The 113,027-nt window shown below is 67.7% G+C and carries 101 protein-coding genes and 3 pseudogenes (2 of these 104 running past the window's edge); 45 read left to right on the top strand and 59 right to left on the bottom strand.

Annotated elements, in window-relative coordinates:
• A protein-coding gene (locus ACQCSZ_RS21895; RefSeq protein ID WP_427005718.1) for a TetR family transcriptional regulator crosses the window boundary here: on the top strand, nucleotides 1-553 show its 3' portion. Its footprint begins 14 nt before the window's first position; the window shows 553 of its 567 coding nt (coding positions 15-567); its start codon lies off the left edge, out of view; the stop codon is at nucleotides 551-553.
• Nucleotides 554-661: 108 nt separating this feature from the next.
• Here ACQCSZ_RS21895 and ACQCSZ_RS21890 read toward each other — a convergent pair whose 3' ends face one another.
• From ACQCSZ_RS21890 to ACQCSZ_RS21880, 3 genes and pseudogenes are all read right to left on the bottom strand, one after another.
• Complete coding sequence (locus ACQCSZ_RS21890; protein WP_427005717.1) at nucleotides 662-4,156, bottom strand: ATP-binding protein; 3,495 nt, start codon at nucleotides 4,154-4,156, stop codon at nucleotides 662-664.
• Between the two features lie 227 nt (nucleotides 4,157-4,383).
• A pseudogene (locus tag ACQCSZ_RS21885) lies at nucleotides 4,384-5,175 on the bottom strand (DUF4194 domain-containing protein); the annotation flags it as partial.
• Between the two features lie 2 nt (nucleotides 5,176-5,177).
• Nucleotides 5,178-6,650 carry a DUF3375 family protein gene (locus ACQCSZ_RS21880; protein ID WP_427005716.1) on the bottom strand — a complete coding sequence of 491 codons (1,473 nt, stop codon included), beginning with the start codon at nucleotides 6,648-6,650 and terminating at the stop codon, nucleotides 5,178-5,180.
• Nucleotides 6,651-6,802: 152 nt separating this feature from the next.
• On the opposite strand from ACQCSZ_RS21880, the gene ACQCSZ_RS21875 reads away from it, so the two are divergent.
• The 4 genes from ACQCSZ_RS21875 to ACQCSZ_RS21860 all read left to right on the top strand — a co-directional run bounded on the left by ACQCSZ_RS21875 (nucleotide 6,803) and on the right by ACQCSZ_RS21860 (nucleotide 10,682).
• The gene (locus tag ACQCSZ_RS21875) at nucleotides 6,803-7,192 is read left to right on the top strand and encodes a hypothetical protein (protein ID WP_427005715.1); all 390 of its coding nucleotides are present in this window, start codon (nucleotides 6,803-6,805) and stop codon (nucleotides 7,190-7,192) included.
• A gap of 180 nt (nucleotides 7,193-7,372) precedes the next feature.
• The gene (locus ACQCSZ_RS21870; protein ID WP_427005714.1) at nucleotides 7,373-7,699 is read left to right on the top strand and encodes a hypothetical protein; all 327 of its coding nucleotides are present in this window, start codon (nucleotides 7,373-7,375) and stop codon (nucleotides 7,697-7,699) included.
• Between the two features lie 63 nt (nucleotides 7,700-7,762).
• Nucleotides 7,763-9,769, top strand: coding sequence for an acyl-CoA dehydrogenase family protein (locus ACQCSZ_RS21865; protein ID WP_427005713.1), 2,007 nt, complete (start codon nucleotides 7,763-7,765; stop codon nucleotides 9,767-9,769).
• 187 nt (nucleotides 9,770-9,956) lie between these two features.
• Entirely contained in the window at nucleotides 9,957-10,682 is a 726-nt protein-coding gene (locus tag ACQCSZ_RS21860; protein ID WP_427005712.1) for a hypothetical protein, read from the top strand.
• A gap of 7 nt (nucleotides 10,683-10,689) precedes the next feature.
• Here ACQCSZ_RS21860 and ACQCSZ_RS21855 read toward each other — a convergent pair whose 3' ends face one another.
• Complete coding sequence (locus ACQCSZ_RS21855) at nucleotides 10,690-11,130, bottom strand: YchJ family protein (protein WP_427005711.1); 441 nt, start codon at nucleotides 11,128-11,130, stop codon at nucleotides 10,690-10,692.
• A gap of 228 nt (nucleotides 11,131-11,358) precedes the next feature.
• Here ACQCSZ_RS21855 and ACQCSZ_RS21850 point away from each other — a divergent pair, with 228 nt between their 5' ends.
• The 4 genes from ACQCSZ_RS21850 to ACQCSZ_RS21835 all read left to right on the top strand — a co-directional run bounded on the left by ACQCSZ_RS21850 (nucleotide 11,359) and on the right by ACQCSZ_RS21835 (nucleotide 14,852).
• The gene (locus ACQCSZ_RS21850) at nucleotides 11,359-11,697 is read left to right on the top strand and encodes a hypothetical protein (RefSeq protein ID WP_427005710.1); all 339 of its coding nucleotides are present in this window, start codon (nucleotides 11,359-11,361) and stop codon (nucleotides 11,695-11,697) included.
• Between the two features lie 39 nt (nucleotides 11,698-11,736).
• On the top strand, nucleotides 11,737-12,741 hold the full coding sequence (locus ACQCSZ_RS21845; protein WP_427005709.1) for an aldo/keto reductase family protein: 1,005 nt from the start codon (nucleotides 11,737-11,739) through the stop codon (nucleotides 12,739-12,741).
• A 4-nt stretch (nucleotides 12,742-12,745) separates the two neighbouring features.
• Nucleotides 12,746-13,600 (top strand): SDR family oxidoreductase, encoded by an 855-nt coding sequence (locus ACQCSZ_RS21840; RefSeq protein WP_427005708.1) that lies wholly within the window; start codon nucleotides 12,746-12,748, stop codon nucleotides 13,598-13,600.
• Nucleotides 13,601-13,724: 124 nt separating this feature from the next.
• Entirely contained in the window at nucleotides 13,725-14,852 is a 1,128-nt protein-coding gene (locus ACQCSZ_RS21835; RefSeq protein ID WP_427005707.1) for a sulfite oxidase, read from the top strand.
• Here ACQCSZ_RS21835 and ACQCSZ_RS21830 read toward each other — a convergent pair.
• The 9 genes from ACQCSZ_RS21830 to ACQCSZ_RS21790 all read right to left on the bottom strand — a co-directional run bounded on the left by ACQCSZ_RS21830 (nucleotide 14,839) and on the right by ACQCSZ_RS21790 (nucleotide 24,633).
• Nucleotides 14,839-15,546 carry an SGNH/GDSL hydrolase family protein gene (locus ACQCSZ_RS21830; RefSeq protein WP_427005706.1) on the bottom strand — a complete coding sequence of 236 codons (708 nt, stop codon included), beginning with the start codon at nucleotides 15,544-15,546 and terminating at the stop codon, nucleotides 14,839-14,841. The genes ACQCSZ_RS21835 and ACQCSZ_RS21830 overlap by 14 nt on opposite strands.
• Nucleotides 15,547-15,671: 125 nt before the next feature.
• Nucleotides 15,672-16,451: an SDR family NAD(P)-dependent oxidoreductase gene (locus tag ACQCSZ_RS21825; protein ID WP_427005705.1), complete on the bottom strand. Its 780-nt coding sequence runs from the start codon at nucleotides 16,449-16,451 to the stop codon at nucleotides 15,672-15,674.
• Nucleotides 16,452-16,553: 102 nt separating this feature from the next.
• Nucleotides 16,554-18,317 carry a DUF4389 domain-containing protein gene (locus tag ACQCSZ_RS21820; RefSeq protein WP_427005704.1) on the bottom strand — a complete coding sequence of 588 codons (1,764 nt, stop codon included), beginning with the start codon at nucleotides 18,315-18,317 and terminating at the stop codon, nucleotides 16,554-16,556.
• 107 nt (nucleotides 18,318-18,424) lie between these two features.
• Complete coding sequence (locus ACQCSZ_RS21815; protein WP_427005703.1) at nucleotides 18,425-19,480, bottom strand: zinc-dependent alcohol dehydrogenase family protein; 1,056 nt, start codon at nucleotides 19,478-19,480, stop codon at nucleotides 18,425-18,427.
• Nucleotides 19,477-19,806 carry a hypothetical protein gene (locus ACQCSZ_RS21810; RefSeq protein WP_427005702.1) on the bottom strand — a complete coding sequence of 110 codons (330 nt, stop codon included), beginning with the start codon at nucleotides 19,804-19,806 and terminating at the stop codon, nucleotides 19,477-19,479. Before ACQCSZ_RS21810 ends, ACQCSZ_RS21815 begins: the two co-directional genes overlap by 4 nt.
• Before the next feature lie 361 nt (nucleotides 19,807-20,167).
• Nucleotides 20,168-20,677, bottom strand: coding sequence for a hypothetical protein (locus tag ACQCSZ_RS21805; protein WP_427005701.1), 510 nt, complete (start codon nucleotides 20,675-20,677; stop codon nucleotides 20,168-20,170).
• Between the two features lie 93 nt (nucleotides 20,678-20,770).
• Nucleotides 20,771-22,465, bottom strand: a complete 1,695-nt coding sequence (gene mctP / locus ACQCSZ_RS21800) for a monocarboxylate uptake permease MctP (protein WP_427005700.1) — start codon at nucleotides 22,463-22,465, stop codon at nucleotides 20,771-20,773.
• Nucleotides 22,462-22,743, bottom strand: a complete 282-nt coding sequence (locus tag ACQCSZ_RS21795; protein WP_427005699.1) for a DUF3311 domain-containing protein — start codon at nucleotides 22,741-22,743, stop codon at nucleotides 22,462-22,464. The genes mctP and ACQCSZ_RS21795 overlap by 4 nt, the downstream gene beginning before the upstream one ends.
• A 210-nt stretch (nucleotides 22,744-22,953) precedes the next feature.
• Nucleotides 22,954-24,633 (bottom strand): serine hydrolase, encoded by a 1,680-nt coding sequence (locus ACQCSZ_RS21790; protein ID WP_427005698.1) that lies wholly within the window; start codon nucleotides 24,631-24,633, stop codon nucleotides 22,954-22,956.
• Nucleotides 24,634-25,333: 700 nt separating this feature from the next.
• Between ACQCSZ_RS21790 and ACQCSZ_RS21785 the strand changes: the two genes are divergently transcribed.
• Both ACQCSZ_RS21785 and ACQCSZ_RS21780 read left to right on the top strand, forming a co-directional pair.
• Nucleotides 25,334-27,361 carry an AAA family ATPase gene (locus ACQCSZ_RS21785; protein ID WP_427005697.1) on the top strand — a complete coding sequence of 676 codons (2,028 nt, stop codon included), beginning with the start codon at nucleotides 25,334-25,336 and terminating at the stop codon, nucleotides 27,359-27,361.
• Nucleotides 27,362-27,364: 3 nt separating this feature from the next.
• The gene (locus ACQCSZ_RS21780) at nucleotides 27,365-28,513 is read left to right on the top strand and encodes an McrC family protein (protein ID WP_427005696.1); all 1,149 of its coding nucleotides are present in this window, start codon (nucleotides 27,365-27,367) and stop codon (nucleotides 28,511-28,513) included.
• Nucleotides 28,514-28,650: 137 nt separating this feature from the next.
• Here ACQCSZ_RS21780 and ACQCSZ_RS21775 read toward each other — a convergent pair whose 3' ends face one another.
• On the bottom strand, nucleotides 28,651-29,850 hold the full coding sequence (locus tag ACQCSZ_RS21775; RefSeq protein ID WP_427005695.1) for an IS4 family transposase: 1,200 nt from the start codon (nucleotides 29,848-29,850) through the stop codon (nucleotides 28,651-28,653).
• Between the two features lie 244 nt (nucleotides 29,851-30,094).
• A pseudogene (locus tag ACQCSZ_RS21770) lies at nucleotides 30,095-31,481 on the bottom strand (IS1380 family transposase); the annotation flags it as partial.
• A gap of 179 nt (nucleotides 31,482-31,660) precedes the next feature.
• Here ACQCSZ_RS21770 and ACQCSZ_RS21765 point away from each other — a divergent pair.
• The 4 genes from ACQCSZ_RS21765 to ACQCSZ_RS21750 all read left to right on the top strand — a co-directional run bounded on the left by ACQCSZ_RS21765 (nucleotide 31,661) and on the right by ACQCSZ_RS21750 (nucleotide 33,986).
• Nucleotides 31,661-31,942: a hypothetical protein gene (locus ACQCSZ_RS21765; protein ID WP_427005694.1), complete on the top strand. Its 282-nt coding sequence runs from the start codon at nucleotides 31,661-31,663 to the stop codon at nucleotides 31,940-31,942.
• Nucleotides 31,943-31,984: 42 nt separating this feature from the next.
• Nucleotides 31,985-32,491, top strand: coding sequence for a helix-turn-helix domain-containing protein (locus tag ACQCSZ_RS21760; protein WP_427005693.1), 507 nt, complete (start codon nucleotides 31,985-31,987; stop codon nucleotides 32,489-32,491).
• A 3-nt stretch (nucleotides 32,492-32,494) separates the two neighbouring features.
• Nucleotides 32,495-33,133 carry a PIN domain-containing protein gene (locus ACQCSZ_RS21755; RefSeq protein WP_427005692.1) on the top strand — a complete coding sequence of 213 codons (639 nt, stop codon included), beginning with the start codon at nucleotides 32,495-32,497 and terminating at the stop codon, nucleotides 33,131-33,133.
• 235 nt (nucleotides 33,134-33,368) lie between these two features.
• The gene (locus ACQCSZ_RS21750) at nucleotides 33,369-33,986 is read left to right on the top strand and encodes a uracil-DNA glycosylase (RefSeq protein ID WP_427005691.1); all 618 of its coding nucleotides are present in this window, start codon (nucleotides 33,369-33,371) and stop codon (nucleotides 33,984-33,986) included.
• Nucleotides 33,987-34,038: 52 nt separating this feature from the next.
• On the opposite strand, the gene ACQCSZ_RS21745 is transcribed toward ACQCSZ_RS21750, so the two are convergent.
• From ACQCSZ_RS21745 to ACQCSZ_RS21735, 3 genes are all read right to left on the bottom strand, one after another.
• On the bottom strand, nucleotides 34,039-35,268 hold the full coding sequence (locus ACQCSZ_RS21745) for a type II toxin-antitoxin system HipA family toxin (RefSeq protein WP_427005690.1): 1,230 nt from the start codon (nucleotides 35,266-35,268) through the stop codon (nucleotides 34,039-34,041).
• A complete protein-coding gene (locus ACQCSZ_RS21740) occupies nucleotides 35,265-35,567 on the bottom strand; it encodes a type II toxin-antitoxin system Y4mF family antitoxin (RefSeq protein WP_427005689.1) in 303 nt (100 codons plus the stop codon). Before ACQCSZ_RS21740 ends, ACQCSZ_RS21745 begins: the two co-directional genes overlap by 4 nt.
• 103 nt (nucleotides 35,568-35,670) lie before the next feature.
• Complete coding sequence (locus tag ACQCSZ_RS21735) at nucleotides 35,671-36,174, bottom strand: MarR family winged helix-turn-helix transcriptional regulator (RefSeq protein WP_427005688.1); 504 nt, start codon at nucleotides 36,172-36,174, stop codon at nucleotides 35,671-35,673.
• Nucleotides 36,175-36,295: 121 nt separating this feature from the next.
• Between ACQCSZ_RS21735 and ACQCSZ_RS21730 the strand changes: the two genes are divergently transcribed.
• Nucleotides 36,296-36,670 carry a DoxX family protein gene (locus ACQCSZ_RS21730; protein WP_211882217.1) on the top strand — a complete coding sequence of 125 codons (375 nt, stop codon included), beginning with the start codon at nucleotides 36,296-36,298 and terminating at the stop codon, nucleotides 36,668-36,670.
• A 19-nt stretch (nucleotides 36,671-36,689) separates the two neighbouring features.
• Here the strand turns inward: ACQCSZ_RS21730 and ACQCSZ_RS21725 are convergent, their stop codons facing one another.
• A complete protein-coding gene (locus ACQCSZ_RS21725; RefSeq protein ID WP_427005687.1) occupies nucleotides 36,690-37,391 on the bottom strand; it encodes an SOS response-associated peptidase in 702 nt (233 codons plus the stop codon).
• A gap of 90 nt (nucleotides 37,392-37,481) precedes the next feature.
• On the opposite strand from ACQCSZ_RS21725, the gene ACQCSZ_RS21720 reads away from it, so the two are divergent.
• From ACQCSZ_RS21720 to ACQCSZ_RS21695, 6 genes are all read left to right on the top strand, one after another.
• Nucleotides 37,482-37,784 carry a DUF4193 domain-containing protein gene (locus ACQCSZ_RS21720; RefSeq protein ID WP_211882213.1) on the top strand — a complete coding sequence of 101 codons (303 nt, stop codon included), beginning with the start codon at nucleotides 37,482-37,484 and terminating at the stop codon, nucleotides 37,782-37,784.
• Nucleotides 37,785-37,859: 75 nt separating this feature from the next.
• Nucleotides 37,860-39,176 carry an ATP-binding protein gene (locus ACQCSZ_RS21715; protein ID WP_427005686.1) on the top strand — a complete coding sequence of 439 codons (1,317 nt, stop codon included), beginning with the start codon at nucleotides 37,860-37,862 and terminating at the stop codon, nucleotides 39,174-39,176.
• A 98-nt stretch (nucleotides 39,177-39,274) separates the two neighbouring features.
• Nucleotides 39,275-39,946: a hypothetical protein gene (locus ACQCSZ_RS21710; RefSeq protein WP_427005685.1), complete on the top strand. Its 672-nt coding sequence runs from the start codon at nucleotides 39,275-39,277 to the stop codon at nucleotides 39,944-39,946.
• Between the two features lie 323 nt (nucleotides 39,947-40,269).
• Nucleotides 40,270-40,656: a VOC family protein gene (locus ACQCSZ_RS21705; protein ID WP_427005684.1), complete on the top strand. Its 387-nt coding sequence runs from the start codon at nucleotides 40,270-40,272 to the stop codon at nucleotides 40,654-40,656.
• A gap of 130 nt (nucleotides 40,657-40,786) precedes the next feature.
• Nucleotides 40,787-41,218, top strand: a complete 432-nt coding sequence (locus ACQCSZ_RS21700; RefSeq protein ID WP_427005683.1) for a DUF309 domain-containing protein — start codon at nucleotides 40,787-40,789, stop codon at nucleotides 41,216-41,218.
• Nucleotides 41,219-41,467: 249 nt separating this feature from the next.
• Nucleotides 41,468-42,793 carry an acyltransferase family protein gene (locus tag ACQCSZ_RS21695; protein ID WP_427005682.1) on the top strand — a complete coding sequence of 442 codons (1,326 nt, stop codon included), beginning with the start codon at nucleotides 41,468-41,470 and terminating at the stop codon, nucleotides 42,791-42,793.
• Here the strand turns inward: ACQCSZ_RS21695 and ACQCSZ_RS21690 are convergent.
• Entirely contained in the window at nucleotides 42,700-43,371 is a 672-nt protein-coding gene (locus ACQCSZ_RS21690) for an HD domain-containing protein (RefSeq protein ID WP_427005681.1), read from the bottom strand. The genes ACQCSZ_RS21695 and ACQCSZ_RS21690 overlap by 94 nt on opposite strands.
• A 9-nt stretch (nucleotides 43,372-43,380) precedes the next feature.
• Nucleotides 43,381-44,277 (bottom strand): tRNA glutamyl-Q(34) synthetase GluQRS, encoded by an 897-nt coding sequence (gene gluQRS, locus ACQCSZ_RS21685; RefSeq protein WP_427005680.1) that lies wholly within the window; start codon nucleotides 44,275-44,277, stop codon nucleotides 43,381-43,383.
• Between the two features lie 350 nt (nucleotides 44,278-44,627).
• Between gluQRS and ACQCSZ_RS21680 the strand changes: the two genes are divergently transcribed.
• The 3 genes from ACQCSZ_RS21680 (at nucleotide 44,628) to ACQCSZ_RS21670 (ending at nucleotide 46,974) form a co-directional block, all read left to right on the top strand.
• Nucleotides 44,628-45,086: an Lrp/AsnC family transcriptional regulator gene (locus ACQCSZ_RS21680; protein ID WP_427008417.1), complete on the top strand. Its 459-nt coding sequence runs from the start codon at nucleotides 44,628-44,630 to the stop codon at nucleotides 45,084-45,086.
• Between the two features lie 154 nt (nucleotides 45,087-45,240).
• Complete coding sequence (locus ACQCSZ_RS21675; protein ID WP_427005679.1) at nucleotides 45,241-45,810, top strand: hypothetical protein; 570 nt, start codon at nucleotides 45,241-45,243, stop codon at nucleotides 45,808-45,810.
• Nucleotides 45,811-45,813: 3 nt separating this feature from the next.
• Nucleotides 45,814-46,974: a DUF222 domain-containing protein gene (locus tag ACQCSZ_RS21670; RefSeq protein WP_427008416.1), complete on the top strand. Its 1,161-nt coding sequence runs from the start codon at nucleotides 45,814-45,816 to the stop codon at nucleotides 46,972-46,974.
• A 155-nt stretch (nucleotides 46,975-47,129) separates the two neighbouring features.
• On the opposite strand, the gene ACQCSZ_RS21665 is transcribed toward ACQCSZ_RS21670, so the two are convergent.
• The gene (locus tag ACQCSZ_RS21665; RefSeq protein ID WP_427005678.1) at nucleotides 47,130-47,585 is read right to left on the bottom strand and encodes an Lrp/AsnC family transcriptional regulator; all 456 of its coding nucleotides are present in this window, start codon (nucleotides 47,583-47,585) and stop codon (nucleotides 47,130-47,132) included.
• A gap of 117 nt (nucleotides 47,586-47,702) precedes the next feature.
• Here ACQCSZ_RS21665 and ACQCSZ_RS21660 point away from each other — a divergent pair, with 117 nt between their 5' ends.
• Complete coding sequence (locus tag ACQCSZ_RS21660; RefSeq protein ID WP_427005677.1) at nucleotides 47,703-48,410, top strand: LysE family translocator; 708 nt, start codon at nucleotides 47,703-47,705, stop codon at nucleotides 48,408-48,410.
• An 87-nt stretch (nucleotides 48,411-48,497) separates the two neighbouring features.
• Here ACQCSZ_RS21660 and ACQCSZ_RS21655 read toward each other — a convergent pair whose 3' ends face one another.
• From ACQCSZ_RS21655 to ACQCSZ_RS21630, 6 genes are all read right to left on the bottom strand, one after another.
• Nucleotides 48,498-48,854 (bottom strand): nuclear transport factor 2 family protein, encoded by a 357-nt coding sequence (locus ACQCSZ_RS21655; RefSeq protein ID WP_246527275.1) that lies wholly within the window; start codon nucleotides 48,852-48,854, stop codon nucleotides 48,498-48,500.
• Between the two features lie 103 nt (nucleotides 48,855-48,957).
• Nucleotides 48,958-49,938, bottom strand: coding sequence for a hypothetical protein (locus ACQCSZ_RS21650; RefSeq protein WP_427005676.1), 981 nt, complete (start codon nucleotides 49,936-49,938; stop codon nucleotides 48,958-48,960).
• A gap of 42 nt (nucleotides 49,939-49,980) precedes the next feature.
• Complete coding sequence (locus ACQCSZ_RS21645; protein ID WP_427005675.1) at nucleotides 49,981-50,481, bottom strand: DUF456 domain-containing protein; 501 nt, start codon at nucleotides 50,479-50,481, stop codon at nucleotides 49,981-49,983.
• 198 nt (nucleotides 50,482-50,679) lie between these two features.
• A complete protein-coding gene (locus ACQCSZ_RS21640) occupies nucleotides 50,680-51,891 on the bottom strand; it encodes an NAD(P)-dependent malic enzyme (RefSeq protein WP_427005674.1) in 1,212 nt (403 codons plus the stop codon).
• A gap of 298 nt (nucleotides 51,892-52,189) precedes the next feature.
• The gene (locus tag ACQCSZ_RS21635) at nucleotides 52,190-52,882 is read right to left on the bottom strand and encodes a helix-turn-helix domain-containing protein (protein WP_427005673.1); all 693 of its coding nucleotides are present in this window, start codon (nucleotides 52,880-52,882) and stop codon (nucleotides 52,190-52,192) included.
• Nucleotides 52,883-53,079: 197 nt separating this feature from the next.
• A complete protein-coding gene (locus tag ACQCSZ_RS21630; RefSeq protein WP_427005672.1) occupies nucleotides 53,080-54,396 on the bottom strand; it encodes an MFS transporter in 1,317 nt (438 codons plus the stop codon).
• Between the two features lie 235 nt (nucleotides 54,397-54,631).
• Here ACQCSZ_RS21630 and ACQCSZ_RS21625 point away from each other — a divergent pair, with 235 nt between their 5' ends.
• From ACQCSZ_RS21625 to ACQCSZ_RS21610, 4 genes are all read left to right on the top strand, one after another.
• Nucleotides 54,632-55,648 (top strand): thermonuclease family protein, encoded by a 1,017-nt coding sequence (locus ACQCSZ_RS21625; RefSeq protein ID WP_427005671.1) that lies wholly within the window; start codon nucleotides 54,632-54,634, stop codon nucleotides 55,646-55,648.
• A gap of 75 nt (nucleotides 55,649-55,723) precedes the next feature.
• Nucleotides 55,724-56,200, top strand: a complete 477-nt coding sequence (rraA, locus tag ACQCSZ_RS21620) for a ribonuclease E activity regulator RraA (protein ID WP_427005670.1) — start codon at nucleotides 55,724-55,726, stop codon at nucleotides 56,198-56,200.
• 112 nt (nucleotides 56,201-56,312) lie between these two features.
• Entirely contained in the window at nucleotides 56,313-57,962 is a 1,650-nt protein-coding gene (locus ACQCSZ_RS21615) for an MDR family MFS transporter (protein WP_427005669.1), read from the top strand.
• Between the two features lie 224 nt (nucleotides 57,963-58,186).
• Nucleotides 58,187-59,407, top strand: coding sequence for a benzoate/H(+) symporter BenE family transporter (locus ACQCSZ_RS21610; protein WP_427005668.1), 1,221 nt, complete (start codon nucleotides 58,187-58,189; stop codon nucleotides 59,405-59,407).
• A 222-nt stretch (nucleotides 59,408-59,629) separates the two neighbouring features.
• Here the strand turns inward: ACQCSZ_RS21610 and ACQCSZ_RS21605 are convergent, their stop codons facing one another.
• The 3 genes from ACQCSZ_RS21605 to ACQCSZ_RS21595 are packed head-to-tail and all read right to left on the bottom strand — an operon-like array spanning nucleotide 59,630 to nucleotide 63,547.
• Nucleotides 59,630-60,778 carry a mannitol-1-phosphate 5-dehydrogenase gene (locus tag ACQCSZ_RS21605; RefSeq protein WP_427005667.1) on the bottom strand — a complete coding sequence of 383 codons (1,149 nt, stop codon included), beginning with the start codon at nucleotides 60,776-60,778 and terminating at the stop codon, nucleotides 59,630-59,632.
• On the bottom strand, nucleotides 60,778-62,760 hold the full coding sequence (locus ACQCSZ_RS21600) for a PTS mannitol transporter subunit IICBA (RefSeq protein ID WP_427005666.1): 1,983 nt from the start codon (nucleotides 62,758-62,760) through the stop codon (nucleotides 60,778-60,780). Before ACQCSZ_RS21600 ends, ACQCSZ_RS21605 begins: the two co-directional genes overlap by 1 nt.
• Before the next feature lie 58 nt (nucleotides 62,761-62,818).
• Nucleotides 62,819-63,547: a TetR/AcrR family transcriptional regulator gene (locus ACQCSZ_RS21595; protein WP_427005665.1), complete on the bottom strand. Its 729-nt coding sequence runs from the start codon at nucleotides 63,545-63,547 to the stop codon at nucleotides 62,819-62,821.
• 186 nt (nucleotides 63,548-63,733) lie between these two features.
• Here ACQCSZ_RS21595 and ptsP point away from each other — a divergent pair, with 186 nt between their 5' ends.
• The 3 genes from ptsP (at nucleotide 63,734) to ACQCSZ_RS21580 (ending at nucleotide 66,320) form a co-directional block, all read left to right on the top strand.
• Nucleotides 63,734-65,419 carry a phosphoenolpyruvate--protein phosphotransferase gene (ptsP, locus tag ACQCSZ_RS21590; protein WP_427005664.1) on the top strand — a complete coding sequence of 562 codons (1,686 nt, stop codon included), beginning with the start codon at nucleotides 63,734-63,736 and terminating at the stop codon, nucleotides 65,417-65,419.
• 35 nt (nucleotides 65,420-65,454) lie between these two features.
• Nucleotides 65,455-65,949: a helix-turn-helix domain-containing protein gene (locus tag ACQCSZ_RS21585; protein ID WP_427005663.1), complete on the top strand. Its 495-nt coding sequence runs from the start codon at nucleotides 65,455-65,457 to the stop codon at nucleotides 65,947-65,949.
• A gap of 101 nt (nucleotides 65,950-66,050) precedes the next feature.
• Entirely contained in the window at nucleotides 66,051-66,320 is a 270-nt protein-coding gene (locus ACQCSZ_RS21580; protein ID WP_427005662.1) for a hypothetical protein, read from the top strand.
• Here ACQCSZ_RS21580 and ACQCSZ_RS21575 read toward each other — a convergent pair.
• The gene (locus tag ACQCSZ_RS21575) at nucleotides 66,317-67,537 is read right to left on the bottom strand and encodes a PucR family transcriptional regulator (RefSeq protein ID WP_427005661.1); all 1,221 of its coding nucleotides are present in this window, start codon (nucleotides 67,535-67,537) and stop codon (nucleotides 66,317-66,319) included. The genes ACQCSZ_RS21580 and ACQCSZ_RS21575 overlap by 4 nt on opposite strands.
• Before the next feature lie 234 nt (nucleotides 67,538-67,771).
• Between ACQCSZ_RS21575 and ald the strand changes: the two genes are divergently transcribed.
• Complete coding sequence (ald, locus tag ACQCSZ_RS21570) at nucleotides 67,772-68,890, top strand: alanine dehydrogenase (RefSeq protein ID WP_427005660.1); 1,119 nt, start codon at nucleotides 67,772-67,774, stop codon at nucleotides 68,888-68,890.
• A 129-nt stretch (nucleotides 68,891-69,019) separates the two neighbouring features.
• On the opposite strand, the gene ACQCSZ_RS21565 is transcribed toward ald, so the two are convergent.
• The 6 genes from ACQCSZ_RS21565 to ACQCSZ_RS21540 form a co-directional block, all read right to left on the bottom strand.
• A complete protein-coding gene (locus ACQCSZ_RS21565) occupies nucleotides 69,020-70,075 on the bottom strand; it encodes a Gfo/Idh/MocA family protein (RefSeq protein ID WP_427005659.1) in 1,056 nt (351 codons plus the stop codon).
• A 69-nt stretch (nucleotides 70,076-70,144) separates the two neighbouring features.
• Nucleotides 70,145-71,842, bottom strand: a complete 1,698-nt coding sequence (locus tag ACQCSZ_RS21560; RefSeq protein WP_427005658.1) for an ABC transporter substrate-binding protein — start codon at nucleotides 71,840-71,842, stop codon at nucleotides 70,145-70,147.
• Nucleotides 71,839-74,115 carry a dipeptide ABC transporter ATP-binding protein gene (locus tag ACQCSZ_RS21555; RefSeq protein WP_427005657.1) on the bottom strand — a complete coding sequence of 759 codons (2,277 nt, stop codon included), beginning with the start codon at nucleotides 74,113-74,115 and terminating at the stop codon, nucleotides 71,839-71,841. Before ACQCSZ_RS21555 ends, ACQCSZ_RS21560 begins: the two co-directional genes overlap by 4 nt.
• Nucleotides 74,112-75,128: an ABC transporter permease gene (locus ACQCSZ_RS21550; protein WP_427005656.1), complete on the bottom strand. Its 1,017-nt coding sequence runs from the start codon at nucleotides 75,126-75,128 to the stop codon at nucleotides 74,112-74,114. Before ACQCSZ_RS21550 ends, ACQCSZ_RS21555 begins: the two co-directional genes overlap by 4 nt.
• A gap of 2 nt (nucleotides 75,129-75,130) precedes the next feature.
• A complete protein-coding gene (locus ACQCSZ_RS21545) occupies nucleotides 75,131-76,117 on the bottom strand; it encodes an ABC transporter permease (protein ID WP_427005655.1) in 987 nt (328 codons plus the stop codon).
• Between the two features lie 358 nt (nucleotides 76,118-76,475).
• Nucleotides 76,476-77,123 carry a TetR/AcrR family transcriptional regulator gene (locus ACQCSZ_RS21540; RefSeq protein WP_427005654.1) on the bottom strand — a complete coding sequence of 216 codons (648 nt, stop codon included), beginning with the start codon at nucleotides 77,121-77,123 and terminating at the stop codon, nucleotides 76,476-76,478.
• A 125-nt stretch (nucleotides 77,124-77,248) separates the two neighbouring features.
• On the opposite strand from ACQCSZ_RS21540, the gene ACQCSZ_RS21535 reads away from it, so the two are divergent.
• The 4 genes from ACQCSZ_RS21535 (at nucleotide 77,249) to ACQCSZ_RS21520 (ending at nucleotide 80,366) form a co-directional block, all read left to right on the top strand.
• Nucleotides 77,249-77,812 (top strand): NAD(P)H-dependent oxidoreductase, encoded by a 564-nt coding sequence (locus ACQCSZ_RS21535; RefSeq protein WP_427005653.1) that lies wholly within the window; start codon nucleotides 77,249-77,251, stop codon nucleotides 77,810-77,812.
• A 167-nt stretch (nucleotides 77,813-77,979) separates the two neighbouring features.
• Nucleotides 77,980-79,272 carry a PLP-dependent aminotransferase family protein gene (locus tag ACQCSZ_RS21530; protein ID WP_427005652.1) on the top strand — a complete coding sequence of 431 codons (1,293 nt, stop codon included), beginning with the start codon at nucleotides 77,980-77,982 and terminating at the stop codon, nucleotides 79,270-79,272.
• 71 nt (nucleotides 79,273-79,343) lie between these two features.
• A complete protein-coding gene (locus ACQCSZ_RS21525) occupies nucleotides 79,344-79,772 on the top strand; it encodes a universal stress protein (protein WP_427005651.1) in 429 nt (142 codons plus the stop codon).
• Between the two features lie 255 nt (nucleotides 79,773-80,027).
• Nucleotides 80,028-80,366, top strand: a complete 339-nt coding sequence (locus ACQCSZ_RS21520; protein ID WP_427005650.1) for a hypothetical protein — start codon at nucleotides 80,028-80,030, stop codon at nucleotides 80,364-80,366.
• Nucleotides 80,367-80,465: 99 nt separating this feature from the next.
• Here ACQCSZ_RS21520 and ACQCSZ_RS21515 read toward each other — a convergent pair whose 3' ends face one another.
• The 8 genes from ACQCSZ_RS21515 to ACQCSZ_RS21480 all read right to left on the bottom strand — a co-directional run bounded on the left by ACQCSZ_RS21515 (nucleotide 80,466) and on the right by ACQCSZ_RS21480 (nucleotide 89,494).
• Nucleotides 80,466-81,047: a flavin reductase family protein gene (locus ACQCSZ_RS21515; RefSeq protein ID WP_427005649.1), complete on the bottom strand. Its 582-nt coding sequence runs from the start codon at nucleotides 81,045-81,047 to the stop codon at nucleotides 80,466-80,468.
• Between the two features lie 160 nt (nucleotides 81,048-81,207).
• Nucleotides 81,208-82,056 (bottom strand): catechol 1,2-dioxygenase, encoded by an 849-nt coding sequence (gene catA / locus ACQCSZ_RS21510; RefSeq protein ID WP_427005648.1) that lies wholly within the window; start codon nucleotides 82,054-82,056, stop codon nucleotides 81,208-81,210.
• Between the two features lie 169 nt (nucleotides 82,057-82,225).
• Nucleotides 82,226-83,326, bottom strand: coding sequence for a mandelate racemase/muconate lactonizing enzyme family protein (locus tag ACQCSZ_RS21505; protein ID WP_427005647.1), 1,101 nt, complete (start codon nucleotides 83,324-83,326; stop codon nucleotides 82,226-82,228).
• On the bottom strand, nucleotides 83,323-84,243 hold the full coding sequence (locus tag ACQCSZ_RS21500) for a LysR substrate-binding domain-containing protein (RefSeq protein WP_427005646.1): 921 nt from the start codon (nucleotides 84,241-84,243) through the stop codon (nucleotides 83,323-83,325). The genes ACQCSZ_RS21505 and ACQCSZ_RS21500 overlap by 4 nt, the downstream gene beginning before the upstream one ends.
• A gap of 149 nt (nucleotides 84,244-84,392) precedes the next feature.
• Complete coding sequence (locus ACQCSZ_RS21495; protein ID WP_427005645.1) at nucleotides 84,393-85,892, bottom strand: dihydrolipoamide acetyltransferase family protein; 1,500 nt, start codon at nucleotides 85,890-85,892, stop codon at nucleotides 84,393-84,395.
• 57 nt (nucleotides 85,893-85,949) lie between these two features.
• Nucleotides 85,950-86,930, bottom strand: a complete 981-nt coding sequence (locus ACQCSZ_RS21490) for an alpha-ketoacid dehydrogenase subunit beta (RefSeq protein ID WP_427005644.1) — start codon at nucleotides 86,928-86,930, stop codon at nucleotides 85,950-85,952.
• On the bottom strand, nucleotides 86,930-88,228 hold the full coding sequence (gene pdhA, locus ACQCSZ_RS21485; protein WP_427005643.1) for a pyruvate dehydrogenase (acetyl-transferring) E1 component subunit alpha: 1,299 nt from the start codon (nucleotides 88,226-88,228) through the stop codon (nucleotides 86,930-86,932). The genes ACQCSZ_RS21490 and pdhA overlap by 1 nt, the downstream gene beginning before the upstream one ends.
• Before the next feature lie 147 nt (nucleotides 88,229-88,375).
• A complete protein-coding gene (locus tag ACQCSZ_RS21480) occupies nucleotides 88,376-89,494 on the bottom strand; it encodes a histidinol-phosphate transaminase (protein WP_427005642.1) in 1,119 nt (372 codons plus the stop codon).
• Between the two features lie 73 nt (nucleotides 89,495-89,567).
• On the opposite strand from ACQCSZ_RS21480, the gene ACQCSZ_RS21475 reads away from it, so the two are divergent.
• A complete protein-coding gene (locus ACQCSZ_RS21475) occupies nucleotides 89,568-89,993 on the top strand; it encodes a phage holin family protein (RefSeq protein ID WP_427005641.1) in 426 nt (141 codons plus the stop codon).
• Nucleotides 89,994-90,043: 50 nt separating this feature from the next.
• On the opposite strand, the gene ACQCSZ_RS21470 is transcribed toward ACQCSZ_RS21475, so the two are convergent.
• Entirely contained in the window at nucleotides 90,044-91,486 is a 1,443-nt protein-coding gene (locus ACQCSZ_RS21470; protein WP_427005640.1) for a hypothetical protein, read from the bottom strand.
• Nucleotides 91,486-91,899, bottom strand: a complete 414-nt coding sequence (locus ACQCSZ_RS21465; RefSeq protein ID WP_427005639.1) for a hypothetical protein — start codon at nucleotides 91,897-91,899, stop codon at nucleotides 91,486-91,488. Before ACQCSZ_RS21465 ends, ACQCSZ_RS21470 begins: the two co-directional genes overlap by 1 nt.
• A 177-nt stretch (nucleotides 91,900-92,076) precedes the next feature.
• Here ACQCSZ_RS21465 and purB point away from each other — a divergent pair, with 177 nt between their 5' ends.
• The 4 genes from purB to ACQCSZ_RS21445 all read left to right on the top strand — a co-directional run bounded on the left by purB (nucleotide 92,077) and on the right by ACQCSZ_RS21445 (nucleotide 99,758).
• On the top strand, nucleotides 92,077-93,519 hold the full coding sequence (gene purB, locus ACQCSZ_RS21460) for an adenylosuccinate lyase (protein WP_427005638.1): 1,443 nt from the start codon (nucleotides 92,077-92,079) through the stop codon (nucleotides 93,517-93,519).
• Nucleotides 93,516-94,184, top strand: coding sequence for a histidine phosphatase family protein (locus ACQCSZ_RS21455; RefSeq protein ID WP_427005637.1), 669 nt, complete (start codon nucleotides 93,516-93,518; stop codon nucleotides 94,182-94,184). Before purB ends, ACQCSZ_RS21455 begins: the two co-directional genes overlap by 4 nt.
• Before the next feature lie 132 nt (nucleotides 94,185-94,316).
• A complete protein-coding gene (locus tag ACQCSZ_RS21450; protein WP_427005636.1) occupies nucleotides 94,317-99,158 on the top strand; it encodes an NAD-glutamate dehydrogenase in 4,842 nt (1,613 codons plus the stop codon).
• Nucleotides 99,159-99,254: 96 nt separating this feature from the next.
• Nucleotides 99,255-99,758, top strand: a complete 504-nt coding sequence (locus tag ACQCSZ_RS21445; RefSeq protein WP_427005635.1) for a GNAT family N-acetyltransferase — start codon at nucleotides 99,255-99,257, stop codon at nucleotides 99,756-99,758.
• Between the two features lie 71 nt (nucleotides 99,759-99,829).
• On the opposite strand, the gene ACQCSZ_RS21440 is transcribed toward ACQCSZ_RS21445, so the two are convergent.
• The 4 genes from ACQCSZ_RS21440 to ACQCSZ_RS21425 form a co-directional block, all read right to left on the bottom strand.
• Nucleotides 99,830-100,222 (bottom strand): nuclear transport factor 2 family protein, encoded by a 393-nt coding sequence (locus ACQCSZ_RS21440; protein WP_427005634.1) that lies wholly within the window; start codon nucleotides 100,220-100,222, stop codon nucleotides 99,830-99,832.
• Between the two features lie 152 nt (nucleotides 100,223-100,374).
• A complete protein-coding gene (locus tag ACQCSZ_RS21435; protein ID WP_427005633.1) occupies nucleotides 100,375-101,565 on the bottom strand; it encodes a 4-hydroxybenzoate 3-monooxygenase in 1,191 nt (396 codons plus the stop codon).
• Between the two features lie 143 nt (nucleotides 101,566-101,708).
• Nucleotides 101,709-102,497 carry an IclR family transcriptional regulator gene (locus ACQCSZ_RS21430; RefSeq protein WP_427005632.1) on the bottom strand — a complete coding sequence of 263 codons (789 nt, stop codon included), beginning with the start codon at nucleotides 102,495-102,497 and terminating at the stop codon, nucleotides 101,709-101,711.
• 145 nt (nucleotides 102,498-102,642) lie between these two features.
• Nucleotides 102,643-103,707: an FUSC family protein gene (locus ACQCSZ_RS21425; protein ID WP_427005631.1), complete on the bottom strand. Its 1,065-nt coding sequence runs from the start codon at nucleotides 103,705-103,707 to the stop codon at nucleotides 102,643-102,645.
• Nucleotides 103,708-103,902: 195 nt separating this feature from the next.
• Here ACQCSZ_RS21425 and mscL point away from each other — a divergent pair, with 195 nt between their 5' ends.
• Together mscL and ACQCSZ_RS21415 are read left to right on the top strand one after the other, a co-directional pair.
• On the top strand, nucleotides 103,903-104,454 hold the full coding sequence (mscL, locus tag ACQCSZ_RS21420) for a large conductance mechanosensitive channel protein MscL (RefSeq protein ID WP_427005630.1): 552 nt from the start codon (nucleotides 103,903-103,905) through the stop codon (nucleotides 104,452-104,454).
• Between the two features lie 112 nt (nucleotides 104,455-104,566).
• On the top strand, nucleotides 104,567-105,421 hold the full coding sequence (locus ACQCSZ_RS21415) for an amino acid-binding protein (protein ID WP_427005629.1): 855 nt from the start codon (nucleotides 104,567-104,569) through the stop codon (nucleotides 105,419-105,421).
• An 18-nt stretch (nucleotides 105,422-105,439) separates the two neighbouring features.
• Here ACQCSZ_RS21415 and ACQCSZ_RS21410 read toward each other — a convergent pair whose 3' ends face one another.
• The 7 genes and pseudogenes from ACQCSZ_RS21410 to ACQCSZ_RS21380 all read right to left on the bottom strand — a co-directional run.
• Entirely contained in the window at nucleotides 105,440-108,118 is a 2,679-nt protein-coding gene (locus ACQCSZ_RS21410) for a WecB/TagA/CpsF family glycosyltransferase (RefSeq protein ID WP_427005628.1), read from the bottom strand.
• Nucleotides 108,119-108,127: 9 nt separating this feature from the next.
• Nucleotides 108,128-108,724, bottom strand: coding sequence for an acyltransferase (locus ACQCSZ_RS21405; protein ID WP_427008415.1), 597 nt, complete (start codon nucleotides 108,722-108,724; stop codon nucleotides 108,128-108,130).
• 81 nt (nucleotides 108,725-108,805) lie between these two features.
• A pseudogene (locus ACQCSZ_RS21400) lies at nucleotides 108,806-109,162 on the bottom strand (VanZ family protein); the annotation flags it as partial.
• A 127-nt stretch (nucleotides 109,163-109,289) separates the two neighbouring features.
• Nucleotides 109,290-109,946, bottom strand: coding sequence for an acetyltransferase (locus ACQCSZ_RS21395; RefSeq protein ID WP_427005627.1), 657 nt, complete (start codon nucleotides 109,944-109,946; stop codon nucleotides 109,290-109,292).
• Nucleotides 109,943-111,115, bottom strand: a complete 1,173-nt coding sequence (locus ACQCSZ_RS21390; RefSeq protein WP_427005626.1) for a DegT/DnrJ/EryC1/StrS family aminotransferase — start codon at nucleotides 111,113-111,115, stop codon at nucleotides 109,943-109,945. Before ACQCSZ_RS21390 ends, ACQCSZ_RS21395 begins: the two co-directional genes overlap by 4 nt.
• On the bottom strand, nucleotides 111,112-112,107 hold the full coding sequence (locus ACQCSZ_RS21385; protein ID WP_427005625.1) for an NAD-dependent epimerase/dehydratase family protein: 996 nt from the start codon (nucleotides 112,105-112,107) through the stop codon (nucleotides 111,112-111,114). The genes ACQCSZ_RS21390 and ACQCSZ_RS21385 overlap by 4 nt, the downstream gene beginning before the upstream one ends.
• Nucleotides 112,104-113,027, bottom strand: the 3' portion of a protein-coding gene (locus ACQCSZ_RS21380) for a Gfo/Idh/MocA family protein (RefSeq protein WP_427008414.1). Its footprint extends 147 nt past the window's final position; 924 of the gene's 1,071 nt are visible here — the last part of the coding sequence; its start codon lies off the right edge, out of view; its stop codon occupies nucleotides 112,104-112,106. The genes ACQCSZ_RS21385 and ACQCSZ_RS21380 overlap by 4 nt, the downstream gene beginning before the upstream one ends.

The following is a 113,027-nucleotide window of genomic DNA, read 5'->3' as shown; positions in this document are numbered from 1 at the left end:
CCACGCGATCCCGTCCAGCCGCGACGCCGTCCTGGACTCTGCCGGAAAGCTGTTCGGAGCGCGCGGTTACCGTGCCGTGACGGTGCGTGACATTGCGTCCGACGCCGGAGTCTCTGCCGCTCTGGTGATGAAGCTGTACGGCTCGAAAGAGAAGCTTTTCGCAGCCGTCCAGCCGGACGAATCGCTCCTGAATGAGCTGCAGGTACCGGCATCGGAGCTCGGCGCAACCCTGGTTTTCCGCGTACTCATGCGGCGCGAGCGCGGCCTCAAGGAGCCCTGGGCGATGCTGCCGTTCAGCATCCAGGATTCCCCCGCGCCGGAAGCCGCCCGCACGGAAACGCGTGACCGCTACCTCGCCAGCATCGCCGGCCTGATCGGGGACACGACGCCGGACCGGCGTTACGCCGCCATCGTGGTGGCGCTGATGATGGGCTTCGGCGAAGCGGTGCGGACCCTTGGCCTGTTCGGCGGCTGGGACTTCGACGAGCTCGTGGCCCGCTACGGGGCGATCGTCCAGGCCCAGATCGACGCCTGCGCTGCCGCCTGCCGGTAGGCAAGCAGGACTGGGCGGCTCCGCGACTGGCAACGCGGGGTCACATACGGCCCATCCCGGTGGGGAATATGGGCCTTAAGTGACCCCGCGTTGGAGTAGACCGGACGGTCAGCGGAGGACGATGTCCACCGGGTTGGCCTCCGAACGCCAGGTTCCCCCGGACCCCGGACGCGGCCCGATCACGGGGGCCGTCAGGACGCCGGAGCGGTTGGTGCGCTTGTCCCGCAGGATCTCCGTGACCGATCCGAGGTGCCGCGAGAGGTCGATCACGTTTTCCGGCGCGGCCAGGAGCAGCTGGAACCCGAACTCGTGCAGCGCCTTGATCCCGGCGCCCGCGAACTCCTCCGAGGCCAGCACGAAGGCCTCGTCCATCATCACCGTGCCGTAGGTGGTGAACCCCTGCTCCGCGATGCCCAGCTGGTAGCTCAGCGCCGCGGCCATGATGAACGCCGTGAACCGCTGCCGCTCGCCGCCGGACATCGAGCCGGTATCCGCGTGCATGAAGACGTCCGTCTTTTTTCCGCCGCGGGGCCCCGGCACTTCGCGGTGCTCCTTGCACTGGATGAACAGGTGCCCGCGGACGTCCAGCACGTCGGCACGCCAGCGCCGGTCCTCGGGGGTCTGCGAGCCGAGCCGTTTCACGAGCGTTTCGAGCGACTTGTAGCGGTTGGTGAGCTCGGCGTCGTCGTCGATGTCCGCCCCGGAAGCGGAAACGGACGCGGAAACGGCCGCCCTCCCCGGCCGGGTGTGGCGGACCCTGAGCGCGTTCGCGATGGCGTCCTTGAACTGCTTGGCGGTGGCCGGCAGGGTCTGCTTGATGTCCAGTTCCAGGAAGCTGCCCTCGTGGAAGTTGACCTCGGACAGGATGCCGTTCAGCGGCAGGATCCGGCTCGTGATGGAGCGGCGTTCCTCATCGAGCAGGTGCAGCAGGGTGCTGAAGGATTCGTGCGTGCGCTGGTTGAAGAACTGCCGGAACTCGGCCTCCTGCGCGGGCAGCCCGTCACTGACGATCGCGTGGTAGCGGGATTCGAACTCCCCCGCCGCGCCGATCGAGGTGCCGTGGTCCGCGGAGATCGCCGTGCCCCACTCGCGCACGAAGCCCTCGAAGATCCGCGTCAGGCGTTCGGCGGTGGCCTGTCCGCGGGATTCCGCCGCGTGCAGTTCGGCGAGGAGCCGGGTCCGCACCTGGTTCGCCAGATTGTCGAGTTCGTAAATCTCCAGGAGGTCGCCGGCGCCGGCGAAGTACGGTTCCAGCGCGGCGGCAGTGGAGTCCGACGGCGGCGACTGCTCCAGGCGGGCGCGCGCGGCGTCCAGACGAGAATCGGCAGCCGTCAGCTGCGCATCGAGGGCCTTGTACTCGCTCTGCAGCACGGCGGCGGCCTCGGTGCTGGACTGGTGCTGGTGCCGGGCGGCCTCGATGCTGGCGCGCAGGGGCTCGAGGTCGGCCTGCGCGGCGAGGGCATCCTTGAGCCGCTGTTCGATCTTCGCGAGCCCGTCCTCGGCCACGGCGGCCGAGACTTGTTCCCAGGGGCGGTGGTCATCCGCCACCCGCCGCAGGGCCTCGAGCTGCCGGGTCATGCCCTGGTGCGATTCCTCCCGGCTCTGCGCGAGTTCCGCGGCCTTGACGAGCTCCCGCTGCAACTCCCCGACCTGTGCCGCCACGAGTTCCAGCTTGGCGGCGTTGTCGAAGCCAAGGACGTAGTCCTGGCGGGACGTGAAGCGGTCGTCCTTCTCCACGGTGTGGCGGTTGCGCTTGATCACGCCGCCCAGGCTCAGGCCCTTGTCCAGCCCGGCCAGCTCGTCCGGATTCTCCACGCAGGGGAAGGCGAAGTCGAGGGCAATCCGTTCCCGGACCCACGTGCTGGCCGCCGCCAGCGCGGCGGCGTGGGGAGCGGAGTGGGGAGCCGCATCGGTGAGGAAACTCAGCTTGGTCAGCAGATCGCCGTCGGCCACGTCCTCCACGGCCAGCGCGCCGCCGGAAAGCGGCTTGGACACGTCCACCGCGCGGAGGGCGCCCCGGACGGAGTGGTCATTGAGGTAGCGGGTGACGGCGGCAAAATGCTCGCCGGGAACCAGCAGCGTCGTGGCGAGGCTCCGCAGGGCGCGCTCGGCGGCCGGCCGCCACCGTTCCTGGCCCTCGGCGAGGTCGATCAGCTCGCCGCCGAACGGCATCCGTTCCTCGGGGACGCCGGTCGCTGCGGCGATGGCGCTGCGGTTTTCAATGCTCGACGGCGGCAGCAGGGACTTGCGCGTCTTGAGCGAGACGAGCTCCTGCTGGGCCGCGGCGAGTTCGCGCTTCCTGGCCGCGTGACCGTCGAACGCCTCGAAGCGCAGCTCCTTGAGCGCCTCCGAGTCGTCCTGCAGCTCGGCCGAGCGCGCCGCGGCATGCTCATGGGCCTGCTCCCAGCCGGCCGCCGACCACTGAAGTTCCAGGCCGGCGTCGGAGAGGGCCTTGCGGGCCGATTCCTGGACCTGCTGCCGGAGCCTGAGCCCCACCCGGGCGTTCTCCAGCGACTGCTCGATCGCGGAGATCGCGTTGCCGCCCTGGTTGTTGTAGTCCGCCTCCAGCTGGCGCAGCTCCTTGGCCAGTCCGTCGCGGACGCCGCGCTCGGCGCCGAGGTCCTTGGCTTTCGCCTGCGCGAGCCCGCGGCAGCGTTCCAGGGTCTTCTCATGGACGGCGACGGCGAGCTGCTGCCGGTAGGCCTCGAATTCCTCCCCCGCGAGGTCCCGCAGCCGGTTCGCCTCCAGCAGCGAGCGGGCATAGTCACCGTTCAGTCCGGGGACCGGAGCCAGCTGGTCGCGCTGCTGCCGCACGTCCTCCAGGCGCTGCCGGATGGACATGAGGTTGCTGAATTCCTCCACGACGTCGTCCGCGGCGGCCAGCGTGGCCGGGGGGTCCAGGACCTGGTCACGGAAGAAGTTGTTGACGCTGCCGCCCAGGCCCTTGCCGGCCTGGATCACGCGCAGCAGCGGAAGGGCCTGGTCCGAGTTGATGCCGAGCAGGCGCCGGAAGCGTTCGGCGAAGGCCTTGTGGACGTCGAAGATCTGGGCGTCCGGGAAGATCGCGTCGAGCGCGGACCGGGTGAACCGCTTCTCCGCGATGCCCTCAAGCAGTTCGAGATCCAGCGGCTTGTTGTCGACCAGGTAAAACCGGCCGACGCTTGACTCCGTGCCGTTCTTGGGCAGGTCGAACAGCGCCGAGACCGTCACCCTGGTGCCCGCGGCGTTGTCGAAGGTCAGTGCGACGGCGGACCAGGTGGCGCCGGGACGCTGGAAGGCACTGGCCGAGCCCTCGCCGACCGCCTTGTCCCCCACCTTGCCGCGCATGTAAGTGAACGTGGTCCGCTTGTCCTCCACGGCGCCGCCGGCACGCTGGGCCGCGGCCTCGTTGGAGCGCGGCCGGGCGTCGAAGACCCGCAGCATCGCATCGAACAGCGTGGACTTGCCGACCCCGGAATTGCCGGTCAGCAGGGTGCCGCTGCGGTCCACGTGCATCGTGTGGGCGCCATGGAACGTGCCCCAGTTGACCACCTGGACGAGGGCCAGGCGCATCTGGCCGGGGTTCGTTAGCTCGCCGATCGGGAGCATGGTTGCGATGCTCACTTGGCGTCCTCCGGCTCCGTGGTTGCGTTGGACGACGACGGCGATGCCGCCCCCGCCCCTTCGCCGGACAGCACTCGTCCTTCGGACGATGCTGCCGGCTCCGTCAGGCCCGATGCCACTCCCGGGGCGGCATCGCCGTCGCCGTCTTCGCTCTTCAGGTCACCTTGGGCGTCCGTATCGGCTGCTGCGTCGTTGTCATCGTCACCGACGGCGACATCGCCGTCGTCGTCGTTGGTCGGCTCACCTTCTGCGTCGTCCTCGGATTCGCCAGTGGCCTCGGTGGCGGCGTCGAGCTCTATCAGTGGTTCCGTTCCCGCGGGGTCTGCCGAGGCTGCTACCAGGGCCTCGATCTGGGCGGGGATGTTGCCGATGTTGTCGAAGGGGAGGGCCAGGGGGAGGGCGTTGGAGATTGTGTAGACGTCGTCCAGGCCTGTGGTGAGGAGGAGCTGGCGGGCCAGGAGCTTGGTGATGGCGCGGTTGACGACGTCGGAATCCCGCAGGGCGTCCTGCGCTCCGGCCGGCTGGTAGTGGGCCACGAGGTCGGCGATTTCTTCGCGCGTGATCGTGGGGTCCGTCTGGGCCGTGAGGTGGCGGTCCAGCAGGAGCCGCAGCCGCAGCAGCACGATGGTCTCGACGCGGCTCAGGGCCCTTTGTTGGCGCAGGATGCTGGAGCGGGTACTGCCGCCGATCGCGTCGGGGTCCACCGGCCGCAGCACGGCCACTTTGCGTTCGTGGTCCAGCTGCAGGGTCAGGAAGACCTCGGAGAGCCGGCTGCGCAGGATCAGCTGGTTGTCCAGCAGCGTGGTCCAGAGTTTTTCGTCGCGGCCGCCGTCGATGTACGGACCTTTGAGGAGCTTCACGAGGGCCTGGCGGACCTTCATCGGCAGCACGCCGGTGTCGCCCGGGAACAGGGCGGCGCCGTCGACGAACGTGTCCCGCGGCGTGACTCCCCCGGTGATTGAGCTTGTCGAAATCGGGGTCTCGACAGGCTCGACCACCGGAATTTTTTCTTCAGTCATCTTCAGTCCTTCTTGAGCGTAACCACCGGCAGGTACGCGGTGCGGGTGGTGCCGTCTATCTGTTCGAAGTCGAGGGGCTCCCACGCGGGGCGGTCGAAGCCGGCGCCGTCGTGGAGGGCGTGGGAGAGCAGGGCCCGGATGGAGTTGAGGTGGCGTTCCTCGGCCGGGAGCTGGTCCCAGGCCTCGCCGAGGGAGGATGCGCCGGCAACCGCGGCGCGGATGAGCTCCGGCTTGGCCTTGCCGGTCCGCGGCGAGCGCGCCCGGTCCGAGTCGCTGAACGCGATCGGGTCGGCGAGCCTGGGCGCGGCCGCGAACTCGTCCGGGTCGAACAATTTGACCATGGCCAGGGATTCAAAACCGGCGTTGAAGAGCACGGGCCCGCGGACCAGGCCCGGCCGTTCGCGCTCATATGGCAACGAGCGGATGGCCTGCTCGGCCTCGCGCAGGACCTGGCGGAGCCGGACCGACTGGCGGAAGTCGTCGCTCTGGACATAGGTGTTCAGGCTCTCGCTGAGTTTGCCGTAGATCCGCTGGATCTGGCTGTGCTGCGTGCGCAGTTCCGCCACCAGGTTCTTCAGCGTCTCGCGTTCCTCGTGGCTGAGGTCGTCCGCAAACTGCCGGCTGAGCACCTCGCCGATCGCGGAACGGAACCTCAGCTGCTGCTGCGGGTCCTCCAGGAATGCCGTGAAGGAGCGGAAGGTCCTGCCCTCGGGGCTCTGCCGGAGCCGCTTGTCCGCCTCCAGCACCTGCGCCATGGTGGCGCCCTTGCTGAGGGATTCCTCGATGATCTGGTTGCGCAGCTCCCCCACGAGCTCCTCGATCCGGTCACGCATCTTCTTGTAATCGGCGGGCAGGCCGGCCGCGAGGTCCAGGATGTTACCGGCCGCTTCCACCGCCTCGTCGTCGTCGAGCAGGCCGTCAAAGTCGCCGGAACTGATGTCCTCGATCAGCTGGCGGCGCTCACCGATCTCCTCCTCGAGGGACTCCAGCCGTGCGCTCTGGTCCGGGTTGGTCTCGTTGGCGAGCTTTTCGACGTCGCCCAGCAGGGTGCCGAGCCGGGAGCCGTTGAGGGTGGAGCGCTCGTTGGAGAGGCTGTCGAGGAAGGCGAGGACGCGGGCCGCGGGCTCGGTGACCTCGTAGACGATCTGGCCCGACTGGTTGCGCCGGGTCAGGAAGTTTTTCCGGGTCCACTCGTCGGCATATTTTTTCCCGGAAAGCGGGCCGTTGGCGGCGCCGCCCAGTTGCTCTCCCGTGCCGGGGGCCTGCCGGCGGAGCTGTTCGAGGAAGGCATCGACGTCGGCATGGAACTGTTCCAGCGGAAGCTGCGGCCTGATGCGGCTGAAGGAGGCCTGCAGCACGGCGATCACCCACGGCGCCGAGCGGGTGAGCGCCCAGGCGGGTCCCTTGATGAGGAGTTCGAGGTCCCGGAGCCGGTCGCCGATGGCGTCGGCAGAGGACACGGCGGAGCGGGACATGCACTCTCCTTCAGCTGCCTTGGGATGTTTGGGGCAGCGGATTCGAAGAAAACTGCCAACTACAAGGTTAACGCAGGCCCCCGGTTGCATTGATCGTTGTCTGGAATCCGCATCCGGAGCACACTGGAGGAACCACCTGAGAGGAGACTGTCATGCGGAAGAAAATGATGCTGATCACCGGGGCGGCGTCGGCGGCAGTGGTGCTGGGAGGCGTGTCTATTGCGGTGGCGGCCAGCCAGCAGTCCAGGGACGTCCAGGCCTGGAACAGCATCCCCGTCCTGGTCAAGGTCGCCGACATCGAGCGCGATGACGACTCGGACAGCCCGGCACAGCCGCTGAGCACCGAGGACCGGGACAAGGCGGGCAACGCTGCCCTCGCCAAGGTCGGCCAGGGATCCGTGCGCGACGTCGAACGGGAGGACGACGGCGGTTCCGCCTATGAGGTGGAGATACGGCTGAACGACGGTGCCGAAGTGGAAGTGCAGCTCGGCGCGGACTTCCAGGTCCTGAACCAGGGCGCCCCCGAGCACGACGACGACTAATCGCGCCCATAGGCCGCCCGGTCGATGAGGTTTCCGCGACCGCTTCGTGACCTACCCTTCGGTAGCATTTCGATCTTGTATCAACGCCCCCGCCACGACCCAAAAACGCTGGCTGCGCCCGCACCGGTCCCCCTACGCTCGGGCTAGTGATCCAGCCGACGTGACGATGCAGGGGGAACAATGCAGTTCGACCTAAGCGCAGTGGAAACGGCAACCATGGTGTTCTTCGGAACCCTCGTGGTTGCTTTGGTGATTACCGTCTTCATGGCCACGGCGGCCTTCTCGGCGCTGGTCCTGGTCGGGGTCGGACGCCTGGCCTGGGTCATCGCGGCCAGCACCTTGCTGGGACTGGTCCACGGCATCAACCATCTGTGGGACCGCCTGGTGCACCACGCCGCCACGGTGGAGTTTCCAGGGGAGCTCAGGGGCGACTTCGGGACTGACTTCCACGGGCAGCCCGCCCCTAGCACGGGCACTTACCCGCGGGTAGCATTGAGGGACAGCTGAAGGGTCTTCCACCCACGGCGGACCAAGGCTCGAGCCGGCCACCCCGGTTAGAGGAGATGCCCGATGAGCTCCGCCATTGAAGATCCAGCCACCGACCTCCCGGATTCAGCCATAGCGGAACCGGTCAGCGCCGAACACATCGGCCCCCAGGCCACCGCGGCGGATGCCCGGGCCGTCACCGAGGCCGCCCGGGAAACCAGCTGGGACCGGCCCAGCTTCGCCAAGGGACTCTACCTCGGCAGCTTTGACCTCAGCCTGATCCATCCGTGGCCGGAGGCCCCGGCGGACGACGTCGGACGCGGTGAGGCCTTCATGGCCCGCCTTACCGAGTACTGCCGGACCATGTCCGGGCGCGCCATTGAGCGCGACGCCCTGATCCCGGACGAATACCTCAAGGGGCTGGCCGACCTGGGCGTGTTCGGCATGAAGATCCCCCGCGATTACGGCGGCCTGGGCCTCTCGCTCGTGTACTACGGCCGGGCGCTGGCGCTCCTGGGTTCGGTGCATCCCAGCCTCGGCGCCCTGATCTCCGCGCACCAGTCCATCGGCGTTCCGGAGCCGGTCAAGGTCTTCGGCACACCCGCGCAGAAGCAGGAGTACCTGCCACGCTGCGCCGCCGGCGCCATCACCGCGTTCCTGCTGACCGAGCCCGACGTCGGCAGCGACCCCGCCCGGATGGGCAGCACCGCCGTCGCGTCGGAGGACGGCGAATCCTATCTGCTGGACGGCGTGAAGCTGTGGACGACCAACGGCGTGATTGCCGAACTCGTCGTCGTCATGGCGCTGGTCCCGGCACGCACCGGCCCGGACGGGACAGTGCACAAGGGTGGCATCAGCGCGTTCGTGGTGGAGATGGACTCGCCCGGCATCACGGTTGAAAACCGCAACGCCTTCATGGGGCTGCGCGGCATCGAAAACGGGGTCACCCGCTTCCACCGGGTCCGGGTTCCGGCAGCCAACCGGCTGGGACGCGAAGGACAGGGACTGAAGATCGCCCTCACCACGCTCAACACGGGCCGTCTCGCACTTCCTGCGCTTTGCGTCGCCTCCGGCCGGTGGAGCCTGAAGATCGCCCGCGAATGGTCCAACGCCCGCACCCAGTGGGGCCGGCCGGTCGGCCAGCACGAGGCGGTCGGCAAGAAGATCGCCTTCATCGCGGCCAGCGCCTTCGCGCTCGACGCGGTGTTCGAACTGTGCGCGGAAATGGCGGACGCCGGGCAAAAGGATGTCCGGATCGAGGCGGCCCTCGCCAAGCTGTGGTGCACGGAGATCAGCTGCCTGATCGCCGACGAGCTGGTCCAGATCCGTGGCGGACGCGGCTTCGAGACGGCTGACTCGCTCCAGGCCCGCGGCGAGCGCGCCGTGCCAGCCGAGCAGCAGCTCAGGGACCTGCGGATCAACCGGATCTTCGAGGGCTCCTCGGAAATCATGAAGCTGCTGATCGCCCGCGAAGCCGTGGACGCGCATCTGGCGGCCGCCGGCAACCTCGCCTCGGCGGACGCGAGCCTGCAGGACAAGGCGAAGGCCGCCGTCGGGGCCTCCGGCTTCTACGCGAGGTGGCTGCCCAAACTGGTCGCGGGTGCGGGCATGGATCCGAGGTCCTACAGCGACTTCGGCCGGCTGGCGAAGCAGTTGCGCTTCATCGAACGGTCCTCGCGGCGGCTGGCCCGGCAGACCTTCTACGGGATGGGCCGCTGGCAGGCGAGGCTCGAGCACAAGCAGGCGTTCCTGGGCCGGATCGTGGACATCGGCGCGGAACTGTTCGCCATGGCGGCGTCCTGCTCCCGGGCCGAGATGCTGCTGCGCACGTCGCCGGAACGGGGCGCCTCCGCCTACGAGCTCGCCGAGGCCTACTGCGAACAGGCCCGCGTGCGCGTGGACGAATACTTCGACCGGCTGTGGAGGAACACGGACGACGCCGACCATGTGCTCGCCCGCAAGGTCCTCGCCGGCGAGTACGAGTGGCTCGAGGCCGGCGTGCTGGACCAGTCCGAAGGGACCGGCCCCTGGATTGCGGACGCCAGCCCGCGGGCTTCGGTGAAGGAAAACCTGCACCGGAAATACCGCTGACCCGGGCTGGGGCCGCCCCGCAACGGCTCCCGCCGATAGGGCCCGCTGCCCCTTCCGCCGGACAGTAAGCACCCTTGCTGCCGCGTTCCGGCCGTGGTTAGGTGGAGATGGGACCCCACGCCGGTCTCCGCCTTGCGGTGCCCGTTTCAACAACAAACCAGGGTCATTCAGTGAAGGGAGCAGTCCCATGAGCAGCACAGCAGGCCCCGAAGACCGAACGCCCCGCCGGACCCGTGACGGGGACGCTGTCCTGAACCGCGAGGCCCACATCCACGACGCACGCCAGGACCCTGACGGGCTGGTCCGTCCGGCCGTTGAGGAAGAGGTCCCGACCCGCCAGACCGTGGTGGCGCGCGAGAAGGAGCAGTTCGGCGGCATTAAGGTCGGCTCCGCCTTCTTCGGCTGGCTCGCGGCGACCGGCACGGCCGTGCTGCTGACCGCCCTGGTTGCCGCGGCCGGTACCGCCGTGGGACTCGCCACCAATACCGACCTCAACGAGGCGGCGAACCAGGCCGCCGGCAACCAGACGGTGGGCCTCGCCGGGATCATCGCGTTGCTCGTGATCCTGTTCGTGGCGTACTACTGCGGCGGCTACGTGGCGGGGCGGATGGCGCGCTTCAACGGCGCCAGGCAGGGCTTTATGGTCTGGATCTGGGCCCTCATCGCCGCCGTCGTCGTCGCCGGGCTCGGCCTGGTCGCCGGCCAGCGGTTCAACATCCTGGCGAACCTGAACAGCTTCCCGCGGATCCCGGTCAACGAGGGCCAGCTGAACACCATGAGCATCATCGCCGCCGTCGTGGTGGCCGTGGTTGCGCTTATCGGCGCCGTCCTGGGCGGGCTCGCCGGCATGCACTTCCACCGCAAGGTGGACCGTGCCGGGTTCACCCCGGTGGAAACGGCCGAGGAACCCTGAACGGACGCTAAACGGAAAGGACGGCGTCGACGTAGTACCAGCGGCGGTCCACCCGCACGAACCGGCTCGTTTCGTGCTGGGCTCCGCGTTCGCCGTCGTGCCGGAAATGGGCCGTGAACTCCACCGTCCCCTCGCTGTCCAGCGGACCGCCGCGGCGGGTGGAGACGATGTCCAGGCGCCGCCACTGCACGGTGGGGTCGAGTTCCAGCCCGGCCGGGCGGGTGTCCGGGTGCCAGGTCCGCAGCAGGTATCCGGCGTCCAGCACCACGAAGGCACTGTACCGGGAGCGCATGAGCTGCTCCGCCGTCGGCGCCTCCGCCTCGCCGCGGTGAAAGCGGCCGCAGCAGCCAGCGTACGGCTCGCCGGAAAGGCAGGGGCAGTGGGTCTGGAACGGGGTACGGGACGGGCCGCTGTCCGGCCCGCTGTTGCCTGCGGCGGCGTGCGTCACGGGGTGTCCTTTCCGGCAGGCCGGACGGCGCCGGCGGGGCTGCTTCCGACTATAGACGCCCCCGGCCGGTGCGCAGGCACACGCCCGGGGATATCAACTTGGACACATCTGAACCCGGGCCGCGGAAGCCCGGGTGCCCGCGCCGAAAAAGTCCGTATTGTTAACAGGGGCTGCTGCCCGGCAACATTGCGGCAGGACCTCACTTGCAGGCTGGAGAGGAAAGGTGACGTGGAAGATCCGACGACCATCGCCCTGAACCTGACCTTCTTCGGGACCCTCGGAGTGGCGTTCGCCATGTTCTTCGGGCTCTTCATCGCTTTTGTCCTGACGCTGGTGCTGGCCGGCCTCGGCCGGCTCGTGGCTGTTACGGCCATGGCCCTCGCCGGGCTCCTGGGCGCATCCCGGCCCGCGAAAATGGAACCGCATCTCTCAGCGGAATGGACCGCCGCGGTGGCACGCGCCGATGCCCGGGCCGCTGCCCGGGCTATCGCGCGGGCGAAGGCGCAGTTCACGCCGCATGGCCAGGCCGGGGACAAGCCGCAGGCGCAGGAGCGCAAAGCCGGCTGAGCCTTACCCCGGACAGTCAAGTCCGCTACGGTGAAACCCATGGAATTCAGATACCTCGGGAACAGCGGCTTCAAGATTTCAGAAATCACGTTCGGCAACTGGCTTACCCACGGTTCGCAGGTGGAGAACGACGTCGCCACCGAGTGCGTCCGGGCAGCGCTCGACGCCGGTATCAGCACCTTTGACACCGCGGACGTCTACGCCAACACGGCGGCGGAAAAAGTCCTCGGCAACGCCCTGAAGGACGAGCGCCGGGAGTCCCTGGAAATCTTCACCAAGGTCTTCGGCCCCACCGGACCCAAGGGCCACAACGATCTTGGCCTGTCCCGCAAACACATCATGGCAGCCATCAACGGCTCCCTGACCCGGCTGCAGACGGATCATGTGGATCTGTACCAGGCCCACCGCTACGACTTCGACACCCCGCTGGAAGAGACCATGCAGGCCTTCGCGGACATCGTGCGGCAGGGCAAGGCGCTCTACATCGGCGTCAGCGAATGGACGGCGGAGCAGATCCGCGACGGCCACGCCCTCGCCCGGGAACTGGGCTTCCAGCTGATCTCCAACCAGCCTCAGTACTCCATGCTGTGGCGGGTCATCGAGGCCGAGGTGATCCCGGTGTCCGAAGAGCTCGGACTGTCCCAGATCGTATGGTCCCCGATGGCGCAGGGCGTCCTGAGCGGCAAGTACCACCCCGGCAAGCCGGCCCCGGAGGGCAGCCGCGCAACCGACACCAAGGGGGGCTCGAAGATGATCGAGCGCTGGATGTCCGACGAGGTCCTCACCGGGGTGCAGCAGCTTAAGCCGATCGCCCAGGAGGCCGGGCTGAGCATGGCCCAGCTGAGCATCGCCTGGGTGCTGCAGAACAAGAACGTGGCCTCCGCGATCATGGGTGCGTCCCGGCCGGAGCAGATCGCGGGAAACGTGGCCGCCGCCGGCGTGAAACTGGACCCGGCGATCATGGACAGGATCGACGCCGCGATCGGGTCCCTGGCCGAGCGCGACCCGGCGCAGACCAAGTCGCCCGCCTCGCGTGAGGCCTAGGCCCGTGACGAACTTGCCTGAGCTTGCCGTGACGGGTTCCACCGGGCAGCTGGGCGGGGTGGTGGCCCGGCTGCTGGCCGACGCCGGAAGCCCGCAGCGGCTGCTGGTGCGCGACGCCGGCCGGGCGCCGGAGCTGGAGAACGCCGTCCCCGTGGTGTTCACCTACGGGGATCCCGGCCTCGCGCGTGCCGCCCTGGCGGGGGTGAAGTCGCTGTTCATGGTCTCCGCCGCCGAGGCCGAGGACCGGCTGCAGCAGCACTTCACCTTCATCGACGCTGCGGCCGCGGCCGGGGTCCAGCACATCGTGTACACGTCGTTCTTCGGGGCGGCGCCTGATGCCGTGTTCACCCTGGCGCGGGACCACTTTGCGACGGAGGAACGGATCAAGGCCTCCGGCATGGACTACACCTTCCTGCGGGACGACTTCTACCTTGATTTCCTGCCGCTGCTGGCCGGGGAAGACGGTGTCATCCGGGGCCCGGCCGGGGGCGGCGTCATGGCCGCCGTCGCCCGCGCGGATGTTGCCCGCTCCGCCCTGGCGGTGCTCCGGGACCCCGCCCTGCATGTGGGAAGGACCTACGATCTCACCGGGCCGGAGGACATCTCGCTGGCCCGGGCGGCGGACATCCTGAGCGCCGGGACCGGCCGGACCATCATCTTCCGGAACGAGACGCTGGAGGAGGCCTACGCGTCACGGGCCCCCTCCGGAGCCCCGCCGTGGCAGGTCGACGCCTGGGTGAGCACCTACACGGCCATCGCAGCCGGCCAACTGGCCGGCCCGACGTCGGCCGTGCACGAACTGACCGGACGGGAGCCGCTGAGCCTGGCGCAGTTCCTCTCGGAGTCGCACCACATTTAGGGTTCCGGCCTCCTGCCACCCGCCGGAACGGCCCGGTCTTGACGGTTTCAGGGCCGCGGCGTAGACCAGAAGGCAGGGAAAACCGGCCGAATCCCGGGCCGGTCCGGAGCAGATCGGCAGTGCCATGACCAAGCAGATGTCAAAGCGGACGCCGGCTGTCCAGCGCCGGCAGACCCAGCAGCTCGCGCCGCATTCCGGCGAGCCGACCAATGGCCCGCTCACGGCCGAGGAACTCCAACTCGCCGTGCGGAACCATTCCATGCCGCTGGAAGCCCTGCGGAAGGACATCACGCCGCCCGGCCTGCATTATCTGGTGGACCACTTCGACATCCCGTTCATCGATGCCGAGCACTGGCACCTGCGGATCGGCGGCGCCGTGCAACGGTCCCTGGAGCTGAGCCTTCGGGCCCTCCTCAGGGATCCCAGCATCAGCATCCCGGTCACGCTCGAATGCGCGGGCAACGGCAGGTCCCTGCTGCGCCCGCGCCCGTTGAGCCAGCCGTGGATCCTCGAGGGCGTCGGCACCTCAACGTGGACCGGTGTGCCGCTGGCCTATCTCCTGTCCCAGTCGGGGGTGGACGAGGACGCCGTCGAGGTGGTGTTCACCGGCGCGGACGCCGGGATCCAGGGCGGGGTCCGCCAGCAGTACGCCCGGAGCCTTCCCATCGCCGAGGCCCTCCGGCCCGACGTCGTGCTTGCCTACCGGATGAACGGCGCTGAGCTGCCCCCGCAGCACGGCTACCCGCTCCGGCTCGTGGTCCCCGGCTGGTACGGCATGGCGAGCGTCAAGTGGCTGTCCTCGATCAAGGTGGTGACCAAGCCCTTTGACGGGTTCCAGCAGGCGGTTGCGTACCGCTACCAGCAGGACGCCGACGACGCCGGGACGCCGGTCACGTGGATGAAGGTCCGTTCGCTGATGGTCCCGCCGGGAGTCCCGGACTTCTTCACCCGCCGCCGGTTCCTGCCCGCCGGGCCGGTGATGCTGACGGGCCGGGCCTGGTCCGGGGAGGGCGCGGTGCAGCGGGTCGACGTGGGCATCGACGGCAAATGGGCGCCCGCCCATCTGGAGCATCCGGCCGCGCCCTTCGCCTGGTGCGCCTGGAGCATGCCGTGGGTGGCCGATCCCGGCGACCACGAGCTGTCCTGCCGCGCCACGGATGCGAGCGGAGCCGCACAGCCGCTGGAGCAGGTGTGGAATTACCAGGGCATGGGCAACAACGCGGTGCAGCGGATCAAGGTCACGGTCGAATAGGCGGGCCGGCATCGGGCTCCGCCGACGACTGTTCGATAACCGCGGCGATGTGCTCAAGGAGGTAGTGCTGGCCGGCGACGGTGGGGTGGTCGCCGTCGGGCCCGATGAGCGCGTCGACGTCGTCGCTGATCCAGCCCTCCTCGATCGGGTCAACGAACTCGGCACCCGCCCCGGACGCGGCGGCCCTGAGTTGCTCGCGGACGTCCACGAGCGCGGGGTCGGGGGCCGGCAGGTAGGACGGCGGACCGACCACGATGATCTTTGCGGACGGTGCGAGGGACGCGGCACCTGTCATCGCCGCGGAGGCAGCCTCGGCCACGGCGCTCGGGGCGTAACCAATGTCGTTCTCGGACCCGAAGAAGACCACCACCCCGGTATCTGGCGTGACGAACTGGTCCACCTGGGTGCCGAAGGTGCCGTCGAGGTCGCCGCGGCTGACGTAGCCGCTGCCGTTCTCGGCGGCATTGTGGACCTGGAAGCCGGCCAGGACGGGGTCAGTCCGGATCAGGGCAGGCCAGGCGTCCGCGGGCGACGTCCCATGGCCGGTGCTCAGCGAGTCGCCCACGACCACCACGCGAACCGCCGGCGTGCCTGGCTGTTTCGCCGGGGCCGCGGTGGCGGGAAGCAGGCAGATCAGGACCGCCAGCGCGGCAAGCCGGTAGTGGAGTCCGCGGGGCAGTTGCTTGCCTGGCATGGCTGCTGCCTCCCGGTCCGGTTCCGCGGCGCCGGGTGCGGCACCACATCTGCCATTCTGCCCTGTTAATGCGTCAGGGGTGTTGCCGGCCGGCCTGCGGGAGGAAACCGTGACGTCAGCCGGGGCTAGTAGTCAACGATCGCGCCGCCGGAGATGTTGACCGTGGCGTCTGTGATGGCGCCGGCCCTGTCCGAAGCAACGAACACCGCCACGTTCCCGACGTCCTCCAGCGTGGCTGTCCGGTTCAGGTGGGCGGCGTGGCTGATTTCCTGCACAATCGCGTCGCGGCCTTCGGCCTGCCAGGGAATCGTTTCCACGATGCCGCCCGTTACTATCGTGACCACCCGGATGCCGTGTTTACCGAGCTCCAGCGCCCACTGCCGGCGCTGCCCCTCCATCGCATCCAGCGCGATCTTGAAGCCGCCGAGCCCCGGCAGGGTCTGCGGGCCCGAACCTCCGAACATGAGGACGACGCCGGAGCGCTGCTTGATCATGTACCGCGCCGCGGCGCGGGTGGTCAGGAAGTGGGTCCGCGTCGCGTTGTTGGTGGGCTGGCTGAAGTCCTCCGGGGAGATTTCCATCAGCGGCTGCTGGACGTCCCCGTACGAGATCAGGTTGAAGGAAATGTCGATCCGCCTCGTTTTCCTGGCGACCTGGTCCACGAACGTGCCCACCTGAGCCTCGTCCAGGGCATCGACGACGGCGATCTCGGCCCTGCCGCCTGCCTCCTGGATGTCCCGGGCTACTTTCTCCAGCCGCGACTCCGTGCGTCCGGCCAGGAAAACGGCAGCGCCTTCTTCCGCGAAGGCCCTCGCGACGGCGCCGCCAATTGCCCCGCCCCCGCCGTAGACCAGGGCGGTCCTGCCCTGCAGCAAACCGTTCCCCGGCGCTCCGTTGTCCAGCATCGTCGCCTGCCTCCCGCCTCGGAGTGGTAAATTCCCTCAACTATGTTCTTGCAGGCGGGCGGGTGGCAAGAGGCGCACCTTCCGGCGCCCTTGGGGAAAGCGCTAGGTTTCGCTGTCCAGGTCCGCGGGGCGGCCGGGGCCGGCGCGGCCGGGCTTGTCCGTTCCCGGAGGCGGGCCCTGCCCCGCGGGGCGGCCGGGGCCCTCGGACACGGGCGGTCCCCCGGCGCCGTAAAATTCGGGCGGGGTTCCGGGCCCGCCCGGCACCGCATGGGGTGTCCCGCCAGCGGGGGGCGCCGCGTACGGCTGCCCGGCGGATGCTAGTGCCGGCACGTCTCCCGGGTCGGCAGGCCCCAGGTCCAGTTGGAACGGCGGGTATTCGTCCCGCATCAGGGACACGTAGGCGATGACGCGGTAGATCCAGCGTTGCAGGCCCAGCAGCAGGTCGAACAGCCCCCGCCAGTACTGGCCCGTGAACAGCAGGATGAATCCGGCGATGAGGACCAGCAGCCCGATGAGGGAAATTCCGAAGCTTTCCCGGACCCATTCCCCGTCGCGGGCGGTCCACGTCCGGGCGGTGCCCGTCAGCACTCCGACGATCAGCAGGTGCGGGATTGCCAGCAGCCAGGACTTCACGAGCACCAGTCCGCGGGACAGCCTCTCGGGGTACTCGACGTCGAAGTCCGCGGGGTAGTCGGTGCGCGCCAGGGTGAAGGGCGGGTAGAGGTCCGTTCCGAGCACCCCGTAGGAGTAGAAAGCCACCCGCCAGTTCCAGCGGATCACCCCCACGTTGAAGTCGAACAGCGAGCGCGGATAGCGTCCGGTAAACAGGATCGCGAACCACGCCACGATCGTCGTGACGATGAAGGCGAACCACAGGAAGAACAGCACGACGACGTGCGGGATGGCGAGGAACCATTTCACCAGCCACATCCAGCGGGACAGGTTGGGGTCCAGGTAGCCGCTGAGCCGTGCAGGATACGGGCGGGCCGCCGTGCCAGGAGGCACGCTGCCCCGGGCCTGCTGGCCCGGGCCGGGGTAGGCGGCGGCGTAGGGCTGCACCGCGTACGGCTGGCCGGGCTGTGCGGCGTACGGCTGTCCGGGCTGTGCGGGATACGGCTGGCCGGGCTCGCCGGCGTAGGCCGGCGTCCCGTATCCCTGCGCGGGATGCCCCGGCCGGGAGGACGGTGGTCCCCCGCGGCCCAGTCCCGCCGCGCCGACCACGATCAGGGGCAGGCCGATGAGCAGGAACACGATGCCGCTGATCAGCAGGCCGAGGAAGATGGGCCAGAGCAGCTCGGAGCGTGCACCGGCCTGCAGGTCAACAGCCACCGGGCTGCTGGCATCGGCATTCATGATGACCACGGCCCAGGTCCCGGACCGCAGGTCCCACTTAAGCTGCTGGGTTCCCGGCCCCGTGGCGGAGGCGGTCCAGAACGCCTGGTCTGCCGGGCGCGCCGGGGCCTTGGTCCCGGAAACCTCGCGGTACTGCGTCCGGAACGGATCGAACCTGACGTCGACGATTTCGGAATGTTTGACGCCGGTCAGGTACGCCTCCACATCGGACCGCGGCGCGATGCCGATGAAGACTGCCTTCGCCGGATCGGCGGCCGAGCCACGCAGCATCACGCTGCCGGCCAGGTCCACGGGGCCCGCGTCGGGCATTCCTCCGCCGGTCATGACATCGAGTCGCGGGGAGTTCAGGGCATAGGAGTCGGCCGAAAAGCGTTCCAGCGGCGAGGTGAAGTAGCCGCCGTCGCGCTGCTGGTAATTGGCCCACCCCGCGGCGCCCGCACCGGCCAGCAGCCCCAGGCCTAGAAGTGCGCTGAGCGTGCCCAGCACCAGCATGACAATCCGGCCTGGTCGCATGGCCGCCGTCCTTTCAGATGATCCGTGTCAGAACTCGGGGTTCAACCATTCGTTCGGGAACGATGCCGGCACCGTCCGAACGCCGAATCGTAGACACCCGTGGGCGTTCACGCGGTGATCACCACCTTGAGCGCCTTCGTCTCCGCGGCCCGCGCGAAGGTGTCGTAGGCCTCGATGAACTGGTCGAAGCGGAAATGGTGGGTGGCGAACTTTTCCGCCGGCACTTTGTTCTGCGCCACGAGCTTGAGCAGCATCGGGGTGGTGTTGGCGTTGACCAGCCCCATGCTGATGTTGATGTTCCGGATCCAGAGGTCTTCTACATGGAGTTCCACGGACTTGCCGTGCACGCCGACGTTGGCCACGTTGCCGCCGGGCCGGACGATGTCCGTGCACATGCTGAAGGTCGCCGGGATGCCGACCGCCTCGATGGCCACGTCCACGCCCTGCCCGTCGGTCAGCGCCAGCACATGCTTCTTCCAGTCGGAATCGCCGGAGAGGACGACGTCGGTGGCACCGAACTCCCGCGCCTTCTCCAGGCGGTTGGCGTCCAGGTCGACGGCGATGATGGTGGCGGCGCCATAGAGGCCTGCGGTGCAGATCGCGGCGAGGCCCACGGGGCCGGCACCGATCACGGCGACGGTGTCACCGGGCTTGACCCGCCCGTACTGCACGCCGATCTCGAACCCCGTGGGCAGGATGTCGGAGAGCATGACGGCCTGGTCGTCGCTCACGCCGTCGGGAAGCAGATGGAGGGAGTTCTCGGCATAGGGGACCCGGACGTATTCGGCCTGGGTGCCGTCGATCAGGTGCCCGAAGACCCAGCCGATCCCTGGCTGGCCTTCCTCGCCCAGGCAATGGGAGTGGAGGCCGCTCTTGCAGTTGGCGCAGTGCCCGCAGGACTTGATGCAGGAGATGATGACCCGGTCCCCGACCTTGAGGCTGGCCACCGAGGAGCCGATCTCGGTGATGGTTCCCACGCCTTCATGGCCCAGGATCCTGCCCTTGGTCACGGCGGGGACATCACCCTTAAGAATGTGGAGGTCTGTACCGCAAATGGTGGTGGTCTCCACCTTGACAATCACGTCGCCGGGATTCTGGATTGTGGGATCCGGGACGTCCGTCCAGGCCTTTTTGCCGGGACCGCCGTAGACGAGGGCCTTCATACGTGCTCCTTGGTTTTGAGGAGGGCCGGCGGGTCCACAATCCGCAGCCGGCACGGCGTTTCCGAAGCGTCAATACCGGAGGACAACAACGAGAGCCGGGCACGTTCGCGCAGTTCTTCGATGGCGGCGGCCGATACCCGGGCGTGGGTCAGGTCAATCACGATTTCGTGGCTCGGCAGCTTCGTGGTGACGCGGCGGCAGACGACGTACAGCGCGCGGATATTGGCGGCCGTGACCACGCCGTGGACTTCGATCCGGGACGATTCCAGACGGTCATCGATCCGGACCGTCACCTTCAGCCGCGGATTCCTCACATGCTCGTCCATCGAACCTTCAGAGCTCCCTGGCGGGCACGATCTGCAGTCCTGGTGCCTAAAGGTTCGCTGCATGTATTCATTTGGCCGCGGTCTCCTGCCTTTTCCTGCTGACGCGGGAAAGTGCAAAACGCCATTTCCTTCCCCAAGGTGTAGCGAGACCGGTACTGCCTATGCGAAGCGGTTCATCCCCCGACTGCCGTGCAGGAACCGCCCCACAATCATCATGACGGGTCCGCCCCGCAGGGGGAAGGGGGCGAAAGGCCCTGGTCCGGATTTTGGCCGGAGCGGGCTTCGCCGGAGCGCGGGCTCTGCGCAGCAGGCTCTGCCGCGGCGTGCTCTTGCCACGGGCAGCGCACGCACCGCCGCGCGCCTAGTTTCCCTTGACCCGGGCCTGGACCAGGTTCGCGAACGGCAGCCGGCCGTGGAGTTGGCGGAATTCCGCGTGGCACCGGGCCTCCGCCTGGTTGAGCTCCGCGACGGGCAGCTCCTTCCAGGCGACGAGCAGGGACCCGGCGTCGGCGATCTGCCAGATCAGCCGCCCGTCCCAGTGCCCGGGCGGCTTGCCCTTGCCGAAGTCGACGAACTCCTGGATCTGCCGGCGGAGACCGCGATTGCCCTTGCTTCCGGGGCCGGCCTTCCCGACGTAGAGGACGTCGGCGACGTCGACCCATTCGGCGGCCAGGGCCGCTTCCGGGAGGGAGGGATCCTTTTTCTTGAAGATCCCCGCCGTGCTCCTGGCCAGGAATCTGGGCTCAAAGCCTTCGGGCTGCAGCACCGCAAAGATCCCGGGCTTCTGCGGGATCCGGTTGATGTCCAGGGCCGCGAGGGTCCTGAATCCGGTAAATCCTTCGTCCTTGAGCGTTTGTCTGGTGGCTGGCAATGGGTTCCTTGGATCGGGGCGCGTCGCGGTGGTTCCCTTGAAGTTTACGGAGCGTCGCGGGCGCCGCCGTGCCGGCCGGCGCCCCGGCCCGCTTCAGAACGTGGCGGTTCCGAACCCGCCGGGCGGGTACTCGCGGTCGATCTGGGCGACCTTCGGGTCGTTCTCGTCCGCGCCGTAGTCGGAGCTACGGGTCAGGTCCTTGCCGTCAGGGAGCTTCATCGCCCGGAAGGCAAGAGACAGGACGACGGCAACGATGAGGTTGATCGCGAATGCCACGAGGGCGATGTAGACCGGCACATCGGTACCGGGGATGACGGCGACGGAGCCGCCGAAGTGGGCCTTGGTGGCCGGGTTGACCACGTTGTAGGCCGCGGCGGTGCCGTAGAGGATGCCGGCGGCCCAGCCGGCGAAGAGCGCCCACCGGTGGAACCAGCGGGTGTAGAGTCCTGCCACGATCGCCGGGAAGGTCTGCAGGATCCAGATGCCGCCGAGGAGCTGCATGTTGATGGCGGCCGACTGGTCCATCGCGATGACGAAAATGAGCGCACCGAACTTCACCACGAGCGAGGCGATTTTGGAGACCTTGGCTTCCTGCCGGGGGTCGGCGTCGGGCCGGATCAGGTCCCGGTAGATGTTGCGGGTGAACAGGTTCGCGGCGGCGATCGACATGATCGCGGCGGGGACCAGGGCGCCGATGGCGATGGCGGCCAGGGCGATCCCGGCAAACCACGCCGGGAAGTGGTCCAGGAACAGCTGCGGCACCACCAGCTGGGGGTTGACCGCACCATTCAAGTCGATGGGGTTGGTACCGGCCGCGATGGCCACGTAGCCCAGCAGCGCCAGGAACCCCAGCATCAGCGAGTACAGCGGCAGCACCGCGGCGTTCTTGCGGATCGTGTTCCTGCTCTTGGTCGCCAGAACGCCCGTGATCGAGTGCGGGTACATGAACAGCGCCAGGGCCGAGCCGAGGGCCAGCGTCCAGTAGGCCGAGTAGCTGGACGCGCCCGGAATGAAGACCCCGGCGGGTTTGCCGGTGGCCGGGCTGACGGTGTCCAGTTTCGTCTGGGCGGCATCGAAGATGTGGTCCCAGCCGCCGAACTTGACCGGCAGGTAGATCACCGCGACGATCACCGCCAGATAGATCAGCAGATCTTTGACGACGGCGATCAGGGCCGGAGCCCGCAGACCCGAGGTGTAGGTGTAGGCGGCCAGGACCACGAACGCGATGATCAGCGGCAGGTCCGTCAGCAGCACATTCTCTGCGCTGCCCAGGCCCAGCACCGTGAGCACGGCCTTGATGCCGACCAGTTGCAGCGCAATGTAGGGCATGGTCGCGACGATGCCGGTGACGGCGACGGCGACGGTCAGCGCCCTGCTGCCGTACCGGCCGCCAACGAAGTCCGCCGGGGTGACGAAACCATGCCGGTGGGAGACCGACCACAGGCGGCTCATCAGCAGGAACACGATCGGGTACAGCACGATCGTGTACGGCACCGCGAAGAAACCGCTCACGGCTCCGGTGGCCCACATCGCCGCCGGCACGGCCACAAACGTGTAGGCCGTGTAGAGGTCGCCGCCGAGCAGGAACCAGGTCACCCACGTCCCAAAACTGCGGCCGCCGAGGCCCCACTCGTCCAGGCTGTGCAACCCTGTCGCCTCTTCCCGGCGCCACCGCGCAGCGAGGAAGCCCACGGCGGCCACCACGACGAAGAGGATGATCACAACCGTCAGCGCGATGCCGTTGACGGGCCGGTCCGGAACGGCCAGCGGCACGGTGGCCCCGCTCATCGCTCATCCTCGGCGCTGGTCATGCCCTGCGCAGCTTCGCGGCGGCGGCGGTCCTCCTTGGTAACCAGCCGGTACGAGATGCCCACCAGGCCCGCGGTGATCGGAACCCAGAGCATCTGGTACCAGTAGAAGAACGGGATGCCGGCCAAGCGCGGCGGGTCGGACGAATACGCAGGGACGAGGAGCGGAACCACAACCGCGATGGCCAGCAGGACTCCGGCAGTAATGTACGGACCGGACCTGGCCGCCCCGCGCGTTGGCACATCAGGACTGGACATGGACGCCTCCTCATCACAGCCCCCGGGCCGGAAGGGTTTCCCGGAACGTGCCGGTGGCCAGCGGACCACATATCGCACCGCTCTATAAACAGGATAGACAGTGGATCTTCCCTCCGACAGGGGCGGCGAAAGGCCCTTGTCTGGATTTTGGCCGCGGTCGCAGCGTAGTCCCGCGTGGCTGCGATCCCGCGACCGCCTGGCCGCCGTGGCTCAGGGCCGAGTGAAGGTGCCCAGCCCGGTCTGGTCGTAGAAATCGAGCCGGACACCCGACGCCGTGCCACCCGCCCCCGCCGTGAAGATGGCCCCCGCCAGGCCGTTGCCGTTCTCGCCGATCGATTCAAAGCTGAACGTGTCGCCGTCGAAGGGGGCGAGGCGGAATTTCGTGGTCCGGCCGGAAGGTCCCAGCTCGAACGCCAGCCCGCCGTCGTCCGCGGCGACAGTGAGCGGGCCGTAATAGGCGTTGGCATAGCTGCCCGTGTAGAAAGTGCCGGGCCGCGCAGGTGCTGGATGGTCCGGCGCGCGGGAGTAGTCCACTTTTGGCTTCTCGGACTCATCGATCTGCCGGAACACGCGGGCGGTGAACCCCAGCCAGTCGACCGTCGGCGAACCGTTCTGGGCGGTGTCCAGGAAGCCTGCGCCGATGGCCTCCGGAATGCCCTGCGGCCGGCCGTTGGTCAGGACCACGATGCCCAGTTGCTCACCCGGAAGCAGGGAGACGGCGGTCGCGGCACCAAGGTTGAAGGCTCCGGAGTGCCCGAGCAGGAGCCGGGCATGATCGTCGTAGGAGACGTTCCACCCGAGACCGTAGAACCGGGTGCGTGCGCCGGGGGTAGCCGGGAGGCCGGAGACGGCGTGCGGAACATGGGTGACCCCAAGGGCCTCCGCGTCCACGATCTGCTGGCCCTCATAGCTGCCGTTGGCCAGCTGCAGACGGATCCAGCGGGCCAGGTCCCGCACCGAGGAGCTGGCCCCGCCGGCCGGTGCTTCCGCATCGGCGTCCCGGCTGTATCTGGCGACCCACGTCCTGTTCCCGGCCGGCACGTGGATGAGCGCCCGGTTCGGCGCCTTTTCGTAGTCCGCGTGCCGATAGCTGGTGGAAGCCATGTTCAGGGGCTTGAACAGTATCTCCTCGGCGAGGTCTTCCCAGGACATCTTCATAGCGTCGGCGGCAGCCTTGGCGCCCGCGGTGTAGCCGAAGTTGCTGTAGTTGTAGCTGGACCGGAACGGCTCCAGCGGCTGCTGGTTGAGGTGGCTGAGAATATAGGACTGGTCGAATCCGAGGTCCTCCAGCAGGTCACCCGCGCCGGTGTGCAGGCCGCCCTGGTGTGAGAGCAGGTCCGCCACGGTGGCATTCCGGGTGACGAACGGCTCCTTCAGGGAAAAGTCCGGGGTGTGGCTGACCACCGGGTCGGTCCAGCTGAGGGCCTTGCGGCCCACGGCGCCGGCCGCCACCGTGGAGGCCAGCGGTTTGGACACCGAGGCCAGCTGGAAGACCGTATCGGCGTCGACCGTCCCGGGCTTGCCGGACTCCCGCACGCCGAAGCCTTTGGCGTAGACCGTCTGGTCCCGGTAGACCACGGCCACGGCGATCCCGGGGACGCCGGTGCTCTCCATGGCACCCTGGATCACCCCGTCGAGCTTGGCCAGGGCGTCGTTGACCTTCTGCTGGTCCAGCAGCGGCTTCACCTGCGGTTCCGGCGCAGGGAGCAACGACGCCGGTGCGCCAGGCGCGCCGGGGGCGCCGGGGGCGCCCGGATCTCCGCCGGAGGCGCCGTCGGCCGTACCGGTGCAGGCGGCCAGAAGCGGGGCCGCCGCGATTCCGGCTGCCCCGGCCCCCATCGCTTTCAGCAGCGCACGGCGGTCCGGGTTCGCGGAGCTGTTCCGGTTCACGACGATCTCCTCAGGTTCACGGCCGGCGCATCGGCCCGACGGCGGGGTGCGTGCTTGGCGCCCGTGGCCCTGCACGCGTAGTCGGCAACCTTGTGAGCAACCACGGAAAGCGCCACGGCATTGCTCCCTGCTTAAAAGGAGCCTCCCGCGCATCAGCGGGCGCTCCACGGTCGGGTGGAAAGCGACCGCACCTCGGCGACCTGCTACCACCGGAATGCACATCACACGTATCGTCCCGAAACGCGTGATGCGCCCAATGGTAGGCCGCCGCCTGCTGGTGTCAATGGCCCCGGGTGGCCCGAACCCAGTTACCCCAATCGACGCCTCGGTCGATGAAACGTCAGCAGCCCACCAGGGTGATCGCCGGATCGTCGGCGGAGTCCCCCGCGGGGTTCCCAGTCCGGGCAACTCCGGACGCGGCGTCTGTTCCAGATCGGTTGGGACGGTCAGCGGCAGCATCCCTGAGTGGTCGGGGATCGATGCGCGTGCGCAGGTCCTCGGATAGACACAGTCCGGCAGGACGTAATGAATCACTCCCATGCTTACACCCATGATGCAGACTCATGAAGGACATCGAATCTACAGACCAGGACCGAACATGGCATCTCCAAGTGGAAACATCCCTCGATCGCGACTGATCCTGCAGCTACTGACGGAGCGCCCAGAGGGCCTCTATAACAAGCCGGGTGACGACGGAATCATGGCACTCGCTGCGGATCGCGTGCCGTGGACCGATCACGAACTCGAGACGCTCCCGAGTGGAGGGATCCGAGGTCCGGCCAACCTCTCGTGGGCCTCAGAGGATCTGAAGAAGGCCGGATGGCTCTGGAAGAACCCGGAAAGCGACGGGCTGTGGAAGATCACTGAAGCCGGCAAATCCGCGTTGGGCGAATTCCCCGACGACGAGTCATTGGCCCTCGAGGCACGTTCCCGCTACAACGAGTGGAGCAAGCAGAACAGGCAGAAGAAAGCGGAGCTCCTGCGAACAACGATTGTTGCCCGGCATGGTAGCGAAGAGCGCGTTCGAACCGCGGCTCAGCTCTTCCGTGAGAGGGGTCTCTCTCAATCCAGTTCGGTGTTTTTCCCCGGGCGCTCTGTCTGGACCAAGCCGAATGTCGATGCCCTCCTCAATCATTTCGTTAGCGCAGTGGACGTGGAGGGAACCGACTTCTTGACGAAGTTGGAAGTCCAACTTGCTGGTCTTGATGACGATACGAAGTTGTTGCTGGCCGAACTCACTACGTGGCAATTGCTTCCGTTCCACAAGAGCGCGATGGGCGAACGCGCGAAGCTTGCCCGAATCGACAAGATTCTCTCGTCCATGACTCATCCAGTCGAGGTGCCACGGGAGATCCGCGACGCCCTGAAGGACGGGGTGTATCACCCCGGCATGTGGATGGTGGGCCAGGCTCATCCTGCCATCAGCATCCATGTCCGTCTGGTCGATGAATGGCTCCGGCTCGGTTCTGAGAATCAAGAGAAGATCCTCGACGATCCGCAGTCATGGAAGAAATTCATACTCTCGGTGCCCGGAAACACTTATCCAACACAGCGAAATTCGCTGCTCTACATCGGCAGGCCCGACTACTTCACTTCTATGGTGCCAAATACCGACAAGCAGGCGGTGCGCGACAGGTTCCTCGGAGAAATCGGGCAGTCGGCCGGCGACATCGACGAGGATCTCTTCCAGATCGTGCTGAACCTGCAGCAATCGGAAAACGGCCCTGTGGACTTCTACAGCGATGCTTTTCTTCCTAAGTGGCGCGGTCCCGCCACCATCCTGGAACCGAGCGAGCCGATTCTCCCCCCAGTCGCTGGGGTTTCGAACAGCCGAGTCTTTCCAAAAGCTAGGGCGGAACTTTCGCAACGCCTCCACATCGACGAAGCCTGGCTCCAGAAGCAGCTGAATTTGGTCGAACGCCGCCGCCAGGTCATCCTCTACGGACCTCCCGGAACCGGAAAGACTTACCTCGCCATGGCCTTGGCTGAGCACATAGCGGGCGACACCAAATACACGGAGCTTGTCCAGTTCCATCCGAGCTACTCATATGAGGATTTCTTCCAGGGCTACCGTCCAGTGACCACGGACTCGGGCAATCTGAGCTATGAACTCAAGGACGGGCCGTTGCGGCGGATAGTGGATCAAGCTACCGGAAACCCGGAATTCAACTATGTACTCGTAATCGATGAAATCAACCGAGGGAATCTGGCCAAAATTTTTGGTGAGCTGTATTTTCTGCTTGAATATCGCAACAGGCCCATAAAACTGCAGTACAGCCGTAATGATGACGACTTCTTCGAACTCCCGTCCAACCTGTTCATCATCGGCACAATGAATACCTCAGACCGATCTATCGCACTACTCGACGCTGCCATGCGTCGGCGATTTTCCTTCATTGAGCTGCACCCGGACCGATACCCGACACAACAGGTTCTTGAGAAATGGCTGCAGCACCACAATCTTGACGCTGAGCCTGCGCATCTTCTGAGGGCGCTCAACCGGCGCATCGGCGATTCTGAGTTCAAGGTGGGGCCGAGCTATCTGATGCCCGCACAACGCGCCTTCGAAACGGGCCAGCTCGAGGATATCTGGGAGTACGACATCTTGCCCTTACTGGCCGAGCACCATTTTGGCGAAGGCTTGGATGTCGAAAAGACCTACGGCCTCGAGGCCCTGCGCCGAGAGGTCGCGGTGGCTGCTCGGACAATCGAGGCGCCGGTCGAGTAGCCCATGGAACGCATAACTCTCAAGGAGGGCGGGTTTGAAGCGTCGGTATCGCTTCCTGACGTCGTCGCGGCTGCAATCCCGAGGCTGGGCGTGGCCAATGTCAATCCTCTTGGCGACGGGAGGTGGACAATCTCGGGCATCAGCAAAGTCGGCGTCATCAACGTTGATGGATGGCAGGTGGAAATCGCCCCCAAGATTCCCATCGCCCGGCTGTTCTTCATGATGGGCTATGCACGCGATCGGACCATCTGGCAAGACCACGACGTCGCCATCGGCAGCGACGATACGCTGCTCGATACCATCGCAGTATCCTTCATTCGACAGGCAGGCTTCGCTCTTTCCCGAGGAATGCTTCAATCCTACGAAACGTTTGATGACGCCGCGCCTCTGGTTCGAGGACGAATGGACATACCAGCCCAGATCGGCCGCCGTGGTGGATTGGCCTTGCCTGCACAGATCATTTTCGACGAGTTCACCGTCGATACGGCCGAAAACCAATTGCTGCTTTCGGCTTCACTGAGGCTTCTGGACTTGCCGACGTTGCGCACCTCAGATAGGACTGCCATCAAGAAACTGACGCAGCGGCTTGAAGGCGTGACAGCCATACCGGGCGGAGCTTTGCTGCCGCCGGTGCGCTTCCATCGGTTGAATGACAGGTATAAGTCTGCGGTGGGACTGTCGAGGCTCATCTTGGCTAATTCATCTTTGGAGCACCGCAAAGGAGCGAATGCAGCCTCTGGGTTCCTCTTCGACACCTGGCGGATTTTTGAGGATTTTGTCTCAGCGGCCCTCCGCGAGAGTCTCTCCCGGCACGGAGAGAGCGTTCACCTCCAGTCTTCTTCGTACCTCGACCAGAAGGAAGAGCTGGTGATCAAGCCCGACATCTTGCTGCGCTCGAACGGCTCGGTCCGTGCCGTCGTCGACGCCAAGTACAAGGCGGAGAAGCACGGTCGCTTCCCGAACGCCGATGTTTACCAGATGCTGGCTTACTGCGTGAAATATGAATTGAAAGACGGCCATCTCGTGTACGCAAAAGGCGAGGAAGACCCCAAGTCCTATGTCGTCAACCCCCCTGACGTGACCATCCACTGCCATGCCTTGAATTTGGATCAAGCTCCAGAAGCGTTACTAGCCTCAATACTGTTTACTTAGGCTTTTTTGGTATTCGCTTGAGTGGCCAGTTCGACATTTTCCTTTTGATGACGCGGGGGTTGGTTCTTGGCCGGCGCGGGGGCAGCAGTTCATGCAGGATTTCGCGGCAGAAGACCGTGAAGGCCTCCGCCAGACGCTCAGGGGGAAATAGCCGGGCGCGCGGCGAGGGAACGCCGTACTGCCCGGAGGGTGCGGGTGAAAGAGAACCTCAGGGGGTCTTCCTCGAAGTGGTGGGCGACGTCGCCGATGAGGGACCGGATGGCGTAGTGCACGCAGAGGTATCCGTAGATTTCCTGCAGGACCCCGTCGGGGGTTTTGGAGCGCAGCACGGTCCCGGGGCCGCGCTGGTGGGTTTTGAGTTCATCGAAGCAGGACTCGATTTCCCAGCGTTTGGCGTAGGCTTCGGCAAGGTCCTCCGCGGAGGCGGCGTGCGGGTCAAGGATCGTGGTGATCAGCCGGAATTCGCTGCTCGTGTCGCCGGTGCTGACGGTGTATTCGATCGCGCGCACCCGGATGGGGTCCGTGTTGTTCCGCCGTGCCTTCGGGTTCGCGTAGACGGCGGAGAGGTAGGAGCCGTCGGCCAGGTCCTCGAGCACGGGCAGCACGGCGTTGGCCTTGACCCGCCACAGCAGTTGCGCACCGGTTCCGGAGCTGTCCTTCCAGGCCGTGTAGGAGAAGAACCCGCGGTCGGCCATGGCCAGCATGTCCGCCTCCAGCCGGTGGAGCAGGCCCGGATAGAGGTCGTGCTCGGACGTGGAAAAGCCGGAGACCACGGCCCCGATCACCGCGTGCGTGGCGCATTCGACCAGGCCGAGCACCCGCGCCTGCGGGTAGGCGCTTTTCAGATCCGTGGCCGTGCCCGGCCTGCCATACGCGCGCTCGTTGGCCTCCGTGTCCGCCAGATCCAGGCAGGTCCCGTCCACGGACACCAGCCGCCAGGAGCCGTGGAATCCCGGACCGCCCGGGAGTGCCAGAGGCTTCGCGGTCTCGGCGAACAGTTCGGCCATCACGGCGGAACCGAGGCGGGTCCGGGCCTTGAAGATCGCGGCCTTCGTCGGCATCTGCCAGTCCCGGAACCGGCCCGTGATCCATTCCATGCCGGCCAGCAGGGACCGCATCACTTCCTCATACGAACCGGCCGAAAACAAGGCCAGCGCCATCACGTAATAGACCATCAACCGCGACGGCAGCAACCGGTTCCGCTGCTCACGGGCCCCGGTCCGCCCAATCACCGCATCAACGACATCCGGCGGGAAAACCCGCGTCAAAACACCGAGCGAGACGTGGTCACTCAACCGCTCAGGACCCTCGGGAGTCACCCATCCGCTACGCGCCATGCCGAAAGATTAACACAACTACTCTAAGTGAACGGCATTGTTACTAGCCTCGATCTTTCATGAGGCGTGGTTTCCAGTGGGTCTGGGCTTACCGGCTGCCTGACGGTTCCTATGGTGGCATTTGGGTGTGACATTTGGACCGCTGGCCTGATGGCGGTTGTCGGTGACAGGTTCCACACCGGTCAGTGATGCTGGTGCTTTCTGGATGAGCGGCGGACGGTTGGCGGTCCAGGTTATGGCGGCTCAGTACTGCGAGGCGTTTCATTCCTTTGAGCAGCAGCGTCACGTCCGGTGCTGTCGCGGCCAGGTGCAAGGTGGTTTGGCGGGCGTGGCTGGCGATTTTGCCGCCGATTTCGAACAGCCTGGCGCGGAGTTTCTTAGGCTCCCAGCGTCTGGCCTTTGTGCCGGTGAAGGCAATCATTTGGGTCCAGGCCATGATCTCAGCGGCGAGCATGACCACGTGGCACCAGAGTTCATTGCCGGTAAAGGCGTGGAAGGGCAGGTTGGCCAGGCCGGTGTCTTTGGCGTTGCGGATCCTGTCCTCGCAGCGTGCCCGGAGCCGGTGGCGGACCTCCAACGTGGCCAGCTGGCCCTTTTCCTGGTTCGTCGCGATGGCCGTGTACCGGTGCCCGTCGATGTCGGTGATCCGCAGCTGGGCGCCGACGTGCGGGATTTCCTTGCGGACGATGACCCGCATCCCGGCAGGCAGGCCATGAGGACAGGTCCAGCATGCCGGTGATGTCGGCGACCCAGGCGCCGTCACGCTCAACCCCGTCGCTGTCGTACGCCTTGGTCCACCCGTCTTTGGCGACCAGGGGCAGGACAGCGGCCACCGCACCGTGGATCGGGAACCCCACGGAGTAGGAGAAGTTGCGACCCTTGGCAGTCAGCCAGTCCAGGAACCCGTGCGTGCCGCCGGCGGAATCGGTGCGGATCATAATCTTCCTCCCCGACCGGTACCCTTTCGGGAGTTGTTTGACAGAGTCCTTCACGACCTGGATGTGATCACTGACCGTGTTGGAGCCGGCATTGCCGGGCCGCAGCAGGGTCACCAGCGGCTCACCGGTGCCCAGAATCCCGTGGTCAAGGAAGGAACACAGCGGGTGGAATCCGACGCCCTTCTTCCACGTTGGACGGGCGTCTTCCTTCTCTGAATGGGAATTCAGGAGGGACGCGTCGAGGTCGATGACCAGCGGATTCCCGGCGCTCACCGCGTGCAGGGGTGAATCCTTCCCGGCTTGCGCCCACACATGGGCCCGAGCCTTGGCGCGGGCGCCGTTGATGGCCGCCAGCGCCCTGGCAGGCTTTACTGTTGCCAGGATCTTGAACAGCCGGCTGATCGTCGGATCCGAGGCCACGAGCCCGTACACCTCGGGCTGGTTGCGAAGCCGGTCAATGTCAGACACACTGTCGCCGCCCGTGGCCAACGACAGGGCGAGGTCGGTGAGGATTTTGCCCGGGTCGTGCGTGGCAAAGGGCTTGCGCCACGGCTCCAAAGCCTCCGACAAACCAGCGCCAAGACCAGCCCCCTTCACCATCGACGTCAGGATCACCCCGCCAGCCTGCGACACCACCCCGTCCCCGGAAGAATCAACACGGACAGACGGGTAAAAGCCGGTAAAGTAACTCACCTGCAGGGTGCTCCTGATGTGTCATGAAAAATGTTGTGTGGTAACTACATTTTCCCACGTCAGGGCACCTTTCAGGCTTTAAACACGCGTTCCAGCCACTCCCTCATGAAAGACCGAGGCTAGCGGAAGTCGATGTGCTTGCCGCAAGGATCGCAGGGGCTCTGATCGGCTAGCACCTCGTGCCCTGGCCTGCGCACTTCGTGGAAGGCGTGCGGCGGGAGCTCGTGAAAAACGAGACCCTGCAGAAGCAGGCCCAGAACAATTCACGGAGCCACTTCGGCAGCAGCCCGCACCTGGAGAAGGCTGTCACCGACGCCGTATCGAACTCCATGGACAGCCACTACAACCTGAGCCTCCAGGCGCTGGGCGACAAGACCAAGATGCACGCGCTGCTGAAGATGCTGAGTGAACTTGTTTACGAGGAGCTGCAGGTCAGCACTTCCAGCGGCGGCCCCCGTTGACACTTTTCGAATATTTCGAATAAGCTGGTTCCGGAGGTAAATGTGAACGCGACCCCAGTATTTGAAGATCGACGCACCTACCTGGCCGGGGCTGAGCGGCTGGCGGAGTTCACCAACTTTGCCGCGGCGCTGGCCGCCCATCTTTCGTCCCGGAGCGCCCCGGAGGCTCCGGCACGGCTCCAAATAGTGGATGCCGAGGGGAACGCCACCGAAATCCCGCCGGAAGTCTACGAGGCGCTGGTGCAAGTCACCGAGGCACTCTCTTCCGGGCGGGGTGTCACCGTGGTGCCCACTGACAGCCAGTTGACAACCCAGCAGGCCGCGGAGCACTTAGGGATTTCCAGACCCACCCTCATCAAGCTTCTGGAGCAAGGCCGGATTCCCTTTTCCAAAGTTGGCCGCCACCGCAGGATCCTCCTGAAAGACCTCGTCGCGTATGAAGCATCAGCACGGGCCGAACGGCGGCGCGCCCTGGACGAGCTGTCGGCGGATTCGATGGAGGACGGGTCGTACTTTGCGACCCTGGAGATCGATCACAGGACGCGGTAGGACGTGGCCTTCGCTGCGCTCCTTGACACCTGCACCCTCCTGCCGATCTCACTGGCCGATCTGCTCCTGCGCCTGGCTGAGGCGAAAACATACAGGGCACTGTGGTCAGAAGAGATCCTGCTGGAGCTGGAGCGGAACCTCGTCAAAAAAGCCGGGGTGAAGGAAGTGCCGGCGCGCCGCCGCGTCGACGCCATGCGCGAACACTTTCCGGATGCGATGGTGGAAAACTTCGAGGACCTGGTTCCTTCGATGAGTTGCGATCCGAAGGACCGGCATGTGTTGGCGGCAGCGGTCCGGGCCAATGCCGCTGTGATTGTTACCTACAACCTCAAGGACTTTCCGGTCTCCTCGACGCGGCCCTACGACATTTCCGTGGTGTCTCCCGACGATTTCCTCCTGGACCAGTTCGACCTTTATCCCCAGGCGACGGCGCATTGCGTCGTGGAGCAGGCGGGGGCGTACCAGAACCCGCAACTCTTGGCACTCGATCTCGTGGGCCACTTCGAAAGGGTCGGCCTGCCGCTCTTTGCCGACAGGATCCGCCCGGCGGTCGCCGCCTTCGTCGAGTCTGCCATGGTACGGACGCAGGGTGATCCCCGCCGCCTGATGGAATCGATCCGCCAGCTGGAGGGCAGGGAGTGAGAGCCGGCAGGCCCGGGCACGCAAGACCTGCAGGTACCTTCGCGATCTCGCTATGAGACGGCTCGGACTTTTGATGGTCCATGACAGCCCGGCGTACATCTGACGGTGACCTGCAGGCATCTTTAAGATTACTCCGGGCCGTTCCGCAGCACCACCGAAAAGGCGCCCCTTCACCCGAACGCGTAGAGTGGGAGCAGACGCCTGATTCTGGACGCGAAGCGCTGAGGGAGAAATCGTGACGATTGACTGGGACGAAAAAAAGGCCCTGCTGCAGGAACCGAACATCGCTGCCGTGACGCAGCTTTGCGAGGAACTGATGGAGAAGAAGCCGGGGTCGGTCGTCCCCTACATCGACCCCATCCATGACGAGGACGAGTGCCGGATCGTCAGCCTGCACATCACCCCGGGCAAGGGCACCGAATCTGGGTTCGTCTCCCACTTCAACGACGACGAGGCGGCCCGCCGCGCGACCTCCATCTACGAGGCCGCCGAACTGGACCCCCGCTACGTGATGCCGTGGAACGCTTACCCGTGGGTCCGCGACCCCGAACTGCCCTCCGCCCTGAACGTCCAGGAAAAGACGGACGGACTGCGCCCCTTCCGCCAGTTCCTGAAGATCAACAAGCGCGTCTCGGCCGTCATCGCCCACGGCGCCGACGCCCATGCCTTCCTGACCCTCTTCGAGAAGACCTACCACTCCTCGCTGAAGAACCACGGCGTCAAGATCTACAAGGCCACCGCCCTCGGCGGCCGCGCCTTCGCCGTCTCGGCAGCCAAGCAGGAGGAACTCCTCGCCAAGAACGTCGAGGTCTACAAGGACGCCATGCAGCGCGCCGGCATCCAGCACCTCTGATCCGCCAGCTCTGAAGAACGCCCGACGCCGGTCCCTGCCGGTGCCGCCGGCCTCACCCTTCCAGCAGCCTGCGCCGGTGTTTGAGCTCCTTGACCCATGCCCTGGTGACCATCGCGGCGAACGGCGAGCCGCCGTCGTCGCGCGTTGACGCAAACGCCGTACCCGCCTCCAGATCCGCCAGCAGCGGGCCGGACGCCTTCAGCCCGAGTTCCAGCACCTGGACCGCCGCGCGTTCAGTCAGCCCGAGCCCGTTCGCCCAGGCCAGGAAATGCTTCCGCGAGATCCCCGTGCGCTTGCCGTCCAGCGTGAGGGCGAGCGTCTTGTCCCCGTAGACCACGGTGGAGGGGATGTCGTACACCGGGGCGATGGACCACTCCCCCGACGGCTGCTGCACCATGGACACGTTCTTCGCATGCAGGTCCCCGTTCCCGCTCAGCCACGCGAACGCCGCCTGGACCGCCAGGTTCCGCAACGCCGGCAGCGGCGCCGCACAATACGCCGCCAGCGCACGGCACACCTGCCCGTACCCCACGTTGTACTTGTCCGCCGGGTACAGCCCCAGCACCTGCGCCCCGTCCTCGACGGCGAGACGCTCCACCGCATCCGGCGCCCCGCCCGCCACAGGGATCCGGTCGAAGCGCTCCACCAGCAGCCCGGGCCGGCCGGCGACATCGCGGATCAGCTGCACCCGGCTCAGCGGGATCCGCAGCTTCGCCGCGTAGCGGAACATCACGAACTCGTTCTCCACCACATGCGGGAACTCCGGCGCGTTGAGCTTGAGGATGAACCGCCGGCCCGCCCTCGCCACCGGCATCGAAATCATCCCGGCGGACAGCTTGTCCTGCACCCCGGCGAGCGCCACCGGATCGATCAGCCCCGAATCCCCCAGCAGGGCATCGAAATCCACGGGCGTCTTCGGATCCAGCCGCACGGCGTGCTCGTCCGGGTCCAGCTTCTCGCCGTGGCCCACGATCTGCACATCACCCACCGGATTCGCCCCGGCCGCGATGAGCAGCGAGAGTTCATCATCCACGCTCGTCTTCACCGAGCGGCGCAGCGCGTTCAGCCGGCGCCCCTCCGGCAGCAGCCCGGTGAAATACGGCGGCGCGGCACCCGCCGCTGAGAACACCGGTTCCACGGTCAGCGGCAGGGAACTCGCGACGGCGGGCCGGGCCGCGGCCAGGTACGCCGGCAGGTAGCTGAACCTGGTGCCGCCGCCGTGCCGTTCCAGCCGCGCCGCCAGCACCCCGGCCTTGTAGACGTCCGCGACCCGGTGTTTCACGGCTGGGGGTCCCGGGGTGCCGGGTCGACGGCGGCCGGGTCGACTTCGAGCGCCGGCTCGCCGGCGAGCGCGAGGGCGGCGGAGCTGGTCCGGGTGCCCAGCCGCAGCTCGAGCCCGAGCGTGCCCAGGAGCGCCAGCAGCGAGTCCAGCTGGACGCTGCGTTTGCCCTGCTCGACGAACCGCACGAAACGCTCCGACACTCCGGCAAGCTCGGCGAGGTCCCGCTGGCTCAGCCGCAGCGCCCCGCGCCGCGCCCGGACCTCCGCGGCGAGCCGGTCAGGGAATGCTTCCGGCGTCATGCAGGCCCCTTCGGATCGGTATGAACGTGCCGTTTTGGGTGAAATACCAGTCTAAACCCGCCGTCCGGCGGGATTCAAGGGAAATCCGGTACGTTCGTGCCGTTTACTCCGCGGCTTCATGCGGCCGGGAAGGTGTGGCCTCCTGCCCGGGCCGGGCGCAGGAATCACCATGGACCGCCTGGCCAATGGCAGCCAGCTGGGCTACCTGATCCCGGCCCAGCCGGTCGAACACGAGGGAACGGACCGCCTCCACATGGCCGGGCGCTGCGGCGGCAATCTTTGCCATCCCGGCGTCGGTGAGGCGGGCCAGCACCGCGCGGCGGTCCTCCGCAGCCATGGTCCGCGCCACCAGCCCTTGCTGTTCAAGACGGGACACAATGCGGGAGAGGCGTGACTGGGAAGTGCTGGCCGCCGCGGCGAGCTCCGTCATCCGCATCTGCCTCTCCGCCGATTCAGACAACATGGCGAGCACCATATAGCCGGCCAGGGTCAGATCCTCATCCCGCTGCAGCTGGGACTCCAGGGCCGCGGGAAGCGTGAACATCATGGCTGCCAGCGCCAGCCATGCCTCGTGCTCCTGCCCATCGAGCCACCGGGGTTCCGTCATAAAGGAAGTCTACCCGTGGTTACTTGACGCCGCATTTCTTTCGGCTGCATTATTTGCAGTATCAAATAAATATTAATTCGTGCGACACCAAGCGCACACCCGAACCGAAGGAACCAACATCATGAACATCGCCCTGTGGATCGTCACCGGACTTCTCGCCCTGGCCTTTCTCGCCGCCGGCATCATGAAAATGGCCCAGCCGCAGCAAAAACTGGCGGCCTCCGGAATGGCCTGGGCCGGCGACTTCACCGCGAGCTCGGTCAAGGCCATCGGCGCCGTGGAAGTGCTCGGAGCCCTCGGGCTGATCCTCCCGGCCGTCACCGGCATCACCCCCGTCCTCGTACCGCTCGCGGCAACCGGCCTCGCCGTCGTCATGATCGGCGCTGCCGTCACCCACGCCAAACGCGGTGAAAAGCAGGCGATCGGCATCAACCTCATATTGGCGGCCCTGGCACTCTTCGTCGCCGTCGGACGCTTCGGCGCCTGGCAGTTCTAAAGCGGCACCGTGGTGACGTTCAGGCCGGCTCGATGAGTTCCGGGCCGTTGTTGCGGACCGAGTTGACCCGGTCGGTGACCACGCGCGGGGTCAGGACAGGTTCGGGGATGCTCTCCAGGAGATGCTGCACGGCCTCCTTGTCGGTGATGTCCGGGTTCAGCCAGTCGGCGTACATCTCCCGGGGGACGATCACCGGGGCCCGGTCGTGGACATGGCCCAGGGAATCGTGGGCCGTCGTGGTCAGGACGGTGCAGCTGAGCAGCCACCGGTGCGGATCATCCTCCGGCAGGGACGGGTCCGGCCAGAATTCGTACAGCCCGGCGAAGGCCAGCAGTTCGTCCTTCTCGGAGTAGAGGTAGTTAGGGATCTTCTTCCCGTCCGCCGTCTTCTCCCACTCGTAGTATCCCTCCGCAGGGACCAGCGCGCGGCGCTTGACGGCTGCCTTCCGGAACGCTGGCTTGTCCAGGATCGTTTCGCTGCGCGCGTTGATCAGTTTCGAGCCGATCTTGACGTCTTTCGCCCAGGACGGCACCAGGCCCCAGCGGGCGATCAGCAGCCGGCGCTCGGGCCCGTCACCGGAGGCCTTCTCGGCAATAATCGGGACGTCATCGGTCGGCGCGACGTTCCAGCTCGGTGGCGGGGCGGAACCCTCGGCCACCTGGGCATCGAAGTAGCTCAACAGGTCACCGGTCGCCCGGGCCATCACATATCTGCCGCACATGTGTTCATTGTGCACCAAGGTTAGGAAATAATGACGGGATGGTGTATGTTGCATAGCCGACCCCCCAAACGAGAAAAGAGAACCACCCCCGTGGCAACCGATTACGACGAACCCCGCTCCGACGTCAAGGAATCCCAGAACAATTCCCTGGAGGCACTGCAGTCCGCCAACGCCCCGGACGCCCGCAGCGTCGTCCGCGACCTGGACGAAGCCGATGCCCTCGACGGCGCGGAAACCCCGGGCGGAGAGTTCATCTCCGAAGAACTCACCGTCCAGGTCATCCCGCAGAAGGACGACGAGTTCACCTGTTACTCCTGCTTCCTGGTCCGGCACCGTTCCCAGCTCGCCCGCGAGAAAAACGGCCACGCCTACTGCACCGACTGCGAAGGCTGAGTCCCGGGCAGGTTCGCATATGCTCGTCAGAGATGCCCAGACGGGCTCAGCGACGAACCATCCGGGAGACACCACATGACCACCTGGCGGATCAGGGATTTTCATTCGGCCGACCTTGACGGGATCCTGCATCTCTGGGAGTCCCTCAAGGCCACCAACGTCGAGCCGGTCTACGCCCTTTCGGAGGTTCTGGCCTCCTGCGAGAAGGACCACGCCGTCGTCGCGGTGCAGGGCGAGACGGTGGTGGGGGCCGCCGTCGGACGCGCCGCGCACGACCAGGGCTGGATCGTGTTTTTGGCCACGCTTCCCGAGTTCCGCGGCCGCGGGATCGGCACCTCGCTGCTGGCCGCCGTCGAAAACCGGATGGCCCCGCACGGGCTGAACAAGCTCTCCGCGCTGATGCCGGAATCCGAAACCCGGGTGGAGGCATTCCTGGGCCGCGGCTTCGTGCTCAAGAAAAACCTGCGCTACTTTGAACGGACCATCCCCGTCCAGCGGCAGGAGCTCGGCGCGCTGGGCCAGCTGGGCGGCCGCATCCTGGCCCGCGACCTTTGGGAAAACGTGGCCGGCATGCGCAAGGAGAAGGAACTGCTGGAACGGCGCCTGGTCCTGCCGCTGGCCGAGGCCGATCTCGCCGATGAATACGGCGTGGTGCCGCCGCGCGCCGTCGTCCTCTTCGGCCCGCCCGGCACCGGAAAGACGACCTTCGCGAAGGCGATCGCCTCCCGGCTGGAGTGGCCGTTCGTGGAGGTTTTCCCGTCCCGGCTGGCCTCGGACCCCAAGGGGCTGGCCGGCGCGCTGCGCGAGACGTTCCTGGAGATCGCCGAACTGGAGCACGCGGTCGTGTTCATCGACGAGGTGGAGGAGATCGCCTCCCAGCGTTCGGGCGAACCGCCGTCGCCGCTGCAGGGCGTCACCAACGAACTGCTCAAGATCATCCCGGCCTTCCGCGAACAGCCCGGCCGGATCCTGGTCTGCGCCACCAACTTCATCCGCGCCCTGGACACCGCGTTCCTGCGCCACGGCCGGTTCGACTATGTCATCCCCATCGGCCTGCCCGACCGCCAGGCCCGCGAGGCCATGTGGCAGCGCTTCATCCCCGCCGCCGTGGTGGACGATGTGGACGTGGAACTGCTGGTGGACCGCACCGAGGGCTTCTCCCCCGCGGATATCGAGTACGCGGCCCGGAGCGCCTCCCAGCGGGCGCTGGAAAAGGCGGTGTACGACGACGGCGGGCTGGCTTCCGGCGGTGACGTCGCCGTCCGGGCTGCCGTCCGGAAGGGCCCGGCCACCCAGGACTACCTCGACGCGATCGCGGACACCCGCACCACCGTGAGCGACGAGGTCCACGAACAGTTTCTCGAGGACATCGACGCGCTGGGCCGGGTGTAACCAAAAGCAGCGCGGGGTCAGATACGGCCCATGTTGTGCCGTGGGATGGGCGCTAAGTGACCCCGCGTTGCATTCAATCCTGAGTCCGGGAGGAAACCGTGATCCTGTTCCTGACAATTGTGAGCGGCCTCGCCTGGACCGTGGTGTACGTCGAGGCCATCCGGATCGGGTTCAGGGACAAGAGCTACGCGATCCCGGCCGCCGCGCTCGGGCTGAATTTCGCGTGGGAGGCCATCCACGCCTCCCGCTCCGTCGTCACGGGATTATCTGTCCAGGGCGTCTTCAACATCGTCTGGGGCCTGGCCGACGTCCTGATTGTGTACACCTTCCTCAGGTTCGGCAGATCCGAACTGCCGCCCTGGGTGACGCGGAAGCTCTTCATCGGCTGGGCGCTCCTGCTGGGCGTCGCATCCTTCGCCGTGCAGCTGCTGTTCGTCGTGGAGTTCGGCTGGGAGCTCGCCGCCCGGTATGCCGCCTTCCTGCAGAACCTCCTGATGTCCGGACTGTTCATCGCCATGTACGCCGCCCGGGGCGGAACGCGGGGCCAATCCCTGGTTATCGCCGTCGCCAAGTGGCTAGGGACGCTTGCGCCCACCATCGTGTTCGGCTGGTACGGGAACTCCCCGTTCATCCTGGGCGTCGGCGCCCTCTGCAGCGTCTTTGACCTCGCCTATATCGGCCTGCTGTGGCGGACACTATCCCACCGCGTTTCCCCGGGGATTATGGAACCCGGTGGCAGGGAAGAAGTTCCTGACTTGCCCGCGTCGTGACGGCCAGCGGGTCCCGATTCTCAAGATCTCCTGAAGATGATCCGGCCCTGGTCGTTCGTGAGCACCAGCGATTGCTTCCCCAAGGAGTATGTCAACGGCGTCTTGAGGTCGGCAGTCGTCCAGGCCCGCTTCGGACCCTGCCGAACTTCAGGACTCGAGTGCGCAACCCGACGCTAGTCCTTGGCCATTTGCGGTGTGCCCGCGAGTTCGATGAGGTTCCGATCGGTGGCAGCTCGCCGCCCAACGGGATCCCTGAACGCAACACCAGGAATTCACAAGCACGCGGCGAGCGAAGTGCATGGCTCGAGGGCAGGATGGAGAACATGGAAGTCATTGGGAGCCGCATCCTGCTTCATCCGTCCGAACCTGAGCGGAGCCACCGGTTTTATCGGGACACGTTGGGCTTGGCGATCTACCGGGAGTTCGGGAGTCGTGATGCGCCGGGCCTGGTGTTCTTCCTGGGAAACGGTTTTCTCGAGGTCAGTGGACGGTCGACTGATCCGCCGGGGAGTGCCTTGGCGATCTGGATTCAGGTTCGCGACGTGCAGCTCGAGCACGAGCGGCTGCTGGCGGCCGGGGTCCCGGTGCTCCGCAAGCCGCAGCAGGAGCCGTGGGGGCTGGTGGAGATGTGGATCGCGGACCCCGACGGAGTGCGCATCGTGCTCGTTGAGGTTCCGAAGGATCACCCCCTGCGACGCGACCAGCGGTGATCATTTCTTCTCTCGCGGCCGCCGTCCCGACGGCAACCTTTGCGGCGGAACGGATGTTCCAGGGGCCGGGACTTACCATTGGGCGTATGAAGGTTGGTAAGGTCCGGGGACGCTCAGGGCGGAAACTGCAATGACTGGTGACAGGGATCGGGATGCTTCAAGGCGCCCGCGGCAGGCCCGGCCACGTGACGCTCTTGGGCGGCCGCTGCCGTACGGAAGCGCCGGCGTCGAGCCGGTCTCCGAGGAGCCGCTGCCGCCGGCGCAGACCTTGGCCTCGGCCCGGAGTCTGGTGGAAGCCGGCCGGCCCTTCGCCGCCCATGAGGTACTCGAGGCCCGCTGGAAAGCCGGGCCGGCCGAAGAACGCGACCTGTGGCAAGGTCTTGCCCAGATCTGCGTCGGGCTCACCCATGCCGCCCGGGGGAACAGCGTTGGCGCGCTCCGGCTCTTCGAGCGCGGTGCGGCCCGACTCGAGGAGTACGGTTCCGGCGAAGGGCCGACCTACGGGCTCGACTTGTCCGCCGTTGTGAGTTGCGCACGTGATCGGATGCGCACCGGCCGTTGAGAGGGCGTTCGACGGAGGGCCGAAAATGCTGAACTTGATACCCACCAGCAACGTGGCTCAGTGCTGAACGGATCCCTGGTGTCCGGACCGCGCGGAGCCAGGGACCACCGAGGCCGCATTTGGGTCCCATAGGCCTGTGGGGCTGGCGGCCGGATCATCGGGCTGGCCGGGGTCAGGTTTCGTCCAGCCAAATCGGGGATACTTGGACAAGGCGCAGGACTGGCGCCGCCATCGCATTGTCAGCAGGCAATGGCCGGTTTGCCTCGATTCGACGGAAGCCGGAACCGGTCAGATAGAGGCTCCGGAGGTTATGTGACGTCGCTAGTTGGTGGAACGGTCGCGACGGCCGCCCAGCAAACTACAGTGCGCCCAAGGCTGGACGGCCTGGACGTTCTTCGCGGTGCTGCCGTCGGTGCCGTTCTGTTGGGACATTCTTGGCCCGGGATATTTCAAGGTGCCGGCATCGTCGGTGTCATTGTCTTCTTTGTGTTGAGCGGTTACCTGATCACAGGCGTGCTGCTCAGGGATGTCGAACGGCATCGCAAAATTCGTTACGGCCGTTTTTATGCGCATCGGGCCTTCCGCCTGCTGCCGGCACTCATCTCCTTCCTCGGCGTGTACGCCATCGTTGAATTGACGGCCGATGTCCTCGGGGATCGATCCAAGGGAATCATCGGTTATACCGTCCTTGCCGGTTTCGGGTACCTCAAAGACCTACCGCTGCCTTTCGATGTCAGCTTGGCCATCGGACCGCTCTGGACCCTGGCGGTGGAAGAGCAGTTCTATCTGATCTGGCCGGCGCTGCTGGTGTTCGCCCTGCGGCGTAACCGTCAGGGTCGGCTGATTGGCTGGTCTGCCGCCGTCGTCCTTTCCCTCATGACGGCGAGTGTGCTGGCGATGCTGATCCTGGCTCCGCAACTTCACTCCCTGGTCTACGCGCTGCCGACGACGTGGGGTCTCGGGCTGATCGTCGGTTCGGCGCTGCGCCTATACAGGGTCCATGTGTTCAGCTGGTTCTCCGGCCAACGGCTCAGACTGGCGGCCCTGCTCGGCTCGATCCTTGTCCTGGCTGCGCTGATCTTCTTCCCCAAGGCCAACGAATCGCCGGCCTTCTTCTTCGGTGGAGGGCCGCTGGCCATGGCCGCCGCGGCCGTCCTGGTGGTACTGGCCGCCTCCCGTACCCGTGTGATGCCGAAGTGGACGCGCGCGTTGCAGCTGCTGGGCACAGTTTCCTACGCCGCGTACCTCTGGAACTATGTCGTCATTCTCTGGCTCAACGGCGGATCGACAGCCGATCTTCCGCCGCTGGTGGCTGTGTCGGCCATCCTGCTGACCCTGCTACTAGCGGTCATCAGCTGGCACACTGTCGAAAGGCTGGGACGCATCGCGCGCCGGCGCTTCGACAAGTACTACCCGGACCAGCGGCGGCCTGTCAGCGGCGGGGTTTCCCAGGATCTGGACCAGACTCCGATGGCGGCCCGTCAGTTCCGGTGGGACTGGGTCTCGGCAGGCTCGACCGCCCAAGCAGGCTCAGCCCCCGACTCGGTCTCGACAGTCTCGGCCGCTGGCTCGTAGGAGAGGTTCTCGTAGTCGGTGTCGTCCGCCTCGTCGAGCATGTCATCGAGTTCCTCGAGCAGCCACGGGTTCACCCGGGCCAGGATCTTCCGGGTTTCCTCCACAGGGACGGCGGCGTAGAGCACCGGGCGGGCCTCGTCGTAGCGGGTGACGGGCGGCTTGTCCGGCCATTTCTCGGCCAGCGCCCTGACCCGCTCGGGCAGCGAATTGTGCGCGTTGTCGGCAATCTTGACCAGGGTGGCGTCGTGGTCCTCGGTGATGGAGCGGATGACGGCCTGGTAGTCGTCCGGGTTCTCGTGGAAGCGCTTCGTGACGCGCTCGATGATCTCCACGGCCCGCCCGGGAACGCCCATGTCCAGCAGCGCCTGCCGCGTCATCGGGGTGTCCTCGGCGATGTCGTGCAGGTAACCGGCGATCCTGATGTCGTCGTCGAAATCAGCCAGCGCGTCCCCGACGGCCAGCACGTGCTCCTTGTAGGGCCGCTTGAGCTTGTCCTTCTGCCGGTTGTGGGCCACTTCGGCAAGGATCTTGGCTGTCTCGACGGTGAAGCGGGGCTGGGGAAGCGCTGGTTCTGACATGCTTCCAGCCTACGCGCCGCGCCCGCCCATGCCGGGCCAGACCCACGGCTCCCGCGGCAGCGCGGCGGGGTCAAAGACCGCCAGCGCACGCTCCAGCGGTCCGGCCGGCAGCCCCAGGGAGGCCAGCAGCGCGTCGCGAACCTCCTCAACCCGCACCCCGGCGACCGCCAGCTCAGCGAGCGTGACGGCGCCGTCGCGCTTGGCGAGCCGGGCGCCGTCGGCGTTCAGCACCAGGGGCACGTGCGCGTACTCCGGAACGGGCAGCTCCAGCAGGGAGGCGAGGTAGGCCTGCCGGGGCGTGGAGGGCAGCAGATCGTCGCCGCGGACCACCTGGTCAATGCCCTGCGCGGCGTCGTCCACCACCACGGCCAGGTTGTAGGCCGTCACGCCGTCGTTGCGCCGGAGCACGAAGTCATCCACGATCCCGGTATAGCTGCCGTGCAGCACGTCCTGCACCGTCGCTTCACGCACGCCGGAACGGAGCCGGATCGCCGCGGGCCGGATGGCCCTCCTGGCCTCGAGCTCGGCGGCCGGGAGGTTCCGGCAGGTGCCCGGATAGGCGCCCTGCGGTGCGTGCGGCGCGGACGGGGCCTCCTGGATTTCGCGGCGGGTACAGAAGCACTCATACGTCAGTCCGGCGGCCGTCAGCCGTCCGACCGCCTCCGCGTACAGGGGCCCGCGCTCCGTTTGGCGCACGACGCCGCCGTCCCAGCTCACGCCGATCGCCGCCAGATCGCGGAGCTGCTCCGCCTCGGCGCCTGCCCTGGCGCGGTCCAGGTCCTCCACGCGCATCAGGAAGCGCCGGCCGGTGGAGCGGGCAAAGAGCCAGGCGAGGATGGCCGTCCGGAGGTTGCCCAGATGAAGTTCGCCGGAGGGGCTGGGGGCAAAGCGGCCGGCGGAGGTCATGGGACCACCCTATTCCCGGCAGGACAGCAGCAGGACAAGAGCCCCTCAGCTACCGATGACTTCGGGGAAATCCGACGTCGGTGGCTCAGGGGCTCTTGCCGTGTTTAGTTAAGCTGGGCGGAGTGACGATGCGTGAACAAGAGTCAATCAGCGGCGGGTTCCTTGCGGGAATCCTCGTCCAGGGTCCGGGTGGTGTTCCGGGGCGCCTGTAGCCTTTCGGGGTCCGGCGGTAGCCTCGTCCCTTCGTTGCCATTATTTCAACAGACAGCCTACAGTTGGTGCAACGAACCTCCATTGCATTGGTCAATCTGATCAATTCGCCCCGGCGGGGCAGGCAGGAAGTGGTCATTTTGCAGGAACTCGACGGGACGGACCGGCGGATCCTCGTCGCCCTCGATGAGGATCCGCGGGTGCCGGTCATGGTGCTGGCGCAGAAGCTGGGGCTCGCGCGCGGCACGGTGCAGTCGCGCCTGGAACGGATGACGGCGTCGGGCGCCCTCCGGCCAAACAGCAGCCGCGTCCTCCCGTCCGCGCTGGGCCGCGGCGTGGCGGCGTCGGTGAGCGCGGAACTGGACCAGAGCCACCTGAACGAGGCCATCGCCGCCCTGCGGAACATCCCCGAAGTGCTCGAATGCCATGCCCCCGCCGGCGATACCGACCTCCTGATCCGGGTGGTGGCCCGCAGCCCCGACGACCTGTACCGGGTGTCCGAGGAGATCCGGCCGTGTCCTGGTATCGTGCGGACGTCCACCAGCATGTTCCTGCGCGAGGTCATCCCCTACCGGACCACGGGGCTGCTGGGCGGCTGAGGTCCCCGCCGGGGGCCGTGCGGCGCCGCACGCCCAGACCGGCGGGCCCCGTGCTGAGCTTCAACTTCTTCATCACATGCGTTGGGATGAGGCGCTCGACGTCGTTGCCTACCGCGCGCGTTAAAAAGTCAGAGCCCGCGAGTAGCTTTTACTCATGGACACCACGAGGGAGTTCGTCCGTTTTCAGGACACGGCCCAGGGCACACCCCGGGCCGGAGAGCCTGCACTGGGCCGCGCTGTCCTGGGCCGGGCCCTGGGCCTTCTCCGGACGCTGGCCACGACGGCGGTGGAGGACGCGGCGGGCTTCGGATTCGCCGAGGCGGCGGACTTCGCCGGCGAGGTGGAGGAACTCTCGCGGACCGTGGAATATCTGCAGCTCGTCGCGGCCGGGGCGGTGGACCGGGCCAGGAAACTGCCGGCGGCAACGGCCCCCGCGGGCACCACATCGTGGGCCACCGGGTGGCGGGAGAGCCCCGGCGAAAGCCCCGGCGGCAGCCCGGGCAGCGCCGCCGCGGCTGGCGCTGCCGTGGCGTCCAACCCGGGCGGCGCCGCCGCCGGGGCTGACGCTTCCGTGGCGGCCGCCGGGACCGGGGCCGTGGATGACGGCTGCCGGAACACCATGGAGTTCCTGCGGGCGCGGCTGCGGATCAGCGCCGCGGAGGCCCGCCGCCGGCTCTCCCTTGCCGACAGCGTCCTGCCGCGCCCGGTACTCGCCGGCCGGTAGCCGCTGCCTGCCCTCCGTGCGGAACTCGGAGAAGCCCTCGCCGCCGGGGAGGTCGCGTCCCGGTCCGCGAGCCTCATCGCCCTGGCCCTGGACGGCGTCCGGCACAGCTGCGACGCGACGGCCGCGGCGGCGATGGAGCACGCCCTGACGCGCACCGCCGCCGAAAACGACCCCGACTTCCTGGCACGGATCGCCCGGCGCTGGACCGACGCCCTGGACCAGGACGGCGCCGAACCCTCCGAAGAGCTCCTGCGCCAGCTCCAGGGCGCCTTCATCCGCCGCACCCGCCACGGCCTGCACCACCTGGAAATCTTCGCGACCGCCGACCAGTTCGAACAGCTTCTCACCGTCATGAACACCGCCACCAACCCCCGCACCAGCGGCACGGGGCCATCCAGCGCTTCCAGCGACGGCCAGGATCCCGGGCCCGGCCCCGCCGCCGCCGCTACCGCCGCCTCCACCGCGGCTGCCGCCGTGATCCCGCGTGCCGGCGGCGACGACGACACTGACCCCGGCGCGGCGGGACTGGACCTCCGCTCCCGGCCGCAGAAACTCCTCGACGGCCTCGTCGGCGCCTGCAAGGCCGCGCTGGCGTCCGGCGGGCTGCCCGCCGCGGGAGGACTGCGCCCCCAGGTCATGGTCACCATCGACTACCGGGACCTGCTCGGAAGGCTCGGGGACACCGGCACCGCGGCCGGCAGCCACACCGACGCGGCCCGGACGGCGTCGCACACCGGAACCCCGAACACCGGAACCCTGCTGTTCACCGGGCCCGTCACCGCCGGCACCGTCCGGAAGATCGCCTGCGACGCGGACATCATCCCGGTCCTGCTCGGGACCGAGGGCAGGATCCTGGACATCGGCCGGACCTCACGGATCTTCCCGCCCCACACCCGCAAGGCCCTCACCGCCCGGGACCAGGGCTGCGCCTTCCCCGGCTGCACCATCCCCGCACTCTGGTGCGAAGCCCACCACATCAGCTACTGGTCCCGCGGCGGCACCACCGGCACCGACAACGGCACGCTCCTCTGCGGTCACCACCACCACCTGATCCACAAGGAACTGTGGACCATCCAGCTCCGCACCGGCATCCCCTGGTTCATCCCCCCGCCCCACATCGACCCGCGCCAGGTGCCACGAAGAAACCACTACTTCAGGTCGTGAAAGCCGCCCGTTCGCGGACCGTCACAGCAGTAGCCTGGACTTCCGCCGCCTTAGCGGCGCAGAAACGTCGTGGCGCAGAAGACGCCGTGCGGCAGAAACCGTGGGACGCGTGCCCCCCGGCGGGACCGCCGGGATCATAGGCCAGACCGGCGCGCTTAGACCGGCGGGCCGGTATTGGGCTTGAGGTTCTTCATCACCAGCGTTGAAGTGAGCCGTTCGACGCCGGGCAGTGAGGTCAGCTCGCTGTCGTAGAAGCGCTGGTAGGCGGGCAGGTCCTCGGCGATGACCTTGAGCAGGTAGTCCGGCGAGCCGAACAGCCGCTGGGCCTCGACGATGTTCGGATTGTCCGCGACCCGGTTCTCGAAAATCTCCATCGTGGCCCGGTCAACCTGCCGGAGCGTGACGAACACGATCGCCTCGAAACCAAGCCCGACGGCGGACGGATCGATGTCCGCGCGGTAGCCCCGGATCACGCCGGAGGCCTCCAGGTCCCGCAGTCGGCGATGGCAGGGCGCCACCGTGAGCCCCACCTTGGCAGCGAGCGCGGTCGCCGTCATCCGCCCGTCCTCTTTAAGGTAGCGCAAAATGTTTCTATCAATAGCATCAATCACGCAATAATCTTACCCAGACCGGGTGTTTCTGCGCTAAATCAGGGAACACTTATGGGGCGAAATTTCGTACAGTTACTCCTGTACCCGCCCGGGGTGCCAGCGCCCTAGGAGTCCGCCGTGAACATCCAGCTCTTCCTCGCTTTCATCGCCGTTGCCGTCGCCCTCGCGTGCACCCCCGGCGTCGACTGGGCATACTCCATCGCCGCCGGACTGAAGGACCGCAGCTTCGTCCCCGCCGTGGCCGGCCTCTGCGGCGGCTACGTCGTCCACACCGTGCTCATGGTGGCCGGGCTGGCGGCGCTGCTCTCGGGAATGCCCGGACTCCTGGGCTGGCTGACCGTCGCGGGCGCCGCGTACCTGCTCTGGCTCGGTGTGGCCACCCTGCGGTCCTGGCGCGGCGCCAGCTTCACCGCCGACGCATCCACCGACGGAACCGCCGGAGCCCCCGCTCCGGGGCAAGCGCTGGCACAACCGAAGGCGCAGGCACAGGCGAACCAGTTCCGGATCTTCCTGCAGGGGATGGGGACCAGCGGCATCAACCCGAAGGGCCTGCTGTTCTTCGTCGCCCTGGTCCCGCAGTTTGTCAGCCCCGAGGCCGCGCTTCCCGTACCGGTCCAGTCCGGGCTGCTGGGCCTGACCTTCGTCCTCCTCGTGGCGGTCATCTACAGCTGCGTCGCGCTGCTGGCCCGCAAACTGCTCCAGTCCCGGCCCGCGGCCGCCCGGGGCGTGACCCTGGCCAGCGGAGTCATCATGCTGGCCCTGGGTGCCGTGCTGCTGTCCGAACAGCTGATTCCCCTGCTGGGCGCCGCCGTCCGGCACAGCTGACGCTGCCCCGCACAGCACAGCACAGGACGGCACAGCACAGCACAGCCGACGCCGGTACCCGGCAACGCCAGCCACCGTCCACCCCCCCTACTTGCGCTGCATGTACCACTCTGTGAAGGACGACGCGCGGCCGTCCCCGGTGAGCTGGATGACCCAGAGGTTGTCGTAGCTGCGGCCGTTTCCCCGGTAGCTGGTGAGGCCCTGCACGAAGGCCCGGCCGCCGTCGACCCCCAGCAGCTTCCATTCGAAGGTCCAGTCGTCGGGTTCGTCGCGGCTGCCAAGCCAGTGTTCGACGATCTGCTCCCGGCCGGTCCATGGCTCGGGTTCGTGCGGGCTGGTCGCGTAGACGGCATCCTCGGTGAACAGCGCCCGGATATCCTCCGGCTCGTTCGACGCCCACGCCGTGATGTAGTGCTGCATCCACCGTGCCGCTGCATCTTTCATGCCTCGTTTGTACCCCGCGCGTCGGGGGCCCGCAAGCGTACCGGATACGCGGATCGGGCCGCCGGGCCGGGGCGGAAAACCGTGAGCGCCGCGTCGGCCGGCGTCAGCCGCCGTCGGCCTGGCCGTATTCCCGGTCCCAGAGTTCATGCATTTCCGCGTCCTTGCGGATCGCCTTCACGGTCTCCAGCTCGGCAGGTTTCCGGCGCTGCCACTCCCGCGGGTCCAGGGACTTCCGTCCGCTGTCGAGCAGGAGCAGCGCGCGGTCCGTCAGGGCATCGTTGCGCAGCGAAAAGTCGGTCTTCCGGCGGCGCAGGACCTCCTGCAGCGCGGACCGGGCCGCGGCGTAGTCCCCGAGCCTGCGCAGGGAGCGGGCCCGCACCAGCAGCAGCGCCGCCGAGAGGTCGTCGCCGTTGAGCAGCCCCTCGGTATCCTCCGCCACCTCGGCATCGCGTCCCAGCGCGGCCGCCAGCGCACAGCGAGCCAGGGCAAGGGGCAACGACGGCGGCAGCCCGGCCAACGCCGCCAGCGCGGCCTCCGTCTGCCCGGTCTCCCGCAGCGAATGGGACAGGGCGAGGAAGACCGCCTCCTCGCTGAACAGCACCGGGACCTCGATCCGTTCGGCGACTTCCACGCGGGTGAGCACCCCGGAAAGGCAGGCGGAGGCAAAGCGGTTGGCGTAGTCGTCGTTCCTGGTGGAGAGGCCGCGCTGGAGCAGTTCGGCGGCGCGCAGGTGGCCCCCGTGCGAGTAGGCCAGCAGCCCGGCCATGAGGTAGCAGAGCCCGGCCCAGCCGGGGAAGGCGCGGGCCAGGGCAATCAGCCGGTCCGGATCGGCGCTGCCGAAGATGGCGCCGTGCACGGCCTTGGCCGCCTTGCCGGGCATCCTGCCAAGCTTCGGCACCGGGCCCTCCACGGCCACGGCGCCGCGGATCCGTCCGGTCAGGACGCCGGAGACCAGGCCGCCCACGCCGTCGGCGAGACCGCGCACGGGCGTCCGCACCACCGCGCCGCGGAAGGGCGTGAGGTCACGGGTGTCCCGGTACAGGACTTGGTGTTGGGGTGCGGATTCTGGGGCTCCGGCGGTCATGCACCCATGCTAGTGGGCGTCCGCGGTCTTGGGAGATCGCCCTCAGGAGACCGCCGCCACCCAGACGCCGAGCACCCAGGTGCTCGCGGCGAGGCAGGCCAGCCCGAACTCGACGATCATGCCCAGTCCGGTGGCTTTCAGCGCGGCCCAACTGGAGGCCACGGCGGCCCGGAAGGTGCGGGTGCGGTGGAATTCACTGGCCAGGAGCCCGGCGGCAAAGCCGACAACGAGTCCGACCACGGGGATGAGGAACAGTCCGGCGACGCCCAGGACCAGCCCCGCCATCACCGAACGGCTGGGGATGTTGTGCTGCTTGAGCTTCCGGCCGGTGAGCACGGCGCTGGCAGCCATCCCGGCCAGCACGAAGAGAAGGCCGACGCCGAACACCACCCAGCCGGTGGTTCCCGCGCCGCCCCAGATGGCCCAGGCCAGCAGGCTCAGGCCGATCAGGATGCTGCCCGGAAGGACGGGGATGATGGTCCCGGCCACCCCCACCAGGATGGCGAGGCCGCAGAGGACCGTCACGACGGTCTGGGGGTTCATCGCCCCAGTCTATGGGCCGGCCCTGCGGGCCGGCATTGCGGTTCAGGCCGCCGGGTTCAACACGCCGGCTCAGGCCAGCCCGCAGGCTCAATCCGCCGGCGCAACCACCCGGAAATTAAGCGGCGACGGCGGCGCCTCCCCAAGGAGGCCCCGCCGTCGTCGTCCGGTGTGCAGTATCCGGTGTCCGCGTCGCGGAAACTACTCAGCTTCAACCGCCGCGGCGACGGCGGCGGACACGGCCGGAGCGACCCGCGGGTCCAGCGGGCTGGGCACGATGTAGTCGGCGGAGAGGTCTTCCTCCGCCAGGGCCGCGATGGCGCGGGCCGCGGCCAGCTTCATCGCCGGGGTGATCCGGCGGGCGCCGGCGTCGAGGGCTCCGCGGAAGATGCCGGGGAACGCCAGGACGTTGTTGATCTGGTTCGGGAAGTCGCTGCGCCCGGTGGCGACGACGGCAGCGTACCGGTGTGCGACCTCCGGCAGGACTTCGGGGTCCGGGTTGGACAGGGCGAAGACGATCGAGTCCTGGCTCATCAGCTTCAGGTGCTCCTCCTCAAGCTTGGAGGAGGAGACGCCGATGAACACGTCGGCGCCGGTGAGCGCCTCGGCGGGGCCGCCGGAGACGCCGCGCGGGTTGCCGAGCCGCGCCAGCTCGGCCTTCTTGCTGGCCTGGTCCGCGGCGATGTCCGCGCGGTCGCTGTTGATCACGCCGCGTGAGTCCAGCAGGACCACGTCCGTGATGCCGGCGGCCAGGAGCATCTGGGCGACGGCGATGCCTGCCGCGCCGGCCCCCGAGACCACGACGCGCAGCTGCTCGAGTTCGCGTCCGGTCACCTTCGCTGCGCCGGTCAGCGCGGCGAGGACCACGACAGCGGTGCCGTGCTGGTCATCGTGCATGACGGGGCAGTCGAGTGCCTCGATGAGCTTGTCCTCCAGCTCGAAGCACCGCGGGGCCGAGATGTCCTCGAGGTTGACGGCGCCGAAGCTCGGGCGCAGCCGGACCAGGGTCTCGACGATCTCGTCGACGTCGGTGGTGTTGAGCACCAGCGGGATGGAGTCCAGCTCGCCGAAGGCCTTGAACAGGGCGGACTTGCCCTCCATGACGGGCAGCGAGGCGCTGGCACCGATGTCGCCGAGGCCCAGGACCGCCGTGCCGTCGCTGACGACGACAACGAGGCGCTGGGCCCAGGTGAGGTTCTTGGCCAACTCGGGGTTGGCGTGGATGGCCCGGCTGACCTGGGCGACGCCGGGGGTGTAGGCAATGGACAGGTCGCGCTTGCTGGCGAGCGGGACCGTGCTGGAAATCGAAAGCTTGCCGCCCTGGTGGGATGCGAAGATTTCCTCGTCGCTGAGCGCGGCTACCGGCCCTGCGGGGGAAGTGGTGCCGGCGGGAATGGTCGTTTCAGTGGACACTTCGTTGTCTCCTGGGGCTCATCGTGGGCGTAGGGCTCATGGTGGCTCAAGCACAGGGATGCTCAAGATGGTCTGGGAACATCGGCAGGCCCCAGGGATGGCGGGTCTGCGGTGAAGCTCCGGTACTGCTGACGGCGGGCCGCCCTTGTCCTGCAATGGTAAACAAACCCGCACCCCGGTGAAGTGCCACAGGACACATCCCCGCCGGTGGTGAAACGTTTATCCTACGTTTTCGGTGAGTCAAATCACCGGAATTGGATGATTTTACCGCCCGGCAGGCCGCACTGGTCTAGACCAGTTACGCGCCGGAACGGGCGCGCGACAGCAGCGAACAGGCCTTCTTCAGGTCCTCCTCGGCCTCGAACAGTGACAAGCGGCGGCAGCGGACGGCCTGGACCAGGCCCGTGACCGTCAGCAGCAGGACCCGGGCGACGGCGGCGTCGCCGCTCACGGCCGTCACCGCCTTCTCCGCAATGGAGTCGATATCGCGGAGCAGCCGTGTGGTGTCCGTGTCCTTGACGTAAACCGCCCGGTTCAGGCACTGCTCCACGGCGGGCTGCATGAGGCGCATGTGGAAGATCTCCATCACCACCCCGACGAGGGCGTGGGCGGGCACCTTCCCGGCTGGGACGCGTCCGGGGGCGGCGCCTCCGGGAGCGACGCGTCCGGGGGCGGCGCCTCCGGGAGAGGCGCCGCCGGCTGCGGCGCCTCCGGCCGACTGCGTGCTGCCGGCCTGCGTGCTGCCGGCAAGAAGCTCCCCGAGCTGCTTACGGTAGAGCGCCAGCACCAGCTGGGTGGAGGACGGGAAATACCGGTACAGCGTCCCCAGCGGAACATCCGCCTTGGCCGCCACCTCGGACAGCACCACCGAGTCCAGGCCTTTGCGTGCGAATCCCGCGGCAACCTCAAGAATCCGGGTGTAGCGGAGCCGTTGCCTGGGCAGGGTGGGTGGAGGGGCCATCGGAGGAAGATCTGAGTGAAATTCAGGCATCAGCAGCGTTCCGGGGTCGGTTTTCTCGGCAGCCCGGAGGGGTTCCCCCACTGGCGCTGCCGCGGCAATTCCCGTCAACTATACGCCACAACAGAGGGCCTGAACCCGGTCAAACAGCGGCACCGCCGGCGCCTACGCTCCCGGGGAGCCGCCCCAGGAGCCGCCCCAGGAGCCGCCCCGGGAGCAGTCCCGGCGGCTCAGTCGACACCCTTGATCTTGACCACGAACACGGCGCCCAGGAGGCCGATCACCGCAGCCGCCACGTACAGCGAAACGTACCCTCCCCAGAGCACCACGAAGGGAAACGCGATGAGCGGGGCGAGCACCTGGGGCAGCGAGTTGGCGATGTTGATGATGCCCAGATCCTTGCCGCGGTGCAGCGCGGTAGGCAGCACCTGGGTGATCAGGGCGAAATCCACGGCCAGGTAGCAGCCGAAGCCGACGCCGAGCACGGAGGCGCCGATCAGCGCGCCGGCCCAGGTCGGCGCGAAGGCAAGGATGAGCGAGGCCGCGGCGATAATGAGCGAAGAGAGGATGACGAGCGGTTTCCGTTTGCCCGCGCGGTCGCTCAGGCGGCCGCCGATCACGCTCGTGATGATCACCATGACGGCGTAGAGGCCGGTGAGGACCAGCACGCCGGACTCCGGTGTAATGCCCTGCGTCTCCCGGACATGGACGGCGTCCTGGAGGAAGTACAGCAGGTACAGGGTGACCATGTGGTTGCCGATGTTCACCAGCAGCCGGGTCAGCCAGGCCCACGCGAAGTCCGGATACAGCGCCGGGGAAATCCAGAAGCCCTTCACGAAGCCGGCCAGGCTGAACGGCGGACGCGCCTGGGCAGGAAGCGGGACGTCGTCGTTCCGGAAGAAATACAGTACGACGCCGGCGAGCAGCGCCGCAGCGCAGATCAGGTAGCCCACGGCGTAGTTGCCGGCCACGGCGGCGGCGATCACGGCGCCGAGCAGGATCCCGACCGTCTGGCCCATGGCCGCGAGTCCGCCCACCGTGCCGCGCTGCGGCACCGGTACGCGGTCCGGGATGGCTGCGGTGACGGCCGCGTACGCGCCGTTGCAGCCGGCCTGCACGAGGCACCAGAGCAGCGTCATGACGGCGACGCTTGGCGCCCCGGCCAGGGCGATGAGGGCCGCGGCGCCGAGCACGGCACCGACGAGGACCCACGGCACCCGGCGGCCAAGGCGCGAGGCTGTCCGGTCGCTGAACGCTCCGAACAGGGGATTGGCCACGAGCGATACCGCGGCGCCCGCACCGGTCACGAGGGCAAGGATGGCTTCCTTGTCCCCCTCGCTGAAGGCTGCCGCCTGCTGCCCGAGCAACACCTGGATCGGCCCGAAGAACGCCGTGTTGATGCCGATGTTGACCAGCACGACGCCTGCGATCCAGACCGGGCGGACGCGCCGCTCCGGCTCGGCGAGCGACGCCGGCTGCGCACCTTTCGAAGCACCGCTCGGAAAGGTAGGGTCGGGAGCTGCTGCGGGCATATCGGACAGGCTCATGTGGCCTCCGGAGGGACAAATCGGACGGATGAATCAGTGTGGGGCCAGACTACAGCGGGGAATCCGGCTGTGGTGCCTTGGCGGGGAGGTATTTCCCTTCGGGCGCAGTAATGTCATCTGGTAATCCCACTTTAGGGAACATCACCGTCACTCATTCCTTTGGGGGAATATTTTGCTGTCAGAAAACTCGGTCTTTCTTGCCCGAACCAAAGCCGTTGGGCTGGCCGTTGCTGCCGTGATTGCGCTCAGCGGCTGCAACGCGGCTGGCGCCGCGAAGACTACTGCCGGTCCGGACACGAATTCGGGCACTCAGGCCGTCGTGGTCCGCGTCATCGACGGAGACACCTTTGAGGCTTCCGTCAACGGGGAAGAAAAGACCGTCCGGCTGCTCAACGTAGACACTCCGGAGACCAAGGACCCCAATGCACCCGTCGAATGTCTGGGCCCGGAGGCGACGAAGGCTCTTGAGCAGTTGCTGCCTGCCGGCGCCAAGGTGAGACTGGAACTGGACGTAGAACCGCTGGATAAATACGGGCGGACCCTGGCTGGCGTCTATGACCCCAGCGGGAAGCTGGTCAACGCGGAAATCGCGCGGCTCGGCCTCGGAGTTCCGGTCCTATTTGAACCCAACAAGAAGTTCCATCCACCCGTGGTGGCGGCTTTCGAGGAAGCCCGCTCGATGGCAGCTGGCCTCAACTCGGCGGCCATTGCCTGCCTTCCTGCCCAGCAGATTGAAGAAGCCGCCAAGGCAGTCGAAACGATCGTTGCCGCACCGCTTTCCGGCACAACCGCCGACCTCGACAAGAGCCACACCGGGCTGGTGGCAGCGCTGGCAACGGTTGCCGCGCTCAAGACCGCAGCGAACGCCAAGAAGCATGTCCAGTGGGACGCCTACAAACCGGTCCAGCTGGCTGCGATGGTGAACCGGCTGGATTCGGCCACCGCAGCCGGGACGGCGCGCGGGACGGCCATCGAGTCGAAGAAAAAAGACCTCTCCAACGCCGCAGCCGCTGAATCAGCCCGGCAGGCTTCGGAGGCGGCGGCAGCTGCAGCAGCAGCAGCCGCAGAGGCTGAGCGTATCCGGAACCTGCCGCCCGCTCCGGCCCCCTATGTGCCGCCGGTGTACGTCCCGCCCGCACCGTACGTTCCGCCGGCTGTGCCAGCACCGGCGCCCAACCCCTACCCGGGCTACACAGGCCCTCGCTGCTACGCCCCTGGTGGCAAGTCGTGGACACCATGTAGTAAGAAGTAGTCCAAGGCCCCGGAACTCGTGGATGCATCAGGAATCTGCGTGTCTCGGGGACACCGCCCGCACCAAGGAGTACCCGTGCACGCTTCCCCCGTCAACACCGCCGACCTCTACGACGAACGCGGCGAGGAGCTCGACTCCGTCCCGCTGCAGTTCCAGTCGCTGGGCGGGCGTTCGCATTTCAGCGGCCCGGTCCGGACCATCCGGTGCTTCGAGGACAACGCCCTGGTCAAGGCCACCCTGGCGCTGCCCGGCGGCGGCTCCGTCCTGGTGGTCGACGGCGGCGGTTCCCTCCGCACTGCATTGATGGGGGACATGATCGCGGCGAGCGCCGTCGCGAACGGCTGGGCCGGCGTCGTTATCAACGGCGCCGTCCGGGACCGCACCGCCCTCGCGGAACTCCCCCTCGGGGTCAAGGCGCTCGGCAGCAACCCGCGCAAGAGCGCCAAGGCCGGCGCCGGGGAGAGCGGCGTGGAGCTGGAGATCGGCGGCGTCACGGTCCGCCCGGGCGTCATGATCTGGTGCGACCCGGACGGGATCCTGGTCGAGCGCTGAGTTTCCCTGGCGGGATGCCGGGGGAAGGGTGTCGGGGGAATAAAGGAGCCAGTAGCATAGTTACCGAAAGCAACTATCAGCTTGATCCCAGAACTTCCCCATTGGAGCGGCCATGTCCAAAACCACCTCTGTGCGCGCCCCCGGCGCGGTCCTGACCCCGCGCCAGACCATCACCGTCATGGTCGGTCTCATGCTCGGCATGTTCCTGGCCTCGCTGGACCAGACCATCGTGTCCACCTCGATCTACACCATCGCCAACGACCTCGACGGTCTCTCGCTGCAGGCATGGGCCACCACGGCATACCTCATCACCTCCACGGTGAGCACCCCCTTGTACGGCAAGCTCAGCGACATCTTCGGCCGCCGCCCGCTCTACCTGGCCGCGATCCTGATCTTCCTCGCCGGTTCGCTGTACGCCGGCTCGGTCCACTCCATGACCGAACTCGCCATTGCCCGCGGCATCCAGGGCATGGGCGCCGGCGGGCTGCTGGCCCTCGCCCTGACCATCATCGGGGACATCGTGGCCCTGAAGGACCGCGCCAAGTTCCAGGGCTACTTCATGTCCGTGTTCGGCATCTCCTCGGTGCTGGGCCCCGTCATCGGCGGCGCCTTCGCCGGCTCGGCCAACATCCTCGGCTTCGACGGCTGGCGCTGGGTGTTCTTCATCAACCTGCCGATCGGCCTCGCGGCACTGGCCGTGGTGTTCCTCTACCTGCACCTGCCGGCCAAGCACGTGAAGCAGAAGATCGACTACTGGGGCGCCGCCGCCATCACCCTGGCGATCGTGCCGCTGCTGCTGGTGGCCGAGCAGGGGCGCAGCTGGGGCTGGACCTCGGTGAGTTCCCTGCTCTGCGTCGGCCTCGGCATCGTGGGCATCGTTGCCTTCATCTTTGTTGAGAAGCGTGCCGGCGACTACGCCCTGATCCCGCTGCGCCTCTTCCGGAACATCACCTTCGGCCTTTCGTCACTGCTGAACTTCATCATCGGCATCGGCATGTTCGGGGCCATCGCGATGCTTCCGATGTACCTGCAGCTGGTCAAGGGCCTGACCCCCACCGAGGCCGGCCTGATGATGATCACCTTCACGGTGGGCATCCTCTTCGGCTCCATCACCGCGGGCCGGACCATTTCGGCGTCGGGCACGTACCGGATCTTCCCCATCATGGGCACGGCCATCCTGACCGGAGCCGCCCTCGTGATGGGCCTCTCGCTCCGCGCGGACACCCCGCTGTGGGTTCCGGGAGCCATCGCCGTATTCTTCGGCCTGGGCCTGGGCTTCTGCATGCAGCCGCTCACCCTGGCCATGCAGGTCTCGGTGCCGGCTAAGGACATGGGCGTGGGGACCTCCTCGGCCGCATTCTTCCGCTCCATGGGCGGCGCCGTGGGCACGGCCGCGTTCATCTCCATGCTGTTCGCCCTGGCCGCGGAAAAGGTCGCCAGCGGGATGAAGGACGCGGCGCAGGACGCCGGCTTCCTCAAGGTCCTGAACGATCCCGCCGTCGCCGCGGACCCGGCCAATGCCCCGCTCTACGCCTTCTTCAAGAACGGTGCCGGCAACGATTCACTCAACGACACGAGCTGGCTGCACGCCGCGAACCCGACGCTGATCCGGCCCATCACCGAGGGTTTCGCCCAGTCGATCGACACCGTGATGCTGACCGCCGCCGCGCTCACCGGCGTGGCCTTCCTGATCAGCTTCGCGCTGCCGAAGAAGAAGCTCACCGACCCGAAGCTTGCCAAGGAGCCGGTGGCGGCCCACTAGCCTGGTTCCAGCAGCTCCCCCCGAGGTTTATGTCACGGGGCCCACGTCACGGCAGGCAGTCTTTTGGGCTGCCTGCCGTTGTCATTCCGCGGAATGCCGGGCTTTTCCCGTCCCGTCCGGCCCAAAAGCGTGCTTCACGTGACACCGGCCATCCGCACACAACGGCTAAACTCCGGAGCGTGCCGGCCCCAGCGCAGCAACTCACCGACGAGCCAAGGAGCCCGATGACCAACGCCCACACAGAGCATCAGCCTACGCGCCACCCGCTCAGAAAGTCGTTCTCACTGTCCGCGGTGACGGCCGGATTCGTGGCGGTGGCCATTTCCTATGCCGGCCCCATGCTGGTGGTCCTACAGGCCGCCCAGAGCGCAGGCCTCAGCGCCGAACGCACCACGTCCTGGGTCTGGTCCCTGGCGGTGGCCAGCGGTGTGACGTGCGTGGTGCTCAGCCTCCTGACGCGCCAGCCGATTGTCGTGGCCTGGTCCGTTCCGGGTGCGGCGCTGCTGCTGACGGCACTGGGGAATTACAGCTACAGCGACGCCATCGGGGCCTACGTCGTAGCGGCGGTGCTCGCCCTGATCGTCGGGGTGACCGGCTGGTTCGGACGCCTCCTGGCCATTGTGCCCAAGCCGGTGATGGCCGCAGTACTCGCCGGAGTCCTGCTGCCGTTTGTGCTGAGGGCCGTTGAGGCGGTCGTCGCCTCCCCCGTGATTGCAGGCGGCCTGGTGGTGGCGTTCCTGATCGGACGGCGCATCACGCGGCGGTATGCCGTCCTGGTAGCCATGGCGGTAGGGGCCGTCCTGAGCGCTGTGACAGGCCAGGCCCACGCGCCCGCCCTGACACTCGACCTCTCCGGACCCGTCTGGACCACGCCCACCTTCGATCTCCAGGCGATCATGGGAATTGCTGTGCCGCTGGTGATTGTCACCATGGCCGGGCAGAACGGACCCGGCCTGGCCATGATGGGCACCCTCGGCTACAAGGTCAACGACAAACTGATCCTCGGCGGCGCGTCCCTGGCCTGGCTGGTCTCGGCCCCGCTGGGCTCGCACGGCATCAACCTGGCGGCCATCACGGCCGGAATCTGCGCCGGCCCGGAGGCCCATCCAGACAAGGACCGCCGCTTTATGGCCGGCATTTTCTGCGGTGTCTTCTACATCCTTTTCGGTCTGTTCAGCAACGCAGCCGTGACACTCTTCTCCAGCGTTCCGGCAGCCATGATGGCGGCCCTCGCCGGCGTGGCACTCCTGGGTGCGCTGCATGGCTCTCTGATCGACACCATGTCGGACTTCAAGGCCAACCCGATCGCGGCCGAGGCAGCGGTAATCACACTGGTGGTCACCGCTTCGGGCGTGGCTCCGGCCGGCATCGTCTCGCCGTTCTGGGGGCTGCTGGCAGGAAGCGCCGCCTATCTCGCCCTCCGCCGCTACGGGAAGAAAGCCTGAGCCGGGGCGGGGCCCGCCGCAGCCCGCCGCCCGCCGTCACGGGAGGCACCCTTTTGGGCAGGTTCCGGTGATTTTCCGCCTAAATCCAAGCGGACGCCTCCGGCAGCCGGTCGAAAGTCTGCGCGCAGTGACGCAGCGGGCAGGGGCAAAGCAGACGCCGACGCCGCAACTCTGGTGAGTTACGGCGTCGGGGTTCAGGGGTTGGGGTTTTGGAAAGAGGGTTCAGACCGCGGCCTTGGCCTCTTCCACCAGGGCGGAGACAGCCGGGAACAGCGGGTGGTCAGGGGCCAGACCCGTGATCTTCGCCGTGGCCTCGTCCGGGGTGGAGGAGGCCAGGATCTGCGTGAGTTCCACGGCCTCGGCGTCGGCCGGGTCGTTGAACCGCAACGCCGCGGCGACCGCGCCGAGCAGCCCTTCCGGGACGATCCCCCGTTCGGCCAGCTCCGCCGCCGGGCCGATGAAGCGTTCGTGCCGGCTGAGCTTGCGCAGCGGCGCGCGGCCCACCCGGTTCACGGTGTCCGGCAGGTGCGGGTTGGAGAAGCGGCCCAGGATCTTCTGGACATACGCCTCCTGCTCGTCGCGGCTGAAGCCATGCTTGGCCACCAGCAGCTCCTTGGTCTCGTCCAGGACGGCGCGCACATCGGCGGCGACGTCCGGATCGGCCATGGCCTCGGAAATCTTGCTGAGGCCGGAATCGAAGCCGAAGTAGGCGGCCGCGGCGTGCCCGGTATTCACCGTGAACAGTTTCCGCTCGATGTACGGCTCCAGGTCGTCCACGAACGTCGCCCCGGGGATGGCCGGTTCCTTGCCCGCGAACGGGGTGCGGTCGATGACCCACTCATAGAAGGTCTCCACCGTGACATCCAGCCCCTGCCCGGCCTCCTGGTTTGGGACGATCCGGTCCACCGCCGTGTTCGCAAACACGGCCACAGCATCCAGGGGGCCCGCGGCCGGATCCCACTGGGCAGCCACCTCGGACTTCAGGATGTCCGTGGCGTTGATGGCGTTTTCACACGCCATCACCTGCAGCGGAGCCAGTCCCGCGGCCCGGACGGCGATCCCCCTGGCGATCGCGGGAGCGACGAACTTGAGGATGTGCGGCCCGACCGCGGTGGTGACGACGTCCGCCGTCGCGATTTCCGCGATGACGTCCGCCTCCTGGGTGCTGGAGTTCAGCGCACGGAAGTTCTCCACCGTCCGGACGGTGGGGTGCTCCCCCACCTCGTGGACGTCGTAGCTGTGCGCTGCGGCCAGCTCGGTGATCAGGGCCTCCGCGACATCCGCGAACACCACCTCATACCCCGCCTCGTGCAGCAGCAGCCCGACAAAGCCGCGCCCGATGTTTCCGGCGCCGAAATGGACAGCCTTCACTAGGAATTGACCTTTCCGAACAGGTCGAGGACTTCCTCGACCGTGGTGGCCGCCTCGAGCCGGGCGACCTGTGCCTTGTTCGTGAAGACCTTCGCGATCGAGGACAGGATGTGCAGGTGCTCATTGTTGATCCCGGCGACGCCCACCACGAACTTGACCTCCTTGCCGTTCCAGTCGATCCCGTTCGGGTAGCGGATCACGGAGACGGCGGACTTCATGATGTGGTCCTTGGCGGCGTTGGTGCCGTGCGGGATGGCGAGATAGCTGCCCATGTAGGTCGAGACGGACTGCTCGCGCTCGTGCATGGCAGCCAGGTAGCCGGAGTCGACGGCGCCGCGGTCCAGCAGGAGCTGCCCGGCCTCGTCGATGGCGGCGTCCCGGGTGGTGGCCGTCCCGTTCAGCACGACGCTTTCGGGCGCCAGGATGCCGGCGGGGCCGGTTTCCTCAGCCTCCGCAGACTCCGCAGGAGTGACGACGGCGGCAGCCGCCGCAGCGGCGCCGCTGGCACCCGCGGCACCCGGTGCAGCGGCCGCCTCGTCCGGGGCGTTGCTGCTCTTCACCAGCTCCACGATCTCGTCATACCGCGGGCTGTTCATGAAGTTGTCGACGGAGACGTGCACGGCGCTGGCCGTTGCGGGCTTGGCCCGCTCGGTCAGATCCTGGTGGGTGATGACGACGTCGTACGTGTCGCTGAGGTTCGCGATGGCGGAGTTTGTGACCTTGACGTCCGTGAACCCGGCAGCCTTGATCTTGTTACGCAGCACCGAGGCGCCCATGGCGCTGGAACCCATGCCGGCGTCGCAGGCGAACACGATGTTCTTGATCGCCCCGGCCATAACGGCGGTTCCGCCGGCACCCATGAGGGCTGAGGACACCGAACTCTTCTTGCCCTTCATCGCTTCCATGCGGGACGTCGCCTCGCCGAGTTCTTCCTCGTCGGGGGCCTTGCTGGCCTTCAGGATCACCGAGGCGATCAGGAAGGAGACGGTGGCGGCGAGCAGCACCGACAGGGCCACGCCGAAGTAGCTGTCCGACGCGGTCGCGGCGAAGACCGCGATGATGCTGCCCGGGGCCGCCGGCGAGCGCAGGCCGGCGCCGGTGAGCACCAGGGTGAAGATGCCGGTCATGCCGCCGCCGATTGCGGCGAGGATGATGATCGGCTTCATCAGCACGTAGGGGAAGTAGATTTCGTGGATGCCGCCGACGAACTGGATCAGGGCGGCGCCGGGGGCCGAGGCCTTGGCCAGTCCCTTGCCGAAGAGCGTGTAGGCGAGCAGGATGCCCACGCCCGGACCGGGGTTGGCTTCGAGCAGGAACAGGATGGATTTGCCCTGCGCCAGCGCCTGTTCCGTGCCCAGCGGCGTCAGGATGCCGTGGTTGACGGCGTTATTGAGGAACAGGACCTTCGCGGGCTCGATGAAGATGCTGGTCAGCGGCAGCAGTCCGTTGTGGACCAGGAATTCGACGACGGCGCTTGCCCCGTTGCTGAAGGCCTTCACCACCGGGCCGATCACGAGCATGCCCACGATGGCGAAGGCCGCCGCGACGATGCCGGCGGAGAAGTTGTCGATCAGCATCTCGAAGCCCGGCTTGACGCGGCCTTCCCAGACCTTGTCCAGCTTCTTCATGACCCAGGCCGTCAGCGGGCCCATGATCATGGCGCCGATGAACATGGGGATGTCGGTTCCCACGATCACGCCCATGGTGGCAGCGGCACCCACCACACCGCCGCGGATGCCGTGGATGGCCCGGCCGCCGGTGTAGCCGATCAGGAGCGGCAACAGGAAGGTGATCATCGGCCCGACCAGTTTGGCCAGCTCCGCGTTGGGCGTGAAGCCTGCCGGAATGAAGAGCGCCGTGATGATGCCCCAGGCGATGAACGCCCCGATGTTGGGCATGATCATGCCGGACAGGAACGTCCCGAACTTCTGGACGCCAACCCGCACGCTGGTCCTGGGCTTTGCAACTGTCTCTGTTGCCATGTGATTTCCTAACCGTCATTCCTGCGGCACCGCAGGATGATCCGATAATTTCGAGAAGCTAGCTGGTGGAGCTGGAGGAGATCCGGTGGAGCCATTCGAGGAACAGCTTGAGTTCCGAGCTGGACAGCTGGTCCGAGTGGGACGCCTGGAGCGCCGCGTTCAAGGCGATGGCGGCGACGACCACTGACGATTTCCCCGTGTCGTCAGGCCCGTTGTCCCGGGCCTGCTCGGTGGAAACCGCAAAGATCATGGCGTCGCGGGTCATGGCGGACAGCTCGAGATTGCGCTCCGGCGCCTTTTCCGTGATCAGCATGAGCGTCATGCCCACATTGGCCGCCAGGATGCTCCTGGCCGCCTCCTTGGGCGGGACGTTGAGTTGGCCGGCGACCGCGGCCTTGTTCAGCATCTCCTCCATGAGGGCCTCGGCATCGGCGACGATGACCGGGCGGCTCTCCGGGCGGATATTGCCAAACATCACCAGGTAAAGTTCCGGCTGGTTCAGCCCGAACTGCACATGGTTGTCCCACATCCGCCGGATGTCCTCCAGCGGCTGCCCGGACGGCGCGAAGTCGCGTTCGTCCGCCACAAATTCCTCAAAACCTGCGGCGATGACGGCGTCGAACAGCCCTTCCTTGTCACCGAAGTGGTGGTAGAGGGTAGGGGCAGTGACGCCTGCCAGCTGGGTGATCTGGCGGGTGGAGACCGCCGATCCGCCGGAGGCGGCCAGCAACTCCGCCGCTGCGCGCAAGAGCCTCACTTTGGGCGGAAGCTGGCCATCGAAACTCATAACCGCTACCCTAGCACCTATAGCAACGCTATATGAAGTGCATCACATACACTTTTTCCAGGTGCCGCGATCCGCCGGCTGACGTAGCCGTCAGCGGACCGGAAGGATCGGCCCGGACCGATCAGCGGTCCGGCGGCGCAGCTTGCGACCCGGCTTACTGTCTACAGCAGAGAATGAGGACCTTCAGTGCAGAACTTCCCAGGAGTGGGCGTCAGCCCCGGCCGCGTCATCGGCACCATCCGCCAGATGCCCAAACCGGTCAGCGAGCCGCCGGCGGGCGAGCAGCTGCCGGCCGGTGTCACCGTGGAGGAGGCCACCGCAGCGCTCAAGACGGCCGCGAAGTCCGTCCACGACGAGCTCAGGGCCCGGGCCGGGACGGTCAGCGGCGACGGCAAGGCCGTCCTTGAAGCGACGGCGCTCATGGCCACGGACACCATGCTGCTCAAGTCCGCCGCCAAGCTGATCGGCCGCGGCGCGTCCAACCAGCGCGCCATCTGGGAGGCCGGCGCCTCGGTTTCGGAAATGCTCCACAACCTGGGCGGCTACATGGCCGAGCGCGCCACCGACGTCCTGGACGTCCGCGCCCGGATCGTCGCCGAGCTGCGCGGCGTGCCGGCCCCCGGCATCCCGGTTTCCGCCACCCCGTTCATCCTGATCGCGGAGGATCTGGCCCCGGCGGACACCGCCACCCTCGATCCGGAAAAGGTCCTGGCCCTCCTCACCGCCGGCGGCGGCCCGCAGTCCCACACCGCGATCATTGCCCGCTCCCTGGGCCTGCCTGCCGTGGTGGCCGCGGCCGGCGTCGACCAGCTTCCGGACGGCACGGAGGTCTATGTGGACGGCGCCGCCGGCATCATCACGGCGGATCCCGGCGAATCCGAGCGGGCCGCGGCAGCGGCCTGGGCCACCACAGCCTCGCTGCTGGCGGCTTTTGACGGCACGGGTTCGACGGCGGACGGCCACCTCGTTCCGCTCCTCGCCAATGTCGGCGGGGCGAAGGATGCCGTGGCCGCCGCGGGCCTCAACGCGCAGGGCGTCGGGCTGTTCCGGACCGAGTTCTGTTTCCTCGAGCGGGACACCGAGCCCACGGTGGAGGAACAAGCCGCCGCCTACAAGGGCGTCTTCGGCGCCTTCCCGGGCAAGAAGGTGGTCCTCCGGACGCTCGACGCCGGCGCGGACAAGCCCCTGCCCTTCCTGACCGACGCCACCGAACCCAACCCGGCCCTGGGTGTCCGCGGCTACCGCACGGACTTCACCACCCCGGGCGTGCTGGAGCGCCAGCTGCAGGCCATTGCCCTGGCCGAGAAGGAATCCGAGGCGGACGTCTGGGTCATGGCGCCGATGATCTCCACCGCGGAGGAGGCCGCCCGGTTCGCCTCGCTGTGCGCCGAGGCCGGGATCAAGACCCCGGGCGTCATGGTAGAGGTGCCGTCGGCGGCCCTCACCGCCGAGGCCATCCTCCGGGAGGTGGCCTTCGCGAGCCTGGGCACCAACGACCTCACCCAGTACGCCATGGCGGCGGACCGCCAGCTCGGCCCCCTCGCCGCGCTGAACACCCCCTGGCAGCCTGCCGTGCTGCGGCTGGTGGGCCTCACGGTCGAGGGATCGGCGGCGGAAGGCCACAACAAGCCGGTGGGAGTCTGCGGCGAGGCCGCCGCGGATCCTGCCCTCGCCGTCGTCCTCACCGGGCTGGGCGTCACCACGCTGTCCATGACGGCGCGCTCCCTCGCGGCCGTCGCGGCCGTGCTGAAAACGGTCACGCTGGCCGAGGCGCAGGAGCTGGCCAAACTGGCGTTGTCCGCGCCGAGCGCCGCCGAGGCGCGCGCCTGGGTCCGGGAGAAGCTGCCGGTGCTGGAGGAGCTCGGCCTGTAGGGCGGGCCCGGCGGCGGCCGCGCTAGGATTCAGCCATGGCATTGATAGCACCCCGGGTGACGGCCGGTCTTCCTGCCGAGGACGCGCAGAAGCTCCAATACGCGCTCAGCGGCAGACACGACATCACGGTGTTCGTGGACGGCACCGTGCACCGGCTGCCGCCCGAGGCGAGGGACGCCGTCGTCGACCTGCTCAACCGGTTCAGCCGGGGCGAGGCCGCGACGGTCAGCAGCGTCCAGGAAATGCTGACCACGTCCCAGGCGGCGGAACTGGCCGGCATTTCGCACACTTATCTGCGGAACATGACCGACCGCGGCGAGATCCCGGTGGAATACCGTGGCACGCACCGGCGGATCCGGCTCGCAGATATCATGGCATGGCTCGAAACGCAGAAGAAGAAGGCTCCTCCGGAGGGGGCTGGAGACAGTGCCACAGCTGGGGCTGGAGACAGTGCCACAGCTGGGGCCGGAGCCAGTGCCACAGCCGGGGCCGCCACCCGCGGGAATGACGGCGGTACGGATGGTTCGTGACGCGGCGATAAGGATCAAGCAACGATCCCTGCGCGGCGAGGATACGCGTGTGGGCCGGGGGTTACGCTTGAATGGTGGGTAAATTCAGAGGGTGGCATATCGTGGCCGGCATTGCCGCCATGGTGCTCACTTACGTCCTCGGGACCGCCATGGGGCTGAACAACACAGCCACGTTCATGTCCAGTTGCGTCGCCTTCGTGGCCGTCTCCTTATGGACGGACAGCCGGATTACGCGCCTCCGGCGAAGAACAGCGCGGGGAACAGCGCGGGACGCAGCACGGGAGGCCGCGCGCGGCTCCGGTACTGAAGCCGGGGCGGAACGCGCAGCAGAGCGCACCGCAGAACACGGGCCCTACCGGGACCCGTCCTAGATCCGCGGCCGGCCGGCCCAGCGCCGCGCCTTGAGGGCCGCGTGAAGTTCCAGCCGGACCATTCCCTTCAGCGGATCCACCCCCAGCAGCTGGCGGATCCTGCCCAGCCGGTTGTAGATGCTGCTCCGGTGCAGGTGCAGCTTGGTCGCGACCTCCTGGACCGAGCCGTCATTGTCATAGAACAGCTCCAGGACAGGCAGCAGCTCGCCGTTGCGGTCGTGGTCCTCGAGCAGACGGAAGTACACGGATCCCGCGTCCGCCCAGGCCCCCGCACCGCCGCCCGCCGAGGCCAGCAACTGGTAGAGGCCCGTCGCGCGGCAGTCGACCAGTTCACCCAGCTGGGGGTCCACCGCCGCGGCCTGGGCGGCCAGCCTCGACTGCCGGTAGGCCTCGGCGATTTCACGGGGCTTGGCGAAGCCCTCGGACGCGCCGAGGATGATCCGCCGGACGGTCCGCCCCGAGCGTTTGGCGAGTTCCAGCTGGTAGTGGACCAGGACCTGGGCGTGGTCCGCCCGGCCCGGCGATTCCTTGAACAGCACGACGGCGTGGGTTTCGGTGCCGGCGCTGAACAGGGCGGCGTCCACCCCCACCGTGGCCTGCAGCGCCGCGGAACGGTGGATCAGCGTGGAGGCGATGGGGTCCGCGCCTTCGGCCCAGCCGTCGGCGTCGAGCACGGTCACGAGCTGCCAGGGCCCGCGGCCCTGCACTTCCTTCCAGCCGGCCACGGCAGCCACCGCATTCGCCTCGCCGGCGCAGGCGGCCAGGAACTCCTGTTCGCGGCGGCGGCGGAACTCTGATTCGGCCGTGTTGGAGTCCAGCAGCAGGGCGGACAGCTGCTCCACCTCACGTCCCACCTCCGGCAGCCGGGCGAGGACCGAGGCCGCGCCGGGCTCGTCGGCGTCCAGCTGGACCCAGAGGTACCCCACCCGGAAGCCGCGCACCAGCAGCGGCACGCAGACCCGGCCCAGCATCCCCAGTTCCTCGTTCGCCGGCACGACGACGGGACGCACCGCCGTCGCGATGCCGTGCGAGAGCTGCCAGGCACTGACATCCACCGGCACCCGCTTGCTGAGCAGGAAATTCACCCGGACCCGGTCCGCGTGGGACTGGTTGGAGCTGTAGGCGAGGAGGAGTCCGTCAAGGTCCTCGAGCGAGAGGCCGCGGCCCAGCTTCAGCGCCACCTGCTCCACGAGCTGCTCCACATCCGGCTGCTGCATGCTGCCAAGACTACTGCCCCGCCCGGTCCGCGGCGAGCGGACAGCAGGCGACACCTGACGCTCGCTGGCTCGACAAATGTCTAATGCAACTTCTCAAAAACCCCGGAAACGCGCGGATGGACGGACCCGGCCGCCGTCCGGCCTTGTTGCCTGGCTCACAAGCGGAACTATTCTGGAAGCACAACATCCCCCGCACAACCAGGCCCATCAGGCCGACAGCACTGGAGCCAAAAAATGATCATCGGTGTCCCCAAAGAGATCAAAAACAACGAATTCCGCGTCGCCATCACGGCCGCGGGCGTCCACGAATTCCGCACCCATGGGCACACTGTCCTGGTGGAGCGCGGGGCGGGCCTGGGCTCCGGCATCACGGACGAGGAATACGCCATCGCCGGCGCCGAGATTGTCGCCGAAGCCGACGACGTCTGGGCCCGCGCCGACATGGTCATGAAGGTCAAGGAACCGGTCAAGGCCGAATACCACCGTTTCCGCAAGGGCCTCATCCTCTTCACGTACCTGCACCTGGCCGCCGAGCCGGACCTGACCCAGGAACTCATCAACACCGGCGTCACCGCGATCGCCTACGAGACCGTCCAGGAGGGCCGCACCCTGCCGCTGCTCGCCCCGATGTCCGAGGTTGCCGGCCGCCTGTCCGTGCAGGTCGGTGCCGCGTCCCTGATGGCACCTGCCGGCGGCAAGGGCGTGCTGCTCGGCGGCGTGCCGGGCGTCCGCCCGGCCAAGGTCGTCGTGCTCGGCGCCGGCGTGGCCGGAACCAACGCCGCCGCCATGGCCCTGGGCCTCGGCGCCGACGTGACCATCCTGGACATCAACATCAACCGCCTGCGCGAACTGGACGCCCAGTACCAGGGCCGCCTGAAGACGGTCGCGTCCAACGCCTACGAGATCGACAAGTCCGTCGTCGACGCCGACCTGGTGATCGGCTCCGTGCTGATCCCGGGCGCCAAGGCGCCCAAGCTCGTCAGCAACGAACTCGTGTCCCGGATGAAGCCCGGCTCCGTGCTGGTGGACATCGCCGTGGACCAGGGCGGCTGCTTCGAGGACACGCACCCGACCACGCACCAGGAACCCACCTACAAGGTCCACAACACGATCTTCTACTGCGTGGCCAACATGCCCGGCGCCGTCCCGAACACCTCCACCTACGCGCTGACCAACGTCACGCTGCGCTACGGCGTGGCACTGGCCAACCTGGGCGTCTCTGCCGCGTTTGAGCGCGACGCCGCCCTGGCCGCCGGCCTGAACATCGCCGCCGGCAAGGTCGCCCACCGCTCGGTTTCCGAGGCGCACAACCTGCCCCTCGTGGCCGACTGGCACCAGCTGGTCGCTGCGTAGGTTTTCCTGCATCGACTGCTCCCCACCGGCCCCCTCGCCTCGCAAGCTCGGCCAGGGAACCCTGCCGGTGTGGGCCCAACCGCCCTTTTGGACCCCCAGAACGGCAGTTACGGAGCAGTCGATTGGTGTTTATGCCAGAGCCCGGGCCTGCTCGATGAGTTTGAGGACTTCGACCGGTCCCGCGGGATCGACCGGTACCGGGAGCGCCGAGCTTGCGCCGCCGTCGCGGATCTTGTCCGCCAGGAGGCGGTAGAACTCCGGGTAGGCACCCCGTTCGGTGGGCAGCCTGTCCAGGTGGCCGTCCCGGCCCAGGAGCCCGGCCCAGCCGGAATCCTCGACGCCGTACCCGGCATCCAGCGGGCTGCCGCCGGCGACGATATAGGGCTCCTGCGGGTCGACGCCGTGCTTCGTGAAGCCGCCCTCGCTGCCCAGCAGGCGGTAGCGGGGGCCCTGCTGGGCGCAGAGCATGTTCATCCACAGGTGGCTGGTCGCGCCGGAATCGTGCCGCAGGGCGACGAACACGTCGTCGTCGGCCTTCTCCCCCGGCCGCCGGGCGTCCAGTTCCGCGTGCGTGACCGTGCCCGGGCCGAAGAGCTGGAGGGCCTGATCCAGCAGGTGGGTGCCGAGATCGAACAGCACCCCGCCACCGTCGTCCGCCGTCGCGGACGCCTTCCAGGCCTTGGACACCTCCGGCGACCAGCGCTCAAAGCGCGACTCGAACCGCGTCACGGTGCCCAGGGTTCCGCTCTCCAGCAGGGACTTCACGGTGAGGAAGTCCCCGTCCCACCGCCGGTTCTGGAAGACCGTGAGCACCCGCCCCAGCCGCGCCGCGAGCTCGACCAGTTCCTGGCCCTCGGCGCTGCGCACCGTGAAAGGCTTGTCCACGACGACGTCCAGCCCGGCCTCCAGCGCGGCCTTCGCGAGCGGGTAATGGGTGGCCGGCGGCGTCCCGAGCACCAGCAGGTCCAGTTCCCCGGCGAGGTCCAGGATTCCGGCCGGCGTGTCCACGATCCTGGCTTCGGGGTGGCGGGCGGCTGCCGCCGACTTCCTGCCGGCGTCGGACGTGGAGATGACGTCGAGGGAATACGCCGGGTTCGTCGCAATGATGGGGGCATGGAAGACGCTGCCGGAGAGGCCGAAACCGGCCAGGGCAGTACGGATGGGCCGGCTGGATTCTGAACTCATGGCTCATAGACTATCCCGCGAGGCTCCCTCGCCTCTCCCGCAGCGATCCTCCCTCCGGTGACGGGCGGGCTACTTCTTTTCCCAGCCGATGGCGGTCCAGTCCGGAACCTGGGAGGCGCTCTTGAACAGCGACGGGCCGAAGTTCGCCAGGCCCGTGCGCACGAAGGAGATCTGCGGGCCGTTCGTCAGGGGACCCAAGGAGAAGTACTTCGCCATGTGCTTCTTCTCGACTTCCATCGCCGCCTTGTTGCGTTCCGCGTTGTCGGCAATGCTGGAGAGCCTCTTGATCTCGGCGTCCAGCTCGGGGTCGCCGAGTTTGTTCTCATTCGTGGAATCGTAGAACTGCTTGACGGTGTCCGTCGCGTCCGGGCCGACGCCGTACCCGGAAACGCTCAGGAAGTAGTCACGGCTGCCCATCGTCTTGCCGAAATCGGCAAGGGCGCGCTGGTCGATTCCGACGTCCATCCCGGCGGCCTGGAGCTGCTTCTGCAGGGTCTGGGTGAACGCCAGAATCGTGGGGTCGTCGCCGAAGTTGCTGACACTGAACTTGGCGGGCACGCCGTCCTTCTCCATGATGCCGGCCGCGTTGGGCTGGTAGCCGGCATCGGTCAGGACCTTCTTGGCGGCCTCGGGACCGGTCTCCTTGACCGGGTAGTTGTCCTGGTAGTACTTGGAGAACGGCATCAGCATCATCGATCCGGGCAGGACCTCGTCCCAGTTCAGGCCGTTGAAACGGACCTTGCGCAGCGCCTCACGGTCGACGGCGGTGAAGATCGCCTTCCGGATCGCGACGTCGGTCAGCGGCGCCTTCAGTGCGTTGAGGCTCAGGCCGCCGGCGAACAGCCGCTGGCCGCGCCGGACCTCGGAGTTCGGCGTGCCCTCGAGCTGCTTGTACGGCGTGACGGAGTTGGCGGATACCGCATCGATTTCACTGTTCTTGAAGGCGGCGATCGCGGCGCTGATCTCCAGCTGGCGGAAGACAACCTTTTCCAGGACAGGCTTGGTGCCCCACCACTTCTCGTTCGGGACCAGGGTGACGGTCTTGGCGGCGCTGTCGTACTGGTCGAGCTTGAAGGGGCCCGCCATCCATTCCGGGTGCATGTCGTTCGTGAAGCCGTTGTTGAAGATTTCCGGGGTGTTCACCTTGGGGTGCACGAATCCGCCGAAAAGCGATTCCAGCGGGTAGACCGGCTGGGTGGTGGTGACGATGACTTCCTTGTCGTTCGCGCCGGCCTTGACGGAGTCCACGAACGCGTAGGCGCCGGAGGTGACGATGTCGATGTCCTTGTTGTCGCCCCTGAGCATCTGCCAGGTGTTCTCGAAGGTCTTGACGTCGATCGGGGTGCCGTCGTTGTAGGTGGCCTTGTCGTTCACCTTGATGGTGATGGTCTGCCTGCCGTCCTTGACCTCGCTCTTGACGTCCTCGCAGAAATTCTTGTCCGGCGTGGCCGTGCCGTCGAAGTCGTAGCTCCAGCAGCCGGCCTGGTTGATCGGGCCGTGCAGCGCGGCGTTGTCGCCGGTGTTGCCGTTGGTGGAGAACGTGTTGAAGTCCGGGCCGAGCGTGCCCAGTGGCAGGGTGATCGTGCCGCCCGGCTGCAGGTCCTTGGCATCCTTGGCGTTGACGCTGATGAGCTTGGCCAGATCGCCGCCCGCCTCCTGGCCCTTGCCGGACTCGGGGCCGGAGGTCTTGCCGCCGCCGCCACAGGCTGTCAGCGCCAGCGCCGCCACGATGGCCGTCACGCCGCCGATCCTGGTCAGTTTCTTCATGGAGTTCCCTTCATTTTTTGGTGCGGGTTGTTCTGATGAATGATAGGGCCCGGTTCATGGACCACGAGCAGGTCCGCGGCCAGTTCGCCGTCGGGGTAGAAGCAGGCGAACTGCTGGTCGGGGGCTGCGCCGGGGGCCGCCGTGCTGCTCGACACCGGGACGGCGGCCGGCTTTTCCGGCTCCAGCGGCGGCTCCAGCGTCAGGCACTTCTCCTGCTGTGCGGCAGGAAGCGCGGCGAACACCGGGCAGCGCGAGGCGAAGTTGCAGCCCGTGGGCGCATCCAGGGGCGAGGGCAGTTCGCCCTTGAGGATGATGCGCTCGCGGCTGCGCTCGAGGCGCGGGTCCGGGACCGGGATCGCGGACAGCAGCGCCCGGGTGTAGGGGTGGCGCGGGTAGTCGAAGACCCGGTCCACGTCGCCGACCTCCACGATTTTGCCGAGGTACATCACGGCCACGCGGTTTGAAATATGCCGCACCACGGACAGGTCGTGGGCCACCACGAGGTAGCTCAGCCCGAGTTCGGCGCGGAGCTGGTCCAGCAGGTTGACGACGCCCGCCTGCACGGAAACGTCCAGGGCGGACACCGGCTCGTCCAGGACCACCAGCCGGGGGTTCACGGCGAGGGCGCGGGCAATGCCGATGCGCTGGCGCTGGCCGCCGGAGAACTGGTTGGGGAACCGGTTGACGTGGTCCGGCTGGAGGCCGACGAGTTCCATCAGCTCCAGGATCCGTTTGCGGATGGCGGGCCTGGCCATCCCGGAGGTCTCCAGCGGCTCGGCGAGGACCTCGTAGACGGTGAAGCGGGGATCCAGTGCGCCGGTGGGGTCCTGGAACACCATTTGGAGTTCCCTGCGCATGGCAACCGTGGTCCGGGCGCCGGCGGCCGCCTTGTTGCTCAGCCCACCGATGATCACCTCGCCGTCCTGGTCCCGGTGGAATTCCATGATTTCCAGCAGCGTGGTGGTCTTCCCGCAGCCGGACTCGCCGACGATCGAGAAGCACTCGCCCTCCCGGATGTCGAAGCTGAGGCCGTCCACGGCCTTGACGGTGCCGATCCGGCGCTTGATCAGCGACCCCTTCGTCAGCGGGAAGTGCTTCTTCACGTCCCTGAGTTCCAGCACGGCCCTGCGCCCGGACCGGGGGATCGTGTCCAGGCGGGAGACCGGGACGGCCGGCGCGGCGAAGATCTCGTGGACGTCGACGCCGTCGAGCGCGGCGCTCTTGATGCAGGCGGCCGTGTGGCCGGGGCTGCCCGCAACGCCCGAGAGTGCCGGTTCGCCGGCCAGGCAGGCGTCGCTGGCCAGCGGGCACCGCGGCGCAAAGGAGCAGCCGGTGGGGGCGTGGACCAGGTCCGGGGGGATGCCCTCGATCGGCACCAGGGAGGACTTCTCCGCGATGTCCACGCGGGGCACCGCGCCGAGCAGGCCCATCGTGTAGGGCATCCGCGGGTTGTAGTAGATATCGTCCACCGTACCGGCCTCCACCGGTTTGCCGGCGTACATCACCATGATGTCGTCCGCCATCCCGGCCACCACCCCGAGGTCGTGCGTGATCATCACGACGGCGGCGCCGGTTTCCTCCTGCGCGGTGTGCAGCACCTCGAGCACCTGCGCCTGGATGGTGACGTCGAGCGCCGTCGTCGGCTCGTCCGCGATGAGCACCCGCGGATTGTTGGCGATCGCGATGGCGATCATCACGCGCTGGCGCATGCCGCCGGAGAATTCGTGCGGGAAGGCCTTGAGCCGGTCCCTGGGACTCGGGATGCCCACCAGGCCCAGGAGTTCGACGGCGCGGGCTTCCTTGGCGTGCTTGCTCATGGTGGGGTTGTGGACCGTCAGGGCCTCGATGACCTGGTTCCCGACGGTGTAGACAGGGGTCAGTGAGGACAGCGGATCCTGGAACACCATGGCGATGTCGTTGCCGCGGTACCGGCACATCGCCTTGTCGCCGAGTCCCAGCAGTTCCGTGCCCAGCAGCCGGACGGAGCCTGTGACCTCGGCGGTGTCCGGCAGCAGGCCCATCACGGCCAGGGACGTGACGGACTTTCCCGAGCCGGATTCCCCCACGATGCCGAGGGTCTTGCCCGGCAGCAGGTCGAAGTCGACGCCACGGACGGCGTGCAGCACCCCGTTCTCGGTATTGAAGCGGACGTTGAGGTCCCGGACGGAGAGGACGGCATCCGAGGCGGCGTACAGTCCGGCCACGTGCAGCCGCTCGACGGCGCCGGGGGTGCCTGCGGGGACGGGGGCGCCGGGGGCGGTTTCGCTGCTCATGCGCTTTTCTTCTTTACGGTGTTCTGTGTCTTGCCCGTCCGTGCCGTGCCCATCCGGGCGATGCTCCTCTTGGCGCTGCCGATGGAGCCGGAGCTGGGATCGAACGCGTCACGAAGTCCGTCGTTCATCATGGCCAGCGAACCGGTCAGCAGGAACATGACGGCCAGCGGCACCCAGAACATCCACGGGAAGGTGGAGACCTGGGACGTGGCCTGGCCGATCAGCACGCCCAGGCTGACATCCGGGACCTTGATGCCGATCCCGATGAAGGAGAAGGCGACCTCGGCGAGGATGGCTCCCGTGACGCCGCGGGTGATGTCCAGGACCAGCAGCGAGCCGATGTTGGGGACGAGGTGCCGCCAGACGATCCGCCGCGGCGGGACCCCCATGTACCGGGCGGCCTTGACGAAGTCGCGCTGCATGAGGGACAGCGAGAGGGAACGGATCAGGCGCGCGGTGCCCATCCAGCTGAAGACCAGCAGGACGATGATCAGCAGCAGCCAGCTGGGAAGGTTTTTCTTCAGACCGATGCCGCCCCCGCTGGTGGCCACGGCCACGACGAGCAGGGCCGGCATCATGATCAGGGCTTCGAGGATGAACAGCATGACCTTGTCCACCTTGCCGCCGAAATAGGCCATGGTGCAGCCGTAGACGGCGGCGATCAGCACCGACACGAGGCCGACGACGACGCCGATGAGGATCGAGATCCGGGTCCCCTCGACGGTCAGGGCGTAGAGGTCGATGCCGGCCTGTGAGGTGCCCAGCAGGTGCTCCCCCGACGGCGGCGTGCCGATGTTGAGGGGGTCGATGGCCTCCTTGTTCCACCCGGAGAAGAATCCGCCGATGAAGGAGAGGAGGGTCAGGGCGAGGAAGATGGCCAGGCCGGCGACGGCGGTCCTGTTGCGCAGGAAACGCCGCAGGATGATCCTCGACTTGGCGATGACGACGTCGTCGTTCTCGATCTTGGCTTCTTGGGCGACGGCGGCCGGGTCGCTGGCGAACAGGTTCGTCATGGTTACTGCACGCGCACTCTCGGGTCGACGAGCGTGGTGGCAAAGTCCGCGAGGATGGCCCCGATCGCGAAGATCAAGGAGCCGTAGGCGAGGGTCGCCGTCGCAGCGTTGACATCCTGCAGGCCGATCGAATCGATGGACCAGGACCCGATGCCGTGCCAGGCGAAGATCTTCTCCGCGAAGAAGCCGCCGGCGAAGATGGCCGGGACGGTGAACGCGATGCTCTGCGCGACGGGAATGAAGGAGACGCGCAAAGCATGGCGGGCGATGGCCTGGTTGCGGGTCAGCCCCTTGGCCCGCGCCGTGCGGACGAAGTCGGCGTTGACGTTGTCCAGCAGGTACTGGCGCTGGGCGATCTGATAGGCGCCCCAGCCCACGATCGTGATGGCGAAGGTCGGCACCGCATAGTGGGCCAGCATGTCCAGGAACCGGGCCCAGCCGTCACCCGCCAGGCCCGGAGTGGAGATCCCGGTGACGAAGAATATCCGCCCGCCCACGGTCTCGTTGATGCTGATGGCCCCCAGCTGCACCAGGAAGTACGCGATCGGCGCCGGAACGATGTACACCAGGTAGCTGTAGGAGGTAATCACCCGGTCCGAGGCCTTGTACTGCCGTGGGGCGGTGTAGACGCCCAGGGCGACGCCGATGACCAGGGTCAGGATGATCGCGGCCAGGAACAGCCGGGTCGAGATCCACACCCGGTCGCCGAACTCGGCGTTGATGTAGGCGCCGTTGGGGCTGCGGCCCCAGTCCCAGCGGGTGAGGATTCCCGTGAGCCAGTCCACGTAGCGTTCCCAGGGGCTGAGCGTCGGGTCAAGGCCCTTGAGCCGGAAGGAATTGACCACCTGTTCCGGCGTCGGCCGCGGAATCCGCTCCTGCTCCAGCAGCGCGGGCTGCAGCGTGCTCACGGCCAGGAGGTACCCGGCAGAGGTGGTCAGGAAGATCATCACGACATACGTCAGGGCACGTTTTGCGAGATATCGAAGCATGGGCCGACTAGTTCCGGATCGCGGTTGTGGATGTAATACCCGGCATCGCGGGCAGGGCCGGAACAGCCCTCCTGCGCACCGGGGTCATTACATTATTCACAACATCGGTCCTTCCGTCGTTCCCCGGCCGGCACGGGGTTCAGCTGGCGCCCCGGGATCGCGGGCCGGCAGGTGCCTGGCCGCCCACAGGCCCAGCGGCGGAGCCCTGATGGGACTATGTTGCGGGTCACATTCCAGAGCAAAGTACCACATGCTGATGGCGCGCAGGGGACCCGGCGTGCAGGAACATGGGTCCGCCGCCGGATCGTTATGAACGGTTCATCGGATGCGATGCGGCTGGCGACGACCGGCAGGCCGCCTATGCGGCGCGGAGGATCCGTGTGACGAGTTCACGCCAGGTCTCCGCGAGCTGCTCCGGCGCCACCCCTTGCACCCGGACGGCGTGGAGCAGGCGCTCCGGCTCCAGCATTGCGCCGAGTGCCGACGCCATGAGCCACGGGTCGGCCGTGAGGCGCGCCTCGCGCAGCAGCATCTCCAGGTGACGGTGGCAGAGCAAGGCCGCGGGCACGTCGAACCGGTTGTGGGCGGACTCGTCGGCGGCCCTCGCCAGCTCCCCGAATTCCAGGAGCCAGGCGATGCGTTCAACCCCGAAGGCAATGAGCCGTTCAAGTGGCGGAGCCCCCGGACCCAGCGGCGGGGGCCCGAACATGAACCGTGCCTGGAATTCGGCCTCGGCATCGCTGAGCAGGGTCAGCATCAGGCCCGCACGGCTGCCGAACCGGCGGAACACGGTGCCCTTGCCGACGCCGGCCCGTTGCGCCAGGGCGCCCATGGTGAGGCTGCCTGCCCCGCCTTCCTCGACGAGCTCGCGGGCAGCGCAGAGCAGAAGTTCCCGGTTCCGCGCCGCGTCGCGGCGCTCGGTCCCGGCGCCCGGCCGCCGGACGTGCGGGGTCCCGTCAGGCGGGGTCCCGTCGGGCGGGCCGGGGCGGAGTGGGATGAGGCTCACACCGCTTAGTCTAGCCCCCGGGAATATTAACCGGACCGCAGTCCGTTTAGTCTGAGTGAAGGCCCCACCGGCCTCCACCACCACCCGGCCGCCGGAACCGCGCGGCGCGATGCATAGGAGTACACATGTCCAAGAACACTGTTCTCACCCTGGTCGGCAGCCTGCGCGCCGACTCCACCAACCAGAAGCTCGCCGAGGCCATCCAGCTCAACGCGCCGGAGCAGGTTGAGGTTGTCATCCACGAGAGCCTTGGCAACATCCCCTTCTACAACGAGGACATCGACGTCGAGGGCCAGGTTCCCGCCGCGGCGGCCGCCCTCCGCGCCGCCGCCGGCGAGGCCGACACCCTGCTCCTGGTCACCCCCGAGCACAACGGCACGGTCCCCGCCGCACTGAAGAACGCCATCGACTGGCTGTCACGCCCGTACGGTGCAGGCGCCCTCACCGGTAAGCCGACCGCCGTCGTCGGCACCGCCTTCGGCCAGTTCGGCGGAGTCTGGGCGCAGGACGAGGCCCGCAAGGCCGCCGGCATCGCCGGCGCCCGGATCCTCGAAGACGTCAAGATGGCCGTCCCGGGCTCCATGGTCCGCTTCGCCGAGGTCCACCCGAAGGATGACGCCGAGGTTGTCGAGCAGATCAAGGGCGTATTCGACGCTCTGGCAGAGGCACGCACCGTCGCAGCAGCCTGATTCCAGGCACTTCCGGCTTGACCCCAGGGACAGGCTTCGCCCCCGGCAGCAGGAATGCGGCCGGGGGCGTTCTGCGTCTCCGGCCGCGCTGCTTCGGAAGGACGCCGCTCGGACCAGGCGTGAACAAATGTTTTCTTATTGACAACATGAGTTGTATTCTTGGGAAGGTGACCCACGAAACACTGGATGCCGCCGCAGAAGTCCTTCCGGCCGAGGCAATTGATGCAATCGAACGTGCGGCGACGTCCGCGCACCGCCACGAGAGTCTCTTCTCCGAGCGCGCAGCAAACATCAAGCAGTCTGCGGTGCGCGACGTCTTCGACATTTCGATGCGGCCCGGCCTCGTCTCGCTGGCCGGCGGGAGCCCGTATCTTCAGTCACTCCCGCTGGAACGGCTTGGGCAGACCGCCGCCAGGATCATCGCCGAACAGGGAATGACAGCCCTGCAGTACGGCAACGGCCAGGGCACCCCGGAACTCCGCGCCCAGATCTGCGAGGTCATGGCGGCCGAGGGAATCCTCGATGCACGGCCCGAGAACGTCGTGATCACGGCGGGCTCGCAGTCGGCCCAGGACGTGGCCGCCAAGGTCTTCTGCAACCCGGGCGACGTCGTCCTGGTGGAGGACCCCACATATGTCGGGGCGCTTAACACGTTCGAGGCCTACCAGGTTGAGATTGCCACCGTGCCGATGGACGGGAACGGCATCCTCCCCGAACTGCTGGCGGCCAGGATCGCCGCCCTCCAGGCCGCGGGCAAGAACATCAAATTCCTCTACACCATCCCCAGCTTCAACAACCCCTCCGGCATCACGCTCTCGCAGGAACGCCGCCAGCAGGTCGTTGATATATGCCGTCAAGCGAATATTCTGGTGCTGGAGGACAACCCCTATGGCCTGCTCCGCTTCGACGGAAAGCCCCTGGTTCCGTTGCGCGCCGCCAATCCGGACGATGTGATCTACATGGGTTCCTTTTCCAAGATCTTCGCGCCGGGCCTTCGGATCGGCTGGGCCCTCGTCCCGGCCCACCTGCAGCGCCGCTTCTACCTGGCCGCCGAGGCCGTCACCCTCTGCCCGCCGACGCTGAACCAGATGCTGGTGTCCGCCTACCTGCGGGACTACGACTGGCGCGGCCAGATCGAAACCTACCGGGTGCTCTACCGGGAGCGCTGCGGGGCGATGCTCGCCGCCCTGGACGAGTACATGCCGGAGGGGCTGAGCTGGACCCGCCCGGACGGCGGCTTCTTCGTCTGGGTCACGCTGCCGGAAGGCGTGGACACCTATCCCCTGCTGCAGAAGGCGATCGACGCCGGCGTCGTGTTCATTCCCGGCGCGGCATTCACCCATTCGGATGAACCGTCCAACAAGATCCGGCTGGCTTTCAGCGCCGTGCCGCCGGAATCCATCCGCGAAGGCGTCCGCCGGCTCGCGCCGGTCCTGCGGGAAGCCGTCACCGCGTTGTAGCTTGCAGGTTGTAGCCTGAATCATCGTTGGTGCGCGGCTGGATCCGCGCGTTGGACTAAGGGAGCATGTTCATGACCGGAATTATCGTTGTCGGCGTCGACGGCAGTGAAACAGCCATGCGGGCCGCGCAGACCGCCAAGGGCCTTGCCGCCTCGCTGGGCGCGGGACTGCATGTAGTGACAGCCTTCGACACCGACCGCACGGAGGTATTCGGAAGCGGCAGTGACCAATTCATCCTCACGGACGCCGACTTGGCCGAACGGGTCGCGAGGGACGTTGCCCGCAGCCTCAATGCCACAGACGTCACTGTCACCTACTCGGCGGCACGCGGCAAGCCGGCCGAAGCCCTGATCACGGAGGCCGGCCGGCTCGATGCCCGGATGATCGTTGTGGGCAACCGCCGCATGCGCGGACTTGGGCGGGTGCTGGGGAGCGTTGCCAACAGTGTGGCCCACAACGCCCCCTGCGACGTCTACATCGCCAAGACCGACGAGGCCTAGGACTGGCCTAGGACCGGCCTGGCCGGCGGCGGCGGCAGCCTGCCGCCGAAGCCCCCGGGGCTGCCGGCGGCGGGGGCTGCGGCGGTGCGCCTGGCCGGCCGGCCACGGACAGCACCTCCCCGGTTTGAGCCACCTCACAGCCAGGCGTGGGCAGCCTCACCGGCATTTTTGACGTAACCAGCGTGGCCCCAGCGGTAAAATTGGAGATGCCCCCGATGGCGCGGACACCCGAAACCTACCGATCCAGGGGACCCCATGCTCACTCTTCAGCGCCGCCAGCTCGCCGGCCATGACATCCTCCTGGCCCGGCACGGCAACCACATCAGCACCATGCGTGTGGACCGCGGTGCCGGCAGGGTGGTCGCGCTCCTGGACGACGGCACCACCGACAGCGCCCCCAATGTGATCTTCCCCGGTTTCCGCATGGCCGACACCATCCCGAGCGTATTACTGGAGGACTGGAAGTACCTCGCCATCGCGACCGGATGCTGGACAGTATTTACCGGCCTGATGTTTGCCGCCGCCGTCGCCTTGGCCGGCCTCAACGGCAAGCCCGACCTGGCCCAACTGCTGGCGAGCTACCCCGGCAACTGAGCAGGCTTTCGCACCCTGCAGGAAACCCCGCCGTTGGGCATGTCCAACGGCGGGGTTTCCTGGTGTTTGTCCTGGCTGTGTCCTGGCCAGGCTGCGGGGCTAAAGCGTGTGGAACGGTTTGAAGGAACTGGCGCCGGCGAACCAGCCCGATTCGGGGGCGTCACCGGACTGGTCCCACGGCGCCCCTTCGACAAGGCGCCCGATCTGGCGGAACTTCCCGCCGAAGAACAGGAGCGGTTCGCGCCTGGTGATCTCCATGGCTGTCACCTCGCCGACGACGATGATGTGGTCGCCGCCGTCGTAGATGTTCCAGGGCCGGCATTCCAGGGTGGCTGCGTTCTTCGTCAGCACGGGGACGTTGCCGTCCAGCGTCCACTCGGGTTCCTCTGTCATGACCTTGCCGGCGAAGTGCAGGGCAACGTCCATCTGCTCGAGGGAGAGGATGTTGATGGCGAACGGGGCACCTTCGAGGTAGCGGGCGGCCCGCGAGGTGCGGGTCAGCGTCACCTGGGCGAGCGGCGGGTCGAGGGAAACGGCGGTGAACGCGTTGACAGTGGCGCCGTGCGGGACGCCGTCGTCCGTCCGTGTGGTGACAACCGTGACTCCGGTGGCGAAGGTCCCGAACACATGGCGCAGTTCGCGGGTATCAATGGCCCCCTGGACTGCTGCTTCCTGGGTCATCGACGTCTCCTTCTCGGGGGCTGCCGCTCCGATGCGGACTGTTTTTGGCAACACGCCATCACGGCGGGGTGGTGGTGCTTGCCCGACGGCGGTGCTGCCGCCGTCGGGCGGGGTGGCTTCAGGCCCGGGCCAGCCCCCAGGGATCCGTGCCTGGCGCGGGTCAGTCCTGCGGGTCGAGAATGAAGTCGTAGGTGACTTCGCGGCCCTTGCCGTCGGTCCGGTCTGTGGGGGCGAGGACGAGTTCCGGCTTCACGGCCGAGGCGATGTCGTCGGCGACGTGCTCACCGCCCTCGAAGTAAAGCTGGGTGGTGATGGGCAGGTGTTCGCCAGCCGAAACCTTCAGGTGGATATGGGCCGGGCGCCAGGCGTGCCAGCCGGCGGCGGCAATGAGGGCTCCGCAGGCGCCGTCCGTGGGGATCTGGTACGGCGCGGGCTGGATGGTGTTGATCTGGAACTTGCCCTGCTCATCGGCGGTGACGGAGCCGCGGAGGTTCCATTCCGGCAGGCCCGGGGCGAACTGGGAGTAGAAGCCCAGGTCATCGGCGTGCCAGATCTCGATCAGGGCACCGGGGAGCGGTTCGCCGGCGACGTTCTTGACCTCGCCCTGGAACAGCAACGGCGTGCCCGGCTCGTCCTCGCGCATCGGCAGCGTCGCGGGACTCTGCTGGACGGGGGCATCCGGGATGTAGTACGGGCCCTCGATAGTGCCCTTGGAGCCGTGCCGGTTGGCGTTGGCGACCTCCTCGACGGAGTGCTCCACCCAGACGTCCAGGAACAGCGGCCATTCGCCGGTTTCGCCGACACTGACGAGCCAGGCCTTGAAGGCGTTGTATTCGTCGTACGTGACCTTCTCGTCCGTGACGATGTCATTGACGGCCTTGACGAGCCGGCTGGCGAGGGCGTTGACCCGCTCCTGGCTGGTGGCGCCTTCGACGTGCTTGTTCTCCCTGAAGCGGGCTGTTGCCCCTGCGCCCGAAGCGGCGGCGGTGGCCTGGGTTTCCGTCGTCATAATGACTCCTTTGTCGATGCGTGTGGTCCGGACTGTTGCGCGCTGCTGTTGCGCCGTGCTCTGAATCACATCCGGTGTTGATTAAACCGTAGGACGGTAATTCATCGTTGGGAAATACCTATTTTCACCCTATTGAAAGCTTTTGCATATGAATCGGCGGTTTCGCGCGTCAGTCCTGCCGGTATTTGGCCAGTTTGTCCGGGTCGATTTCCGCGCCGACGCCGGGCACGTCGCGGACGCGGATGGAGCCGCCGCTGATTTCCAGCGGATCGGCCAGGAGGTCGTCCGTCATGTCCAGGTAGTTGGAGAGTTCCCCGGCGCGCCGGGAACTGGCCTCGAACGCCGCACCGAACGTCACCGTGGCCAGGCTTCCGACCTGGGTGTCGATCTGGTTGCCCATCGTGACGTCAACGCCGAGGCCCTCGCACAGGCCGAGGATCTGCTGTGCCTCGGTGAAGCCGCTGCGCGCGGTCTTGATGCAGATCGCATTGCTGCCGCCGGAAAGCAGTTCCCGGGAAACATCGCCCAGGGTGGGGACGCTTTCGTCGCCCACGATCGGGATGCTGGAGTGCGCCACGAGCCGACGGCGGCCCATGGCCTCGCCTGCGTCGCACGGTTCCTCCAGCATGGACAGGCCCAGGCCTTCGGTGCGGCGGAGCACCTCCATGGCCTCGTTCGCCGTCCAGCCCCGGTTGGCGTCGAGGTAGATCTCGGTGTCCTCGCCCAGTCCCCCGCGCAGCACGTGGCAGGCCTCGACGTCGAGGGACAGCGGCCGCCGGCCGGTCTTGAGCTTGAAGGTGTTGATGCCGTAGGTCTCGCGGAACCGCAGTGCCTCCTCGAGGAGTTCGGCGGCGGGTTTGAAGCCGAGCATGTGGGACACGCGCATGCTGTCCGTGAAACCGCCCAGCAGCTTGTGCACCGGGGTGCCCAGGGAGATGCCGATGATGTCCCACAGCGCGATGTCCAGGGCGCCCTTGGCCGTGGGGTTGTGGACCGTGCGGCGGAGCCGCTGCTGGACCTTGGAGCGGTCCAGCGGGTCCAGGCCGATCAGCTGCGGGGCAAAGACCTTGGTCACGACCGAGACGATGGAATCCTGCGTTTCGCCATAGGTGTAGGGGCGCGGAGGGGTGTCGGCCACGCCGCAGATGCCGGTGTCCGTATGGATCCGGACGAGCACATGTTCCGCGGCGGTCACTTCTCCGCTGGCGAACTTCAGGGGCCGGGCGTATGGGATGGCGTAGGGGATGGCCTCGATACGTTCGATTTTCATTCGGAGGTGTCCTTTGCTGGGGCGGGCTGTGCGGGGGGCTGGGAGGTGCCGAAGGCGTCGAAGAGGGCCAGGAAACTCCGGATCAGCGGCGTATCGTTGTTCCGGTTCCACGCGACGGCGAGGTCGACGGGCGGCGGGTTCCGGAGCGGGCGGAAGACGACGCCCTGGAAGGAAAACATCCGGGAGGTCATCGGCACGAGCGCCACCCCCATGCCGGCGGCCACGAGCGAGAGCAGGGTGGATGTCTCCTTGGCCTCCTGCACCAGGCGGGGCTTGAAACCGGCCTTGCGGCAGGCTTCAACGGAGATGGAGTTGACGGCGGAAGAGGAGGGGTAGCCGATGAAGTCCTCGGCGGACAGATCGGTGATGTCCAGCGTGCCGCGCTCCGCGAGGGGCGAATCGGCGGGCAGTGCCGCGACCAACTGGTCCTGCTCGAGCAGCCTCAGGGCGATCTCGTCGGAGCGGACGGGAGGGCGGAGAACGGCGACGTCGAGCCGGCCTTCCTCGAGGGCAGCCTCCATCTGAGGTGTCAGCATCTCCCCCTGCACCGTGATCCTGAGCCCGGGCAGGGTCCGGCGGGCTGCCTGGACGATGCCGGGCATCAGCCGGTAGGTGGCGGTTCCGGTGAAGCCGACCCGGATCACGCCGGTCGCGCCGGCGCCGACCTGCTGGACGTCCTCCACGAGGGCGTCGAGTTCCTGCAGCAGCGCGCGTCCGCGGTCCAGCAGGACCTGCCCGGCCGGGGTGAGGTCAACCTTGCGCGTGGTGCGTACCAGCAGCGGCGTGCCGAGCAGCTCCTCCAGCTGCCGGATCTGCTGCGACAGGGGAGGCTGCGCCATGTGCAGGCGCAGGGCTGCCCGGCCGAAGTGGCGTTCCTCGGCCACGGCAATGAAGTACTTCAGGTGCCGAGTCTCCATTGACGCTCCTGGCGGATCGAAGCGGGGCCGGGTGCCGCGCTCTGACCAGTTTAGAAGCCCCGATTAGTAAAGGGAAGTACTGATTGTGGAGTTATTAGGACGGCTTGGATACCAATGAGCCGCCGGGAAGGTCACGGCCGCGCCGGCCCTCAGTCCAGCAGCAGGGCCGGCTCCTCGAGGATGGCCGCGACGTCGGCCATGAAGCGGGCCGAGAGGTCCCCGTCCACCACGCGGTGGTCGAACGAGCCGCCGAGCGTCGTGATCCAGCGCGGGATGACTTCGCCGTCGAGCACCCAGGGCTTCTGCTTGATGGTGCCGAAAGCCACGATCGCCACCTCGCCAGGGTTGATGATCGGGGTGCCGGTGTCGATGCCGAGGGCGCCGATGTTGGTGATGGTGAGGGTGCCGCCCTGCATCTGGGAAGGCTGGGTCTTGCCCGCCCGGGCAGTGGTGGCGAGGTCATTCAGGGCCAGGGCCAGTTCCTTCAGCGAAAGGTCCTGCGCGTTCTTGATGTTCGGCACCATCAGGCCGCGGGGCGTGGCGGCGGCGATGCCGAGGTTCATGAAGTGCTTGACGTGGATCTCCGCGGAAGCGCCGTCCGGGCTGTCCACCCAGGTGGCGTTGACGCTGGGGTTGCGCGCCGCGGCCCAGATCACGGCCTTGGAAAGAATCAGGAGCGGGGAAACCTTGATCCCCTCGAAGTCCCGGGACGCCTTGAGCCGCTTGACGAACTCCATCGTCCGGCTGGCATCGACGTCCACGAAGATGCTGACGTGCGGCGCCGCGAAGGCCGACTCGACCATGGCCTTCGCCGTGGCCCTGCGGACGCCCTTGACCGGGATCCGCTCGATCCGCTGTTCCTGCGGACGGCCGGTCTTGCCCCAGAAGGTCTCCGCCTTGTCCACCTCGGCGTCGCGCTGGGCCTGGTAACTCACCAGGTCCTCACGGGTCACCTCGCCGCGGGCGCCGGTGGGGACGACGTCGGCCAGGTCGATGCCGAGATCCCGGGCGATCTTGCGCACGGGCGGCTTGGCGAGGACCTTGTTCACGAGGCCGCTGATTGCCCCGCCCAGGGTAGGCCGCTGGTCGATGCTTCCGGCCGGGACGCCGGTGATTGAGCTTGTCGAAACCGGCGGGGTCTCGACAGGCTCGACCACCGGGACGCCGCTGATTGAGCTTGTCGAAATCGTCGCAGCGGCGGAAACCCGGCGGCGGCGCTTGACGGCGTCGGCCTTGGGGCCGGAACCCACCAGCGGGCCGCCGGCCGGACGCCCGGCCGGCTCACCGGCGTCGGAGGTGTCCATCTCAAGCTTCCCGTACATGGGCGCCTCAACTGCCCGCGTCGCAACGGCCGGCGTCTCAACGGCCGGAGCCTCGGGGGCCGCCGGTGCGGCAACTTCCGGGGCGGCCGCGTCGGTGACGCTGATGATGGGGGTGCCGACGTCGACCGTCACACCCTCCGGGACCAGCAGTTCGGTGACGGTGCCGGCAAACGGGGAGGGAAGTTCGACGAGCGACTTGGCGGTCTCGATCTCGCAGATGACGTCATTGACGGCCACGGTGTCGCCGGCCTTGACCTTCCAGGAGACGATTTCTGCCTCGGTCAGACCTTCGCCCACATCGGGGAGATTGAACTTGTTCAGCGTCATAGGGGTCCTCGGATTCGAAAGGCTGCATCGGGCCGCTGCATCAGCAACAAAGGGCCGTCAGTAGGAAAGGGCACGGTCCAGCGCCTCAAGGATGCGGTCGATGTCGGGCAGGTAGTCTTCTTCCACCTTGGCCACGGGGTAGGGCATGTGGAAGCCGCCGACACGGATCACGGGGGCCTCCAGTGAGTGGAAGGCCCGCTCGCTGATCCGGGCCGCGATTTCGCCCCCGATACCGCCGAAGGTGGGGGCCTCATGGGCCACGATCAGCCGGCCGGTCTTCGTGACGGACTTGGTGACGGCGTCGAAGTCGATCGGGGAGATGGAGCGCAGGTCGATCACCTCGAGGCTGTGGCCGTCCTCGGCAGCGGCGTTGGCCGCCGCGAGGGCCACCGGCACGAGCGGGCCGTAGACCACCACGGTGGCGTCCGTGCCTTCGCGCAGCACATGGGCCTTGAACGGGTCAGCGGCCAGGCCGGCTGATTCCGTGTCGACCTCGCCCTTGAGCCAGTAGCGCCGCTTGGGTTCGAAGACGATCACCGGGTCCTGGCAGTCGACAGCCTGCTGGATCATCCAGTAGGCGTCGTGCGGGTTGGACGGGGTGATGATGCGCAGGCCTGCGGTGTGGGCGAACAGCGCTTCCGGGGATTCGGAGTGGTGCTCGATCGAGCCGATGCCGCCGCCGTAGGGGATGCGGATGACGACGGGGACGGTGAGGTTGCCGTTGCTGCGGGAATGCATCTTGGCCAGCTGCGTGGTGATCTGGTTGAAGCCGGGGAAGACGAAGCCGTCGAACTGGATCTCGCAGATCGGCAGGTAGCCGCGCAGCGCCAGGCCGATCGCGGTGCCGATGATGCCGGACTCGGCCAGCGGCGTGTCCACCACCCGGTCCGCACCGAACTCGGCGATCAGTCCGTCCGTGACGCGGTAGACGCCGCCCAGCGGCCCGATGTCCTCGCCCATGAGGAGGGACCGCGGGTTGCTGCGCAGCGTCGCGCGCAGGCCTTCATTGATGGCCTTGGCAATGGTCATGGTGGTCATCAGCGGGCCCCCTCTGTGTCTGCCTCGTCGGTGGCTGCCGCGACTGTGGCTGCCTCATCGGCGTCTGCCTCGTCGGCGAATCCTGCGCTGTACTCCTCGAACCAGGCCAGCTCTTCGGCCACCAGCGGGTGTGCCTCCACGTAGGTGTTGGCGAAGGCGGTCCGGATGTCCGGGGTTTCGAGCTCGTAGGTCGTCTTGCGGACGTACGCTGCGAGTTCGTCGCCGTCGGCCTTGACCTGCGCGAAGAAGGCGTCGTCCGCCATGCCGGCGGCGCGGAGGTACTTTTCCAGGCGCTCGAGCGGATCCTTGGCCCGCCACCGCGATTCCTCGGCGGATTCGCGGTACTTCGTGGGGTCGTCGGCCGTGGTGTGTGCGCCGACCCGGTAGGTGAAGGCCTCGATCAGCACCGGGCCGTTGCCCTCGCGGGCGTGCTCGAGCGCCCATTCGGTGACGGCGTGGACCGCGATCACGTCATTGCCGTCCACCCGGATTCCGGGGAAGCCGTAGCCTTTGGCGCGGTTGGACAGGGGGATGCGGGTCTGCACGGAGCTCGGGACGGAGATGGCCCAGTGGTTGTTCTGGCAGAAAAACACCACGGGCGCGTTGTAGGAGGAGGCGAAGACCATGGATTCGTGGACGTCGCCTTCCGAGCTGGCCCCGTCGCCGAAATAGACGACGACGGCGGCCTTGGGCTCCGGCGCCTGGCCTCCTGCGTGGCCCTCCGCCCGGCCCGCGGCGGCGGCGGCCGCTGCCGCGAGCTTTTGGTCGCGCTGGATGCCCATGGCGTAGCCGACCGCGTGCGGAGTCTGGGCCGCGAGGACCAGTGTGTAGAGGTGGAAGTTGGTTTCCTTGGGGTTCCAGCCCCCGTTGGAGACCCCGCGGAACTGGCGCAGCAGTTCGGCCAGGTCAACGTTGCGGGTCAGCGCCACCCCGTGTTCGCGGTAAGTCGGGAAGATATAGTCCTGGGGCTGGCTGGCCCGGCCGGAGCCGATCTGGGCGGCTTCCTGGCCGGTGAGCGGGACCCACAGGGCCAGCTGGCCCTGCCGCTGCAGGGCGGTGGCTTCCTGGTCGAAGCGCCGGATGGCGGCCATGTCGGCGTAGAACCCGCGCAGTTTCTCCGCGTCGAGCCGGTCGGCGTATTCGGAGAAGACCGGGTCGGTGCCCAGGGTCCCGTCCGGGCCGAGCAGCTGCACCATGGGGGTCGCCGGGGCGCCCAGTTGGGCTTCGGCTTCTGCCTCAAGCCGGTCATCCATCTCGGTTCCGTCGAACTCGGTGGAGGGCAGATGTGTGGCGCCCATACCGTCTCCTTGCTTGCCGCATCCGAATGCGCCGCAATCGCTGGGATATATGCCGGATCGGGAATGTATTCCGGATCCGGCATATATTTTGGCTTACTCGTCCTTACTTTATCCGCAGGGGGCTGCCCCCGGGCGTCATGTTAAGCGTTAGGAACCTCGTGGCGGTTTTGTATAGACCGCACAGAGTTCCAGAAACCGGGTGTTGGCCTCGGCCTCGCCGATGCTGACCCGGACGCCCTCGTCCCCGAAGGCCCGGACGGACAGGGCCCGCTCCCCTGCCAGGGCGGCGAATTCAGCACTGTCGGCGCCGAGATTGAGCCAGACGAAGTTGCCCTGCGCATCGGGCACGGCCCAGCCGAGCTCGCGGAGTCCGGCGGTGACGCGGTCCCGTTCGTCGACCAGGCTTTGTACCCTTTCTACAACCTGGTCGTAGTGCTGCAGCGACGTGACGGCCGCGACTTCGCCGATCTGGGAGACCGAGAAGGGCGTCGCGGCGACGCGCAGGTGCTGGGTGAGTTCGGGCCGGGACACGCTGTAGCCGACCCGGAGACCGGCGAGGCCGTGCGCTTTGGAGAACGTCCGCAGCACCACCACGTTGGGGTACTTGCGGTACATCTGGATGCCGTCCACGGCGTCTGCGGCCCGCACGAACTCCTGGTAGGCCTCGTCGATGACCACGACGACGTTGGAGGGCACGGCATTGATGAAGCGCTCGGTTTCCTCGGTCGTGAGGATGGGCCCGGTGGGATTGTTGGGCGTGCACAGCAGGATCATCCTGGTGCGCGCCGATACGGCGGCGGCCATCGCGCCGAGATCATGGCGGCCGTCGCTGGTGAGGGGAATCCGGACGCTCTCCGCACCCGTGAGGCCGACGCAGATGGGGTAGGCCTCGAAGGAACGCCAGGCGTAGATGACCTCGTCGGCCTTGCCGTCGTCGTTCTGGCCCGCGAAGGTGACCAGCAGCTGGTTCAGGGCCCCGAGGCTTCCGGCGCCGGTGACGATGTCGTCGGCGGGCACGTCCAGGAACCCGGCGAGGGCCGCGCGCAGCCTGCTGCTCAGGGGGTCCGGGTAACGGTTGAAATCGGTCTGCTCAGCGACCGCCTGCCGAACTGCAGGAATGGGCGGCAGCGGGTTTTCATTGGAGGACAGCTTGTAGCTGGCAAGGCCCTCGACGGGGACGGGCGCCTTGCCGGCCGCGTAGCGGGGAAGGAGGTCCACCACCGGGCGCGGCCTGATTCCTCCGGCCGGATTCTCTGATGAAGTCATGGCACCTAGCCTACTTCGCCGTCCCTCTTTGCCGTCCCGGCGGGGATGCAGGGGCATGTGACAGCATGGGGCCATGCGTTCATTCATCCTGCGGGTCATCATCAACGGGCTTGCCCTCTGGATCACCGGCTGGATCCTTCCCGGGCTGGACATCTCCACCTCCGCCACCGAGGCGGCCGTGGCCAAAACCGGTATCGGGCAGGGCGCGGACACCATCGGACTGGTCCTGGCGTACCTGTTCATCGGACTGATCTTCGGTGTGGTCAACGCGCTGGTGAAGCCGCTGGTGAGCCTGCTGTCGCTGCCGCTCACCATCCTGACCCTGGGGCTGTTCACGATCGTCATCAACGCGGCCATGCTCTATCTGACCTCCTGGCTGAGCAGCTACACGCCCGTGCATTTCACCATCGACTCCTTCTTCTGGACCGCGGTCTTCGCGGCCATCATCATCACCGTCATCTCGCTGGTCGCCGGCAGGCTCACCGGCGCGAGGCGCTAGGCCTCCAGGGCCGGGCACGGCACGGCCGGCCGGCCTGCCTGCCTGCCTGCCTAAGCCAGCGGACCCGCGGGCTGCCGCCGGGCCTGCGTCCCGTCCGGACCCCGGCGCGGCCCGGGCGCCATGACTGCCCCGTGACGTACCGGCGCGGCGTCCCGCCGGAGCGAGAAACGCGTGACCGTGGCGGCGCCGGCGGTACCCACCACCGCGGCGAGCGCGGCGGTGGAGGCCTGCAGTGACGGATCCCGGCTCGCGGCGACAGCCCCGGCGCCCTCCGCGTAATTGTCCAGGCTGTGGCCGGGGCCCAGGCCGAACTCGTCCAGCGGCGGGATTTCCAGCGGGTTGGTGAGGGTCACAGTCACCCGCTCTTTGGTGTCCGGATTGGGCAGGCCGTCTGCCCCGGGCACCCAGTCCTGCTCGTGCTCCAGATGCAGGCTGCTGATCCCCGGGGCAGGCTCTATACCCCCCACCGGGGAGCCCGCCGTCAGGACAAATTTCAGATCGTATTCGGCCAGGAAGTCCCGGTCCTGGCTGAGGTTCATGGCATGGATGCCGCCCTGGCTGTAGCCGACGGCGGCAACCTGCTCACCCGTTTCCGCTCCTGCCCTGTGCAGGGCCTCCCGGACGGCGGCGTTCGTTTCGGCAGAGCCGTAGCCCAGAGCCTCGGCGATGCCCGCTTCGTCGAAGGGGTTTGTGCCCGCGGGCAGTCCGTCCGTCTGCGTTCCCGGGATGATGACCACCCAGGACCGCAGACTCCCGTTCGCGATCTGGAGGACTTCGATGTCCCCGCTCGTCCGGCCCACGGCTTCAGCCCGCAGCAACAGCCCTGCCGGCGAGAGATCGACGTCCTCCGTCCCCGTTTCCTCGCCCGCGATCCGGACGGGGCGCGGCTGCAGGAACCCCAGTCCCAGAGCCGCGGACAACTCCAGGATGATGCGGCGGACGTCCATGGGCCCGCCGGCGGCGGCGCCCGCGGACCCGTCCGGTGCGGCCCCCAGAAGCATGGCCAGGTTCCTGGAAGCCATGCCGATCCCGCCCTCCACGATGTCCCGCACGTAGAATTCCGGCAGGCCGGAACTCCCTTTCCCGGACCCGTACCCGGACGCGTGCGCTCCCAACCCCGGGAACAAGGCGTTCCGGGCCTCCGTAAACTCATACTCCCGGTGGCTCGCCCTGACATCCCCGGCCATGCGCTCCAGGTCCGAGCGGACGCGGCCGACCGCACGGCCACCTTCGCCCACGGCGGTGATCGCCGAACTGCCGCTGCTGTAGGAATCGGGCTGGTAGGGGAACAGCGCCTGCCGCACCGCGTCCGCTTCCAATTCCACCTCCTGCAGCTGCCGCACGACTCCCTCCAGGGCCGCTGCACCGGCAAGCAGCTCCTCAAACGCGAAGCTGATGCCGCCCACCCCGCCGCGGATCCGGAGCATGCCGTCATCCGGAGGCGCGGACGGGCGCGGAGCTCCTCCGGTGCCCGCCGGTGTTGCGTCCGCCATCAGTAGCCCGGCCGGCCGGAGGAAAGCACTACATTCTGGGCGTGCCGGAGCACCATGGCCGCTGCGTCCTGCAGCGCATTCCGGCTCCTGCGCAGCGAGGCCGCCTGCAGCGACAACGCCGTCCGGTAGGCCCGCCCCGCCGGCGACTGCCAGCTTTGGAGCTCCAGCCGGGCCAGCTGCGCGAGCGCGGCGTCGGCCCGGTCGGCACAGACCGCCACCCGGGCAGCCAGCTGCTGGACCTCGTAACTGCGTGAGGCGCAGGCCGCGGCGTCGGCGGCCGTCACCGGGACGGGAGGACCGGCCGGCCCCGCCGTCGTGCCACCCCTGGCACCTGCCATCGTGCCGGTCATCGCACTGGCCATGTAGTCGCCCACTCTCAGGTTCCCGGCATCACCGGATGGCTTCGGTACCACCGGATGGCTCCTGCATCACCGGATGACTTCGACGCTAGGGATTCCGGCGGCCGTGCTGAAGCCCCGCCCCGGGCCATGTGGACAAGCCGGGAAGGAATGGCGGCCGCATGCAGCCGGCGGAAGTCACACGGAAAGCTGCGCTTAAGGCCCGGCGCGAGTTCGTGAAAGAATCGGGGCATGCCTGAAACTGCCGCCACCGCCGCTACCCGTACGCCTTCCGGACGCCTGGCCCTCGCCGCGTCCTCAGACAAGATCGCGCTCGGCCCGCTGGACGGCCGCTACCAGTCCGCCGTCGCGCCGCTGGTTGACTACCTTTCCGAAGCCGCCCTGAACCGCGACCGCGTGGCCGTGGAAGTCGAATGGCTGATCCACCTGACCGGCAACAACGTCCTGCCGGGGGCCGGGCCGCTGACGGCGGAGCAGCAGGAGAAGCTGCGCGCCATCGTCACCGGATTCGACGCCGGGTCCGTCGCCGAGCTGGCTGACATCGAGGCCGTCACGGTGCACGACGTCAAGGCAGTGGAGTACTACATCGGCCGCCGCCTGCCCAGCATCGGCATCGAGCGCCTCACGGCCATGGTGCACTTCGGCTGCACCTCCGAGGACATCAACAACCTGTCCTACGCCCTGGGCGTCAAGGGCGCTGTGGAGGACGTATGGCTGCCTGCCGCCCGCGGCCTCGTGGCCCAGATCAGCAGGATGGCGGAGGACAACCGCGCCGTGCCGATGCTCTCCCGCACGCACGGACAGCCGGCCACCCCCACCACCCTCGGCAAGGAACTGGCCGTTTACGCCCACCGGCTCAACCGCCAGCTGGACCGCATCGCCCGGACCGAATACCTCGGCAAGATCAACGGCGCCACCGGCACCTATGCCGCCCACGTGGCCTCCGTGCCGGGCGCCGACTGGCAGCACGTCGCCAAAACCTTCATCGAAGGCCTCGGCCTGACCTGGAACCCGCTGACCACCCAGATCGAGAGCCACGACTGGCAGGCGGAGCTGTACGCCGACGTCGCGCGCTTCAACCGGATCCTGCACAACATCTGCACGGACATCTGGAGCTACATCTCCATCGGCTACTTCGTGCAGATCCCGGTTGCTGGCGCCACGGGCTCCTCGACGATGCCGCACAAGGTCAACCCGATCCGCTTCGAAAATGCCGAGGCCAACCTGGAGATCTCCTCCGGGCTGTTCGATGTGCTGGGCTCGACCCTGGTCACCTCCCGCTGGCAGCGCGACCTCACCGATTCCTCCTCGCAGCGCAACATCGGCGTGGCCTTCGGCCACTCGCTGCTGGCCATCTCCAACGTCGCCAAGGGGCTCGACCGGCTCAACGTCGCCGACGACGTGCTCGCGGCCGATCTGGACACCAACTGGGAAGTCCTGGGCGAGGCCATCCAGATGGTCATGCGCGCCGAGGCGATCGCCGGCGTCGACGGCATGGAGAACCCGTACGAGCGGCTCAAGGACCTGACCCGCGGGCAGCGCGTCGACGCCGCACGGATGCGCGAATTCGTCCAGGGCCTGGGCCTCTCCGCGGACGCCGAAGCGCGCCTGCTGGCCCTCACCCCGGGCAAGTACACCGGCATCGCGGAACAGCTGGTGGACCACCTGAAATGAGGCTCCTGCTCATCCGCCACGGCCAGACGCCCGGGAACGTGCTGGGCCAGCTGGACACCGCCCACCCGGGTCCCGGGCTGACCGAGCTCGGGACCCGGCAGGCCGCCGCCCTCGCCCGTGCGCTGGAAAACGAGCAGATCGGCCGCCTCTACGCCTCCACCCTGACCCGCACCCAGCTCACCGCCAGGCCGCTGGCCACGAGGCGGGGGCTCGACGTCGAAGTGCTGGCGGGGCTGCGGGAGATCGAAGCCGGGTCGCTGGAGAAACTCACCGACCACGAATCGCACCTGCGGTACCTGGGCACCGTCTTTGCGTGGGCGGCCGGGGAGCTGGACAGCCGGATGCCCGCCGGGCCGAGCGGCCACGATTTCTTCGAGCGCTTCGATGACTCGATCGCCCGGATTGCCGCCGCGGCCGGCAATTCCGCCACGGGGACCGCGGCCGTCGTCAGCCACGGTGCGGCGATCCGGGTCTGGGCCGGGCTGCGGGCCAGCAACATCGAACCCGGATTCGCCGCCCGGCACGTGCTCGCCAACACCGGCATCGTCGCGCTGGACGGCGACCCCGACGCCGGCTGGCGGCTGATCCACTGGGACGGCACCCCGGTCGGCGGGCTGGTCCTCGCGGACCCGACGGCGGAGGACCCCACCGGCCGCGCGGTGTAGGCCCACCGCACGCGAGCGTGCAGCGGCCGGCACTGGACGGCTTCCGCGCAGCCAGCCATGATAAAAGGAGGCGCGGGGGCTGGATCGTCAGCCGCAGATTGCGATGGCACCCCGCGGTGGAGGCGCTGTGACATGTCAGGCAAATCGGTGCCCGCGGAGCACGCCCGGACCGCAGGTTCCCTGGAGCCCAACGGGCCTTTCCTGGCCGACTACTACGCGCAGGTACCCGCGGAGGACCTGCGGAGCTACAGCCCGGAGACACTCCGGACGCGGGCGGCGCACCACCTGAAAGTGGCGTCGTCGCGGGCCCCCGGCCAGGCCGCCGTCGGGATCCTGAACGAACTTGACGCCAGCATCGTTGCAGTGGTGACCGAGGACATCCCGTACCTGGTCCACTCCATCACGGCGGAGCTCACACGCGACGACGCCTCGATCCGGGTGCTCGTGCATCCGAGCTTCCAGGTGCTGAGGGATCCGGTGTCCCACGCGTTGTTGGACGTCCGGCGCGGCCCTTCCCCGGAAGGCCCTCCGGGAAGCCCTGCCCCGGAACCAGGCAGCACCGAGACCTGGATTGCCGCGGAAATCGGCAGGCTGGCAGACGACACGGCGGCAAGGGAGCTCACAGAAAACCTGCACAGGGTACTGGACGATGTGCGGGTTGCCGCCGCGGACGCTACCGCCGTCCACAGCAAGGTATCCGAGGCCGTCGCCTCGGTGGACGGGTTGCCGCCGGGCCTCGTTCCGCCGCTGGAACAGCTTCGTGAACTGCTCCTCTGGCTGGACGACGGCAACTTCCTGTTCCTCGGCTACGACGAATATGAACTCACGACGGCGGGCGGCCAGGAACTGCTCACCGAGCGGCCAGGTGAAGCGCTGGGCCTGCTGCGGCGGCCACAGGGGGACGCCGCTGGAAGGCCGGGTCCCTGGCAGTCGAGGATCCCTGGGCCCCAGGCGCTCACGCTTGCCACCTCGGAGGTGCGGTCCACAGTCCTGCGGCGGTCCTACCTGGACGAAGTGCGTCTCCAGGTGTTCAACGAGGCCGGCAAAGCCACCGGGGAGCGACGGTTCGTGGGGTTGTTCACTCCCGGCGCCGCGCATCAATCCGTCCGGCGGATTCCGGTGATCCGTGAAAAGGTCCAGGCCGTCAGCGAACGTCTGGGATTTACGCCCCGATCACACCAGGGCAAGGACCTGCTGGCTGTTCTGGAGACCTTTCCGCGCGATGAGCTCTTCCACATCGAGGTGGATGACCTCGCCCGGCTGGCGGGCGAAATCCTCCGCGCCGAGGTACTCCGGCGGACCCGCGTGTTCCTGCGGCCTGACAGCTTTGGCCGGTTCATCTCCGCACTGGTCTTTTTCCCGCGCCGCCGCTACAGCACGGCCGTCCGGCTGCTGATGGAACAGGAGCTCAGGCAGGCCTTCAAGGCGAAATCCATCGAGTTCGAGGCCCGGCTGACCGAATCCCCCATGGCCCGGGTGTTCTTCCGGATCCACCTGGCTGGTGCCGCACCCGATGCCCCGGCGTCCGGCACTGCCGGCGTCGACCCCTCCCAGCTGGAGCGGCGCCTGATCTCAGCCACCCGCTCCTGGACGGACGGACTCGACGAGGTGATCCGTGAGCGCTTCCCGGCGTCGGAGGCCGCCAGGCTCTCCGGATTGTGGTCAGACGCGTTTCCCCCGAGTTATCGCGCGGACTACGAGGCGGAAGCCGCGATCGGGGACATCATCAACTTCGAGACGTTCGACCTGGACGGCACCGGCGGGCGCCCGCATGGGGATCCGCTGCTCACGGTCTACGTCAGGCGGGGCGCCCCGCCCACCCTGGCCGAGGACGCCCGGATCCGCCTCTACCTGACCAGGCCCCGGAGCCTCACGCAGATCCTGCCCTTCCTGCACAACCTCGGGCTCGAGGTGCTTGACCAGCGGCCCTTCGAGCTCCGGCGCGGCACCGCGCAGAACGTGTTTCTGTACGACCTCGGCGTGAAGTATCCCGCCGGCGTTGATCCCGAGGCAAGCAGCGGGCTGCTCGCCGACGCGTTCCGCGCTGCCATGCGGGGCGACATCGAATCCGACCGGATCGACGCACTCGTCATCCGCGAGCGGGTGGGCTGGCGGCAGGCCGCAATCCTGCGAAGCTATGCGAAGTACCTCCAGCAGCTGGGGACAACCACCTCGTACGGGTTCATCGCGGATACGCTGATGACCAATGTCCGGGCAACACACGCACTCCTGGCCCTGTTCCAGGCGAAGTTCGAGCCCGGGCTCGACGTGCCCGGCCGGTTCCGGGAGACCGCCGCAGCACGGAAAGAGCTGCTGGCCGCGATCGACGAAATCCCCGTGCTCGATGCCGACCGGCTGCTGCGGACCTTCATGAACCTCGTGGAAGCAACGCTGCGGACCAACTTCTTCCAGGACAAGCCCCATCTGAGTTTCAAACTGAACCCGGCGGCGATCGCCAATGCCCCGTTTCCCCGGCCCAAGTACGAGATCTGGGTCTACTCCCCGCGCGTCGAAGGCGTCCACCTCCGGTTCGGGGCCCTGGCCCGCGGCGGGCTGCGCTGGTCTGACCGAAGCGAGGATTTCCGGACCGAGGTCCTGGGACTGGTCAAGGCGCAGAACGTGAAGAACTCCGTCATTGTGCCGACGGGGGCCAAGGGAGGGTTCTACCCCAAGCAGCTGCCGGACCCGGCCGCGGACCGGGAGGCCTGGCTGGCCGAAGGCCTGGAATGCTACCGGATTTTCATCAGCGGGCTGCTGGACCTGACGGACAACCTGGTCACCTCCGTCCGCGGCGAAGAGGTGGTCCCGCCGGAGCGCGTGGTGCGCCACGACGGCGACGACTACTACCTGGTGGTGGCGGCCGACAAGGGAACAGCGTCCTTTTCCGATGCCGCGAACGCCGTGGCGCAGGAGTACGGCTTCTGGCTGGGAGACGCCTTCGCGTCCGGCGGATCCGTGGGATACGACCACAAGCAGATGGGAATAACGGCCCGCGGGGCGTGGGAATCCGTGAAGCACCATTTCCGCGAGCTGGGCATGGATCCGCAGGGCGAAGACTTCACCGTGGTGGGCATCGGCGACATGAGCGGCGACGTCTTCGGGAACGGGATGCTGCTCTCGCCCCACATCCTGCTGGTGGCGGCGTTCGACCACCGCCACATCTTCCTCGACCCGGCCCCGGATGCCACGGCATCCTTCGAGGAACGAAAGCGTCTGTTCGGCCTCCCCCGTTCGTCCTGGGCCGACTATGATCCCTCGCTGATCAGCGAGGGCGGCGGCGTCCATTCCCGCAGGGCTAAGACCATCGCGATCACGGAGCAGGTCCGGATGTCCCTCGGCCTGGAACCGGGAACGGCAACGCTTCCGCCCCATGCCCTCCTTCAGGCCATCCTCCGCGCACCCGTGGACCTGGCCTACAACGGCGGCATCGGAACCTACGTCAAGGCCTCCACCGAGAGCCACATAGAGGTGGGCGACAAGGCGAACGACGCCATCCGGGTCAACGGCAACGAACTGAGGGCCAGGATCGTTGCCGAGGGCGGCAACCTGGGCATCACCCAGCGCGGACGGATCGAAGCGGCCCTGAACGGCGTCCTGCTCAACACGGACGCGATCGACAACTCGGCCGGCGTGGATTGTTCGGACCACGAGGTCAACATCAAGATTTTCGTTGACAGGATGATCGCGGCGGGGAAGATGCCGGCGTCGGAACGCGCCGGTTTCCTGCACTCCCTCACCGATGAGGTGGCCCGCCTTGTCCTGGCAAACAACGCGGACCAGAACGTCCTCCTGCTCAACGACCGGCACCTGGTGCTGGAGTGGAGCCCCGGGTTTGAGCGGATCATGGACTGGCTGGAGAACGCCACCGACCTGGACCGCCGGCTGGAGGCGCTGCCGGGCACGGAGGAGCTCCAGGACCGGCTGCGGTCCGGCCATGGACTCACGGCTCCCGAACTCGCCGTGCTCGCCGCCTATGCGAAGATCGAGCTGGCCAGGGAGCTCAGCGCCAGCGATCTTGCCGATGACCCCTGGTTCAAGCGGGTACTCCGCGGCTACTTCCCCCGCCAGCTGTCCGGGCGCTTCGACGCCGAACTGGACGCCCACCCCCTGCGCCGTCAGATCGTGTGCACGGCGGTGGCCAACGACATGATCAACCTGGGAGGAATCACCTTCGCCTTCCGTGCCATCGAGGAAACCACCGCAACTGCTGCGGCCGTCGCCAGGGCCTTTATTGTGGTCCGGGAGGCATACGACCTGCCATGGATAGTGGACCGGATTGCCGGGCTTCCCCCGGGGTTTCCCAGCGAACACGCCGCCCAGGTGGCCCTGCACATGCGCAGGCTCCTGGACCGGGCGACCCGGTGGTACGTGACGCATGACCACCGGGACCAGCCCGTTGCCGAGGCCCTGGGCCGGGTCATGCCCACTTTGGACCTGCTGCGGACCAGGACCGTGGACTTCCTGCGCGGCTCCGATCGCGACCTCGTCCAGGGCCGGATGGCGCACTGGGACGACGTCGGCCTGCCGCGGGAGTTGGGGAAGCGCGCCTCAGACCTGCTCGAAAGCTTCGGGCTTCTGGACATTTCGCTGGTGTCGGAGCAGGTAAAGGAACCCATCACCACCATCGCCGATCTTTATTGGGCGGTTCTTCAGCGGATCGGTGCGGTGGGCCTGCTGCTGCGCATCACCGACCTGCCCCGGCACAGCCGGTGGGAGGCCCTGGCCCGGGCCGCTTTGCGTGATGACGTCTACTCCGCCGTGGCGGACATGACGTTGTACGTCTTGCAGACCACCCAAGGCGGTGACTTCCAGGGCGCCGACAGTATGGAACGCATTGTGGCGTGGGAGCGCGGACACCAGGAGCAGTTGGCGCGGATCAAAGACACGTTCGCGGAGGTCACCAGGCCGGGGCAGGTGGACATCGCCTCCATCTCCGTGGCACTCAAACTGCTCAGAACGCTGGTCCGAAGCTGAACCACAGTTCTCCGGACGCTTACCGGCAGGAAACACCGCGGTAACCGCTGGCTCTTAGGCTTGGTCTGCATACCCCTTCGGCGAAACGAGGCAGCCATGCAGACCAACCCCCGGCTCAACATCAGGCAGGTCACCTGGGCCAACCCCGTGGGTGCGGCCCTGCGCGCCGCCCAGCAGGCGGAACTGGACGCCCGCTTCGGCACCAGCGACCACGAACCCGGACCGCCGCCGTCGGAAGCCGACACCGCCATATTCCTCGTCGCACACGACAAGGCCTCCGGCCAGCCCGTCGGCTGCGGCGGGCTGCGGATCCTGGACGGGCACACCGCCGAGATCAAGCGGCTCTACGTCCTGCCGTACACCCGAGGCTCCGGCGTGGCGACTTCCATCCTGGCGGCGCTGGAAGCCCACGCCCATTCCCTCGGGATCACCTCCATCACCGCGGAGGCGGGCTCCGCCCAGCCCGATGGCCGGCATTTCTACGAGAGTTCCGGCTTCGGAGCCGTGCCGAACTTCGGACCCTATGTGGGGGTGGAGCACTCGTACTGCTACGCCAAGGCGATCGATTCGCACAGCGCCGCGCACACGGCCATGGCCTGACGAGGCGGCGGCCATCTACGCCATCCTGCAGCGGGGCAACGGCCGGACCTCCTTGACCATGCGCGCCAGGATTAGGCCCAGAACTCGTCCACCTTCGCCGTGTCCTCGAAGAACTCCCGGCCCTCGGTGATCTTTCCGTCGCGGACTACAAACGTGATGACGGTGGCCACATCCATGGTTTTGCCGTTGCTTTCGGCGTGCGTTCGCTGGATCCCCACCGTGTGGTCTTCCCCGCCGATGATGTCCTGGACCCCCGGCTGGAAGGAACCCTGGGAGCGTGTTCCCAGTTCACCGAAGTAGGCCAAGACGGCGTCGCGCCCTTGCTTTGTCCCCGATAGCACGCCGCTTCCGGCAACGTGCCAAACCGCGTCCTCCGCGATTATCTCGCTGAGTGCCGCCACATCGCCTGTCTTGAAGGCCTCGTACCCCCGCCGGACCAGTTCAGCATTTTCTGCAGCTCCCATGTCGGACACCTCTCCGTCATCCTTGTCGGGTCATTCCGGGACGGCTTAAGGCTATTCCTGACCCAGGTGCCTGTCGATGGGGAAATCATTGCAGGCTCACGGGCTGCACGGCCGGGGACGCGTGAACCGCGGTCCCCGGCCCGGCGTGGGCCCTAGTGGCCGCCCGGCCAGCCGGTGTACGCCTCGGCCAGGTATGCGCGGCCGTGGCGGGAAGACACTACCGAGTTGAGCTCGCCGAGCTGGCGGGCGCGGGTGAAATCGTCCACATCCGCCGGTGTGTGCAGCATCGACGTCATCCAGTAGGAGAACTGCTGGGCCTTCCAGACGCGGTCCAGGGCGCGGCCGCTGTAGCCGTCCAGCAGGGCGGTGGAGCCGGTCTTGTAGAAGCTGTCGAATCCCTCGAAGAGCACCTTGACGTCATGGAGCGCCAGGTTCAGGCCCTTGGCGCCGGTCGGCGGAACGGTGTGGGCGGCGTCCCCGGCGAGGAAGAGGTTTCCGTGGCGCATCGGGGCGTGCACGAAGCTGCGGAATTTCAGGACCGTCTTGTCGATCACCGGCCCCTCCTTGAGCTCGAAACCGTTGCCGTTGACGCGGCTGCGGAAGGCCTCCCAGATCCGGTCCTCGCTCCAGTTGTTGACGTCCTCGTTCGGATCGCACTGGAAGTACAGGCGCTGCACCGTTTCGGTCCGCTGGCTGATGAGGGCGAAGCCGTTTTCGGAGTTGGCGTAGATCAGTTCGTCGGAGCTGCGGGGCGCCTCGGCGAGGATGCCGAACCAGGCGAAGGGGTATTCGTGGAAGTACCACTTGCGCTGCGCCTCCGGAATCTGGAAACGGCTGTGGCTGCGGGAGCCGTCGGCGCCGGCGATGAAGTCCGCCTGGAGCTCGTATTCCACGCCGTCGGCGTCCGTGAACCAGACCTTCGGCTTGCCTTCAAGGTCATGGATCGTGGTGTCCGTGACGCTGTACCGGACGTCGCCGCCGTCTTCCTTGCGCCGTGCGGCGAGGTCGAGGAAGACGTCGGTCTGGGGGTAGAGCCAGACCGATTCCCCGACGAGCTCCTGGAAGTCGATCCGGTGGCTTTCGCCGTTGAAGCGCAGTTCGATCCCGTCGTGACGGTCACCGTCGCGGAGCACGCGGTCGGAGACGCCGCTGTCAACGAGCAGGTTCACGGAGCCGTGTTCCAGGATGCCGGCGCGCACGGTTTCCGAGATCTCCTGATGGCTGCGGATCTCGATGACGGTGGATTCGATGCCCTGCCTGGCCAGCAGGTGGGAGAGCATCAACCCCGCCGGACCGGCGCCCATGATGGCGACCTGGGTGGTGACGATTGTACGGTTTGCCATGTGTTCCTCGCTTCGTTGCGGCGCCCTGACCGCTGCGTGCCCTGCGGTACTTTGCGTACCCTGCAGGCGGTGCATCCAGCGCATCGGGGCCGGTTGGATTCCCTGGCTACAGTGTGCCCCGGGACACGTGATGGGCGGTACAACTATTCCATTGAATGGAACTGAGCCGGGCGCGGTGAGATGGTGGCCGGCGAGTCATTCAGTTGCCGCCCGATGCCGCGCGCCGCCGTCTGCAGGGCCGGGACCAGCGCCTGCAGCCGCATCTCGCGCAGCGGAACCACGACGCCGAGCGCGGCCACCGTGCGGTTCCGCGCGTTCCGCACGGGCACGGCAATGCCCCAGGTGTCCGGGTCCACGACGCCGGCGAGCTGGGCGTACCCGTGGGCGGCAGTCTCGTGAAGGAGGGCGCGGACATCCTCCGCGCGCAGCTTGCCCGCGGGATCCTTGAACCCGCGCAGATACTCAGCCTGCACGGCGGCTGGCTGGTTGGCCATCAGGGCAAGGCCCGCCGAGGACACGTGCACCGGCATCCGGCCCGCAATCTTTGCCCTGTTCGCCACGGATCCGCGGCGTGAGAGCCGTTCCACGAAGAGCGCCTCCCGGCCGTCCAGCACCGCCAGGTTCACGTTCTGGTTCAGCACCTGCTGGATGTCGTCCATGAACGGCAGGGCCGCCTGGCGCAGGGCGAGGGTGGGCGAGTTGCGGTTGACCAGCTCCCAGAGCCGCAGCCCCAGCCGGACCGAGCCGCCGCTTCCCAGTTCCAGGAGCCCGTGTCCCGCGAGCTGCCGGACCAGCCGGTGGGCCGAGGCGAGGGGCAGGGCGGCACGGCCGGCCAGCTCGGAGAGCTGCAGCTCGGTGACGCCCTCCGGAAAGGCCTCGATCACCCGGACGACGCGGTCCACCACGGAATCCCCGGAGACAGAATTCGCCATGGGTGCCTCTTCCGTTGAATGGTATCTGCTCTTCCACCCTACCCCTTGCGGCGGGAGGGTGGGACAGCCAGCTTTTGGCATTCGACCGCACACCATCCCCGCGGCGGCCGGCGCGGGCGCCGCCGTCGGGCGCCAGCAGCAGCCGCTAGGGCGCGGGCTGGCGGGCGCGCAGGCGGCGCCAGACCGTCGGGGCCAGCACGACGGCGACGCCGACCGCGGCACCGATGACGGTCTCCACGATCCGGTCCCGCAGCAGGATTCCGGGCGAGGAGGGCGCCACCAGCAGCGTCGTGATCAGCGCCACTGGCGTGACGAAGACCTGCGCCAGGACGTATTGGCGGGCGATGAACATTTCGGCGCCGAACTGGCAGGCCGCGATCACCAGCACGGTCTGCCACGGGGCGGGCCGGAGCCACAGGATCCCGGCCAGCACCACCAGCCCCAGGGCCGTGCCCACGATGCGCTGCATCCCCCGGCTGACACGGTGCCGGGTGGAATGCCCCACCAGCGGGACCACCGCCGCCACCATGGCCCAGTAATTGTGGCCGAAGCCGAGCCATTGACCGGCCAGGGTCCCCAGGGTTCCGGCCACGCCGGCCGCCACGACGTACCCCACGGCCTCGAGCCGGGCAGCCCGCTTTTCGCCCGGCGTCAGCCGCGGGGGCTTCGGCCGCACCCACGGCGTCCGGTGGCTTCGGGCCACGCGGGCGGATATTCCGATCAGCAGCGAGAGCGAGACAGTGAGGGCCGCCACCAGCATGCCTTGCCACAGCGGCGGCTGGTTGGGGATGGACGCGATGGCCGCGAAGGCGAAGATGTGGAAGAGTGAGCCTGCCGGGCGGAGGCGCCACCACGCGACGATCAACGAACAGGCGCCGGCCACCACGGTGGTGGCCAGGACCTGGATCCACGTGGTGCCCGCGGGAGTGAGCGCGAAGGCCTCGCCGGTGCGGGCCGTCAGGGCGGCAAGGAGCATCACGAGCATCATGAGCAGGCCGGCCCGCAGCTGGATGGTGAACCGCCTGGCGTGCGGCTCGTTCCGGCCGTAGATCCCGGTGAAGGCCCCGAAGGAGGCGAAGACGGCCAGGTCGAGGCGGTCCAGCAGCAGGAGGGTGGCCAGGGGAACAAAGACGCCGACGGCGCAGCGGAGCGCCACCTGATGGTCGTTCTTGCCGGGTCCCATGGTGAACATCTCGGAGAGCATCTTCACGGCTGGGCGCCTTTCGTTGAGGTCACAATGGTACGACGGCGGCGGTGGCATCCACGCTGGATTCTACGCCGCAACGGCAACGGGGCAGCATCGCCCGGCCGTTCATTGGAATCGGACCCGCGCGCACGAAGTGGTAGCGTCTTTCGGTTGGTTCCTGCAACCAATTCATCCAGCAAAGACATACCGGAGGTCCCCATGCTCAAAGGATTCAAGGATTTCATCCTGCGCGGCAACGTGATCGAACTGTCCATCGCCGTCGTCGTCGGCACGGCGTTCACGGCACTGGTCGGCGCATTTACCTCCAACATCGTGAACCCGGTCATTGCGGCGGCGGGCGGTGTGGAAACCGACGGCCTGGGCTTCCACATCTGGCCCGGCAATGCGAAAACCTTCGTCAACTTCGGCGCGGTGATCACCGCTTTCCTCACCTTCCTGATCACGGCGGCGGTGGTGTATTTCCTCTTCGTGGCACCCATGAACAGGATCAACGGCATGGTCAAGAAACGCCTGGCCACGGCGGAACCCGAGGAGAAGCCGCTGCCGGCGGACACCGCGCTGCTCGCCGAGATCCGTGACCTGCTGGCGCAGCTCGCCGCCCCGGAGCGGACGGCCGGACTGCCCGGTTCGACGGCGGCCGGGCAGGCGGCCGCGGCGGCGGCCGGGCCGTCCGGCGAAGAGGCGGGCGCAGCGGCGGCCGGGCCGTCCGGCGAAGAGGCGGCCGAGCTGACCGGTTCGCACCGCCGCTGACCGGGCCAGGCCGGTGCTTCCTGGCGGCAGCTCGCCTTGGCCGGCAGCGCCGGGTCCGAATCCGTCACCCGGCCGCAATCCGCCTGAAACAGCGGGCCGCCATCATGGGAGCATGAAGCCTAAAGCCCCTGGCAGAACACCGTCCCCCGCGCCCTCCGAATTGAGCTGCGAAGTCTGCGGCCAGATGCCCGAACCGACCAAGGCCAGGCTGACCCTGGCCAATATCGCCGTGATGCTGCCGATTGAACTGCTGGTGCACGCCGCTGTGGTGGAAACGCACCTGCCGTATGTCGCCAAGGTGCTGGTCCTCACGCTGACCGCCACGATCCTGGTGATCTGGGTGGCGGAGCCCTCGGCGGCGCGGATGCTGCGGCGCTGGCTGCACGCCCCCGCCCTGCGGCACCGCAGCCGGCTGGTGGCGGCGCCTGCCCTGTGGCGGGCCAGGACAGTCCTGAAGGACAGGCCCGGTTCGCTGCAGAAGATCACGCAGTCGCTGGCCAGGCTGGACACCAACATCCTCAGCATCCATGTCCACCCGGTGGCGGACGGGGTCCTGGACGAGTTTGTGCTGTCCGCGCCGGGGGAGCTCCGCGAGGGCGAGCTGCTCCGGGCACTGCGCGACGGCGGCGGGAAGGATCCGCACGTCTGGCCCACCACGGCGCTGGCCATGGCCGACGGGCAGACCGGCGCGCTGAGCCTGGCCGCCCGGATCGCCGCCAATCCGGATGAGCTGCCGCTGGCGGTGGCGGAATTGCTGCATGCCCGGATTGTCCCCGCCGAGGGTCCGGGCCCGTGGCAGGAGGCCTCCGCCGCCGGCGGCACGATACTGCGCATCCCGACCGCCTGGCACGGCCCCATCAGCTTCATCCGGCCCGACGAGCCGTTCACTCCGGCGGAGTCCGCCCGCGCCCACCGGCTCGCGGAACTCGCCGAGACCCTGGCCCACCGCCCGGCCCCTCCGGCCTAGCAGGGCTCCCGGGGCATATCAGGGCTCCCGGCCGTCATCCGCTGCCTGAGCGGCCGGAACTCCGCCGGCGTCGTCAGGCCCCGCGCCGCGGCTTTCCGTGGCCGGCGGACGGCTGCTTTCGTCACGTTCCCAGCCGCCCGGCCGCCCGGCACCCCTGCGCCCCGCAACGGCGAATCCCAGATAGACGACGGCGTTGGCGGCCGAAAGCGGGCCGCGGATGGACCTGACCAGCTCGGCCAGGGTCTGCCGTGCCGTGCTGTGCCGGCCGTCACGGCCGTTCTGCTCGGCGTTGCCGCGGTAGACGCGGTGCAGCACCGCCAGCTGGGCCCGCGGGGTCCGGGGCGGGCGGATCACCACGGGGTCCTCCACATCCAGGACTGCCTTCTCAGTTGCCGAGAAGAGCCGGTCCACGAAAAGGTCGTCGGCGATCAGGTCCGGGAACTCCCCAAAGCGCCGCCGGCCCTGCTCGGACAGGCCGTAGGCGCCGCCCGCCCAGAGCCCGTTGCCGGCGGACGGCAGCCGCAGCCGGGCGCGGTAGTAAGCGTGGATGAGCGGGTGGGCATCCTGCAGGTCCAGGCGGACGGCGGGACGTGCCGCCAGGAGGCTGCCCTGCGACAATGCGTTCAGGACGTCCCGCACCGCACCCGGGCTGATCTGCACGTCGGCGTCCAGGTAGAGCCGTGGCCACCGTGTTGTGGCGGCGTCTCCTGCGTTCAGGGCCGCGGTCTTGGAGGGCTGCTGCGCTTCCAGGACCGTCACGCCCTCGAAGCGGCGGGCGACCTCGGCCGTGTCATCGGTGCAGCCGTTGCAGACGACGATCACGTCCAGCTTTCCGCTGGCCGCCATCGGGGCCAGCGGTGCCAGGGTGCGGGCAATGACTCCCGCTTCGTTGTGCGCCGGGATGATCACAGAGCCCTCGGGGAAATCCCGGGTGTCCTTATCCTGGGTGGGGCCGGGCAGGGCAGCCCAGAGATCCTCGAAGAGCATGGCCCGCAACACCCCCTTGCGCTCCGGCTTCCAGCACCGGAGCACTTCAGACAGGACCAGAATGGCGTGGAACAGGGCCGCATACGCTGCGGAGTGGTACTTGCGGACGTACCGGGTCCGGTTGACCGCCATCAGGGCGTTCAACTCCGCCGAAGCGCCGGAACCGCCGCCCACATGGGTCATGGTGGCCGCCGGCTCGTACCAGACGGTTTCGTCAAGCATGCGCAGCCGGCGGAAGAAATCGGTCTCTTCCGAATAAAGGAAGTACGACTCGTCCCACGGCACCAGGTCAGCCACGGACCGCTGGACCATCAGCGCGGCGCCGGTGGCCCATTGGACGGGGTGCGCGTGGGCATAGCTCTCCGTATTGAAATCGGTGGTGGCCAGCCAGCCGGGCCGGTTGGGCACGCGCCGGCCCAGCAACGCGTCCCCGACGGCCCGGGGGAGGCTGGGCTCCCGGTGCAGCGTCGGGCTGGTGGCACCGTCCGCATCGACCAACCGGGGGACGACGGCCCCGGCGTGTGAGCCGCGCAGCCGGTGCAGCATGGTCTTCAGGCTGCCGCGTCCCACCCGGACGTCCGGGTTGAGCACGACTACCGTCGCGGCATCCCCCGCCCGCAGCAGGGCGGCGTTGATGCCGGCCGAATACCCCAGATTCCCGCCGGTGGGAAACGCGATGACGTCCGGGTGCCCGCGGCGTACCAGCCCCAGGGTGCCGTCTTCGGAGGAATTGTCCGCAACCAGCACCCGCAGCGTCAGATCGGGCGTTTCGGCCCGCAGGCTGTCCAGCAGCGGGCCAATGTCCCGGGAACTGTTGTAGGTAACGACGACGACGGCGGCATCGACGCAGCCGTCCGGTCCGGTGAAGCTGCCGGGCGTCCGGGACGCCGGCGCGGCCGTCGGTGCGGAATCGGGCATGGCCGGCGGCACGGTGGATGAGCCCGTCAGCAGTTTCAGGTATGCGGGCGGCCCGCCGAGCAGATAGCGGCCGGCCAGCCGCCTGGGTTCCAGGGCCAGCCGGTAGCTCCATTCCAGGCCGTGCTCGCTGGCCCATCGGGGTGCGCGCCGTACCCGGCCGGCGAGGAAGTCCACGGCCGCGCCGAAAGCCAGCAGCACGGCGGCGCCGGTAAGCGTACCGTATTCGTCGATCCAGAGCTCCTGGCGGGGTTTGCCGAGCCCCACGTAGAGTATCTGCGCGCCGGAGCCGGCTATGCTCCTGGCGATCCGGTCCGACTCCTGGGCGGAGGCCAGCTCCTGCCGGTCCGGGGACCACATTCCGGCAACCAGGAGCCGCGGATGTTCCCGTGCAATCTTTTCTGCCAACAGCCGCTGGTTGTCCTCCGAGCCGCCGAGGAATCCCACCTTCAGGCCCAGTTCCTCGGCGCGGACCAACAGCGGGGAGGCAAGATCGCTCCCGGCGAGCCGCGGCCATCGACGGCCGGTGAGCCGCTGGGACTGGGCCACCAGGGGCGCACCGTCGAGGAGGTAGAGCCACTCCAGGTCGCTGGCCGGATCCGCGTGCAGGGTGCCCTCCCATCGCCCGCCGGTGCCGAAATGGTTGAGATGGTCAAGATTTACCGAAGCCACGGCAAGCGGTCGAGCCCCGCCGTCGGCGGCACGGGCGAGGATAAGCTCCAAAGCCGGCCCCGGGTCCATGAGATCCACGGGTGTGCCGCCCAGTATCACCTTGCTGCTGTCCAGCTTCTGCACGACGCCCCCTCAGTCCATGTCAGCGGGCAATAAATGCCCGTCAGCTTCGATGTAGCGGCGCCCGGTCACCGGGCATAGCCAGGTTCCGCCGTCGTCCTGCTTCAGCGGATGCCCGGCCTCGCCCACCCAGCCCGCCTGCCGCGCCGGGACGCCGACTACCACGGCGTAGTCCGGCACATCTTTCGTGACGACGGCCCCGGCTGCCACCGTCGCCCATTCGCCGATGCGGACCGGAGCGACGCAGACAGCGCGGGCGCCGATGGAGGCACCCTTTCCGACGGTCACGCCGACGGCTTCCCAGTCGTCCGAATTTTTGAGGATTCCATCCGGGGTGATGGCCCGCGGATGCAGGTCGTTGGTCAGCACGGCGGCCGGGCCGATGAAGACGCCGTCGGCCAGGCGCGCCGGTTCGTAGACCAGGGCATAGTTTTGCAGTTTGCAGTTGTCCCCCACCCGGACGCCCGGACCGACATACGCGCCGCGACCGATGTTGCAATTGCTGCCCACCGTGGCGTCTTCTCGGATCTGGGCGAGATGCCAGATCCGGGTGTCCGTGCCGATGCTCGCGGTTCCTGCCACGTCGGCTGTGCTGGCAATATCCTTCATGTCGCTCCTGCCGTAAGCGGTTCCGGTGCCGGGGACCGGAGTGTTGGGGGGCGCACCGCGCCGGATACGCGCCAGCCGGATGGCCGCCGCTCCCATCAATGCGCCGAGGGTGTTGGTTGCGACGTCCCGCAGGCTTGCCGTGCGCTGGCTCAGCAGCAGGAACTGGATGGTTTCGATCGCCGCGGAGGTGGTCAGGCCGACCATGGCAGCCAGCCACCAGCGACGGGCCGGCACCAGCAGGGCGACCAGCAGCCCCAGGGGGACGAAGAGGATCACGTTGGCAACGCTTTCCACGTGTTTGTATTCGATTCCCGCGGTGAGGGCGTTCCCGTCCAGCGACGAGAGCAAGTCATTGACGAAGGCGATCAGCGGCCGGTCCACGGCCGTGGGCCAGAATCCGATACAGGCCAGCGTTGCAAGGTAGAGCGTGAGCAGCATGAGGATTCCGTGGCGGGCATTGGGATGCAGCAGCTGCGACGTACCCATCGCTCAACCTCCGGCCGCAGTGCGCACGGCGGCCGGGGTAACGGCCGGGGGCCGGGGATTGACGACGATTCCCATGACTTTATGACCCCACCCGGCTGGGAATTCCGCTTCGCATCGCGCGCGCCGGAACACCGACCCAGGTCGCGTCCGCCGGCACGTCCCGCAGGACGACCGCCCCCATGCCGATCATGGCTCCGGCGCCCACCGAAGTCCCTTCCCTCACGCTGGCGTTCATGCCCAGGTAGGCGGCGCGCCCGATCCTGACTCCCCCGCCCAGCGAGACTCCGGAGGCGAAGGTGGCGAAATCCTCCACGACATCGTCATGGGTGAGCGTCACGCCGGGCATCACCACCACATGCTCCCCGAGCGTCACCCCCGCGGTCAGGGTGACGTGGCCCAGCAGGATGCTCCCCACGCCGATCCGGCATCCCGCGGGGATCCGCACCGAGGAGTCCACGACGGTGGTGAAGCGGCTCTGCGGAAACCCCAGGCCGGCCAGCCGGGCAACGACCCGGGCCCGCCCGCTTCCCGCGCCGACGCAGACGACCGCCCGGGCCTGCGGGTAGCGGAGCGCGTCACTGACCGGGCCGAGGACGCGTGCTCCGTCCACGACGGATCCCGCCTTGTCCTCGTCGTCGTCGAGGATCCCGACGACGTCGTGTTGGCCGCTCTCGCGGACGGTGGCCAGGACCTCGCGGGCCAGGCCGCCGGCGGCGATCAGAAGGAGCTCATTCATGTGGCCGCTCCCCCGCCGGCGCGCCGAACGGAGCGGATCACCCGGGACTGATCGCCCGGCGTCAGCTGATGGTAGACCGGGAGGATCACGGTGTTGTCGGTGAGCCGTTCGGTGACGGAAAGGTCCGCCCCGCCGGTATCCGATCCGGCGTAGGCAGGCTGCCGGTGTGCGGCCATGATGCCGCGCCGGGCGGAAATGCCATCCCGCGCGAGCTGTTCCAGCAGTTCCTCGCGCCCCAGGGCGAACGCCGGGAGGACCTCGAACCAGAAGGACTGGAAGTTACTGGTGCCGTACGCCGGGTCCTGGCTGAAGCGAAGCCCCTCCACCTCGCCCAGCGCCTGCCGGTAGACGGCCACAATCTGCCGGCGCCGGGCCACGGCCTCGGCCAGCCGGCCCAGCTGCACCAGGCCCACTGCGGCCTGCATGTCGGTCATCCGGTAGTTGAACCCGATCTCGAGATATTCCTCGGCCGGGGCCAAAACCGAGGCGTGGCGGTCGTTGGCGGACACGCTCATCGCGTGTTCGCGGAGTTGCCGGGCCCGGTCCGCCCATTCGCTGTTGCGCGTGGTCAGCATGCCGCCCTCGCCGGTGGTCAGGATCTTGCGGGGATGGAAGGACCACGCGGCGAGCTCGGCGCCCGCCCCCACCGGCCGCCCGCGGTAGGTGGAGCCTGCCCCGCAGGCGGAATCCTCGATCACCGTGATGCCCAGCGGGTCGCACAATTCCCGGATCGGTTCCAGATCGACCGGCATGCCGCCCTGGTCCACCACGATGACGGCGCGCGTGGCCGCCGTCAGGGCCGCGGCGATGCTCTGTGCCGACACGTTCCCGGTGTCCGCCTCGACGTCGGCAAATACCGGGCGGGCGCCGACATAGCTGACGGCGTTGGCGGTGGCGATGAAGGAGAACGACGGGACGACGACGTCGTCGTGCGGCCCGACGCCGGCCACTTTCAGTGCCAGGTGCAGGGCCGTGGTGCAGTTGGAGACCGCAACGGCGTGCGCGGCCTGCTGCGAGGCGGCGAAGGCTGCCTCAAACCGTGCCACGCGGGGTCCCTGCGCCACCCAGCCCGAGGCGATCACTTCCGCAACGGCGTCGGATTCCTCGACCCCGAGCCAGGGCTTCATCACGTTGATCCGGCTCAGCACCCGGTCCTGGCTGATGGTCATCGCACGCCTCCCACCCTGGCGGCGGCGATTTCCCCGCGCAGCGGACGCCACCAGTCCACGAGTTCCCGGAGTCCCTCCTCCAGCCCGGTGTCGGCGGTGAATCCAAGGTCGAGCCTGGCCGCCGTGGTATCCGCCTGCCGCCGGACGACGCCGTTGACGGCGCGGTCCGGACCGTGCTCCACGTGCAGGTCCGAGTCCATGGCCCGCAACAGCGCCTCGGCGAGGTCCAGCAGGCTGGTCTCGGCGCCGCTCGCGACGTTGTAGACGCCCTCGCGGGCGCCGCTCCCGGCCGCCAGGATATTGGCCCGGGCAATGTCCCTGGTATGGACGAAGTCCATGGTCTGCCGTCCATCGCCGAAGATGAGCGGCGGCTGGCCGTCCGCGATGCGTTCCATCCAGCGCACCAGCACCTCGGTGTACAGGCCGTGCACGTCCATCCGGGGCCCGTAGACGTTGAAGTACCGCAGCAGGACATAGTCCAGCCCGGTCATGGCCCGGAAGCTGCGGACCATGCCTTCGTTGAACGACTTGGCGGCCCCGTAGAAAGTGTCGTTGTTGTGGTGGTGGTGGCGTTCCGTGGTGGGGAATGACTCCGCCATGCCGTAGACCGAGGCGCTGGACGCCGCAATCAGCTTGTCGACGCGCTGGGCTGCCGCCGCCTCGATCACGTTGAAGGTGCCGTCCACGAGCACCTCCAAGGCCAGCCGGGGCTCCTCCGCGCACTGGGTAATCCGGATGGCCGCCTGGTGGAAGACGATGTCCTTGCCCCGGGTCAGGTCGTGGACCAGATCCCGGTCGCGCAAATCGCCTTCGATCAGCTGCACCCGGCCGGTGGCCATCGCCTCGTCGAGGTTGGCCCGGCGGCCCCGGACCAGGTTGTCCAGGATCTGGATCCGGTCAACCCCCGCGGCGATCAGGTGGTCAACGATTGTGGACCCGATGGTTCCGGCTCCGCCGGTCACCAGGACCTGCGCCCCCTGCAACGTGCTCATCGCATTCCCTCCAATTGGGCCTCGTTGCCGATGACGGCGCTGGACGCTCCATCCGCTCTGAGGCTGTTGCTGACTGCTTCCAGCACCGAAAGCACCCGGAGGCCGGAGGCCCCGCTGGTCCGCGCCGGCCGCTGCTGCCAGATGCTGCTGGCGAATTCGGCCACCATCTGCCCGAGTGCCTCGTGCTCGGGCAGGGCCGGCGACCAGGTGTCGCCGAGCCGGTAGGAAATGGCCGAGGCTTGTCTGTCTGCCGCTGACCGGGACTGCTTGTCCAGGCTCACTCCACGGTCGTAGATGCTAAGCCGCTGCTGCGGATTCAGGTCGTCCCAGACGAGCGTGCGCTGGGAGCCGCCGACCACGAGTTGGCGGATCTTCGTGGGGCTGAGCCAGTTCACGTGCACGTGCGCCATGGCATCGTGGGGCAGCGCGAAGGTCAGGTGGCCCACGCAGGCGCGTCCGGTGCCCAGCGGATCTGCGCCATGGGCGGCCACCTCGGCAGGCCGCAGGCCCCCGGGAAGGATGAAGTCGAGGATGGACAGATCGTGCGGGGCAAGGTCCCAGAAGACGTCCACGTCCGGCTGGACCAGTCCCAGGTTGATCCGCACCGAGTCGATGAACAGGATCTCGCCCAGCGAACCTTCTGCGATCAGTTCCCGGATCTTCAGGACGGCCGGGGTGTAGCAGTACGTGTGGTCCGCCATCAGGACCAGGCCCCGCTCCTCGGCTTCTTCGACCATCTCAAGGCCTTTGGCCCGGCTGTCCGCCAGCGGCTTTTCAACGAGGACGTGCTTTCCGGCCCTGAGCGCCGTCAAGGCGATGCCGTGGTGCGTATGTGCCGGCGTCGCAATCGCGACGGCATCGACGTCGACCGTCTCCAGCAATTCCTGGACCGACCCGCAGACGGGAACACCTCCGTGCGC

The sequence above is a fragment of the Pseudarthrobacter sp. H2 genome (assembly GCF_050157045.1).
Taxonomy (GTDB): Bacteria; Actinomycetota; Actinomycetes; order Actinomycetales; family Micrococcaceae; genus Arthrobacter.
This window is presented reverse-complemented; position numbering and strand designations above follow the sequence as displayed.

Coding starts and splice junctions, on each gene's coding strand:
- ACQCSZ_RS21880 (WP_427005716.1), bottom strand. CDS start 6,650: ATGTCCCGCTCCGCCGTGTCCTCTGCCGACGCCATCGGCGACCGGCTC.
- ACQCSZ_RS21875 (WP_427005715.1), top strand. CDS start 6,803: ATGCGGAAGAAAATGATGCTGATCACCGGGGCGGCGTCGGCGGCAGTG.
- ACQCSZ_RS21870 (WP_427005714.1), top strand. CDS start 7,373: ATGCAGTTCGACCTAAGCGCAGTGGAAACGGCAACCATGGTGTTCTTC.
- ACQCSZ_RS21865 (WP_427005713.1), top strand. CDS start 7,763: ATGAGCTCCGCCATTGAAGATCCAGCCACCGACCTCCCGGATTCAGCC.
- ACQCSZ_RS21860 (WP_427005712.1), top strand. CDS start 9,957: ATGAGCAGCACAGCAGGCCCCGAAGACCGAACGCCCCGCCGGACCCGT.
- ACQCSZ_RS21845 (WP_427005709.1), top strand. CDS start 11,737: ATGGAATTCAGATACCTCGGGAACAGCGGCTTCAAGATTTCAGAAATC.
- ACQCSZ_RS21835 (WP_427005707.1), top strand. CDS start 13,725: ATGACCAAGCAGATGTCAAAGCGGACGCCGGCTGTCCAGCGCCGGCAG.
- ACQCSZ_RS21830 (WP_427005706.1), bottom strand. CDS start 15,546: ATGCCAGGCAAGCAACTGCCCCGCGGACTCCACTACCGGCTTGCCGCG.
- ACQCSZ_RS21825 (WP_427005705.1), bottom strand. CDS start 16,451: ATGCTGGACAACGGAGCGCCGGGGAACGGTTTGCTGCAGGGCAGGACC.
- ACQCSZ_RS21820 (WP_427005704.1), bottom strand. CDS start 18,317: ATGCGACCAGGCCGGATTGTCATGCTGGTGCTGGGCACGCTCAGCGCA.
- ACQCSZ_RS21815 (WP_427005703.1), bottom strand. CDS start 19,480: ATGAAGGCCCTCGTCTACGGCGGTCCCGGCAAAAAGGCCTGGACGGAC.
- ACQCSZ_RS21810 (WP_427005702.1), bottom strand. CDS start 19,806: ATGGACGAGCATGTGAGGAATCCGCGGCTGAAGGTGACGGTCCGGATC.
- mctP (WP_427005700.1), bottom strand. CDS start 22,465: ATGAGCGGGGCCACCGTGCCGCTGGCCGTTCCGGACCGGCCCGTCAAC.
- ACQCSZ_RS21795 (WP_427005699.1), bottom strand. CDS start 22,743: ATGTCCAGTCCTGATGTGCCAACGCGCGGGGCGGCCAGGTCCGGTCCG.
- ACQCSZ_RS21785 (WP_427005697.1), top strand. CDS start 25,334: ATGGCACTCGCTGCGGATCGCGTGCCGTGGACCGATCACGAACTCGAG.
- ACQCSZ_RS21780 (WP_427005696.1), top strand. CDS start 27,365: ATGGAACGCATAACTCTCAAGGAGGGCGGGTTTGAAGCGTCGGTATCG.
- ACQCSZ_RS21775 (WP_427005695.1), bottom strand. CDS start 29,850: ATGGCGCGTAGCGGATGGGTGACTCCCGAGGGTCCTGAGCGGTTGAGT.
- ACQCSZ_RS21740 (WP_427005689.1), bottom strand. CDS start 35,567: ATGACGCCGGAAGCATTCCCTGACCGGCTCGCCGCGGAGGTCCGGGCG.
- ACQCSZ_RS21735 (WP_427005688.1), bottom strand. CDS start 36,174: ATGACGGAACCCCGGTGGCTCGATGGGCAGGAGCACGAGGCATGGCTG.
- ACQCSZ_RS21730 (WP_211882217.1), top strand. CDS start 36,296: ATGAACATCGCCCTGTGGATCGTCACCGGACTTCTCGCCCTGGCCTTT.
- ACQCSZ_RS21725 (WP_427005687.1), bottom strand. CDS start 37,391: ATGTGCGGCAGATATGTGATGGCCCGGGCGACCGGTGACCTGTTGAGC.
- ACQCSZ_RS21715 (WP_427005686.1), top strand. CDS start 37,860: ATGACCACCTGGCGGATCAGGGATTTTCATTCGGCCGACCTTGACGGG.
- ACQCSZ_RS21705 (WP_427005684.1), top strand. CDS start 40,270: ATGGAAGTCATTGGGAGCCGCATCCTGCTTCATCCGTCCGAACCTGAG.
- ACQCSZ_RS21700 (WP_427005683.1), top strand. CDS start 40,787: ATGACTGGTGACAGGGATCGGGATGCTTCAAGGCGCCCGCGGCAGGCC.
- ACQCSZ_RS21695 (WP_427005682.1), top strand. CDS start 41,468: ATGGCCGGTTTGCCTCGATTCGACGGAAGCCGGAACCGGTCAGATAGA.
- ACQCSZ_RS21690 (WP_427005681.1), bottom strand. CDS start 43,371: ATGTCAGAACCAGCGCTTCCCCAGCCCCGCTTCACCGTCGAGACAGCC.
- gluQRS (WP_427005680.1), bottom strand. CDS start 44,277: ATGACCTCCGCCGGCCGCTTTGCCCCCAGCCCCTCCGGCGAACTTCAT.
- ACQCSZ_RS21675 (WP_427005679.1), top strand. CDS start 45,241: ATGGACACCACGAGGGAGTTCGTCCGTTTTCAGGACACGGCCCAGGGC.
- ACQCSZ_RS21655 (WP_246527275.1), bottom strand. CDS start 48,854: ATGAAAGATGCAGCGGCACGGTGGATGCAGCACTACATCACGGCGTGG.
- ACQCSZ_RS21650 (WP_427005676.1), bottom strand. CDS start 49,938: ATGACCGCCGGAGCCCCAGAATCCGCACCCCAACACCAAGTCCTGTAC.
- ACQCSZ_RS21645 (WP_427005675.1), bottom strand. CDS start 50,481: ATGAACCCCCAGACCGTCGTGACGGTCCTCTGCGGCCTCGCCATCCTG.
- ACQCSZ_RS21635 (WP_427005673.1), bottom strand. CDS start 52,882: ATGCCTGAATTTCACTCAGATCTTCCTCCGATGGCCCCTCCACCCACC.
- ACQCSZ_RS21630 (WP_427005672.1), bottom strand. CDS start 54,396: ATGAGCCTGTCCGATATGCCCGCAGCAGCTCCCGACCCTACCTTTCCG.
- ACQCSZ_RS21615 (WP_427005669.1), top strand. CDS start 56,313: ATGTCCAAAACCACCTCTGTGCGCGCCCCCGGCGCGGTCCTGACCCCG.
- ACQCSZ_RS21610 (WP_427005668.1), top strand. CDS start 58,187: ATGACCAACGCCCACACAGAGCATCAGCCTACGCGCCACCCGCTCAGA.
- ACQCSZ_RS21600 (WP_427005666.1), bottom strand. CDS start 62,760: ATGGCAACAGAGACAGTTGCAAAGCCCAGGACCAGCGTGCGGGTTGGC.
- ACQCSZ_RS21595 (WP_427005665.1), bottom strand. CDS start 63,547: ATGAGTTTCGATGGCCAGCTTCCGCCCAAAGTGAGGCTCTTGCGCGCA.
- ACQCSZ_RS21585 (WP_427005663.1), top strand. CDS start 65,455: ATGGCATTGATAGCACCCCGGGTGACGGCCGGTCTTCCTGCCGAGGAC.
- ACQCSZ_RS21575 (WP_427005661.1), bottom strand. CDS start 67,537: ATGCAGCAGCCGGATGTGGAGCAGCTCGTGGAGCAGGTGGCGCTGAAG.
- ald (WP_427005660.1), top strand. CDS start 67,772: ATGATCATCGGTGTCCCCAAAGAGATCAAAAACAACGAATTCCGCGTC.
- ACQCSZ_RS21565 (WP_427005659.1), bottom strand. CDS start 70,075: ATGAGTTCAGAATCCAGCCGGCCCATCCGTACTGCCCTGGCCGGTTTC.
- ACQCSZ_RS21560 (WP_427005658.1), bottom strand. CDS start 71,842: ATGAAGAAACTGACCAGGATCGGCGGCGTGACGGCCATCGTGGCGGCG.
- ACQCSZ_RS21555 (WP_427005657.1), bottom strand. CDS start 74,115: ATGAGCAGCGAAACCGCCCCCGGCGCCCCCGTCCCCGCAGGCACCCCC.
- ACQCSZ_RS21550 (WP_427005656.1), bottom strand. CDS start 75,128: ATGACGAACCTGTTCGCCAGCGACCCGGCCGCCGTCGCCCAAGAAGCC.
- ACQCSZ_RS21545 (WP_427005655.1), bottom strand. CDS start 76,117: ATGCTTCGATATCTCGCAAAACGTGCCCTGACGTATGTCGTGATGATC.
- ACQCSZ_RS21535 (WP_427005653.1), top strand. CDS start 77,249: ATGTCCAAGAACACTGTTCTCACCCTGGTCGGCAGCCTGCGCGCCGAC.
- ACQCSZ_RS21525 (WP_427005651.1), top strand. CDS start 79,344: ATGACCGGAATTATCGTTGTCGGCGTCGACGGCAGTGAAACAGCCATG.
- ACQCSZ_RS21520 (WP_427005650.1), top strand. CDS start 80,028: ATGCTCACTCTTCAGCGCCGCCAGCTCGCCGGCCATGACATCCTCCTG.
- ACQCSZ_RS21515 (WP_427005649.1), bottom strand. CDS start 81,047: ATGACCCAGGAAGCAGCAGTCCAGGGGGCCATTGATACCCGCGAACTG.
- catA (WP_427005648.1), bottom strand. CDS start 82,056: ATGACGACGGAAACCCAGGCCACCGCCGCCGCTTCGGGCGCAGGGGCA.
- ACQCSZ_RS21505 (WP_427005647.1), bottom strand. CDS start 83,326: ATGAAAATCGAACGTATCGAGGCCATCCCCTACGCCATCCCATACGCC.
- ACQCSZ_RS21500 (WP_427005646.1), bottom strand. CDS start 84,243: ATGGAGACTCGGCACCTGAAGTACTTCATTGCCGTGGCCGAGGAACGC.
- ACQCSZ_RS21495 (WP_427005645.1), bottom strand. CDS start 85,892: ATGACGCTGAACAAGTTCAATCTCCCCGATGTGGGCGAAGGTCTGACC.
- ACQCSZ_RS21490 (WP_427005644.1), bottom strand. CDS start 86,930: ATGACCACCATGACCATTGCCAAGGCCATCAATGAAGGCCTGCGCGCG.
- pdhA (WP_427005643.1), bottom strand. CDS start 88,228: ATGGGCGCCACACATCTGCCCTCCACCGAGTTCGACGGAACCGAGATG.
- ACQCSZ_RS21480 (WP_427005642.1), bottom strand. CDS start 89,494: ATGACTTCATCAGAGAATCCGGCCGGAGGAATCAGGCCGCGCCCGGTG.
- ACQCSZ_RS21475 (WP_427005641.1), top strand. CDS start 89,568: ATGCGTTCATTCATCCTGCGGGTCATCATCAACGGGCTTGCCCTCTGG.
- ACQCSZ_RS21470 (WP_427005640.1), bottom strand. CDS start 91,486: ATGGCGGACGCAACACCGGCGGGCACCGGAGGAGCTCCGCGCCCGTCC.
- purB (WP_427005638.1), top strand. CDS start 92,077: ATGCCTGAAACTGCCGCCACCGCCGCTACCCGTACGCCTTCCGGACGC.
- ACQCSZ_RS21455 (WP_427005637.1), top strand. CDS start 93,516: ATGAGGCTCCTGCTCATCCGCCACGGCCAGACGCCCGGGAACGTGCTG.
- ACQCSZ_RS21450 (WP_427005636.1), top strand. CDS start 94,317: ATGTCAGGCAAATCGGTGCCCGCGGAGCACGCCCGGACCGCAGGTTCC.
- ACQCSZ_RS21445 (WP_427005635.1), top strand. CDS start 99,255: ATGCAGACCAACCCCCGGCTCAACATCAGGCAGGTCACCTGGGCCAAC.
- ACQCSZ_RS21440 (WP_427005634.1), bottom strand. CDS start 100,222: ATGGGAGCTGCAGAAAATGCTGAACTGGTCCGGCGGGGGTACGAGGCC.
- ACQCSZ_RS21435 (WP_427005633.1), bottom strand. CDS start 101,565: ATGGCAAACCGTACAATCGTCACCACCCAGGTCGCCATCATGGGCGCC.
- ACQCSZ_RS21430 (WP_427005632.1), bottom strand. CDS start 102,497: ATGGCGAATTCTGTCTCCGGGGATTCCGTGGTGGACCGCGTCGTCCGG.
- mscL (WP_427005630.1), top strand. CDS start 103,903: ATGCTCAAAGGATTCAAGGATTTCATCCTGCGCGGCAACGTGATCGAA.
- ACQCSZ_RS21415 (WP_427005629.1), top strand. CDS start 104,567: ATGAAGCCTAAAGCCCCTGGCAGAACACCGTCCCCCGCGCCCTCCGAA.
- ACQCSZ_RS21405 (WP_427008415.1), bottom strand. CDS start 108,724: ATGAAGGATATTGCCAGCACAGCCGACGTGGCAGGAACCGCGAGCATC.
- ACQCSZ_RS21395 (WP_427005627.1), bottom strand. CDS start 109,946: ATGAATGAGCTCCTTCTGATCGCCGCCGGCGGCCTGGCCCGCGAGGTC.
- ACQCSZ_RS21390 (WP_427005626.1), bottom strand. CDS start 111,115: ATGACCATCAGCCAGGACCGGGTGCTGAGCCGGATCAACGTGATGAAG.
- ACQCSZ_RS21385 (WP_427005625.1), bottom strand. CDS start 112,107: ATGAGCACGTTGCAGGGGGCGCAGGTCCTGGTGACCGGCGGAGCCGGA.